This window comes from Bacillus sp. F2HM (assembly GCF_019266135.1).
GTDB classification, from domain to species: domain Bacteria; phylum Bacillota; class Bacilli; order Bacillales; family Bacillaceae; genus Bacillus; species Bacillus safensis.
The window spans coordinates 1-115,343 of record NZ_LRMO01000019.1 but is presented as its reverse complement, the minus strand read 5'-3'; the positions used below and the strand labels follow the sequence as shown (position 1 = coordinate 115,343).

Below are 115,343 nucleotides of genomic sequence, written 5' to 3'. Positions count from 1 at the left end.
TTCCTTATCAACCACCATGCCGTCACCAAAATACTTCTTGTTCAGGTCATAATAAAGGTTCGTCATAAATTCTGGCGTTAAAGCCTCTCCTTCTTGTGCTTTCACATGAATAAGATGCTCAAACTCAGCGAACATCGTTTGTCTGAATACTGTTCCTCTAAATCCTTCTAACAAGTGGTTTAATACATACAAGCGCTGTTTTTTATCGTCTAAATGATTAAGCAGGTATTCGCCTAGTAACGCTTCATTTGTAGTGGAAGCCACTTCAGCTACAAAGATACTATAGTTTCCATACGGATATGGCTGGTGTTTTCTTGTGTAGTAGCTGTGGACAGAGTGCCCAAATTCATGAGCCAGCGTAAACAAATTATCAATGTTATTCTGCCAGTTCATGAGGATATATGGATTTGTACCATAGCTTCCTGATGAATAAGCACCGCTTCGTTTGCCTTTATTCTCATAAACGTCTACCCAGCGATTTTCGAGTCCTTCTTTTAACACAGACACATATTCTTCTCCTAATGGCGCTAACCCTTTCAGCATATAATCCTTTGCTTCATCGTAGGTGAGCTTCATGCCAGCATCTTTCACAAGTGGTGTATACAAGTCGTAATTGTGCACTTCATCAAGCTTTAATACCTTTTTGCGTAATTCAATATAGCGGTGTAATAACGGTAAATATTGATGAACTGTATCAATTAGATTGTCATACACTTCTTCTGGGATGCTGTTTCGTGATAATGCTGCTTCTCTTGCTGATTTGTAATTTCGTACTTTTGCATAAAAGTTATCCTTTTTAATTGAACCGCTTAGTGTAGAAGCAAGTGTGTTCTTATACTGATCATACGTTTTATACACAGCTTTAAATGCATTCTTTCTCACTTCACGATCATCACTATTTAAAAATGTGATAAAGTTGCCGTGGGTAATTTTCTTTTCCTCCCCATTCTCATCCTTTACAGAAGGGAATGAAATATCGGCGTTGTTAAACATACTAAACGTAGTAGATGAAGATGAAAGTGGTTCAGATGCCTCAGCTAATAAAGCTTCTTGCTCCTCACTTAAAATATGTGGACGCTCTTTATTAATTTCTTCGAGAGCATGTGAATACAGTTTTAATTCTTCTTTTTCTAGTATGAATTGCTGCAATTTATCTTCTTGAATCGATAAAATCTCTGGAACAATATAAGCAGATGTACTAGACAGCTGTGTAAATAGATTCGATGCCTTATCATTTAACGCCTGAAATGATGAGTTCGTTGTATCTTCATCATATTTCATGTGCGCATATGTATAAAGCTTGCCAAGCTTTTCAGAAAGTTGATCCTGAAAGGTGAGGGCTTCATACAGAACATCAGCAGAATGGGCCAGCTTGCCTTTAAACTGGGCCAGCTTCGGAATTTCTTTTTTGACCGCTTCGAATTCCTTGTTCCATGCATCAACGCTTTCAAAAATATCTTCAAGACGCCATTTGTTTTCTTCTTTTACTTCGCTTCTGTCTGGTAAATGATTGTTTTTGTTTTGTGAAGTCATATGAATCCCCCTTGCATGAGTTGTGTTGAACCAACCTTTCGGAAAGTGAAAGAAATTGGTGTTGTATTTATCTTCTTTGTTTTGAACTATATTTGTCAAATCATATGCAGAAATAAATACCAAACAGACTAAAAAAATGAGAAAAAAGCGTTTCTTTTGATTCAATAGCAGCACCACCTTTTTCTTATCATGATCAAAGTGGTCATGAAACATGCTAATGAAATAAGAAAGCATCTCGTTTTAACACTTCATCTAGTGTTCGTATAGGCATTTGATTCGACGATACTTCATAATTACCCTCTTTCGTCATATGTAAAAACCCTTGTCTTACAAGCGCATTTACATATGCAGTGACCACCTCTTTTATTTCTTCTCTTGAAACATCGCCATATCGGAGTTTCACTTCTTTCATTTGCACACATCGATTGATTTCCATCATCAGCTGTTGAATCGTCACTCTTCCGCTTCCTTTTTTCCGCATCATCCAATCATAGAGGCACCCCTGCCAAACATACACGGGACTTGTAAAGATATACGCTTCTTGCACCGGGATAAATAATTCAGTTGGCAAAAAAGGGAATGCTGTTTGATGATGCTCATAAAAAATATCTCTCAAACGTTTGCTTTCATTTGATAAAATGCGAGGAGGACGCAACCTAAATTGCTGTATACATTTAATCCATTGTTGGTTTACTTGACGCTTGCTTGAAGGCGGAGATAGAAATGCCGGAATTACGCGGTATGATGAAGGCGGTCTGACAGTCATGGCCGCACATATTTTCGTTGGTTGAAACACGAGGAATTGATCAAGATGGATGAACCTATTCTGGATCGGGCAGAAAAAAATCAACCGCCTTTCCTCTGATTCCCTTAAAATTCCCCAATGAATGGAGGAGAAAGAAAAAAGCTGGGCAGATTTTCGGTTTAAACGATTTGCCCCTATCATCCATATGGGAAAGAGCCCTGCCTCGCGGAGACCTGCTGTTCTTTTGCGAAGCTCTTGCCGGGAAATATTTGCACATTGAAATTCGATTGCATAGGTTTCATTTCCTATAGAGACGGTCACATCAGGACGCTGATGAATATTTGACATATACTTTTCCAGCGCAGGTTTATGTCCAAGCCCCTTCAGCCAATTCATAATAGCATCCTTTCCCGCCTGATGATAAGCCGTTTCGCCTGAGGCTAACGGACATGCTGTCAGCTGTTTATGCGCAAAATGATAGACACGATGCTCCCCTAGCTTTAATTGCACCTCCTCCCTGCACTCAGGACAATAAAATTTGCACGTCGTTCTTACATGCTCCAGACGGCTTTTCGATAGATGATGTGTCATTCGGATAAGCTTACCGTTATCCATAATTGCTGCATTCATTCAGTTCGCCCCTTGCTCTTTGATAACCGTATTATAGCTTGTTCTTCTATAAGGAAGCGAAAAGGCAAAATGAATTTTTACCGTGTCAAAAGATGATTTTAATAATCATTTCTTCAGTAAAATCAAAAATCCCCCTTATAGAAAAGGGGGAAAATATAATCTTTATAAAAGTGGTGATAATAATCTTGCGGTTGATTCAAACAGTCTGACCCTCAAAGGTCTCTTTGCGAACTCTTCTGAAACAATTTCATGTGAATGCTCTAAATCACCTAAGAAATCGTTGACGAGCTTCTCTGTGCTTTTCGTTTTATAGAGGAAGGCATTCACTTCAAAGTTCAAATGAAAGCTTCTCATATCCATGTTTGCCGTTCCAATTGAAGCCAGTTCATTATCCACAATAATAAATTTACTATGCATAAAGCCTTGATCATACTCGTACACCTTCGCCCCTGCGTCAAGAAGCTCTGGGAAGTATGAACGAGACGCATGGAAAACAATCCGTTTATCTGGATTCTTTGGAGCAATAATCCGGACATCTACTCCGCTCAATGCGGCAATTTTCAATGCTGACAAAATATCATCATCCGGGACAAAATACGGTGAAGCGATCCAGATGGACTTTTTAGCGGAGATGATCATAGAGAAAAAGAGATTTTTAATGACCTCCCACTGCTTGTCAGGCCCGCCAGCAATCATTTGTACGCCTTCTGTTGTACTCTCAAGGTGGCTGAAATCTTTGAAATAGTCCACACCTGAGCATCTTTCATTCGTCATATAATACCAATCCTGCATGAAAATCTGCTGGAGGTCACGAACAGCTTCGCCTTTAATCATCAGGTGTGTATCACGCCAGAATCCATATTGTCTGCTTCGGCCCAAGTATTCGTCTCCAATGTTAAGCCCGCCGACAAATCCCACTTCTCCATCAATTACGACAATTTTTCTATGATTTCGGAAGTTGATTTTATTATTTAAAAGGGGGAGCCTTACTGGTAAAAACGGAACGATCTGAACGCCAGCCTTTTCTAGGTCAGCAATATATTGACGAGAAAGCTTTAAGCTTCCTACATCGTCATATAAAAAACGGACAATCACGCCATTTTTCGCTTTTTCAATGAGAATCTCCTTTAATTCTTGACCAAGGTCATCGTGGCGGAGAATGTAATATTCTAAATGAATGTGATGAGTTGCTTTTTTAATCTCTTCAAAAATATGAGAGAATGTTTCTTCACCATTGGTTAAGACTTTAGAGGACGTGCGATATGTAATAGGAGTATGTCCGAGTCTGTGGGCCAGCTTAAATAAGAGCTGCTGATGATCACCCATATGCGTCATTTTTTCAATCGCTTCTCTATGGATACGTTCATCTTCCTGGATTAACTTCTCGTCCAATACCGCCTTCTTTTCAAACAGCCGGCGCTTTTTGATATTGCGTCCAAAGAAAATGTAGAACAAAAAGCCGAATAACGGAAAGCTGCCAAGCAGGACAAGCCATGTAATCGTTTGAGACGGATTCCGGTTCTCCAAGAAAATAACAAATCCGATGAAAATAATCGATAAAGTAAATAGAACACTGACAGAACTTAATACACTTACCGCTAAATCACCGACAATCAATTGGATGATTAAATAAGCACCTATCGTAATGATTAGAAAAAATAGAACTTTGACTAAATTTCTCATTTCATTTTTCTCCTTGCCGATCTCTTTATTTACCTATTCATTCAGATAAAAAAGCCGATTCCTCTATAGAAATCGACTTTTTGTTAGTTACGAGAAGTGCTGTTGAATCGTTTCAAGGGCATTCCCTTCGATAATCAGCTGACCGTATTCTTTCAGTCTGTAGATGCTGACCACTGATTCATGAGCATATTCAAGCAAAATGCTGAGCTTATTCTCCACTTGCTCATCTGACAAATCCTCGTGGAAGTCAACATATAGATAATAACGGTTTTCAAACGAATATAAACTTGTGGTAAAATCCTGCATATTTAATTGAGAAAGTGCAATCAAATCTTCAAAGTCATCCATTTTTAACACAAATTGAAGTTGAAGTTTTTTGTCCTTCTCATTATGTTCTTCTTGATCTTGCTCTTCTTTATGAAAATCATCAAGCAGTGCGTCTAAGCTTTCTTCATCTGTTTGATCTTTTTTATCTTCTGGAATCGGCAATTCGAGCTTTTGTCCATCTTTAGAAAGTTGGGCTTTTGTCACGACAATTTCAAGACCTTTGTCAAGTGCCTGTACTTGAATCCAAAGCGGTCCCTCTACTGCAAATTCTTCTTCTTCGTGCACTTCGTCCATTACTTCCCAAAACAGCTCTTCACTGCGCTCACGATTATACCAAATCTCTTCACGGTCAAATCCGCGATCTTCAATATCACCGTAGGAAATATAAAATTTTACTGTATGTTCATTTATTCTTTCGATTTCCATTTTGCCAACCTTCCCTTCTATATAAGATGTTGAAGGGACATACAAGCTCCCAATTAATAGTACTTTACTACACTTTACCCGTTCCGTCTACATGTTAACCGTTTAAAGAATTGAGGTATTGCTTCGTACTGTCTATTTTATGATAAAACATGAATAAAAGAAATAAAAACGCATTTTTTGCAGAGAAAACTTGCAGAAACATATATTTGAATTGTCCTCATATATTGGTTGTACGAGCTTTATTAGGACAAGAGGTGAAATGGATGGAAACAGAGTGGATCGTATCCTTACTGATGATTATTGGCATAGACCTGATTTTAGGCGGAGATAATGCACTCATCATTGCGATGGCCAGTCGAAGTTTATCACATGACAAACGCAATAAAGCCATTTGGATCGGCACTCTTTTAGCCGTGTTGATGAGAATTACAATGACTGGTGCCGCCGTTTATTTATTGACTATCCCTTATTTGCAGTTTATTGGCGGTCTTTTTCTCCTTTATATAGGATACAATCTGTTAATTGAACAAAAGAAGGAATCCATTCGGATTAAGAGCAGCGGCTCCCTTTGGCGTGCAGTTCAAACCATTGTGATTGCCGACCTCTTTATGTCACTTGATAATGTCATCGCAGTTGCAGGTGCAGCAAAAGGGAACATGCTTCTGACCGCGTTTGGCCTCATGATTTCTGTACCGATTATTATTTGGGGAAGCAAACTGATTCATGCAGCTTTAACTAAAATTCCGTTTCTTTTATACGGAGGAAGTGCACTTTTGGCCTTTACTGGCGGAGAAATGATTGTGCGTGATGTGAAATTGACTGAATTTATGTCACAGCATGCCACGCTTGAATTGATGCTACCGTTTTTAACCGTCATTACTGTCATATTAGCAAGCCTCTTTTACGAACAAACGGCTGAAAACAAATAAAAAAAGCTGCCAAATGATCGGCAGCTTTTCGCGTTTTTATTAGTTAGCAAGTCGCTGAGCTTCTCTTAGTTGGAATGTACGAACCGTTCTTGGTAAGAAACGTCTAATTTCATCTTCATTGTACCCAACTTGTAATCTTTTTTCATCCAAGATAATTGGACGACGCAAAAGACCTGGATGCTCATTGATTAGTTTATACAATTGTTGAAGCGGCATTGTCTCAACATTGACATTTAGTTTTTGGAATACTTTTGAACGTGTTGAGATAATTTCGTCTGTACCGTCTTCTGTCATTCGAAGAATTTCTTTGATTTCATCGATTGAAAGAGGCTCAGAAAAAATGTTTCTCTCTTGATATGGGATATTGTGCTCTTCTAACCACGCTCTTGCTTTTCTACATGATGTACAGCTTGGTGATGTGTATAATGTTACCATAAATCTTCACTCCTCAATTTGTAGAATGAATATTGATCTGTATTCTTAAATTAAAATTGTTCTAAATAAGTAATCTTTATAGTGATTATACTATAAAAAAGTAAGTGTGAACAGATTTTCTTGCAATTTTTGTGACAAAAACTAGACAATTTCATTCATTTTGTCGTGCTGCTGGATGTCAGAACATTCTCATTTACTCGAGATGATCGAAAATATTTTTTTGCTTTCTATTTTCAATGATCTTCAATACATCATCAACATCCTCATACGATTGTCCATACCATTCTTCATCTTTATACGTATGGATTCGTTCATAGGTCTTCCTCATGGCTTCCATGATCTCTTCCTCATGATTTGTAAGAGGCGACCAATAAAGAATTTCCATGCGGTTCACTTCATTAGTTGCAAGTGACCTGCGTTTATAACCGATTGATTCTGCATGCTTGAAGTGCTCTCTTTGGTAAAACTTTAGGCGTTTTGCAGTATCTGCATCATCTTCATCTACAGGCTCGACCTCAAGCAAGATCGGTTTCTTTTTTTCCTTCAGCTTATGAATAAGCTTTGACCCGAGGCCTTCACCTCTTGCATCTTTGGAAACAAATAAATAATCAATAAAGATGAAAGAATCAAATTCGGCGTACATCATCACATGATGAGGTCCTTCCTCCTTATGATAAATATCACTTCTTTCCTTTAATAAAGCTTCCATATGCTCTTTTGACTTCATTTCTTCTATCGGGAAGTATTCACTGAGCTTTTCATACCAATTCATGGATTTGCTCCTTATGCTATAGTTAAGAACCACTTCCTTAGATATTCCCGATTTCCTGCTATTTAAACGCCTGTACTAGTAAGACGCAGCAAAGTCTAAAGTAGTTTCACTTTTTTTCAATTAACGCAAAAAAAGTTTTATAACGAACGATTCATGACGAGTTGAATACAGACAAACAGGATAATTGTCATCGCAATTTGAAGCATGATGAAATAAAGATATTTTACGCGCCGTGCTTCTTTCTTCTGACCGCTTGTCTTTCGGTTAAGCAAATATTCCACCGAAAAAGACACAATCCCAATGAGCACCATAAACGCGAGCATCCACTTTCCTCCGTTTGGTTTCCTGAAAAAAGACGTTGAAAAAAGCATGAATACAAGGAGAACATGAAGCAATGAATAACGATAAGTTTTCCAATTTAACATTTGATTTCCTCCGGTATCTGATTGCACTTAACTAAAAATTACCATCATCTTGTTTTTTTGTAAAATAAAAAAAGAAGCACTGACTTAGCAGTGCTTCTTCCTTCTTATGATTGTTTCGCCTGTAGCTCTTTGAATTCTTCCTCTGTGCAGCTCACAAAGTGGCCTGGCTTCACTTCACGGAACTCGGTGTTTGTTCCTTTGTGAACAGATGGATCATACTTGATTCGTTTGCGGTTACGCTCATAATCAGGATCTGGAAGCGGAATCGCAGACAGCAATGATTTTGTATATGGATGAAGCGGGTTTTCGTATAATTCATTCGCTGGTGCCAGCTCAACCAATTTTCCGAAATACATCACGCCGATACGATCGCTGATGTATTTTACCATGGACAAGTCATGGGCAATGAATAAGTACGTTAAACCTTTTTCCTCTTGAAGCTCTTTCAATAAATTGACGACCTGCGCTTGGATCGACACGTCTAATGCAGAGATTGGTTCATCGGCGATGATGAAATCCGGCTCTACTGCTAATGCACGTGCAATTCCGATACGCTGCCTTTGACCGCCTGAGAATTCATGCGGGTATCTGTTCGCATGCTCTTTGTTCAAGCCAACAGTTTCAAGTAATTGGTACACACGCTCTTTACGCGCCTGTTTTGTTTTTGCAAGGCCATGAATGTCGATGCCCTCTGCAATGATATCAAGCACTGTCATTCTAGGGTTGAGTGAAGCATATGGATCTTGGAAGATCATCTGCATTTGACGGTTGAACTCAAGCATTTTTTGTCTTGATTTCTTCCCGTGTACATTTTCTCCCTTATAAAGAACTTCACCATCTGTCGCATCATAAAGTCTAATGATCGAACGGCCCGTAGTGGATTTACCACAACCAGACTCACCTACAAGACCAAGCGTTTCACCTTTGTAAATATCAAATGAAACCCCATCAACTGCTTTCACAGTTCCTCTTGCTGTATGGAAATGCTGTTTCAAATTTTTGATTTCTAACAGTTTTTCTGCCATGCTATTCACCCTCTTTTACTAATACAGGTTTTTCGTAGCTACCTTCTAGTTCACGCATTCTCGCCTTTACAGAAGCAGGCGGTTCAACTTTAGGTGCATTCGGATGAAGTAGCCATGATTTCACATAATGCGTATCTGATACTTTGAACATTGGCGGTTCTTGTTCAAAGTCAATTTTCATTGCATAATCGCTGCGGAGTGCAAATGCATCTCCTTTCGGCGGGTTTGTCAGATCTGGCGGTGTTCCTGGAATGGCAGTCAGCTTTCCTTCATCTCCGCCATCTGTGTCAAGACTCGGCATGGATGCTAAAAGTCCCCATGTATACGGATGCTTAGGATTGTAGAAAATTTCATCGACAGTCCCTGTCTCCACAATCTGTCCTGCATACATAACAGCTACACGATCAGCGACGTTGGCAACAACACCTAGATCATGCGTAATAAAGATAATCGAAGTGTCAACCTTTTGCTGAATTTCTTTCATTAATTCTAAAATTTGTGCTTGAATTGTTACATCAAGTGCAGTCGTTGGCTCATCGGCAATCAGCAACTTTGGATCTGCTGCAAGCGCCATGGCGATGACAACCCTTTGTCTCATCCCGCCACTAAATTCGTGCGGATATTGTTTAATTCTTTTTTCAGGCATTGGAATTCCAACGAGCTCCAATAGTTCAATGGCTCTTTTTTCAGCCGCTTCTTTTGAAATTTGTTCATGCTTGAATAGCACTTCTGTAATTTGTTTCCCGACTTTCATCGTTGGATTCAAAGACGTCATCGGATCTTGGAAGATCATTGAGATATCTTTTCCTCGAATGGTTTGCATTTGTTTCTCAGTTTTCTTGACAATATCTTGGCCATCAAACAGGATCTGTCCGCGCTTGAAATAACCCGGCGGCATCGGAATTAATCTCATGATCGCTTGTGATGTCACACTTTTACCAGAGCCAGATTCACCTACAATAGCAAGTGTCTCGCCTTTATTTAAGTGGAAGTTCACACCACGAATGGCTTGAACCTCTCCACCATATGTTTTAAATGAGATTGCAAGGTCTTTCACCTCTAGAATACGTTCACGTTCCATCCTAATCACTCCTTATTTACGCAACTTCGGATCTAAAGCGTCTCTTAGTCCGTCTCCAACCACGTTAAAACCAAACATTGTAATACAGATAAATGCGGCTGGGAACCATAATCTCCAAGGGTAGTACGTCATGGCCGGAATTCCGTCAGACGCCATTGTTCCCCAGCTCGCTAACGGAGCCGGTACACCAAGCCCTAGGTAGCTTAGGAATGCCTCTGTGAAGATAGCAGAAGGAATCGTTAATGTCATCGTCACAAGAATTGGTCCCATTGAGTTTGGAATTAAGTGTTTAAATAAAAGTCTAGATGTTTTCGCACCTAATGTTTGTGCTGCAAGAACGTATTCTTGACTCTTTAATTGTAAAACCTGTCCCCGAACAATACGTGCCATGTTAATCCAGCCTACGACTGTCATGGCGAGGATAATCGTTAATAATCCTTTTGGCAGAACAACCATCATTAAGATAACCATTAATAGTGTTGGAATTGCCCATAAAACGTCTGCGATACGCATCATCACTTCATCTGTACGGCCGCCTTTGAACGCAGCAATACTTCCCCAGATAATACCGATGATCACGTCAAGGACCGCTGCAGCAAGACCGATGAAGATCGAAATTCTTGCCCCGACCCATGTACGGACAAACATGTCACGTCCTAAATCATCTGTACCAAACCAGTGCTCTTTTGAAGGCGGCTGGTCAGCATTCAGCAAATCGGTCGTGGAGTAATCATATTTAGAAAACATCGGAACAAAGATGGCCAGCATCACAATAATAAAAATGATTGTAAGTCCAACCATTGCAAGTTTATTGGCACGGAAGCGAAGCATGGCATCCTTCCATAAAGATAGACTAGGTTTAGAAATTTTTTCAGATTCTGCTGCGTCAGCTGTCGCAGGCACAAATAAATCTTTTCTCATCTCTTCCATGTGTTAGACCCCTTTCTTCGCCTTCGTCAGTTTAATTCTAGGATCGATAATACCGTAGAGGACGTCAACGACTAGAATACTGATTAATAGAATAATACTGTAGAAGACTGTAACACCCATGATGACGGTGTAATCACGGTTTGTAATGCTTGTGACAAAGTGAGAGCCTAATCCAGGGATACCAAAAATCTTCTCAACGACAAAACTACCTGTTAAAACTGAAGCAGCCATTGGTCCCATGTATGTGATAACAGGTAACAATGCGTTTCGGATGGCGTGTTTGATCGTCACAGCAGATTTTGTTAAGCCTTTTGCTCTAGCCGTTCTAATGTAGTCACTATTTAGTACTTCAAGCATACTTGACCGTGCAAGTCTAGCGATAAATGCCATTGGCATGAAGGAAAGTGCAATAGAAGGTAGTACGGTGCTTGCCCAAGACTCCCATCCTGCAACTGGGAAGATCGCTATAATACTTGCCTCAGATGCAAATACATATTGTAGTAGCGCCGCTAAAATGAAACTTGGAACTGAAATTCCAAAGATCGTTAAAATGGCAATCGTATAGTCTTGCCACTTGTTATGATAGAGCGCTGCAAGGACCCCAAACAATACACCAAATGCTAATGCGAGGAGAATTGCCTCAATTCCGAGGGTAAAGGAAACGGGGAATCCAGAACTGATTAAGTCATTTACGGTTTGTCCTTTATATTTAAATGAGGGACCAAAATCTAATGTTGCAACTGAACCTAGGTAGCTTACATATTGAACAAATAAGGGCTTGTCCAATCCGTAGTGCTCGTTTAGGTTTGCTTCAATTTCAGCAGGAAGTTTCTTCTCACCAGAGAATGGACCACCAGGTGCTGCCTGCATGAGAAAGAAAGTTGCAGTTACAATAACAAACAGTGTGATTAAAATATATATTAATCGCTTACCGATATATTTAAGCAACGGAATTGCACCTCCATGATTTTACAACAATTTCTCTAATCAGCAAGAAAGGTATATGGAGAGACATCCTCCATATACCTTAAGATCCTTGCCGTAGATCTCTTACACTATTACTCTTACTTTTCGAAATGTGCCCATTTGTATTGAACATCACCTAGTCCAGATACAACTACACCTTTAAGTTTTGGATCTTGTACCCAAAGCTGAGTGTAGAAGTAAATTGGTGCTACAGGCATATCGTTGATGATGATTTCTTCTGCTTTTTTCAGCATTTCTTCACGCTTCGTTTTATCTGTTTCTTTTGCAGAATCATTCAACAATTGTTTGTACTCTTTGCTTTCCCATCCAGTGTCGTTGTTTCCACCGTCTTTATCTTTGTAAAGCTCAAGGAAGTTCACTGGATCGTTGAAGTCACCTAACCAGCCCATACGTCCGATTTGGTAGTCTCCGCTGTGGATTTTGTCGATGTATACGTTCCACTCAGAGTTATCAAGTTCAACTTTCACACCTAAATCTTTTTTCCACATTTCTTGAATTGCTTGTGCAATCTTTTGGTGGCCCTCATCTGTGTTGTAAGAAAGTTTCAATGTTGGAAGATCAGAAACAGACTTATAACCTAATTCTTTCGCACCTTTTTCAAGAAGCTTTTTAGCTGTATCTACATCATGATCTTTGAAGTAGCCAGTTTTGTTATCTGTGAATCCTTCCATTGTTGGTGGAACGATTGCCATTGCTGGAACTTGTTCACCTTGCGTAATTTTGTCAACGATCGCTTGACGGTTGATTGAGTATGCAAGGGCCTTACGGATGTTTGCATTGTTTAAAGGTTTTACTTCTGTGTTGAATTTGTAGTTATAGATACCAGCGATCGTTTGAATTTTCAGACCGCCTTCTTTTTTCAATGTTTTTAAAGACTCAGTTGGAAGGCTTCCAGTTGGAGAACCAGCCCAGTCAAGCTCGCCTTTTTTGAACATGCTAAGTTCAGTGTTTGTATCTTTGATCATAGACATGTTGATTTTTTTCAATTTCACAGTATCTTTATCCCAGTATTCATTGTTCTTTTCAAGCGTGATAGAACCGCCATGTTTCCATTTAGAAAGAACGAATGGTCCGTTAGATACGTAGTTTTCACCAGCATTTGTGTACCAGTTTTTATTCTTTTCAGCCACTTTTTTGTTGACTGGCATATAAGTATAGAATGCAGTTAGTTCAGTAAAGAACGGTGTTGGGTTCTCTAGCTCAACTACAAGCGTTTTGTCGTCTTTAGCTTTAATGCCAACATCAGCAACTTTCGCTTTCCCTTTGTTTGCTGCTTCAGCACCTTTAATATAGTAAAGCTGGTAAGCATATTGAGATTCATTTTTAGGATCTAATGCCCATTTCCAAGCATATTCAAAATCTTCTGCTTTTACAGGGTCACCATTAGACCATTTTGCATCACGAAGTGTGAATGTATAAGTTTTACCATCAGCACTTGTTTTGATATCAGAAGCCATTGCATTTTCTGGCTTTCCTTCAGCGTTAATTCTTGTTAACCCTTCAAAAGTCTGACGGATGACACTACCTGAAGTTGAATCATTTGCCAATCCCGGATGTAAAGAAAAAGGCTCAGTGGAGATATTCACATTTAATGTTGTTTTAGCCTCTCCAGAACTGCTCGTGCTGTCGCCTGATTTGTTTCCGCTGAAACCACAAGCGCTTAATACAAGTGTGAAAATAAGCATTAAAGTAACAACAGACCAACGCTTTTTCAACTGTATTCCCCCTTATAATATGTTTTTAGTTCAAAGGTCTCGATAGAAGATGAGATTCAGATTTAAGAAATAGCGTAAAAAAGTCCCTAAATAGCTTACTTTCTATTTCTTTTGTTTTTTCTGAATTTTCACTATGTAAAGAGCCTAGCACAAACGTGTGAACAAATTCATTATAATGAATAGAATAATTTATTGCAATATCAATTTCATATATTTTTTAAAAACGTAAATGGGGATAAAGAGGGATTTTTATAAACTAAAGTCTCAATCACTTCAACAAATTAAAGCGTAAATTGATTAAAATAATTTAACAAATTCAGCAGGAATAATGTTTTATACATATAATTAATCATCCTTTTTTAAAAAATTCTGACAGTTATTTGGTATTTTATCTAAAATTTTAAGTGTCAATAGGCATGATGAGAAGGTCACATAAAGGCTTCGTGACTTTTTCATGGTCATCCTTTATAATAGATAGACATATTGTTGCGATGAAAAAGAAGAGTACATATATTCACCATTTACAGAGAGTCTGCGGCCGGTGTGAGCAGATAATGGCATGTATGGAATGGGCTTTGGAGCAGCTAACCGAACACTTCTAAAAAAGTGAGTAGGCTTAGACGGAGCAGTCTCCGTTATCAACGTCTTGAGTGATTTCTATGTGAAATAACAAGGGTGGTACCACGGTTCATTCGTCCCTTTTCTGTTGAAAAGTGATGGGTGGGCCTTTTTATATTGAAGAAAAGAGGTTTTAGTATGACAAAGAAGACAATTTTTTCAGGTATTCAGCCGAGCGGTTCTGTCACGTTAGGGAACTATATTGGAGCAATGAAGCAATTTGTCGATTTGCAGCATGACTATAATGGCTATTTTTGTGTCGTGGATCAACATGCGATTACAGTGAGTCAGGACCGATTAGCTCTCCGCCAAAATATTAGAAGCTTAGCAGCTCTTTATTTAGCTGTTGGACTTGATCCAGAGAAAGCGACATTGTTTATCCAATCAGAGGTACCTGCTCACGCCCAGGCAGGATGGATGCTGCAATGTGTTGCTTATATTGGGGAATTAGAAAGAATGACCCAATTTAAGGACAAATCCGCTGGTAAGGAAGCAGTTGTTTCAGGCCTATTAACGTATCCCCCATTAATGGCTGGCGATATTTTATTATATGGTACTGATTTAGTCCCTGTTGGAGAAGACCAAAAGCAGCACCTTGAATTGACTAGAACGCTTGCTGAACGCTTTAACCGAAAGTACAATGATATCTTCACTGTGCCTGAAGTGAAAATCCCAAAAGAAGGCGCTCGGATTATGTCTTTAACAGATCCAACGAAAAAAATGAGCAAATCCGATCCGAACCAAAAATCCTTCATTACCTTATTAGATGAACCAAAGCAACTTGAAAAGAAAATTAAAAGTGCTGTGACGGATTCAGAAGGCATCGTGAGGTATGACAAAGAGAACAAACCTGGAATTGCCAACTTGCTGACGATTTATTCTGTATTAGGCAACATATCGATTGCAGAGCTGGAGCAAAAGTACGAAGGCAAAGGATATGGTGAGTTTAAAGGAGATCTTGCGAACGTTGTCATTGATGCTTTAAAACCAATTCAAGATCGATACCATGAACTCATTGAATCAGACGAGCTTGACCGTATTCTAGACGAAGGTGCTGAAAAAGCAAACCGCGCAGCAAACAAAATGCTGAAAAAAATGGAGAATGCGATGGGTCTTGGCAGAAAACGCAAATAAAAAAAGCTTGCAGCACGACTCGCTGCAAGCTTTTTCTAGTTTACTTTTGATTCGTTTTCCATTTCCCAAAGCTTTTCGAAAAAAGGCTGTCCTTTAATCATTTTTTCACAGAAGGCTAAATGATTCTCTGACCACCCATCAATCGTTTCATTGTAAAGCATGTTCCAAATCTCTTCGAAAGACATTCGTTTGATTTGGTTGTACATCCGCGGGTTCCATTCCGTATACCAATACGCAATCTCCGCCCTGTTTTTGAGCCCTTTTAATTGATCGAGCGCCATAAACATCAGCTGTTTCAGCTGTCTTTCTTTTCTCGTTAATCCGCTGATATGCTGCGGCGGCAGTGATAGAATGTGATACTCTTTTGTCGATTCAAGGCTGTCCTTAGAAAATTCATATTCCTCTGCCTTCACATCTTTCACCATTTCATACACCAATTGCTCCTGCCTTGGGATCAAGCGGCTTTTTCTCACAGGTATGGAATACCCAATCGTATCTACAGCAATAATTCGAATGCCGTCTGTGACCACAAAGCAATACTCTAATTTACGGCGTTCATGATTTTTTCGAATATAGGATTTCTCAAATACAGACTCTAGCAGTGTCTTCGGCAGCTCTGATAGATCATTCTCTATGTAATCAAACAAAGGGCTCTGCACCTTAAGTAAAGGCACTTGATCTAACAGTTCAACGCTGTCCTCCTTACGCCACTCATGAAAATGACACACATTGTAGCCATTTTCTTCCCCTTCAAACCAATTCACCCATACGTCATGAAGAAATAACATAACCAATCCCTCACTTTATAAAAACTGTTGTCCACAGTATGGGCAAGGGATAGAGAAATTATTCCAACTTTATCAAAACTTCAAGCTGAGAATGATGAGCTTCATGTCTTTCTTTCGTTCAGGAAACGCAGAGCCCCTTTAAACTTTATTTCAGCTTTTTAGGATCAAGTGCATCTCTCAGCCCATCTCCTAAAAAATTAAAGCATAAAACAGTCAGCAAAATGAATAAACCTGGGAAAAGCGGGTACCACCAAGCTTGCACCATAATCGAGAAATTTTGTGCATCTTGCAGCATGTTGCCCCAGCTTGCAGTTGGCGGCTGAATACCAAAGCCAAGGTAGCTGAGCGTTGATTCAGCTAAAATGACGGAGCCTACTTTTAATGTAGCTGATACAATAATAGGACCAATACAGTTCGGTAAAATATGCGAAAAGATGATGACATGATTTTTCGTTCCAATGGTTCTCGCCGCGAGGACGAACTCTCTTGTTCGAAGTGATAAGAATTCACTGCGGATAAGCCTTGCGGTTGTTGTCCAGCCTGTCAAAGCAAAGATTAAAATCAATTTATCAATGCCCGGTTTGAAAATGGTGACAAGCGTGATCAAAAGAAAAATGTCTGGAATCGACAACACGACATCGACAAACCTCATTAACAAAGAATCAACAAACCCTTTGAAATACCCCGCGACCGCGCCAACGACAGTGCCAATGGTGATTGCACCGACCACTGAGACGAAACCAACCAATAAAGAGACCCGCGCGCCATATAGCACCCTTGAGAAAATATCGCGGCCAAACTTGTCAGTGCCCATAAAATGCTCAGCACTTGGCGGCTGGAGCCGCTTCAATAAATCTTGCTGTTCTGGTGTATATGGAGCGATCACTGGAGCGAAAATGGCTGAAAAGATAATGACCAATAAGATCACGGAGCCGGCAACCGCCAATTTATTTTTAAAAAATTTCTCACAAAATAAACGCAGCATCGTCTCTGGCTTTGGTTGAAGGCCCTCCTTTAATTTGATATCAACAGGAGGTGTTCCCATATTAGGCTGTGCCAATTGTGCTTCAGCTCCCTTCTAATATTCAATACGCGGATCAACAATCGCATATAAAATATCCGCTATTAAATTTCCAACCACCACAAGCACTGCGGAAATAACGGTCATCGCCATAATGACCGGATAATCTCTCGAAAAGGCAGAATCAATGAACAGCTTTCCAAGTCCTGGCCAGGTGAATATTTGTTCCACCACGACTGCGCCGCCAATAAAGGATGGTATCATTAATCCGAAAATCGTTATGACAGGCATAAGACCGTTTCTTAAACCATGTTTAAAAATGACTTTGTTTTCTCTAAAGCCTTTCGCTCTTGCTGTGCGAATATAATCCTGCCTCATGACATCAAGCATACTTGACCTTGTGTACCTGGTCAGCCCTGCCATGTCAGCCGTTGCTAAAACAAAGGCTGGTAAAATGATGTGATGGAGCCGGTCAAACACATTAAAATCGGCATTCAAGGTAGAGACTCCGCCAGTTGGAAACCAACCTAGGTTCACGGATAAAACCATAATAAGGATGAGACCAAACCAAAAGTTTGGAATAGCCAGTCCGATAAAAGATGTAACCGTAATGCCATAGTCAAGCTTTGTGTATGGACGTTTTGCTGAAAGAACACCAAATGGAATGGCGATCAGCAGGGCAACTAATGTAGAAAAGATCATGAGGATGAGGGTATTTGGCAGCCGGGCAAAAATCAAATCAGCCACGGGTGTTCCCTTTTTGACAATGGATGTGCCAAAGTCACCTTGAAGCATATTGCCAAGCCATTTCATATATTGCACATATTCAGGATCGTTCAAGCCGTACTTATCAATAAAGGCTTCCCGGTCTGCCGCACTAATGGTAGGGTCCATCATGAGTGACATCGGATCGCCTGGTGCTGCTTTCATAATGGCAAAGGACAAAATGGTAATCCCTAATAAAATGGGAATCGAGAGCAATGTCCTTCTAATGATATATGTAACCATATGCACAACTCCTTTTTCATCGGATCGCCATTCTGTGAAAAAAAAGGCCAAAATGATGTTATTTTAGCCCTTTGTCTGCTTTTCAGCGTGATATGAAAACCCTTGAATCCTCATGCTGATGCGGAGCGAACGAAGTGATCTTTTTAGCACCCACGCAGAGAACTGACACCGAATGCAAGGGATTGTTTTCACGGTGAAAGGGGAGAATCCCCCCCTTCTTCACTATCAGCCTACTGTTCAAGCCACCATTTTTCGATTTTGTAATATTCATCTTTCGGGTGGTAAGAGTAGCCTTGGAGATTAGATGGCATAGCACGATGTGAGTTAGCATAGTAAAGGAACGTGTACGGCTGATCCTCTGCGATCAGTTTATAAATTTTTTCATATGCCTTTGAATAATCTTTTCGATCGCTTAAGTTTTTAGCATCAACTAACAGCTTATCGACCTCTTTATTTTTATACCAGATGTTATTTAAGCCTTTTTCTGACTGGCTTGAGTGGAATATGCTGAATTGATCAGGGAATGTCGCAAGGCTCCAGCCGAGCAGCAGTGCATCATAATCCCACTTAGGCGGTGTCGTCTGCTCAATGAGTGCACTGAATTCCACAATTTGCGGCTTCGCTTCCACACCGATTTCTTTGAGCTGCTGCTGGACAACGACAGCGATATCTTCACGAACTTTATTTCCTTGGTTGGTCTTTATGACAAAGGAGAATTTCTTGCCATCTTTATCAAGATAGCCGTCTCCATCTGTATCCTCCCAGCCCTCTTCTTTCAGCATCTTTTTCGCTTTTTCTTGATCAAATTCAAACACTGGCACACTTTCATCCTTTGGATAGTTCCAGGACAGCGGACTTTCTGGAATGTTGGCTACTTTGCCGTCTCCATCTAGCACTTGGTCAACAATCGTTTGACGATCAATAGCATGTGTCAGCGCTTGGCGGACCTTTTTACTTTTAAAGAGTTCATTTTTCTGGTTCCAGCCAATGTATGAATAATTGAGTCCTAGATCAGATTCAATTTTAATGTTGCTCACTTTTTCAGCTGTTTGCAGCTCGGAGCCTGGTACAGCAAAGAAATCAATATCTCCTGCTGACAGCTGGGCAATCGCTGCATTCTGATCAGGAATGGTTTTAATTGTGACAGTATCAAGGTAAGGACGTCCATCCCAATAATCGTCAAAGGCTTCTAGTTTGACGTAGTCTCCTTCTTTCCATTCTGCAAATTTAAATGGACCAGAACCGATTGGTTTTTTTCGGTTAAATTCGTTTTCACCGAGATCTTTTATAGGCACATCACCTAAAATATGCTTAGGTAAAATACCATAGCTTCCTAGTGTGACATTATAAAAATAAGGATCTTTTTTATTGAGCTTGAATTCGATCGAGTAGTCCCCTGTCTTTTTAACAGACTCTAAAACTTCAAAGCCTGATCCGCGCTCCCCGTTGTAATCCTTATTGATTGGAATGCTGTATGTAAACACAACATCATCAGCAGTCAGTTCTTCACCATCATGAAACTTCACACCTTTTTTAATGGTGACATCAAACTGCTTGCCGTCATCAGATTCTTTAATATCCTCTGCCAGCGATAGCTGAGGGTTGAGCTTTCCGTCTGTTTGAAGTAAGAAGCTGTAGATTCTTTCCTCAATATCAGAGCTTGCCACATCTGTAGAATACAGCGAGTTAAATAATGTTGGCTCTGCAATTGAACCGATGACAAGATCGCCGCCTTGTACAGGTTTACCTGTGGATTTCTTTCCACTATCTCCAGACGTTTTATTTCCACCAGAACAAGCAGCAAGGATTAATGTAAAAATCAGCAGTAAACTGATCAAAATGGACTTTCTATTTCTAACTTTCATAGACAATTCCCCCTATTCTTTTTTAAAAATAATGACCGAATCCTGTTTCATCCCCCCTCTCAAAGATGAGATCATACAAGCTTGATCAAGCGTTGTAGAGGTGGCAGGCAACAAAGTGGTTCGTTTTTAATTCCTGAAATGCTGGTACTTTTTCTTTACAGATTTCTTTCGCGTGCGGGCATCTTGTGTGAAATACGCAGCCTTTTGGCGGATTTGCAGGATTCGGCAAATCGCCTTGGAGCATAATGCGTTCTCTTTTCGTCTGCCCTTTTTTACGGGTGACAGGAACGGAAGAAAGCAGAGCCTGTGTATACGGATGGAGCGGGTCATCGTACAGACTATGCTTATCAGCAAGCTCCATCATTTTGCCGAGATACATGACACCGACTCTATCGCTAATATGCCTGACCACACTTAAATCGTGAGAGATAAATAGATAGGTAAGGTCAAATTCCTCCTGAAGCTCCTCCATCAGATTAATAACCTGCGCCTGAATGGATACATCAAGTGCTGATACAGGCTCATCTGCAATGATCATGTCGGGATTCATGGCAAGGGCACGAGCGATGCCGATTCGCTGCCTCTGTCCGCCTGAAAATTCATGGGGATAGCGGTTCGCAAAGCTTGGATGAAGACCTACCTTTGATAAAAGCTGTTCTACTTTTTCATTTCTTTCTTTTAAGGAATATAAGTGATGTGTTTTGTAGGGTTCTTTGATGATGCTTCGAAGTGTTTTTCTAGGGTTGAGTGATGCAAAGGGATCTTGAAAAACCATTTGGATGTTTTTTCGTGTAGATTGTCTTAGCTTTGATTCTGATACGCGCATGATGTCTTGCCCTTTAAAAAAGATTTGACCGTCAGTTGGTTCGTATAGGCGAATCATTGTCCGGCCTAGTGTGGATTTCCCGCATCCTGACTCCCCGACAATACCTAACGTTTCACCTTTATAAATCTTCAAGTCTATGCCGTCAACAGCTTTCACTGCACCGACTTTCTTTTGAAAGACGCCCGCTTTAATCGGAAAATGTTTTCGAATCTGTTTCAGTTCAAGGATCGTTTCTTTCTCTGGTAAGTCTGTTATTTGTGTTTGATTTTGAGCAAGTGTCATGTGTTGTCTGCCTCCTCATATAAGAAACATCTGACGCTTCTGCCATTTTCAAATGTTCTCAGCTTAGGCAGTTCTCCCAGGCAGCGTTCCTTCACTTGCGGACATCTAGGAGCAAAGCGGCAGCCGGCTGGAAGCTGATCTGGCGCAGGAACATTCCCTTTGATGGCTGTTAACGGCTGTATGTCTCCGTCAATGACAGGAATCGATTCAAGAAGCCCTTCTGTGTAAGGATGAAGCGGCTGTTCAAACAACTCTTCGACAGTCCCATTTTCAACAACCTGTCCGCAGTACATGACAATCACTCGATCTGCCACTTCAGACACGACACCTAAATCATGTGTGATAAGAAGAATAGATGTACCAAAGGTAGAGCATAAATCTTTCATTAAAGTGAGTACCTGTGCTTGAATGGTCACATCCAGGGCAGTTGTCGGTTCATCTGCAATGAGAAGCTTCGGATCACAGCTTAGCGCTATGGCAATCATCACTCTTTGCCGCATGCCGCCTGATAAACGATGCGGATAATCTTTCATGATTTGCTCCGGGCGGGAAAAACCAACAAGCTTCAGCAGATCAACCGCTTTTTTGACCGCTTCTTTTTTTGAAAGTTTTTTGTGATAGATGAGGATCTCTGTTATTTGTTCTCCGATGGTTAAGACGGGATTAAGTGAGGTCATGGGTTCCTGAAAGATCATAGATACATCATTACCGCGGATGCTGCATAATTCCTTTTCACTATATGTAACAAGGTCCTTTCCATCAAGTTTGATGGAACCATCCATAATTTTCCCACCCGTTCCATGAATCAGACCCATAATGGATAAGGACGTAATGCTTTTGCCAGACCCAGACTCACCGACTAATGCGACAGTTTCTCCTCTGTTGATGCTGAAGTCAACGCCATCCACAGCAGGTATCGGTTCCTTTTTTCGAAAAAAATATGTTTTTAAGTTTTGCACTTCAAGCAGCGTGCTCATTCATTCGCCCCTTTCTCCATAGATCAATAGAATTGAACCTGAATATTCCGTCTTTTTAAAATAAAAAGAATTATTTGTATATTATTACATCGCTATGACGAAATCAAGAAGTATTTAGTAAATTTGTAATATGTCTCTTTTTATGTGAATTATTCACTTTGTGATTCTATCGCCTTTAAAAAGGTTTCTGCTGGCTCTGCAATCATAGACTCCTCGCTGATTCGGTGCTCATTGAAATATTTTTTCACAATATAAAACCCGGTAGCGTAACCAAGCATTTTAGGGTAGTTCCCTTTTCCATAAAGAAGATTCTGTATCAGCCTTTCGTCGTCCTGGACTCTTTGATCAAGATGACTGGATACCCATTTCTTGTACATACGCTGCAGCTGATCTTCGCTATAGAAGGTGGTCCATTTCGCTGTATAGTTTTCTCCATATCTATGATACACAGCATATTCAGCGAGCCCCTCCATCATGATTGTATCGAGGAATGTAAAGTCTTTTTCTTCTTTTGAGAGAAAATGCAGCCTGCATACATGGTGATATTCATGAGTCAGCAATGTACCGATTCGCTCCTTCGGGGTATTTGGAGACAAAAAAAGAAAGACCTTGTCATCAAATGCCATGCCGGATTGATAATAAAATTGCTCTCTGATTTCTCTGCTACTCTCGTTGACAGGTAAAATAAACACTGGAATGTCAGGACCTTTCCACTGCTTTTGAAGCGTTTGGTATTCTTTCATGACAAGCTTGAAGTACCCTTTTTCCTTGAGCCTGTCGATCATGTTTTTGCACGAGCTCCAAGACCGAACCATCCCGTGATGCTGCAGGTGAGCGAGGATAGACGACCATTCTTTTTCCTCGGCCCCTTTAAAATAAGGAACAAAGCGCGCTGCAAGCTCCTGAAATGATGATGATTGATGAATGAGATATTGTGTATTGATCAGACCCATACCGCTGAACACCTCCATTTTCATCATATGCAAAAAAGCGGCGATCTGTTTATCGACCGCCGCTTTCTCAGAAAGTATTACGCTTCGTATTTTTTGAAAATAATTGTCGCATTATGCCCGCCAAAACCAAGGGAGTTACTTAAAGCCACTTGTACTTCTTTTGAACGTGCTTCATTTGCTACATAATCAAGATCACATTCTTCATCCGGTGTTTCAAGATTAATGGTTGGAGGAAGGACGCTGTCTTTAATCGCAAGAACAGAGAAAATGGCTTCTACTCCGCCTGCTGCACCAAGTAAGTGACCTGTCATTGATTTTGTCGAACTGATCGCAAGCTGGTTCGCATGCTCTCCGAACACTTCTTTAATCGCCATTGTTTCAAATTTATCATTGTAAGGTGTGCTTGTACCGTGGGCATTGATATAATCAATATCTTCCACAGACAACCCTGCATCTCGAATCGCTTCTTTCATTGCACGGACGCCGCCTTCTCCATTTGGAGCTGGTGCTGTAATATGGTAGGCATCTCCAGTTGAACCATAACCAACGATTTCTGCATAAATGGTCGCACCACGTTTTAAGGCATGCTCAAGTTCTTCAAGAACAATAATCCCTGCACCCTCACCCATGACAAATCCGTCACGGTTTTTGTCGAATGGACGGCTTGCTGTCTTTGGATCAGGATTTGTCGAAAGGGCTTTGTTCGCACAGAAACCTGCAAACGACATTTTTGTTAATGGCGCTTCTGTTCCGCCTGTGATCATCGCATCTGCATCGCCGCGCTGAATAACTTTAAATGCATCACCAATTGAGTTTGTTCCTGTTGCACATGCTGTCACTGTACAAGAGTTAACCCCTTTTGCGCCAAGTGCAATAGAAATTTGGCCTGTCGCCATATCAGGAATCATCATTGGGACGAAGAATGGACTGACGCGTCTTGCCCCTTTATTTGAATACACTTCGAACTGCTCTTCAAATGTTTCAAGTCCGCCAATACCAGACCCAACCCATACACCAACACGCGGTGCGATTTCATCTGTGATTTCAAGACGTGAATCTTCCAGCGCTTTTTGAGCAGCAACGACTGCATATTGCGTGAAGCGTGCCATTTTTCGCGCTTCTTTTTTCTCCATGTAATCTTCAATGTTAAAATCTTTTAGTTCTGCCGCTACTTTTGCGGTATATTCACTTGAATCGACACGTGTAATCGGTCCAACCCCTGATACACCCGCTAAAGCATTTTTCCATGTTGACTCTACATCGTTGCCAAGTGGTGTCAAAGCACCTAATCCTGTAACAACTACTCGTTTCTTATCCATTAATTTGTGCACCCCACTCTTTTATCGGCCCCATCGCATAGCGATTGCGCCCCAAGTTAATCCGCCACCAAAACCAACCATTACAATCACATCGCCGTCATGAATTTTTCCGGCTTCGATTTCTTCACATAGTGAAATTGGAATGGATGCTGCTGATGTGTTTCCATATTTATGGACAGTCTTCGACATTTTTTCAACTGGAAGCTCTAAGCGTTCGCGTGCTGCTTCCATAATGCGAATATTTGCTTGATGCGGGATCAAGAAATCAACGTCTTCTTTTGATAGTCCAGCTTTTTCAATGACATTTACACTTGACTCGCCCATTTGTCTTACAGCAAATTTAAATACTTCTCGTCCATTCATGATTGTATGATCTTTTTCATCTAAGTACAAGTGCTTCCCGCCGCTTCCATCTGCTCCAAGTTCAAATGATAGAATTCCTTTACCTTCGCTGACTTCTCCCAGCACAGCAGCTCCAGCTCCATCTCCAAACAAAACAGCTGTATTGCGGTCATCCCAGTCGGTAATGCGAGAAAGCTTTTCAACACCGACGACAAGCACGTGTTTGTAAGTTCCTGATTCGATAAATTGTTTTCCAGTAACAAGCCCATACATAAAGCCAGCACACGCAGCGCTAATATCCATTGCACATGCTTTATGTGCACCGAGCTGCTCTTGAATCATACAAGCAACTGTCGGAAATGCTTGATCTGGCGTGACTGTCGCCACAAGAATCATATCGATATCTTCTGCAGCCACATCTGCGTCAGCTAATGCTTTTTTTGCAGCAGCAAGCGCCATATGAGATGTATTGACATCATCAGATGCAATTCTTCTTTCTTCTATACCTGTTCTAGTACGAATCCACTCGTCAGAAGTTTCAACCATTTTTTCTAAATCATGATTTGTTAATACTTTTTCAGGTATATAGCGGCCAAGGCCAATAATTCCAGCATTCATTGAATAAGACTCCTTTTACTCATACGAGCATGTGATATTGTGATCTTATATTAGTATCTGGTACTAATTTTACCTTATTTTTTTCTTCTTGGCAATACAAACGTCTAACCTTTCCTCTCACTTTTTTCATAGATTAATGATATATACCAATAGTAGAAAGGAACATGTGATATGGCGCAAAAAGATATTTTCTCAGCAATGATGTTTGGACAGCCGCTTGAAAAGGAGAAAAGCAAGACAGAGGCAAAGGAGGAACGTGCGGAGACATCTTCAAGTGAGGACTCAATTGACTACATGCATGTCATGAATCAAATTGGGAACATTATGAACTCCATTGATGAGCTGAAGCCTGTGTTTAAAGATGTTGGTCCTATGATTAGTGCCTTCAAAAAAAAATTATCATAAAAAAAAGCCACTATTCTGTGGCTTTTTCTGATTCTGCATCTGCTTTTCCAAGCTCGTATGCTTCTTGCATGACAGATGTAAATAATGTTAGAAGCGGCTGAAGTGCTTCAGGTTCAAGCTGAATCCCTGCTTTATCTAACTCTTCCTTCGCCTGCGGAAAATACTTCATGGCAATTTGTAAAAATTCCATCGATTTTTCGTGCTGCATGTCGTCGTCTCCTCACTTTTCATTTGGCAGTTTACCTGTTTTTTTGTATGACGCAATATCACTTTCAATGTCTTTCACAAAAGCGTCGTCAATGGTGGAACTAAATTTCCCCATCTCGACCACTCCTTCTTTAAAATCAAAGGAGTACTCATCTTGTTCATTTAGCTTGCCTTCATTAAACTTCTTTGCAATGATACTGTACGCTTTATCAACATGCTGTACAGTGCTCGTTAAAACTGTATGGCTGCCGAGGTTGGATTGATCGGTGACGTATCCGATCGCTGATAAATTATCGGCTTTGATTTGTTCAATGACAGGGATATTATAACCATCGCCTGCTGGATACACAACATCAACGCCCTGCTTTTTTAATTTTTGATAGAGCTCCACCGCTTTGTCAGCATCATCCCAGTTTTCGACAAACTCTGCTAATACTTGTACATGTTCATCTTGATATTTTGCTCCTTTGATAAAGCCGTCTACTTCACTTTGCCAATCATATGTAGCAAGAATCCCAATCTTTTTTGTTTTTGACATATGTGCAGCTGTCATGCCTCCGAAAAAGCCCATCGCTTCACCTTTAAACGTCACGTTTGTGACATTGCCCGCCTGAGGCTTGTTTCCATTGACCGTAATAAATTGTATGTTTGGATAATCTTCACTGATCAAGTTAAAAATTTCACTGTATTCATTGCCATGGCCAATAATCAAATTGACTCCTTTTTTATGGAATTCTTCAATGGCATCAACGATTTTCTCCTTGTCAACCATTCCTTCCTTATAATAAACATCTACACCAAATGTTGATTGGATATTTAATAAGCCTTTATAACCTTTCGTTCCCCAAACTTGATCATTGATCGTATCGGGGACGAGTAAACCCACCTTCTCAATTTTTCCTTTTAAAGGCGCCTGCGAGCAGGCAGATAATAGAAGAAGGAACGAAAAGATCATGACAAGCCGCTGGTACTTCATGCCATGTTCAACTCCCTTTTGCAACATGCAGTGATGAACCTGTATGTTAAATATAGGTTTATTTTATACTGAAAAAAGATAAGATGGAAGATCATTCTTGCTTTTTGTCGAAAAATGTTGAGTTTTGTCTTTTCCATTCTGCAATCATGTCTTCTGCTTGTTTGTCATCTGTTTGCCTTTCTACCTTCAATTCATACGTCATGTCCTGTCTTTGACCTGTGTCCGATGCCCATTGTAACAATTCCTTTGCCACATCTTCTACAAAAAGTGAATTTGCACGCTTTGTTCGATCTTCATTGAGTGACCATGGTCCGAACATGCGAGGAAGAATAACTGCCGGCACATTCTGTTTCGCTGATTCATTTTCAGGTTTTTCATAAAGAATCTGGTACATGCCATGCTCTGCTTTGATGTCTTTCTGCCTGTTATGCGGTTCCTCTGATTGAATAAAAATGAGGTCATACGTGTCTTTGCTATCCTGAAGGTCAATGACACGAACGAGATCATTTCTGCCCAGCCACATCATCCGCTCTTCTAACAGTCCCTTTTGTTCTTCTTTAAGATCATGAGGACGCGTGATATCCACTTGAATGCCCTCTTTCATCATATATTCACAAAGTGTCAGGCCAAAAAACTCATCTGCCCCTATGATCAGTCCTGTTTCCATGTTCATGTCCCCTTTTTTAATATCGAATAAAAAGAAGAGCCCTTTCTATGAAGGGCTGTTATCATCCTATTCATCACAATTCTCTTTCATGCGATTTATAAAACTTGTGAATGGATTGAAAGATTCTTCTCGGATGATCAAACATATGCAGCGTGAGATCGACCTGACAATGTTCTGGATTTTTCATATGCTGATCAATAAAAGGCTTTGCGTGAAGTTCATATGCATAAGGTGCGCCGTTTAGCCTTTGCCATATATGAATCGGCACATGAGCAGAATGAACAGGACAAGAAGGCAGTGGATACGTTTCAGCTTCTTTTTCAGAACAGCCATAGCTCTCTGCTAACTCTTTGAGCAGCTGCTTATAAAAGAATTTGTGTTCCTTTTCTCTTTCTCGTTGGGCATCCAGATTCAGACATGGATTTACCATCGCAATGGACCTTAGTACTTCAGGCATCTCCTCAGCAAGGCTCATGGCAACAAGTGCACCCATTCCCTCTGCGAGCACATGAATTTCCCGGTTTAATATTTCTTGTTTTAGTGTGTGATGCACGAGCTGCTTGGCACTAAAAACAGCATCTTCGCATCCCCAGTGATTCCCATGAAGATGACTATTAAACAATGTATATCCTTCATCCTTTAAGGCAGTTAAAAGCTGGTTTCTTCCATAATGCTGAAGCCAGAATGATGTATTTTCCTGCACAAAGTGATTTCGGTCACCGAGGATTAGAATGCCAAAGCCATTTGGTTTTTGAGGAAGGTGAATGATGTTCCACTGGGAACCAAGCTGGAAAAAACGTTCGCTTACACCCATATGGCCAGCCTCCTTTCAGTGATTCTGCTTTCTATGATATGAACAACAACTCTTGTAGGAATAAGGAAATCCCCTAAAGACAGAAGAATTCTTTTTATTTTTATAGCAGAAGGTCTCAAAATGGTCACATAAAGGCGGAAAACAGTCTTTTCCCTTCACTTGCATCTATGGTATGATAATCAATAGATTGTTACATAAAGGACGGTGGGATTATGCATTATATTATCACCCTCATTTGGACTTTTCTGCTGACACATATGGCTGGTTACATCGTTGCCTCTATGAATGGAGCTGCTTATGATTTTACGCTCACTTCCATTCTTGCAGTTGTGTTTACGGTTATTTTATTCATCTTTGCTGAAGTAAGTCCAATGAAAGAAACGGAAAGTTCAACAAAACATTCTTAATATGACTTGTGAAAAAGAGCTAAATTGATGTTTAGCTCTTTTTTCTTTTTTTCTGCGTGATTGAAAAGCGGCATGCTAAAACCCCCTGCCCAAACATACAGGGGGTTTTTATTGTTTATACCTCGACGGTTTCGGACTTCTGTTTGTCTTGAGTCAAATGGCTTTTCGCAAGCCCTGTAAACAGGAAGATCGCGATACCTGATAAAATTTCAAGGATTCCTCCGCCAGCAATGACAGGTCCCGCTCCAAATCTTTCTGCCAGGACGCCTGATACGACAGCTGCAAGCGGGAGGAAGACATTTGATGAGGCATTGATCACAGCATATACTTGCGGCTGATCCTCTTGGTCAACAGATGTTTGAATAATGACCATTTCCGGCACATTGATCGCACTGACAGCAGCTCCGAAAATAAAGGAAGCAAGCAGAACAACCGGCAGCCATGTACTCATCCCTGTAATAAAGAATGCAGCTCCTTCAATCATGCCAGCGACAATAAAGAACAAACCAAATCTCTTAATTTTCACCTTTGCCAGAGCAAAGCCCATCATAAACGCGCCAACTGCGGCAACGCCTCTTAAAATAGAATACACCATGGAGTCGCTTTGCAGCGCTTCTGCTACGTATACCGCTGACAGTGCCTGCCACGGAGCTGCTGCGACATTCATTAAGATACAATACAGCGTGAGCGCAAATAAAATGTGATGGTTTTTGACAACGAGAAAACCTCTTTTTAAGTTATACAAATATGTATTCTTCGCTTGTTTAATGCCCGCTGCTTTTTCTTCATCGGTTTTCTTTAGTTTGACCCCGATAATAAACAGACCAGAAATCACAAATAAAGCAGTGGTGATCAGCAGAGTATCTGCAGGCCCAATTAATTTAACCAAAAGACCTGCCACCATCACTGCTGCAAGTGCAACAATCTCAAAAGAAGATTGCAGGATTGCATTTGCTTTTTGAATGAGATGCTTTGGAACAATCTGCGGTAAGATCGCCACCGAAGCTGGATTATAAGCTGCACCTGTTGCCGATTGAATAACCATTAATGAAATCAATAACCATAGAGGCAATAGATGCGAAAAGTGCAGAAGTGGAATAATGAGTACAATTGTTGCTCGAACAACATCTGAAGCGAACATCCATTTAGACAAATGGTGCTTTTTCATAAGAGGTCCTAATATTGGGGCTAACAATGATGAAGGGAGAACAGTTACTGCTAGAAGAAGTCCTGTACCGAGCGCTCCATCCCCTCTTAAAATCAATAGCCAAAGGACGGATGTAAAAGCAAAACTTTCCCCTGTGTTTTTAATGAGTCTTGATATGAATAATGAGGTGAAGCGTTTATTCCAAACACTTTCACTGAGATTCATCTTTTCCATCACACAAATCCTTTCAACAATATATTACATATTTTACCTTAAGTTCTCTTTTTTTCATACTATTTATTTGAAAATTTGAACTTAATTGTTTTTTATTATAAAGAAAAAAGAGGCATGACACATGCCTCTAAAGTCTTATTCCTGCTGACTCTTAGTCAATTGCTTACGGCTTTCTTTGGTAGGTCCAAACACGATTATGGTTCGAGTTATCAGGAAAGACATCGCCTGCTTTAAGCTTAATCTTTAAAGGATCTTTCACCATACTTCCAGTTTCGCCGATCTCGATATACACACCATTATTCGGTGCTTTATTCCCTGATTTAAACTGATGCTGCTGACCCATTTTCATCCTCCTTTCTCGATTGATGTTATTATGTCCCGTCCCTTGCCTCTCCAATCCTTTATGCAAAAAGTCCCTGCTCATACGAGTCAGGGACACTTGGATTTATTTGGATGGTTGATACATAAGTTCTTTCATTAACGCTTTTTGCACATGCAGGCGGTTTTCTGCCTGTTGAAATACTTTTGATTGCGGCCCGTCAATAATATCTGCTGTCACTTCTTCCCCGCGATGTGCCGGGAGACAATGAAGGAAAATATAGTCCTTTGCTGCATGACTCATCAGTTCGTCATTGACTTGATATTCTTTAAATTCAGCAAGACGTTTCTCTGTTTCTGCTTCCTGCCCCATGCTTGTAAACACATCTGAATAAATAACATCTGCATCTTTTACAGCTGCAACAGGATCTGTTGTCACGGTCACTTCTGCGCCTGATTGTTTTGCAAACTCACGGGCAGTGTCTGTTACTTCTTGAAGTGGTTCATAGCCTTTTGGTGATGCAACCGCAATGTCACAGCCTAGCTGCGCACAGCCGACCATCAAGGAGTGCGCCACGTTATTTCCGTCACCGATATAGGCCACTTTGATTCCTTTTAAAGTACCTTTTGTTTCTTTAATGGTTAATAAATCAGCAAGCGCCTGACATGGATGTGAGTAGTCGGTTAATCCATTAATGACTGGAATAGACGCGTATTGTGCAAGCTCTTCAACCTTCTCATGTTCGAAGGTTCGAATCATAATACCGTCGACATAACCAGACAGCACCTGCGCTGTATCACTGATGGTTTCTCCTCTGCCAATTTGCAAATCATTTGAGCTGAGAAAGAGCGCATGTCCTCCTAGCTGCGTCATCCCCGCTTCAAACGAGACACGGGTTCTAGTTGAAGATTTTTCAAAGATCATCGCTAACGTTTTTCCTTTGAATAAATCTTGATATGGGTTTTGTTTCATTTCTTCCGCTTTTTCAATTAAATAAGCAATCTCATGGATTGAGAAATCTTTTAATGATAAAAAGTCTTTTCCGTATAATGCCGGTTGCACGTCGACTTGACTCATGCCGTCACTTCCTTTTTATATAATTCATGGAGTGATACTGGTGATACATCTCCATTTTTCCCTTGCAGGAATGCTTGAACTGTTTCATATTCGGTTAGGACTTGAACGCCGTGTGTGAGTGCTTTTACACGCTGCTCTTTTGCCTCTTCATCTTCTCCTAAATGAATATGAAGGGATTTATCTTCATTCTGTAGCCAAGATTCAAAGCTGCCAGTCCAGACGTCAAAGCCTGCATGCTTCGCTTCATCTATCAATTGCTCGCTGCCTTGTATAAAAAGGCTTCCTTTTTGCTTCCAGATCGGCGCAAACACTTTTTTCAAGGCGCTTTCGGCGTTCTTGCCTACACACATTCCTTCTCCTGTCGCTTTCATTTCAGGTGTCAGCTTGAGGTCGATATCTTGAATGGCATGTGATGAGAACACTGGGAATTTGACCGCTGTCCCCCCTTTGTTTTTCGTTGCAGGGTTTAGTTCTTCAAGCGATGCACCAGCTAATAATTGAGTGGCCATTGGGATCATATCAATGCCCATTACCTTACTGACGACTGGTACAGTCCGGCTTGCCCGCGGATTCACTTCTAATACAAGCGCCTGATCACCTTTGATGACAAATTGGATATTCATAATGCCCTTGAACGCTAATTTCTTCGCTATTTGTTCAGACGCGGTATGCACCTGCTGTTTGATGTCTTCACTGATTGAGATACTTGGTAAAATGGCAAAGCTGTCACCTGAGTGCACGCCCGCTTTCTCAATATGTTCTACGATGGTTGGAATGAACGCCTTTTTTCCGTCAGAAATAAGATCGACTTCAATTTCTTTTCCAGTGACGTACTCATCAATTAAGATTGGGTATGGCAAATGATCTGGCTGATCAAGCAGTGACGCTAAATGTGCTTCTGACTGAACAACGATCATTCCCATTCCGCCAATGACATACGATGGGCGAATTAATACAGGGTAACCGATGCTTTTCGCATGTACGAGTGCTTCTTCTTTTGAATGAGCCGTATCTCCTTTTGCGTGAGGAAGATTCAGTTCATCAAGAAGCTGATAGAATAAATCACGGTCTTCAAGTGCATCCAGCGTATCAAAGGACGTACCTAACAACGTGACACCGGCTTTTTCCAACCCTTCTGCGACGTTAATCGCAGTCTGTCCGCCAAATTGGACAATGACAAAATCAATCTGTTCTGCTTCCACAACGTTTAGGATGTGCTCTAATGTAATCGGCTCAAAATATAAACGATCTGCAATCTCATAATCAGTACTGACTGTTTCTGGATTGTTGTTCATCATGATGGTTTCAAATCCAAGCTTTTGCAAGGTCAGAACGCCATGAACAGCGCTATAATCAAACTCGACCCCCTGCCCGATTCGAATCGGACCAGAGCCAATGATGAGTGCACGCTGCTTTGTTTTTTCTTGATGCTCACCATCGCTTTTGCCGAAGTAGGTGGAATAGAAGTAATTCGTTTTTGCATCAAATTCCGCCGCACATGTGTCAACAATTTTAAATGAAGCAGCAATGCCGTATTCTTGACGAAGCTGCCTGATTGACTCTTCCGTGTGACCCGTAAGAAGAGCAATCGTTTCATCAAGGAAACCCTTTTCCTTTACCTTTTTCAAGGTATCTTTTGATAGCGTCCCCTTATGATCTTTCAATTCTTGTTCGAGCGTAATCATATTTTTAAACACATGTAAGAAGAATCGATCAATTTTCGTCGTTTGATGAATCGTTTCAACCGTTTCTTGTCTTGAAAGAAGCTCCATAACAGCGAAAAACCGGCGATCGTCTGGTGTTTTGATGAGTTCAAATAATTGTTCTGTCGATTGCTCTTTCAGTTCTGGCAGGTGGAAGCCCTTCGTTTTAATTTCAAGTGATGCAACTGCTTTTTGAATGGCTGACTCTAAATTCCGATCAATCGCCATGACTTCGCCAGTGGCCTTCATTTTTGTGCCTAATTGACGGTCTGCCTGTTTAAATTTATCAAATGGCCAGCGCGGGAATTTCACGACAACATAATCGAGTGCCGGCTCAAAACTAGCATAGGTTGTACCTGTAAGCGGGTTTTTCAATTCGTCTAGCGTATAACCCACCGCAAGCTTAGCTGCCATTTTCGCAATCGGATAGCCTGTTGCTTTTGATGCAAGAGCAGAAGAACGGCTGACCCGAGGATTCACCTCAATGACAAAGTATTCTTTACTGAGTGGATCAAGGGCAAATTGGATGTTGCAGCCGCCGACTACATCCAGCGCTGAAATGATTTTCAGGCTTGCAGAACGGAGCATTTGGTAATCCTGATCCGTTAATGTTTGGGAAGGTGCAACGACAATCGAGTCTCCTGTATGCACACCAACTGGATCGATATTTTCCATGTTGCATACCGTGATACACGTATTTTGACGGTCTCTCATGACCTCATATTCGACTTCTTTAAAGCCAGCTATGCTTTTTTCAACTAAACACTGGTGAATTGGACTCGCTAAAAGAGCTCCTTCAATGAGCGGCTTAAACGCCTCTTCTGTTAGAGCGATTCCGCCGCCTTTACCGCCAAGTGTGTATGCTGGTCTTAGGATGACTGGGAAGCCGACTTCTTTTGCAAATTGAAGAGCATCTTCCGCATTATCCACAATTTCACTATCTGGCACAGGTTCGTTCAAATGCTTCATGAGAGCACGGAATTTCTCTCGATCTTCACCGTTTTCAATGGTTTCAACTGACGTTCCGAGCAGAGTCACCCCATGCTTTTTCAGCACACCGGCTTTTTCCAGCTCGACAGCAAGGTTTAAAGCCGTCTGTCCGCCAAGGTTGGCTAAAAGACCATCTGGTTTTTCCTTTTCAATGATTCTTGTCACTGAATCAACTGAAAGCGGTTCAAAATAGATTTCATCAGCAAATGACTCGTCTGTCATAATGGTTGCTGGGTTATTATTCACTAAGATGACTTTGTAGCCTTCTTCTTTTAAGGCCATACATCCTTGTGTTCCTGAGTAATCAAATTCTGCTGCCTGACCAATGATGATTGGACCAGACCCGATGACTAGAATGGTTTGTATGCTTTGATCTTTAGGCATGTGCGACTTCTCTCCTTGCTTGTTTCACTTTCTCAATAAAATCATCGAATACCCATTCACTTTCAGCAGGCCCTGGGTGTGCTTCTGGATGAAATTGAACTGACATAATCAGCTTTTCTTTATGAATGAATCCTTCTACAGATCCATCATTGACATGAAGGAATTTCACATCCACTTCTTTGTCATTCATGCTTTTTTCATTCACAACATAGCTATGGTTCTGACTTGTCATAAAGACACGTTTGGATTCTGTATCCTGGACAGGATGATTCGCTCCCCTGTGGCCAAATGGCAGCTTATACGTATCTCCGCCAAGTGCAAGAGCGATTAATTGGTGACCTAGGCAGATCCCAAGTGTCGGAAATGACATCATGATGTCATGAATTGATTTTAAATACGGTGTCATGGTTTTCGGGTCTCCAGGTCCGTTTGACAGCAGGATCGCATCCGGATTGATCTCAAATACCTTTTCCATTTGTTTATATGGAATGACGGTTACTTTACAGCCGCGCGCTGCAAGCGAATCTGCAATTGATTTTTTAAATCCAAAATCAATGAGCGCCACATGCTCCTCACCGCTGCCTTGTGTGTAGATCTCGCTATCTGTCACCTGTGCGACGACATTGTCTTGTTTCATTGCAGGCGGTGTTTCGTTTTCGTCTACACTGAGCACAGCGTTCATCGTTCCATTTGCCCGGATGTTTTGCACAACTGCGCGCGTATCTGTATGTGTCAGAAGCGGGATATTCCACTTTTGTAAATAATCTTTTAAGCTGACCGCTGCAAGATGATGTGAAAAATGTTCTGCTGCCTCGTACACAACTACCGCTTTTACTTGAGGCTTCTTGCTCTCAAAGTCTTCATGGTTAATGCCGTAATTTCCGATCAGCGGATATGTGAAAACAATGATCTGACCTTTATAGGAAGGATCTGTGAGCACCTCTTGATAACCTGTCATACCTGTAAAAAAGACCACTTCACCTGTGATGCCAGCTTCTCCTGTCAGATCTCCTTCAAAAGAGGCTCCATCTTCTAAATTTAAATAACCTTTCATGCTTATGTCACCCCAAAAATTGAATAATTAATGATATAAATGCATTTTTATACGTTCGTTTGTAAAAAAATTTACACCGAAACTGTTTTATTGGCTAATACTTGAACAATTGCTTCGATCGCTTGATCCAGCTCTGCTTTCTTCACATTCAGCGGAGGTAATAAACGAATGACATTCGGACCAGCTGGAAGCACCAGCAGCCCTTGTTCTCTAAGAGCTGTGATATAGCCGGCGACTGGCTGATCACATTCAATACCTGCCATCAATCCTTTTCCCCGCACTTCTTTTACGATATTCAGCTGTTTGACATTTTGCAGCTTTTCTAACAGGTAATCACCCTTTTCTTTCACTTCTGAAAGAAACTCTTCTTTGAAAATGACATCGAGTGTCGCATTCACAGCGGCCATGGCGAGCATATTCCCACCAAATGTTGTACCATGTGAACCTGGAGAGAATGCATCTCCTAGAGCTTTTTTCCCTATGACTGCACCAACTGGAAAGCCGTTCCCTAACCCTTTGGCTGCTGAGATAATATCAGGGTCAAGACACGTCTCTTCGTACGCAAATGCTGTTCCTGTACGACCGATGCCCGTTTGAATTTCATCTACAATGAGCAGTGCTTCATGCTTTTTGCAAAATGCTTGAACGGCTTCAAGAAACTCTGGTGTCGCTGGATTCACTCCACCTTCACCTTGCACAACCTCCAGCATCACCGCTGCCACATCATCGACTGCACAGGCTGACATAGCGTCTGGATCATTAAACGGTACGTAGTGAAAGCCTTCTAGCATAGGGCCAAAGCCAGTTTTGATTTTATCTTGACCTGTGGCAGCCATACCAGCATACGTGCGCCCATGGAAAGAGTGCAAAAATGTGACGATATTTGTTTTCCCTGTCGCTTTACGTGCTAATTTAATGGCACCTTCATTTGCCTCTGCCCCGCTATTGCAGAAAAACACGAGATCCCCTGAACTGTTTGCTGCCAGCTTTTCTGCTGCTTTTTCTTGCAGTCCATTTTCAAATAGATTCGATACATGCCAGACGTGGTCAAGCTGTTCCTTAATGGCTTGATTGACCTTTGGGTGATTGTGGCCTAAATTTGTAACGGCAATGCCTTGTATAAAGTCTAAATATTTTTTTCCATTTGTATCGATTGCCCAAGAACCTGCTGCCTCTTTAATTTCAACATTCCACCGTCCATAGTTTTGAAAAAGATGACTCAAAGGACCGCCTCCTTTTGTTTCACGATTCTTGTTCCTTTAAAGGTTTCCCCTGTAAAGATACTGCCTTTGCCATTTACGATCATCACTTCATCTACATCACCTGATAAAGCACTCAAAGCGGATTGTACTTTTGGAATCATTCCCCCGGAAATAATGCCTTCATCAATGAGTGAAAGGGCTTCTTGTTCTGTGACGACATCTAATAGTTCACCATTTTTTAAAATGCCTTCAACATCTGTGACAAACATGAGCTTATCAGCTTTCATAGCTCCGGCGACAGCTGATGCAGCTAAATCAGCATTCACATTTAAGGTTTGGCATTCTTCCGTCATAGACAGCGGCGCAATCACAGGAATGAATTGTTTCTCCATGAGTGCTTCTGCCATTTCTGGATGAACTTCTTTGATTTCGCCAACGTACCCGTAAACGTCTTGATCAAGGAAATCGGCGACAAGCATCTGCCCATCTTTACCGGATACGCCGACAGATGATATATCATGCTTTGCGAGCTCTGACACAAAGTATTTATTGACTGTTCCTGAGAGAACCATTTCGGCTACCTCTAACACAGGCTTCGTTGTTTTACGCTGACCGTCAACAAATTCTGTTTTCACTTCTAATTTTTGCAGCATGTCGGTGATTTCAGGTCCTCCGCCATGCACGATAGCCAGCTTAAATCCAGCAGCTTGAAGTGAGCGGACATTTTCATAAAAGGTATCTGAAAGTTCTCGAATGACACTGCCTCCACACTTGAACACGATCGTTTTATTCATGTCTATCTCCTTCTTTATGTGCGATAGCTCGCGTTAATTTTCACATAATCATAGGTAAGATCACAGCCCCATGCTGCTGCTTCACCATTCCCCTCACTCATTTGAATGAAAATCGTAATCTCATCCTGCTCTAGATATGCTTTTGCTTCCTCTTCTGAGAATGGCTGCGGTTCATTGTGTTTAAATAAACATTGTCCGCCTAAATAGACTTCTACCTCTTCCGGTGTAACGGAAGCTGCGCTATGACCAATGGCTCCAACGATTCGGCCCCAGTTGGCATCTGTACCATATACAGCAGTTTTAACAAGACTTGAACCAACGATTTTTTTCGCAATGATGCCGGCTTCCAAGTTATTTTTAGCACCAGTGACTTTCGCTTCAATTAATTTGGTTGCGCCTTCTCCATCTCTCGCAATCTCTTTGGCTAAATCCTCACAAGCTAGTTTTAATCCTTCTTTAAACAATGGCCATTCTGGATGCTCTTCATTGAGTGCATTGTTTTCTGCCATGCCATTTGCCATCACGAGCACCATATCGTTTGTCGAAGTTTCTCCATCAACGGTAATTTGATTAAAAGTCACATCCGTAATGTCACGAAGCGCTTGCTGTAAGGCTTCCTGTTCGACATTTGCATCTGTTGTGACAAAGCCAAGCATTGTCGCCATGTTCGGGTGAATCATGCCAGAGCCTTTTGCTGCGCCTGAAATGATGATCTCTTTTCCGTCTATCGTAAGGGTGTATGCTGTATTTTTAATGACAGTATCTGTCGTTAAGATCGCTTCTTCAAAATGGCCTTTTTCGGCTTTTGCTTCTTTTAACTCGGCGATGCCCTTTTTGATTTTATCCATCTCCAGACATTCCCCAATGACACCTGTAGAAGAAACAGCAATATAATCAGGTGCTACACCTAACATATCTGCACAGGCTGCCTGCATGTCGTATGCGTCTTTTAATCCCTGCTCACCAGTACATGCATTGGCGATGGCACTATTGACAATGACACCTTTTAATTGTCCTGTCTTTTTTAAGCTTTGTTGTGTGACTTTGAGAGGCGCAGCTTGAAAGTGACTTTGTGTATAGACCGCTGCACTTGCTGCTGGTACTTCGCTGACGATGAGGCCAAGGTCTTTTTTTGAATAACGCAAGCCAATGTGAATACCCTTTGCTTCAAAGCCTTTTGGTGATGATACGTCACCGTCTATTTTGACAATGCTTTTTTCATTCAATTCGATCATGTTTGTTGTCTCCCCTGTTCTCTTATGGATAAAGAGGTGTCATTGTGAGGCCCGCCTCTTCATGTAAGCCTTTGATGATGTTGAAGTTTTGAACCGCTTGACCGGCCGCACCTTTCATGAGATTGTCTATGACCGACACGATTGTCAGTCTTCCTGTTCGCTCATCTAAATGAAAGCCAATATCACAGAAGTTACTGCCGTATACTTCTTTCGTTTGTGGATAAACGCCGTGATCTCTCACTCTGACAAAATAGGAATCTTCATAAAAGTCTTTCATTCGCTTCATCAATTCTTCTTTTGTGACATCTGTTTTTAATTGTGTATACATCGTCGCCATAATCCCTCTTGTCATCGGGACAAGATGCGTAGAAAATGTGACGTTCGCCGTCTGCGGATTCCATTCTCTTAATATTTGCTCTATTTCCGGCGTATGCTGATGCTCATTCACCTTATAAATTTTAAAGTTATCGTTTAGTTCTGAAAAATGCGTGCCAAGTGAGGCAGATCGTCCGGCACCGGACACCCCTGTTTTTGCATCTATTATAATCATGGATTCATCGATGACATTCTGTTTGATGAGCGGTGCTAAACCGAGAAGAACTGCGGTAGGAAAGCAGCCCGGATTGGCAATCACTTGAGCCTGTTGAATTTTGTCACGATTCAGTTCGGATAAACCGTACACCGCTTGTTGAACAGATGCTGCATTCGCTGCCCTTCGTTTATACCAAGCTTCATAGGTTGCTCCATCTTGAATGCGCAAATCACCTGATAAATCAATGATCGGCACTCCTTGATTCATAAGCTTTGGCGTCAGTTCACTTGATACGCCTGCTGGTGTCGCTAAAAACACAGCATCTGTCTCTTGCACAATGGCAGCCGGGTCAATAGCTTTTAATGTTTGGTCAGTCATAGTTGTTAGATGCGGATAAGATTGACTGTATGATTGCCCATCACCACTTGATGAATACAATATACATTCCTCCACATGCGGGTGATGCTTGAAGATACGAACCAATTCCGCACCACCGTACCCTGTAGCACCTATAATACCTATTTTCAACGTCAATACACCCTCTTGATCTTTGTGAAATTATTTAACATTATAACATGTATAAAAATTAATTCAATTGTATATTTAATATTTGTTTTCATTTTTTTTCAACAAAAAATCCGCATATCTTCATGAGACATGCGGATTTATCTTTCGTTTTTGATATAGAGGACCATGAGTGCACTGCATAAATATAATATGGAGCTTGCATAAAAAATGAAGTAAACGGTAAAGAAATCAGCAAACAGGCCGCCAAGCATAATGGCAATGGATGAAAATAGAGCTGTCCAAAAATGATAGTGACCGACTTCTTTCATTCGTTTGTTCTCTGTTGTGAGGACCACTTAAACCAAACACACCTTAGGCAAGACCAAACTGTGAATAGCTTGATTCAACATTTTTAATAAAAATAATGTAAAAGGAAATATTAAACTGCTGGCGAAAAACATCCATTATATCAAGCTACTCTCTTCCTCCACCTTAATTTTTCATAAAAAAACCTGGCATGAGTTCAACTCATACCAGGCATTTTTCATTTTTGCTTATTGAATACCGAGCGCAATTTTTGCGTATCTTGACATTTTGTCTCGTGTCCAAGGCGGATTCCATACGATGTGAACTTCTGTTTCTTTTACTTCTGGAAGATCACTTAATGCTTTTTTGACTTCATCCACGATAATTGGTGCAAGAGGACAACCCATTGATGTTAAGGTCATGGTGATATCCGCTTTTCCATTCTCATCAAGATCGACATCATAGACAAGTCCAAGGTTGACAATGTCGACATTCAGCTCAGGGTCAATCACCTGTTCTAGGGCGCCTAAAATATTTTCTTTCAATGCTTCATCCATGATATCCACTCCTTTTTCCATTAGTATAACGTACTTTTTCTTATGACTAAACGTTTGTGCTTTTCAGATGTGTCACAAACCAGTCAATCGTTTCAAACATCGCTTGTCTTGAGACTTTATGGCCTGCTTGTCCATCAGTAATAAAGCGAATCAGATGCGGATCCTGCTTATATTGTGTGGCCGCTAACTCATCATATAGGGATTTTGCATGCCGGTAAGGGACGACAGGATCATTTTCAGCATGCCAGAATAAGAGCGGTCTTTTGTTTAATCGATCCGTTTGCAGCGTTAAATCATATGGGCGCAGGGCGTCTAATTGCAGATGAACCTCTTCGTCTGTAATGTCTTTCATTAACCCTTTGTGACGCATGTCCATGATTTGTGCTTTTAGAAACGTCGTATAGTTTGGACTTCCCATCAAGCTGACAGCGGCTTTGATCCAATCATGCTTGGCAAGTGCACCAAAGGTGGTGATGCCGCCCATGGATGTACCCGCAACGCCTATCAGATCGGCTTCAATCAATTGTTTTTCTTGAAAGTATGTTTTAAGTATATCGATTTCACGAATTTCGTTCAGGACAATTTCCCAGAACTTTGATGCCAGTTCCTCTAAGCTGAGGTTTTCTGATCTTACACCATGATAAGCACAGTCAGGCAAAATGACTCTCATGCCTTTTTCCGCCAAATGGAAGGCGAAGTGTAAATTATGCTCGCGTGCACTTGTAAATCCATGAATAAAAAATACAAGCGGCAGCGGTTTGTCTTTATTTTCAGCTTTTACGATATGTAAAAATGGAATATCGCGCGTAATTTGCTCATCAATGGTGATCACAGCCTATGAATCCTCCTTTATCATTCCCGTCTTTGTTTATTTTAACATGTAGACAACAAAGATGTGATAAAGATACACTATAGATAGAGGCGCTAACATGAAATTGCCTCCTATCACTTACAGATCAAAGGAGATTTTATGGAGACTAAACCTTATCTAATCGCACTTGACCTGGATGGCACATTATTAAAAGATGATAAAACCATTTCTGCGCACACACTTGACGTCATTCAAAAAGTGAGAGACAGCGGTCATCACGTCTGTATATCAACAGGCCGGCCATTTCGATCCAGCTCTCCTTATTATCAGCAATTACAGCTTGATTCACCCATTGTGAATTTTAACGGAGCGTTTGTCCATCATCCTCTTGATGAAAAATGGGGCAGATTTCATACGTCACTTGATCTTCAAGTGGTCAAACAGCTTGTAGACATTAGTGAAGAGTATAAAGTGCACAATGTGTTAGCTGAAGTGTTAGACGATTTGTATTTCCATTATCATGATGAAAAACTCATTGATATCTTTAATATGAATGCAAACAAAGTCACTGTTGGAGACCTTAGGGACAACCTTGGAGAGAATGTGACGAGCGTGTTAATTCATGCAAAAGAAGAGGACGTCGGAGCCATTCGAAGCTATTTATCAGATGTTCATGCAGAAGTGATTGATCACAGGCGCTGGGCTGCCCCGTGGCACGTGATTGAAATCATTAAAACAGGCATGAACAAAGCCGTTGGACTGCAAAAGATCAGTGATTATTACGGTGTTCCTAAGGAGCGGATTGTGGCATTCGGAGATGAAGACAATGATTTAGAAATGCTTGAATTTGCTGGATGCGGTGTAGCAATGGGCAACGGCATTGATGCCGTGAAACGTGTCTCAAATGAAGTCACTGATACAAATGAACAAGACGGGATTGCAAAGTTTCTAACGAATTACTTCTCGCTTTAATTTTTCCATTCATACATAGCAGATGGAAGCGGGCATACTACCGTTAGACAGGTTGTCCTGTCAGCTTGTGTAAAGGGGCGGATTCCGAATGGGTAAAAGAAGCAAATCGAAACGCTTTATACAACAAGGTAAAGATTCAGTCAGTCTTCATGACGCACGTTTTCCTTATCGTTCGACACTTGAAGAAGCGTCAGACAGAGGGAATATGAAGACTGATGCTTCTGGAGGTTCATTGTGAGAAACGAACTTTTTGATCAAGCCAAATCGTTTACTGAAGAAGCTCTTACTTCTTCATTTTCATCTGGGTTAGAGCGTCAACAGGCAGTCAAGCGAGCGAAAAATGCCGTATCCTCTGCATTTGCCAATTCGACAGATGCAGAAAGAAACCAGCTGCATACCTTCCAAGACTTGCTCGATGATCTCTAACATAAAAAAGCTGGCCACATTAGGTGGACAGCTTTTTTGATTCCCTTGCTTATTTGACTTGGAATGTTTTCTTCTCCGTGATTTGTTTCAGCCCTTCTGCTTTTCCTTTAAACGTTACGACTGCTTCGTATGTTCCGGGCTTTACACCGTTTGACCATGTATCTTGAAAATCATAGGCCTCGCCTTTTTTCAGCACAAAAGTTTGGATGGCCTGTGTGAACATACGGTCTTTCGAATAGCGGTATTGTTCATTCCCGTTTTCGTCATACACACTAAGCTCGAATTTTTGGCTTGTGTTAAAGGTAAATTCAAAATCTCGATCTGATTCATTTTTCAGTGACATGTTAAATTGAACTGAAGAACCTTTCTGGACGGGGTCTACTGTGAGCTCAACCGTTTTTTCTCCCATTTGACCGGATACCTCCTTGTCTGGTTCATCCTTTTTTTGTTGTCCACAAGCGGCTAAAACCAATAGAATGAGAAGAAGCACCAACCCTTTTTTCATCTGCTACCCACCTTTTAATCTCGTCTGAAAAATCCAAGAATATTGGTTGTCTGCACAATATTTGTAAAGGCTTTTGGATCGACTTCTTTAATAATTTGTTCAAGTTCATATAGCTCATACCTTGTAATGACGATCACCATCATTTCCTTTTGCTCGTTGGTGAATGCGCCTTTTGCAGGTACAGTCGTAATGCCTCTGACCATTTTTCCATAAATGGCTTCTTTGATTTCATCTGCTTTCTTCGTGACAATCATCGCGGTCAGCTTCTCATGTCTTGTATGGATGGCATCAATGACCCTTGTGGTCACATATAATGTGACAAGGGTATATAATGCTTTCTCCCAACCTTGTAATAATCCTGCTGTAAAAATGATGATTCCATTTAAAATGAAGAAATACGTGCCAACTGGTTTATCCTTCCACTTCGCTAAAACCATAGCAACAATGTCAAGTCCGCCTGTCGAAGCCCCGTATTTGAGCGTGATTCCAATCCCTACTGCGGATATGACACCGCCGAACACAGCATTTAATAAAATATCGTGGGAAACACTCGTTTCTGGTAAAATGCCAAGGAAAATGGTCGTCAGTGCAACACTGATGATGCTGTACAAAGTAAAGGAACGGCCAACTTTCATCCAGCCTAAAATGCCGACTGGAATGTTTAAAATAAATAATAGAATCCCTGTTGATACATAAAATGGCGCATATTGATCGATTAAGCTGGATAACAGCTGGGCTACCCCTGTAAAACCGCTCGCATATACGTCAGCTGGGATTAAGAATAAATTCAGTCCAATCGCATTGAGTAATGCACCAATAACGACGACAATGAGTTTTTTTGCTTCTCCAATGAACATGTTGTCATTCCTCCACTTACCATTCTCTCTATGGTTTTCCCTAAAATTTAGAATTTGAACACGAAAAGATGATTTCTATGATATAGTTAGGCTAAAAAGATGTAAAATATGGCTTATTTTTTAGAAAGAAGGGATTTATATGACTGTTCATATCATAGCAGACAGTGCTGCTGATCTGCCTCTTTCTTATTATGATGAACATAACATAACGCTCATTCCGCTCCGCGTATTACTTGGCGAGCAGGAATTTGAGGATTTGATCACCATTGAACCAAAACAAGTATTTGATGCGATGAGACAAGGAGCCAGTCCAAAAACGTCACAGGCTTCACCAAACCGGATCAAGGAAACCTTTGTTTCTGCCGCTCAAACCCATACATCTGCCATCTATGTCGCTTTTTCATCAGAGCTTTCAGGTACATACCAGACAGCTGTGATGATGGCAAACGAAGTGAAGGAAGAATACCCTGATTTTGATTTACGAATCATTGATTCTAAATGCGCTTCACTCGGCTATGGGCTTGCTGTCAAACACGCTCAATCACTTGCCATTGACGGAAATACAATACAAGAAATTGAAACGTCTGTAAAGCATTTTTGTGAATCTTTACAACATATTTTTACTGTAGACGATTTATCGTATTTAGCAAGAGGCGGAAGAATCAGTAAAGCGTCCGCATTTGTTGGCGGTTTGTTAAGCATTAAGCCCATTTTACATGTCGAAGATGGAAAACTCATCCCGCTTGAAAAAATCCGCGGACGTAAAAAGCTGCTGAAACGTATTATTGAACTAATGAAAGAACGCGGAACGGATTGGTCGAACCAAACCGTTGGTATTAGTCATGGTGATGATCCTGCACTGGCGGAAGACATGAAACAGCTGATCGAAGCCGAATTTCATCCAAAGGAAATTGATATTCAGATCATCGGCGCCGCTGTTGGGTCCCATTCAGGACCTAGCACGCTTGCGATCTTTTTTACAGGCAAATGATCATAAAAAGCACCCTTCCCTGACACAACACGGGAAGGGTGCTTTTCTTATGAAAGTTTAAATCGCTGGACGGTTTCATTTAACCTCGCCGTCATACTCATCAATTCTTCGACCTGTTTGTTCATTTGATGGAACGATTGCAGCTGTTCATTGGCTGAGGCAGAAATTTCTTCGCTGCCAGCTGCTGTTTCTTCTACCACTGCACTAATATTTTCAATCGAGTGCAGTACTTGTCCGCCAAGTTCTGTTGATTGCATAATTTGGTCATTTAAGACCGCCATTTCTTGTTTAATATGCTGCGCTTTTGTTTCTATATCTTCAAAGGAGTGTGAGGTTTTGTCCATCGCATCCTGCTGCTGAAGTGAAAGCTTGACCCCTTCTTGGACAGTTTGACTAATGGATTGAATGCCTCTTTCAATATGACTGACCATGTCAAAGATTTGTCTTGTGGCATTAGACGATTCATCGGCAAGCTTGCGAATTTCATCTGCTACAACAGCAAAGCCTTTTCCAGCTTCGCCTGCTCTTGCCGCTTCAATGGCTGCGTTTAAGGAAAGCAGGTTTGTTTGGTCCGCAATGTCAGAAACCGTTTTGGCCATGGCTGAGATTCCGCTGGCGTATTGCGTGAATTCTCCTGCTGATTCTTCGATTTGTCTCGTGGCATGTGTATTTTTTTCAATCGCTGTTTTTGTTTCTGTTAACGTGTGCTTTCCGCTTTCTACGGCTTCGATGGCATCCTCTGTACTGCGGATGACCGTTTGCGAGCGTTCGGAATTTTTACGTCCATGCTGGTCCATTTTCTCAATCAAGCTGACGCCGTGCTGGAGATCTTCTGAAATCGCTTGTGACCCATTGGCCATTTCATCTGTCGAAACAGATACTTGATTCGCAGACTCCATCATCTTTTTGTTTTCATCATTCAGGTGGATCGAGAATGTCTCTACTCGGCTTGAGACATTGCTGATTTCTTTAATCAGACTAATCAGCTGATCTGTCATTTGATTAAAGGATTCATTCAAGCCGCCGATTTCATCCTTGCGCTGAATATCCATCCGCTCCACAGCAAGATTGCCTTCAGCGATCTGCTTTGCTCTGTAGGATAGTGATTTGATGGGTGTCACGATGGATCGCGTTAATCCAATATTTAAAAAGACAGCAATGACAATCAGTGTGAGGGCTGAGACGAGTGCACTTGTGATAATCCATTGGACATTGTCTGCTGCAGCCTCTAGATTTTGTTTATACGCTTCTTCTGCCCTTTTATTCATCGTATGCACATCGTTTAAAACGCCATCAATTCTTGCTGCCACACGTCTTGCATCCGATGCGTTTTTTTCACCAATGGCATTGTTTGCTTCCTTGGTCCACGTGTCATATTTTGAATTTAACCTTGTTAATGCCTCTTTGTTCATATTTCCTGCATGTTTGTTTAACGTTTGCAGCTGTTTTTTTGCTGTAGAAATATCGTTTTGAACGATCTCTAGCTGTTCATCTGAGAGTGTCATCGAATAATTGGTCATGGCTTGCTCGACACTTTCAAAGCTTGCCTTCGTTTTTTGTACATTTAATAAGGTTTGGACATCTGTCTCATTTGATGATTGGATCTTTGTCATGCTGACAATGATAAAGGCGATAACGCCAACTGCTAAAAGAAGTGAGATAAGTGAGTTGAGTAAAATTTTGACGCGTAAGCTCATGATGCGCCCCCCTCTTCTTTTAGAAGCGTCTGCTTCAGACCATTTAATTTTTTGGTCAGTGTCTCAGCATTTTTCAGGATCCGGATTTTTGCCATATCGATTCCATCATTGCTTAAGTCATAGACAACATGCCCGCTTTTCATTTGATTGTTCTTGACGAGCTGTTCGCTGAATTGATAGACCACTTCATCGACTTTTTTCACCATAGACGAAATGACCGCTTTTTCAGCAGTATAGTACTGATCGCTGTCTACACCAATGGCATATTTCCCCTGTGACTGTGCTTCTTTTAATACACCGACACCTGTATAACCGGCTGCCGCATATAAAACGTCTGCTTTCTTTTTGATCATGTCTTTGGCTATTTTACTCCCCTTGCCTGCATCACTAAACGTACCGGCATAGGTAGATAAAATCTTGATTTTCGGATTGACTGATTTGGCGCCTTTTTGAAATCCTTTTTCAAAACGATGGATGACATCTGCGTCAACACCGCCAACAAATCCAATGACATCGCTTTTCGTTGTCATCGCAGCAAGTGCACCTGCTAAATAGCTGCCTTGCTCTTCTTTAAATGTCACAGAGGTCACATTTTTCAGCTCAGATACAGCATCGATCAGAAGGAACTGCTTCTTCGGATATTTCTTCGCAACTTTTTCTAGGTCTTCTTGCATACTGAAACCTACACCAATGACAAGATCATTTCCATCTTTTACGAGCTCTGTCAGCCCTTTTTCATATGTATCAGTTTCTGCAATTTCTCTATAATCAAATTCAATGCCAAGCTCATCACGTGCTTTTTCTAATCCTTTAAATGATGAATCGTTAAATGATTGATCACCAAGACCATCATCTGTGAGCATAACGCCAATATGCTTCGCAGTTGATTTTGGCGCCCCCTCCTGTTGATTACCGCATGCGGCGAGCACCATAAGCATGGCTGCCATCAGAAGTAATGAAATCTTCACTTTCATCCAAAAACACACTCCTTTTATCATCCTTACTCCTTTTTTATCGGATTTGAGAGGCGTTGTTTCAATGATATAGTGAAGGTTTTTCGTGACTTTTTTCATAGAAAAAATCCATTATTTAAGACAAAAATAAAAAAGTGAGCAAATGCTCACTTTTTCTCGTATGTCCAGCCTTCTTTTTGGTAAACTAAATCATTTTTCATGAGATGACCTAGTGCTCGTTTAAAGGCTGCTTTGCTCATTTGAAATCTTTCGCGGACATCCTCTGGATCACTTTTGTCTCCATAAGGCATAGCGCCGTTTCTTGTTCTCATATAGGTTAAAATTTCTTCTGCATCGACAGATAATGCATCCTGTTTTCTAGGAAGCAGAGAAACGTTCACGGTTCCATCCTCTTTCACTGCAATGACGCGTCCTGTAACGGTCGATCCTAATCTTGGCTCTTCCTTTCGTTCCGTGCGGTGAATAAACCCTCGCACGCCTGTATCTGTCAGCATAAAAGAACCTGTCGCAATTAAACGATAAATTGTTCCAGTGATTTCTTTGTTCATTAAGGTTTCTGGTGCCTCTGTGAACAATTCACTGATTACGTCTTCTGTGGCTGGTTTTGCGAACATTCTGCCGTAGCTTGTGACTTTCAGCATACAGTAGAGTTTGTCTCCTTTTTTCGGCCATGCTTCCTCAAAAGGCGGGAGGTGTTCTGTTGCAACAAGTGCATCCTTTGACAGCCCAACATCGACAAATGCGCCCATGTCTTCTACCACGTCCACGACTTCTACCCAGCCGTATGTATGTGCGTTAATTGTAGGTATTTTCATCGTGGCAGCGAGTCTTTCTTCATGATCTACATATAAGTAGACCTCTACTTCATCTCGGTCACCAATATCTTCTGTCATTTCACTGCGATGTAAGAGGACCGAATCTTCACCGTCTGTCAAAAAGTAGCCGTATTCCATTTCGTTCTCTATTTGCAAGGTCAGTTGCTCACCTGGTCTCATGTTCTCTTCCTTCCTATCTGCCCATAAAAGAGCGTTCGTTCATCTTTTGATTCACTCTATTCTACTATACTTCTTCCTGCATGAACATCTCTAGTTCTGTTAGCTAAAGTGGACAAACTGGACACGATTTATACGGCTGGCGCCTTTACTCTTTGATAAAGTTTTCTTCTTCTGCTATTTGCATGATAAAATAGACGCAATATCTAAACTTGGAGGTCATGTGTGATGGCAAAAGAAAGCTCATTTGACATTGTATCGAAGGTTGAACTGCCTGAAGTGCAAAACGCTGTTCAAGCAGCGCTGAAAGAAATTAAAAACCGTTATGATTTTAAAGGAAGTAAAAGTGATATTTCTCTCGAAAAAGAAGAGCTCGTTCTCATCTCTGATGATGACTTCAAACTTGAGCAGCTAAAAGATGTGCTTGTGACAAAGCTGATCAAACGAAATGTTCCAACTAAAAACATCGATTACGGAAAAACCGAGCATGCCCTTGGCGGTACAGTACGCCAGCGTGCGAAGCTGATCAGCGGGATTGATCAAGACAACGCCAAAAAGATCAACGCGCTTATCAAGCAGTCTGGTATCAAAGTGAAATCACAATTTCAGGATGACCAAGTGCGTGTGACAGGGAAAAATAAAGATGATTTACAAGAGGTAATTTCTCTTATGCGCAAGGCTGATTTGCCGATTGATGTCCAATTTATAAATTTTCGATAAATTTCAAATTTTCCATTGATTATTTCTGCATTTTTCGTTACAGTTGATGGAAGTTCAATTCATTGACATGTTCATATTGCTTTCTTATCAAGAGAGGCAGAGGGACTGGCCCTGTGAAGCCTCAGCAACCGGTGTAGTAGAAATCTATTTTCTATGACCAAGGTGCTAAATCCAGCAAGCAACTGCTTGGAAGATAAGGAGAAGAATTACGATACAGCCAAAAAGTCTTCTTCTTATCAGAAGGCTTTTTTTGTTACATAGAAATAAGGAGGAATACAATGGGCCTATTACAAGACTTACAAAACCGCGTACTGATAGCTGATGGAGCGATGGGAACACTTTTATACTCTTACGGCATTGACCGCTGCTTTGAAGAATTAAATTTATCGAAAGAGGATGAAGTGAAACGGGTGCACGAGGCATATGTGCAGGCAGGCGCTGACATCATCCAAACAAACACATACGGCGCGAATTATATTAAACTATCCCGCTACGGCTTAGAGGAAGAAACAAAACGCATCAATACAAAAGCAGTACAAATTGCAAAAGCAGCCGCAGGCTCTGCTTATGTACTCGGAACAATTGGCGGCATTCGGACGTTTAACAAAAATGCCTACTCTATAGAAGAAATCAAACGAAGCTTTAGAGAGCAGCTGTACATTCTATTAAATGAAGAACCTGACGGATTGTTGCTTGAAACGTATTATGACATAGAAGAAGCAAAGGCTGTTCTTCAAATTGCCCGAAAAGAAACGACTCTCCCGATTGTCATGAACGTCTCTATGCATGAACAAGGCGTTTTGCAGGATGGTACCCCGCTGAAGGATGGTTTATCTGAGTTATCATCTCTTGGTGCAGATGTTGTCGGCATCAACTGCCGGCTAGGCCCTTATCACATGATTCAGGCACTCGAAGGCGTTCCACTTTTGGAAAATTCGCATTTATCTGTCTACCCTAACAGCAGTCTCCCCTCTCTTGAAGCAGGCAGACTCGTCTATGATACAGATAACGATTATTTCCGAAAAAGTGCACTTGAATTTAGAAATCAGGGCGCACGTATTATCGGAGGCTGCTGCGGAACAACACCTCAGCATATTAGCGCAATGGCTGAAGCGGTCAAAGATTTAGCACCGATCACTGAAAAAGAAGTAAAGGTGTTAAAAGAGGAAATCATTTCAATACAAGATCAGCGCACTGAGCCAGGTCTTGATGAGCTGGCTGTGAAAAAACGTTCGATTATCGTAGAGCTTGATCCGCCGAAGAAGCTGAACTTCGAAAAATTTCTCGTTGCTGCAAATGAATTAAAGGATGCTGGCATTGATGCATTGACGTTAGCCGATAATTCTCTTGCGACTCCGCGCATTAGCAATGTCGCTTGCGGCGCATTATTAAAGCAGCAGCTCGATATGCGTTCTCTTGTTCATATCACATGCCGCGACCGTAATTTGATTGGCCTTCAATCTCATTTAATGGGGCTCGACACCCTTGGATTAACCGATATTTTAGCGATCACAGGCGATCCATCTAAAATTGGAGACTTCCCAGGTGCAACATCTGTCTATGATTTAACCTCCTTTGATTTGATTCGTCTCATCAAACAATTTAATGAAGGCCTTTCTTTCTCAGGAAAACCCCTTGGCAAAAAGACCAATTTTTCAGTGGCTGGCGCGTTTAACCCAAATGTGCGCCATATTGATAAAGCAGTCAAACGTCTTGAGAAAAAAATCGAATACGGTGCTGATTATTTTATTTCTCAGCCTGTTTATTCTGAGGAACAGCTTGTGAAAATTCATGAGGAAAGCCGCCACTTGGATAAACCGATTTACATCGGCATTATGCCATTAACAAGCAGCCGAAACGCCGAGTTTATTCATCACGAAATTCCAGGCATCAAATTATCTGATTCTATTCGTGACATTATGGCCAAAGCTGGCGAGGATAAAGAAAAGCAGCGAGCAGAAGGCTTAGCGATTGCCCGCTCTTTATTAGATACAGCCTGCGAATTGTTTAATGGCATTTATTTAATTACTCCTTTCCTTCGATCAGATTTAACAGCAGAACTGACCACCTACATCCATCAGAAAGAAAAGGAGTCTAACGTCCATGTCAACTATCACTGAACAGCTCAAAAAACGCATCCTCGTCCTTGATGGGGCAATGGGCACAATGATTCAAAACGCCAACCTGACAGCAGAGGACTTTGGCGGAGAAGAGTATGAGGGCTGTAACGAGTATTTGAATGTGACAGCCCCTCACATCATCTCTAAGATCCATAGGGAGTACCTCGAAGCAAGTGCCGATCTCATTGAAACAAATACGTTCGGTGCGACAAAGCTCGTTCTTGATGAATATGGGCTTGGTCACCTTGCCTATGAACTCAATGTTCGAGCTGCGCAGCTGGCAAAGGCTGAAGCAGACCGTTTCTCCACACCGGATAAGCCGCGTTTTGTTGTAGGCGCAATGGGCCCAACAACGAAAACATTATCTGTAACAGGCGGCACAACCTTCAGTGAGCTCGTCAGAAACTATGAAGAGCAGGCCCTCGCTCTAATTGACGGAAAGTGTGATGCCCTTCTTTTAGAAACAAGCCAAGACATGCTGAATGTAAAAGCTGGATTCAAAGGAATTCGGGAAGCCTTTCAGAAGGCAGGCATTCAATTACCACTCATGGTATCAGGTACGATTGAACCGATGGGCACCACCCTTGCTGGTCAGGATATCGAAGCCTTTTATATCTCTCTTGAGCATATGAAACCCATCAGTGTGGGCCTGAACTGTGCGACTGGTCCAGAATTTATGACAGACCACATCCGCACGCTCTCCTCCATCGCAAAGTCAGCGGTGAGCTGCTATCCGAATGCTGGTCTCCCAGATGAAGAAGGCCAATATCATGAATCCCCTGCTTCTCTTGCTAAAAAAATCGCCGCCTTTGCTAAGGAAGGCTGGTTAAATATTGTCGGCGGCTGCTGTGGAACGACACCTGCACATATTCAAGCATTGTCAGATGAAGTACGCACGCTTCAGCCGCGTCATATCACTCGAGGATCACCGCAGCATACCGTATCAGGAATTGAGCCCCTTATTTATGAGGATTCAATGCGTCCTCTTTTTGTAGGTGAACGGACCAATGTCATTGGTTCTCGCAAATTCAAACGGCTCATTGCGGAACAAAAGTTTGAAGAAGCAGCAGAAATTGCTCGTGCTCAGTTGAAAAATGGCGCTCACGTCGTTGATGTGTGTCTGGCTGATCCAGACCGTGATGAGGCAGCAGACATGGAAGGCTTTTTACAAGAAGCCATGAAAAAGGTGAAAGCCCCTTTTGTCATTGATTCAACGGATAAACACGTGATTGAAAAGGCACTCACCTATTCTCAAGGGAAAGCCATCATCAATTCTATTAATCTTGAGGATGGCGTGGAACGTTTTGAAGAGATTCTTCCCCTTGTGAAGCTATATGGCGGTGCACTTGTTGTTGGCACAATTGATGAAATAGGAATGGCTGTGACAGCAGAACGAAAGCTTGAAATTGCTGTACGTTCGCATGATTTGTTAACGAAGAAATATGGAATTCCTGCAAGTGACATCATTTTTGATCCGCTTGTCTTTCCCGTAGGCACTGGAGACGAGCAATATATTGGCGCCGCTGAAGAAACGATCAAAGGCATTAAAATGATCAAGGAAACCCTGCCTGAGTGCCTCACCATTTTAGGCATCAGCAATGTATCTTTCGGACTTCCGCCTGTTGGCAGAGAAATCTTAAATGCCGTTTATTTGTATCACTGCGTGCAAGCAGGGCTTGACTATGCCATTGTGAATACAGAAAAGCTTGAACGCTTCGCTTCCATTCCAAAGGATGAAATCAAACTAGCTGAAACCTTGCTTTATGAAACAAATGACCAAACACTGGCTGAATTCACCCAATTTTACCGCGGCAAAAAGAAAACGGAGAAAAAACCAAAGGTCTCCTTATCACTTGATGAAAGGCTGGCGCTCTACGTCGTCGAGGGAACGAAAGAAGGTCTCATCGATGATCTAGCCCTTGCTTTGGAGCATTATGAATCGCCGCTTCATATCATCAATGGCCCGTTAATGCAGGGCATGGCTGAAGTTGGTCGTCTTTTTAATCAAAACGAACTGATCGTAGCCGAAGTGCTCCAATCGGCAGAGGTCATGAAAGCATCTGTTTCGTTTCTTGAGCAATATATGGAAAAGCAACATGCAAGCGGGAAAGGAAAGATTCTTCTTGCGACTGTAAAAGGAGATGTCCATGATATCGGGAAAAACCTTGTCGACATCATTTTGAGCAATAATGGCTTTCAAGTGGTCGACCTCGGTATCAAGGTGACACCTCAAACATTGATTGAAGCTGTGCAAAAGGAAAAACCAGATATGATTGGATTATCAGGCTTACTTGTAAAGTCCGCACAGCAAATGGTACTAACCGCTCAGGATTTACAAAAAGCAAACATTTCTGTTCCTATTTTGGTCGGCGGTGCTGCCCTTTCTCGTAAATTTACAAAAATGAAAATTTCGCCTCATTATGATGGGCCTGTTCTTTATGCAAAAGATGCTATGGACGGACTATCATTAGCCAATGAGTTAAAAGCGAATCCTCTTCAATTTCAAACAGAGCCGCAAGAAGAGCCAGCGGCACCTATCAAGGAGAAAGAAGGAAAGCAGCCGAAAGCTGTCATTGAATTACTAGAAAAACGCGCATCTCTCCCGCAAGCACCGGTATTTACACCAGAAAATACCACACGCCATTATGTGAGGGACATCGATTTGCATCATATTATGCCATATGTGAATGAACAAATGCTCATTGGTCATCATCTCGGTTTAAAGGGAAAGGTCAAAACCTTATTAGCTGAACAGCACCCAAAAGCATTGGAATTAAAACAGCTTGTCACAGATCTTCTAAACGAAGGCAGAGAGAAAAACTGGTTTGCGCCAGCATTTGTGTATCAATTCTTCCCTGCCAGTTCAGACGGAAATGATTTGCATATTTATGATCCCGAAGAACCTAACCGCATCATTGAAACGTTCCAATTTCCAAGGCAGGAGAAGCTCCCGTACCGCTCTATTTCTGATTATGTACGGAAAAGTGATGAAAACGAGAAAGATTATATTGCCTTATTTGCCGTCACAGCCGGCGCGCGTATACGTGAAGTCGCGCAGCAATTTAAGCAGGAAGGAGATTATTTAAAAATGCATGCTGTCCAAGCTCTGGCACTTGAGCTTGCAGAAGGATTAGCTGAAAGAACCCACCAAGTGATTCGTGACAAATGGGGATTCCCTGACCCCGTCGATTTTACAATGGAAAAACGATTCCAAGCGAAATATCAAGGGCAGCGCTATTCCTTTGGTTATCCAGCGTGTCCAAATCTTGAGGACCAAGAAAAGCTGTTCAAGCTGCTTCAGCCTGAAAAAATCGGCATCCATCTGACAGAAGGATTCATGATGGAACCTGAAGCATCTGTTTCAGCGATCGTCGTTTCCCACCCTGAAGCTCGATATTTTAATGTTCATTAAGACTAGAACCCGTCATTGGGGGGTCTTTTTTGATACACGCTGAGAGGAAAAGGATCTCCCTTTTCCTTTTTCTTATGCCTTTTATGGTACGATACATATAGATGAAATCAGCTAAGAAGGAGTTGCGTGTATTGGAAAACGTTGTACAACGAACTTTAACACTTGATGACATACCCGATCTTATCGCATTGTCAAAAGAGGTCGACTGGCCTGATTACAATGCGGATGAGCTTACATCTCTTTTAACAAACGGATATTTTACAGGTTTTTCAACAACAGATGGACAAGTGATCTCATGTGCAGGGCTTTTCCAATATGATAAAGCAGCATCAATTGGTGCCGTTATTGTATCTGAGACGCACCGCGGCTTAGGCCTTGCACGGAAAATGATTGACACCCTGCTTCGCAGAAGCAATCAAAGTGTTCCTGTCGTTTTAACTGCTACTGTACAAGGACAGCCCGTTTACGAAAAAATCGGATTTCAAACGGCCGGCTATATTCATACATACAAAGCACAGACCACGAATCCATCGGCTTTTCGTGTGTCAGGCGGGATTCACCTTTCTCCTGCTGATGAAACGGACCTGCCGTCTATTGAAGCACTTGATGAAAAAGGTGCAGGCACCAATCGATCAAGCTTTATAAGAAAGCGAATGGAACGAGCATCGTTCCGGCTGATCGCAAAGAATGAGCATCATGAAACAACTGGCTTTGCATTTGGCATCGAAACCCCTGCTAATCTAATGATTGGACCGCTTACAGCAAACGATGAACAAACCGCTCTCTCGCTCATCCAATCACTCATCACGTCTTATTCAGGTGCAATTCGTATAGATATGCAAGAAGAAACTGCTGAACGCCTGCATGAAACACTTGTTGAAGCAGGATTTACGAAAACAAACGTAGCCCATTTTATGATGATTCGCGGGAAAGAAAAACTAAATGATCCCGCCCTTTTCTATTCCCTTGCCTCTCAAGCATTTTCTTAAAAAACAAACAAGCTGTAGACACTTGATGTCTACAGCTTTTCTATTACTTCTCCCCAACTGACGAAAGAACATGAGCGAGTGCATTTGTGACCTTCCCATGCTCTGATGCATGCGGGCGGTCATCACCATCTCCATAGCCATAATCAATCATTCGATTACGATTTAAGCAAAGCTTTGTCAGCTTCGGCTGGAATAGATCAAATAATTCAAAACGGTCTTTCAACTGCGGGAATTGCTTTTGATACTGCTGAATTTCTTCAGCAAGCAAACGCCAAAGAGTCGTTTCATCTAACAGATTGTGATTGTCTAATACGTTGGATACATAACGCAGATTGCAAATAAATAATCCTGTAAAGATAAATTGCACCAGACCTTCTGGCGGCTCACTGCGCAGCACTTCTTTTAAATCTTCTTCTAATGAAGCTAATTCAGGCAGCGGCTGGTCACTTATATTCACATCATCAACGAAATCTTTGATCGCCAAACGATGAGGCTGATGATTTTTTAACACAAGAATTGTATTTTGCCCATGCGGTGAAAAGACTGTGCCGTATTGATACATAAAGTGCAGCAGCGGCGGCATCACGACATGGAAGAACTTCGCCATCCATTCTTTTGCTGAGAGACCTGATTTTTCAATCAGCTGCTTGATATACGGCTCACCTTCTTGATCCTCATAAGTGAGTGCCGCAAGTGTAACAGGGCTCTCCCCTTCTTCTAAGTACGTATAAATGCTTTCTCTAAAAATGACACCGAGCATCTCAAGATATTGATACGGCGCACCAGGCAGTTTGCTGTAGTATGGATGATCGACATTGATACTTGCATTCTCACCTGGTAAAATGACGCGGCAGACATCAGATAAAAATGAGTCTTGATCGGCAATCCCTTTAATATGCGCTGTAATGCGCGGGGCAATGACCGTACGTTCTGATGGGAGTCCACGGTACACGAGCGTATTTAAAATACTCATTGGCAGTTTAATATGATGCTTGTCTTTATTTGAGATATTTGTAAAGGTTCTGATCGACTGCTGCGGGATATATTGATCCAGTCCCTCTCCCAAATACACAATCCGGCGCAAGGCCAAATCTTCCGGGAAATGCTGAATAATCATATGCGTCCACTGCCACTGATGAACAGGCATCATATAATAGTCAGCTGCATTCAGTCCTTCATCCTTTAACACACGTTGAAATTGACGAATCGTGACTTCATCTAATTCTTTGGCGATTACCTGCTCATAGTTTTCATGATCGACTGCATGGAATGTCGCAAGCTCTCTATGTACAGCAATCCAAGACAGCTGCACACATTCCTGCCGTTCTGGTGCATAAGCTAAGTAATCATCGTAGCTGAATCCTATACGCCCTTTGTTATACACAATCCAAGGATGGCCTGTCATTTCTCCTTCAATCCATGCATAATCAGTATCTGTCAGTTCATCCGCACGAAGTGCTTTTTTCGACAGCAAATGGACATCGGCTAACAAAGTATGGTGAAGCTCTTTGATAAGATGGCCTGTTGTATCAGAAGACATTGGAATGATCGGCTGAATGTCTAGTAAAAACACAATGGCACTGACATCCTTTGACCATTTTCCATCTTGACAGCACTCAATTGATTCAGCGATTGTATCAAAACTATCAAACAACCGAGGTTTTGCCAGATAACGATATTTCTTATGTTCGTGAATGATTAATTCATACTGCGCGATGCCATCCTTACAATCCAGCTCTACAGGATGAAGCATGTCCTCATACATGTATTCAGACAGCATTTTTGCCACCATTCGCTGGTTTGCCTTTTTCCAAGCAGCAGGATTCACCGCTTTTTTCAATTCATCTTGTACACTCATCGCTTCATCCTCCTTATCCTTTGATTTCTTCAAATGTGTGTGCGTTCTTGTGTATTCCAAATGTCTGGAAGACGTGTTTTTGATAAAGTGGATACACAGTTTGGCGAGCAAGTTCATTGATGATCACACTGTTTCGATAAGCCCCCAGCCCCAAATCTGGAGCGCCGACCCCATGTGTATGAAGCTCTGCATTTTGTACAAAAATATCATTTTCACCCATCGTATTTGTTTTCAAACGATATTCACGTTCAACTTGGAATCTCCCTTGATCATCCCATTGAATGTGATGAGAAATAGGATTGATAAATGGCGGCAGAACGGATTGATAGCCAGTCGCCAATACGACAATATCCGTCTCATGTGTAAAGGATTCTTCCTTGACCCATTGCGTGCATGAAAGTGATAATCTGCCTGTAGTTTCCTCAATCAGGTTAACCTCTGTCATGGCTTGAAGCACTGTGTTCAGCTGCTTTCCACAGGCAGAACGTTCATAAAGCAAATGATAAATATCACGAATCATCGCCGAACTGATACCTTTATACAGCAAGTCTTGCTGTTTTAATAACGCATCCTTTTTGCCTTGCGGAAGCTCATAAAAGAAATCAATATAGTCAGGGGAGAAATACTCAAGTCCAAGGTTTGAATATTCCATTGGGAAAAATCCTTTTGACCGTGTGAACCAGTGAATATCCTGCGCCTCATCATCTGATAAAATGTCATAAAACACTTCTGCCGCACTTTGACCAGAGCCGATAACTGTTACAGATTTCCCTTTGAAACAGCCTTCTTTCTTTCGTTTTAAATAGTCAGCTGAGTGAAAAACCTTCTCTCCTAAAGCAGGCTGGAGCGATGCGGGTATCGCCGGCTGCGTGCCAATTCCTAAGACGAGATGTTTGCTTTCAAACACCTCTACAGTTTGGTTCTTTACATGACGGACATGCACTTCATAGCGCTTTTCGCCTGCCTTTTCGATCAGTGAGACAGATTCGACGTTCATGCCAAATCGGCAAGAGTCTAACTGGTCAGCGACCCAGCGGCAATAATGACTGTATTCCTTGCGCGGGATATGGAAGTCCTCTAGAAAGTAAAATGAATACAAACGGTTTTGTTCCTGCAAATAGTTGAGGAAGCTATATTTGCTTTTCACATCTGCCATGCTGACAAGGTCCGCTAAAAATGGGACTTGCAGTGTCGTCCCTTCAATGAGCATCCCAGGGTGCCAGTGAAAGGCTTCACTTCTTTCAAAAAACAAAGCGTCGATTTCATTTACTTCTTCAGATAATGCGGCAAGCCCCAGGTTAAACGGGCCAATGCCGATCCCAATTACATCCACTATATTATTTTGCTTGTTGGACCGCGTCATGGTTATACTTCCTTTCGAATCGTTCTCGATCACAAAACATCAAAAGACCTGTTTTATCGGGTAAAGTGACTGGTTTCACACGTTCGAAGCCGCATTTCTCAAATACATGAATCATTTTTTCATTGCGAATATCCGGCTCAGCAACGATTTTTTCTGTTCGTTTGTTCTGCTCAAATTGAAATGCTGTCATTGCCTGAAGGAGCGGCGCAGCAAATCCTTTTCCCACATAATCCGGCTCCCCTATTAACAGGTGGATGCCTTGATCATGCGGAGAAGGCTCATAGTAGGATTCAATGATATCCCCTTTCACGTTGTAAGCCTCAAAATAACTCATTGGCGTCCCATCAATCGTGCCTAAATAAAGAGTTTGATGCGGATCATGTATAGCCTGATAAAAATGCTTTTCAAAATCAGGAAACGGAATATTCAAATGCCAAAATGGGTGAACGTACTCTTCTTGCATCCACTTATGGACAAGCTGGACGTCTCTTTCATATTCAGCACGAATAAACCTGATGCGATGCCTCATCCAATCAGCGCCTCCTTATGTAAAAAGAGCGGATTCAAGACAGCCGTGTAACGAGACTGTGTTTCCAGAGAGCCTGTCAGCTCATCCATATCTTCAAATCGTGTCAGCAAATTCGCTTTTGAAGGAAGTTCTTTTGAGCGGAGAAGGCTGTTAGTCAGATCAGATGCTCCGTACGTCTCCTCATGAGCGAGCAATGTATCTCTCACGAGTGCCAGCAAATCTTCTTCCTTTGCAAGGCCTTCCGTGCCAAAGCCATTAATGAGCCCAAATAAATGATTAAAGAAGAAATAATAACGGAGTCTCTCAACGGCTACATCATCCGCACAAATGGTTTCACTTCTTACGCTCAAGTTTTGAACTAGATTCGCGAGCTTATCTTTTTTTGATTCACTATAATAGTAGCCTTGGTTGTCACGATAATAGAAGGTCTCTGGATAACCATCCTTCATTTGCACAACAGCATTTTGCTGATGGGCCTCGAGTGCAAGACCATACGTTTCAAACAGCCAGAGCATCGGCTTTAACGAAATGGTCAAATATTGTTTAAACCAATCTTGGCTGACCGCTTCTGTTGACCGTCCTTCTGCGTCTGCAAGTTTATGAATAATTCCTGCTAATCTCGATTTTCCTCCGTACGCATGATCCTGACACAGCCCAGCAATTAAGCTTGCGCCTTTTTCACGATGCAAGAATGGATTTTGACGAATGACCACTTCAAAGCCTGATTCCGCTTCATCTCCTCGAATAGAGAGATATGCGGGATCTTCAATGACCCGGAATCCAGAGAATTTTTCATATAAAGAAACGCCTAATTCTGTTTTTAAGATGCGGGACATCTCTACTCCTCGATCCAGTTCCTTTTGTTTATTGATGCGTAACGAGTTCGTAATTTTCACAGGAACAGAGAATTTGAGCATATAAGCAGAATCCTTTTGATAGACCGTTCTAAAGGATGAGGTCGCTGTGTATTCAGACCCCAGCGGGCCTAAATAAGTCAGTTTCCCCTCCTCTATATAACGCTTCACGAATGCCTTCTCCATGACCACTTTGACTTGCAGCGGATGAATCGGAATGAGCACATATTCTCCGTTTTCTGTTAACCTATTCAGTTTCTCTGTTTCTTCTGGCACCTGACGCGAAAGCTCTTCTAACATGAGGCTTGCCGCAGGTTGTGAAATAGACGAATCCTGAAGCACAATCGAATGGTGCGCTTTAAAGTAATGAAGCTGGAAAGCTCCTTTCAGCTCAGGAGAATAGACGGCTTCCTCCTCTTCTGTCATTCCTTGTCTGCTTTTTGGTGTAGGATGTGTTAAATGTCCAAGGAGAAGTGACTGCTCAGCCTCGATGTACTCAAAATCAGCTTGAGATAAAGCAGCTTGATCACTTTCTCTCTCCCGTAAGAAACGTTCAATATTTCGGCAGCTTAAAATGATGCGAAGCATGAATTCATCCTCTGCATCTGTGCGGCCATATGCAATGAGAAGCTCCTTTGAACATAAAGCAACAAGTGTCGTGTAATCGACGATCGTTCCCTCTTTTTCGCTGCCACTTGGACGAAAGCGAATCGGAAAATTAAAGAGATGGCGGCCTACAGATGAAAAATATCGGATCGGAATCACAAGCTCAAGGTCTTGCTTTGCTAGTTTTGCCACGAATACAAGCGAACCATCTGCTTTCGTCTCTTTTTTTGCAGATCGATCGATTCCTGTTTCACGTAAAAAACAGTTTAAAAAGCTTTGCATAGTTGCATTTTCAGCCATTTGTTTATATTGACTCAACGTAGTACCCTCCCGGATTGAATATGAGCGATCCCGATATCAACGATGTCAGAAAGGATTTCCTCAATATGTGTGATTGTCGTTCTCGGATTTAACAAAGTGAATTTTAAGCATGTTTGACCATCCACCACTGTTTTCGCAATGACAGCAGTTCCTGATTTGAATAGCGTTCGATGGATGATTTTATTGATGTCATTCCCACCCTTAAATCGAAACACTACTGCATTGATTTCTGGCTCAGGATTGATCACTTCAAGGTGATCATTGCTTTCAATAAGCGCAGCCACATCCTTCGCAAAATCAATGGTATGGTCAATGATGTCACCAAACCCTTCCTCTCCAATTAGACGAAGAGAAAGAAGTAATTTCAGTGCGTCAAACCGGCGCGTCGTTTGGACAGATTTATGGACGAGGTGTAGTATTCCATCTAGTTCATCTTCCTTTGGATTGAGATAATCTGCATGATAATGAATCAAACCAAAATGCCTTTTATCCTTCAGCAAAAATGCCCCGCAGGAGATCGGCTGATAAAATTGTTTATGAAAGTCGATCGTGATGGAATCTGCAAGCTCGATACCGTCTAATTTCCGCCCGTAGGTTTCGCTTAATACAAGCGCACCGCCGTAGGCAGCATCTGCGTGAATCCACAAACCGAATGGCTTGACGATGTCATACACATCTCGAACCGGGTCAATACTGCCAAAATCAGTTGTCCCGCAAGTCGCAACTACCGCAAAAGGCAGGAGATCCTGTTCCTTTAATTCAACAAGTTTCTTCTTCAAATCGTTGAGGTCCATGCGGTGATGCTCATCTGTCTCTACTAGAACAACTGCCTGCTCCCCTAAGCCTAGCTGGGATGCAGATTTTTTCACAGTGAAGTGAGCATTCTTAGAGCAAAGAACTCTCATGCGGTGAGCCTCACTCGGCAAGCCTTTCTGCTGAACATTCCATTGCCATGTGTTTTCACAAAATGCATCTCTTGCAAGAAGCAGTCCCATGTAGTTAGATTGGGTGCCACCGCTCGTAAATGTCCCATCTGCTAGATTTCCATAAGAAAACTTCGCACATAGCCACTTTAAAATTTCCTCCTCAACCAAAGATGCAATACCGCTTTGATCGAAGGAATCCATTGATTGGTTAAAGGAGCTTACCATCACCTCTGCGGCAAGAGCAGGTATGAGCGGCGGGCAATGCAAATGTGCCAAGCATTTAGGATGCGATACATCAACGAGATGCGGCAAAAGATGCTGCTTTATATCTTGAAAGACAGATTCCATTGATTCGCCAGACGGTTGAAACTGAAATAAGGATTCGACACTAGCCGCTAATTTCCCAGGCAATATTCCGCTGTATGGTCCTTGGTCTTTTTGCCACTGATCCAGTAAGCTGTCGATAGATGTATGAAGAGCCGCTCGGAAGGACTCTCTTCCAAGCTGGCTTTGATTGATAAATAATGAATCCACAGAAGCTTTAGTTGATTGCATCGTAAACGGCCTCTTTGAAAATGGCGATGACTTGTTCAAGCTGTTCTTCTGTCATGATCAATGGCGGTAAGAATCGAATGACGCTACCGAAACGGCCTCCTGTCTCTACAATTAAGCCTTTGTCGAAGCAATTCTTTTGAATAAGACTTGCTAGCTCAGGATTTGCTGGATAACTTCCATCCACATCCTGCTTTTCATTTGGATTGACAATTTCAGCACCAATCATTAATCCTCTTCCTCGAACATCACCGATAGCAGGTACATTTTTTTGAATGTCTTTTAAATAAGCCTGCATGCGATTCCCTAACTGGTCTACATGATCAAGCAGATTGGTTTCTTTTATAAATTTAAGCGTAGCAGTTCCTGCAGCCATCGCCATTTGATTTCCTCTAAATGTGCCAATGTGTGCACCTGGATTCCATTGATCCAAATCTTGATCATAAATCACAACTGAAAGCGGCAGGCTTCCACCAATGGCTTTAGATAATACAATAACGTCTGGCACAATTCCCGCATGTTCAAAGGCAAACATCTTGCCTGTTCGGCCAATGCCTGATTGAACCTCATCGATAATGAGCGGAATGCCTTTTTCTTTTGTGATTCTTCTCATTTCTTTTATCCATTCAATAGATGCTGGAATTGAACCTCCCTCACCTTGCACTGCTTCAAAGATCATACCTGCTGGCGGAAGAATACCACTTTCAGGATCATTTAATACACGCTCAATATAAGAACTGGAAATACGGTGTGAATCTTTCCCGCCAATGCCAAATGGGCAGCGATATTCATATGGATAAGGCATGAAATGCACATCTGGAATTAACCCTTGCACTCTTTCCTTTGGAGACAAATTTCCGCTTAATGACATTGTGCCATGTGTCGCACCGTGATAAGCACCGTGGAAAGAAAGAATGGAACGATTTCCTGTCGCTGTCTTGACTAATTTAATCGCAGCTTCTATCGCATCACCGCCAGTTGGTCCACAAAATTGAATTTTTGCTCTCTTTGCAAACTCTTCTGGCAGGTGAGAAAAAATTTCATTCACAAACTCTTCTTTAATTTCTGAGGTTATGTCCAACGTATGCAATGGTCTTTTTTCATGAAGCATACGTTCAATAGCTTCTATAACAACCGGATGATTGTGACCAAGTGCAAGTGTTCCTGCGCCTGCCAGACAGTCATAAAACTCTCTGCCATCTGCATCTGTCACGATCATACCCTCGGCTTTTTGCATGGCTAACGGGAACCGTCTCGGGTAAGACCTTGCATTAGATTCTCTTTGACTTTGCTGCTCTAAAAATTGCTGATTTTTAGAAACGGTTTTGATGGACATAATAAAACACTCCTCCAATTGATAAAGATTATCATTTTCATTTATTAGCCTAGAGGATGTGAGATAGGAAAGTCAATTGTATTCAAAAAGATGATTCAAAAAGCATATGAATGCAATATTCTCTTTTTAATGAGTATTTTCGAGTAATTTTTACAAACCTTACTGCCATAAGGAGATGGAACGCATGAGACGGTTTGATATTGAAAATAATTACAAATCATTCTTCCTGGTTCTTTTGTTCTACTCAACTCAAAGCGCTCATTTTATGAAGAAATTTGGATGAAATGAAGGTAGAAAATTGAAGAAGTAACATCATTTTTTCTTGATATAAATGGTTTGAATGGTATAATTCCTCTGAAACATAAAGGAATGGAGGGGAATTTGATGATTTTTACAAAGCACGATCTTCACCATTACTTAACGCAGGATAAGAAAGCATTAGCGATTACGCGCAGAAGACCAAAGTGGTTTGGAGACGATATATGGAAATATCAAAGGTATTTACGAAAATATGAATACTATTCTAATAGCGGCGCTCTACTGCGCAAATGGTTTTATCGCTATTTACATAAAAAGAAAGGCATGCAGCTTGGCTTTGATATTCCGATTGGCGTCTTTGGCCCCGGCCTTAGAATCAATCATAGTGGACTCTTAATTGTGAATAAGCACGCAAAAATTGGGGCATTTTGTGATATTCATCAAGGGGTGAATATTGGCCAAAACCATTCCGAAAAGGATGTCCCAACCATTGGAGATCACGTATGGATTGGCCCCGGTGCTAAGCTGTTTGGAGACATTTATATTGCAAATCATATTTCTATCGGAGCAAATGCCGTGGTGAATCGTTCCTTTCATGAAGAGCAGATCGTCATTGCAGGTGTACCGGCTCAAAAGGTAAAAGAAAAAGGCCCTTCTTCATGAAGGCGCCTGATAAAAAAGAATAACACCGATCAAAACAGAGATGAGCAGCATGAGATAAAACAAGATGGTTAAAATCAAGATCGTCCATCCCAGCCCCTTTCTCTCTGTCTTGATCAAATAAATACCGAGTACGATGGTGCTAAATAGCACGCCTAAAATGGCCCACAGCCATTTGTCTTTGTTATGCTTTGGCGCATCAAACCATAAATAGATGGCAACAGCAAGTGAAACGAATAGACCCGTTAATCTCATATTTACATTCCCCCTTATGTAAAAAAACACATATTCTATTATTCGGTTGAATAACCGATTTTTTTCAATTTATTCAAACATACGATACTTTTGTCCTAAAATATTTTATCATTGTTCCGCGGAAGGCTTCGCCATTCTTCTCTCAACATTCCGTAGCGCATTGAATCAAAATAAACCCCTTGATAATAACGAACCTTTCTCAGTCTCCCCTCAAGGATAAATCCGCATTTCTCTGCGCACCGCATCATCCGTTCATTCCCTGACCAAGTTGTTAAACCAATTCGAGGGATATCAATATGCGTAAATAACACATCAATCCAAAGATTTAATGCCTTTGTCCCAATACCCCCGCTCCAAAAACGTGAGTCATAAATGATAATGCCGCATTCAAGCCACCTCGTACGTTCATTCTCCCAATAATAAGATACGGTGCCTTTGATATCACCATCTATTTCAATGCCATATAGCTTTTGGGGAATGGATTCTTCCTGTAAGTAACGTTTCTTAAATACAGCAAGCGGGATTTCGTGTTCATAAAAATAAGGGGCATTCCATTTTCGATAGGACTGGTCTGATGCTTTAAATTTTAAATGCCACACCGTCTCTAAGTCCGTTTCGGTTAATGGACGTATGTTCACAAGCTCTTCCTTTTCACTTTTCATCTGTTCACGTTCCTTTACTTTGTCGTTCTTTTTGCTAAATGACGGTACTCGATCGGCGTCATGCCTTCATTTTGCCGGAACAGCTTAGAAAAATAAGTAGGGTCGTCAATACCTACATGATCTGCAATAACAGCGATTTTTTCATTCGTTGATGCCAGCATGCTTTTGGCTTTTTCGATTTTGAGACGATGGCTGTACTGGTTTGGTGTCAATCCATATACCGTCTGCATACATCTTGTCATGTAGTCAGGATGATAGTGCAGTTTCTCTGCAAGCTGCTCCATGTGTAATTTCTCCATAAAGTGATGCTCAAGATAGTGAACCACTTCTGATGCGACGGTCTCCTTTGCACTTGGAATATGGAATGCTTCCTTTTGCAGGTGAATGAGCAGTTCCTCAAATAATAGCTGTTTTTTCAGCGGAAGTTCAGATGCATCATGATTTAGTGCTCTCATCGCTGAAAGGTGTTTTTTTAACACACTTCGCCCTTTCACTTTTCCTAAACGGGGCAGACTAAATTCATAGGTTGCCGGCTTTTCGAAGGTAGCTTGATTTTGTTTCATATCAATCCAGTGTTCTCTCGGCCGGTTCGTCAACTCAAATCGATCAATTGAGAAATGCAGCCACTCATAGTGGGTTTCCTCTTCACATGGCAGATGTCCACCATGAGACAGGCCCGGTGAGAGAATCATATATTCACCTTCTTTTACTTGATAAGCTGCCTCGTCCTCTGTCATCCATAGTTTACCTTTTGTGACATAGAGAAGATCAAATACAGTGAAGGTTCTTGAGATATGTCTTTCTCCTTGATGAAATACACCTTTACCTGAAGCAATATAAATAGGAAAAGGCGGTACGGTAAATGTAATAAATCGATCCATATTCATCCCCTTATGAAGTCGGATTTCTCCAATAAGTTTCGGTTTCATCTCTTCTTATTATAGTCGATGCACGGTACACTATAAATCGGATTTATACGAAAGGGGGCTGTGTGATGAAATCTCAAACCCTGTCATATGAAAAGGTTCAAGCCAAAGATGAGAAAACCCATCCTTCATTATTTGCATTAACTTGGCCTATTTTTATCGAAATCTCTTTATATATGCTCATGGGGAGCGCTGATACACTTATGCTCAGCCAATACTCCGATAACAGTGTGGCCGCAGTAGGTGTAAGCAACCAGCTCCTGAATTTATTAATTGTCATGTTCAGCTTCGTTACAACAGGAACGACCATTGTCATTGCGCAGCTTTTAGGAGCTGACCGCAAGCAGGAAGCGACTCAAGTCGCCTATGTTTCACTAGGAACCAACTTCTTGATCAGCTTTGTCATTAGTCTCCTTATGTTTGTGTTAGCTGTGCCAATCCTGCACATGATGGGCTTATCAAGTGAACTCATGCCGGATGCGGCGGTTTTTTTACAAATTGTCGGCCTGCTTTCTTTTATTCAAGCACTCATTATGACGTATAGTGCTATTTTAAAAAGCTACGGATATACAAGAGACACGATGTATGTCACCATCGGAATGAATTTGCTAAACGTTGCCGGCAATTATTTGGTCATTTTTGGTCCGTTTGGCTTTCCTGTATTAGGTGTCATGGGTGTTGCCTTTTCAACCTCGCTTGCTCGATTGATCGGCTTGATGGTGATGATCCTCATTGTCCGCCGCCGAATTGGATTGCGCTTTTCGCTGAAGAGTATGTTTCACATCCAGCGGACGCATTTAAAAAAGCTGCTGAAAATTGGCATTCCTTCTGCTGGAGAGCAGCTTTCTTATAACGGCTCTCAAATGATTATTACACTGTTTATTACATTTATGGGAACGCAGGCTTTAGCAGCAAAGGTCTACACTCAAAATTTGATGATGTTCATTATGTTGTTTGGTGCAGCGATTAGCCAAGGGACACAGATTTTAATCGGGCGCCATATTGGGGCGAAAGAATTTGATGCTGCCTACCGCAGATGTATGAAAAGCTTATACTGGGCCATTGGGATCTCTCTTCTTTCTTCCACTGCTTTATCTTTATCATCGACGCATTTGCTTACCTTTTTCACTAGCAATCGTGAAATCATTCAAATCGCCGCCACACTTCTCCTATTGACGATCATTTTAGAGCCGGGGCGCTCTTTTAATATGGTCATTATTAATTCATTGCGGGCTGCTGGTGACGCGAAGTTTCCAGTGTATATGGCGATGATATCAATGTGGGGAATTGGGCTTCCGATCGCTTACTTGTTAGGCATTCAGTTTGAAATGGGGCTCATCGGGGTTTGGATTTCTTTTATCGTGGATGAATGGGTCAGAGGCATCTTCATGTATAGGCGCTGGCGTTCCAGAGTATGGACGGAGTATCGCTTTTCTTCCACATAAAAAAGGACTGGGTGCAGTCCTTTTTTACGTAATATCTTCTAAAATAAGTGCTTTTTCCTGTTTGGAAATAAATACTCGCTCTGTAAAGACGCGGTATTCGTTTTCTCTTGTTTTATCTAAAATGGCTTTATAAAAGTGAGCTGCTGCTTTCACCGGTATACGTGAATAGAGCGGGAATTCATGAAGATGGTCAAAAAACTCCTCGTAGTATGCCTCTGCCTCAAAGGCAATGTACTCCCAGACGTGCTGGAAGGCTTGATTCACAATCCCTTCCTGCAATTCTTGCTCTGTGTACCCGAATTGATCCATCACCTGCTTTGGCAAATAGATGCGGTCTCTTTCAGCCTGATCTTCCCCAATATCTCGAAGGATGTTGGTTAGCTGCATAGCAATCCCTAACGAAATGGCTGCTTCTTTTAACTGCTCTTTTTTACGCGGTGCAATAATGGGAAGGAGCATCAGTCCAACGGTACTAGCAACATGATAGGAATAGATGAGCAGTTCATCTAACGTTTCGTAGCGCTGCTGCTCTAAATCCATCTCCTGTCCTTGGAGCAGGTCACGAAACGGGGCTTCATCCATCCGAAACTCTTGAAATGTATGCTCTAGCGCCACCCATATTGGATCATTCCGGTCTACCTCTCCTTGTAAAAATCGATCAAACGTCTCCCGAAAGGATGCAAGGTCCTCTTTTGGCGAAGGGGATTCATCTACAATGTCATCTGCTCTACGGCAAAAGGAATATACGGCCCAGACGGCCTGTCTTTTCTTTTTAGGCAGCATGGAAAAGGCCCGGTAAAACGTTTTTGAATGGGTTTGAATGGTTTCCTCACACACTTTTAATGCTGTTTGTACATCAACCACTTAGCTTCACTTCCTTTCTATCATTCAAATCTTTTAGTAGTACAGAAGCCATGAGCTTTGCACTTTGCATCACGATCGGCACCCCGCCGCCCGGATGGATGGAAGCACCTGCCGCATAAAGATTATCTGTCTCACTGACCTTCACTTGCGGGCGGAAGACACCTGATTGAAACAAATTAGGCGCAAGTCCAAAACTGCCGCCTTCAAACAATCCTTCTCGCAAGGAATCATTTGGTGTTCTGACCTTTTTCCAGACAATCGACTCTCTCAATCTTGGAAAGCCTCTTTTCTCAAGGACATTCACCATGTTCTCGACAAAATCTGTCTCCTCTTCCCAGTTGATATGATCTCCTGAAGGAACGGGAATCAGCATATAAAGAACACTGCAGCCATCTGGGGCAAGAGATGGATCAATGATCGATGGATTAAATGTATAAAACGACGGGTCTTGAGGAATCGTTTTCGTTTGAAAAACTTCTTTCATATGCTGATCAAAGTGTTCTCCCATAAAAAATTGATGAACAGGTGCTTCATGATACATATTGTTTAACCCGAGATACACCATCACACAGCCAGAGGACGGCACGTATTTCCGGCGATCTTGTTCGTCTAAACCAAATTGTTTTAACGCAGCTGGATAATCTCCATTGATCACAAATGCATCAGCGGTTTCATATTCATCATTTACTTTTGCTTTGACTGCCCGTTTCCCCTCAAACACCAATTGCGTGACTTCTTCATTTTTTCTTACATGCACACCCATGTTGATGAGCTGACCTTCCAATATATCTACTAAACTCGCATAGCCGCCTTTTAAATAGTAGATTCCATGTGCGTGCTCACTATAGGACACAAGCGAATAAATAGCCGATGCTTCATACGGGTTTCCCCCAACATAGAGGGTTTGAAGTGCGTATGCATCTCGCAGGCGTTCGTCTGAGAAATATTTTTTCAGAGCGCTTTGTACCGTTCGATACGCCTTTAATTTCATTAAAATCTTCATATTCGCTTTTGTAAAAAATGTACGTTTTTCGTGAAATGATTTTTCTAGAAAGGCTTGCTGCCCTTCTTGAAACCGGTCCGTCATTTCTTCCATAAACCTCAGGAACCCTTGATCTTCTTTTGGAAAAACACGTCTGATTTCATCTAACTGACGAAGTGCATCAGAGTATTTCGTATAGGAGGTTCCATCTTGATATTGAATTGTATACAGCGGATCAAGCTCCACAAGGTCAAGAGATGATTCGTCAATTCCTACCTCATGTAAAATGCCTTTTAACATGTCAGGAAGTAGGACAATGGTCGGACCTTCATCTACTTTATATCCTTTCTCACGTACAAAAGCAAGTCTCCCGCCAAGCCGTTCATTTTTTTCAACAAGGGTGACATCATGTCCCGCTTTTTTTAAATAAAGCGCTGAGATCATTCCGCCAATACCGCCACCTGCAATCAATATATGTTTTTTCATGAGGCGCTCCCCTTTTCTTGATGCGGCATTGTTTTGTGTGAATGTTTCTCTTTTTTAAGAATGGCATTTGTCGTAATACGTGCTGATTCTAAAATGGTTGGCAGTCCGCTTCCTGGATGTGTTCCTCCTCCAACGAGCCAGCAGTGCTTTAATTCATCAAATTCATTGTGCGGCCTTAGGACCATCATCTGCGTCAGCTGATGGCCGAGGTTAAATGTAGCTCCTTCATATACGTAAAGGTCTTCCTCCCATTGCTTCGGTGTGATCATCCGCTCGACTTCTATATGCTGTCTCACATTCTGAAAGCCCGTTTTCCGCTCCAATGTATCCAGCACAAGCTCTCTAAATTTACCTTGATGCGCCTCCCAATCAATACCGCTTTGGTTATTAGCAACTGGAGCCAGCACATAAAGAGCTGATTTTCCTTTTGGAGCAAGTGAGTCATCGGTTACACTTGCATTTTGAATATAAATAGACGGGTCATCTGGCAGCTCATATGTTTTCGTAATGCCTTTGACAAATCTAGCATAATCATCGGAAAAAACGATGGTATGATGCGGCTCATCATATATGGTATCCAGTCCTAAATAAAGCATAAAGGTAGAGCAAGAGAATTTTTTCTTTTTTAATTTCTTCTCGCTGTATTTCTTTAAGAGTCCTGGCTCGACAAGCTTTGTCATCACATGTGCAAAGTCTCCATTGACGACAACCTCATCTGCTTGTATTTCTTCCCCAGATTCTAAACGAATTCCTTTTACTTTTCTTCCCTCCGTGAGCAGCTTTTCGACGCCAGCTGACAGATGAATCTCTGCTCCAGCTTCAAGCGCGGCCTTTGCCATCGCTTCTGACAGCTGATTGACACCGCCCTTCGGATGGAATACACCTGTGTCATGTTCCATAAACGAAAGGATCGAGAACGCACCAGGGCATTCCCACGGGGACATTCCTAAGTACTTTGATTGAAATGTAAAAGCGTATTTCACTGATTCATTCGAAAAATAGTCTGACAGCACATCATACAAACTTTTATTTAGTGAAAGCTGTGGAAGTGCTTTGATCACCTTCGGACGAAGGTAATGATGAAAGCGATCCATTTTACTTTGTAAAATTGGTGTCAAACGATCCATTTTGCGCTTTGTATCCTTCATAAATCTTAGATACCCTTCGCCCTCACCAGGTGCAAAGGCTTCTAATCGTTTGTGCATTTCATCGCGATCCCGGATCATATCGAGCTGATTGTCTTGAAATATTAATCTATACATCTCTTTTAATTCAATCACATCAATATAGTCATAAAGATTTTTACCAGCAAAGGTGAACAGCTCCTCTGCAATATGAATCATACTGAGAAAGGTAGGACCTGTATCAAACGTGAAATCACCAAGTTGAAACTTAGCGTTACGCCCGCCAACAAAGGGCTGTTTTTCGTATACATGAACATCATGTCCTTTGCTTTGAAGCATCATAGCTGCTGCAAGGCCCCCTGGTCCCGCTCCAATCACAATGATTTTCATTATCCTTTTTCCTCCAAATTAATTCACTTTAAGTTAATTATACAAATTAGAAAGATTTGATCAACTTTTGATGTGCTCAAAAAGTCTCATGTTATGTATCAAAAAAGCCGGCTTCCTTTCAACAAGTGCAAGAAAGCCGACTCTTTATTACGCTTCTATATCAATTCGATACGTTTCAAACCAATGATGAATCTGTGCTAGATGGGCAATCAACTGCGGGCCCTTCATGAGCTGGCCATACCATGGCACATGAAAGGAAGCCCCTTCCGTTTCAATCAGCTGCTTTAATTGATGTGGATCTAAAAATTCGTGAAGTACAGAGTCTTTTTGCGCGAGACAGTCTGTGAGCATCTCTTTCACAGCCTGAGTATAGGCTGGATGATGTGTTTTCGGGTAAGGGCTCTTCTTTCGATAAAGCACTTCATTCGGTAAAATTCCCTCTAATGCTTTTCGTAAAACCCCTTTTTCACGATTTCCATGCATTTTCATTTCCCAAGGAATATTCCACACATATTCGACAAGGCGATGATCTGCAAATGGCACACGTACCTCAAGACTAGCCCCCATACTCATTCGATCTTTTCGATCAAGCAGTGTTGTCATAAACCAGATCATATTTAAGTAAAAAAGTTCTCTCCTGGCTTTATCGACGCCAGTTTCTCCATCTAAAAGAGGCGTTTCTGCCACTGTTTCTTCATATTTGCTTTGCGCGTATTCCTTAAGTGACAGCTTTTTTTGCCACGAGTCTTGCAGGAGCTGAGTTCTCGCTTCAGTCGATCTCATCCACGGAAAACCATTCGTTTCATTTTCCATATGGAACCAAGGATAGCCTCCAAAGATTTCATCCGCACATTCACCTGACAAGCCAACAACGAAGTCCTTTTTAATTTCTCGGCAAAACCACAGCAAGGAAGAATCAATATCTGCCATACCCGGTAAGTCTCGAACCTCAACGGCTTCCTTCAGATAGGAAGCGAGCTCTTTTTGTCCAATGATACAGCTATGATGATTCGTTTGAAACGCTTTGGTCATTCGATCAATCCAAGGACCGTCAGCATTCGGCTGGAATTGATTTGCCTCAAAGAATTGATCGTTTCCTTCGTAGTCAATGGAATACGTATGAAGCGGTGCTTTCCCTATTTTCTCAAAGTGCTTAGCGGCAATGGCAGTAATGGCACTAGAATCGACGCCCCCAGATAAAAATGTACATACCGGCACATCAGAGACGAGCTGTCTTGTCACGGCATCTGTAAAGAGATGCTTAATGTGCTGTGCGGTGTCATCAAGTGAATCGGTATGTTTCTTGCTTTTGACATTCCAGTATCTCCACACGCGCAGACCGTCTTTTGAAAAGGTCAAGGCATGTGCAGGTCTCAGCTCTTTTATCCCTTTAAACACGCCTTGACCTGGTGTTCTTGACGGTCCTAAGCCAAAGATCTCCGACAGCCCTTCATGATCGACTTTTGCTTTGATATCAGGGTGAGCAAGAAGTGCTTTGATCTCTGAACCAAATAAGAAGGAATGATGATGTTCTGTATAGAAAAATGGCTTGACGCCTAACCGGTCTCTCCCTGCAAATAACAATTCACGCTCACTATCCCAGATCACAAATGCAAAAATGCCATTAAAATGAGAGACACACTCTTCCTTCCATTCTGTATAGGCATGAAGAAGAACTTCTGTATCAGAATGCCCAAGAAAGCGGTGCCCCCTTTTTAACAATTCTTTTCTTATATCCTCCGTGTTATAGAGCTCTCCATTGTATACAATCGTATAAGCATGGTTTTGATGTGTATATGTCATCGGCTGCTTTCCGCCTTCTACATCTACAATCGCTAACCTTTTATGCCCGAAAAGAACGTGCTCACTTTTCCACGTGTTTGTATCATCTGGCCCTCTTTTAGATAATGTATCTGTCATTTGATTGATTACATGATCCTGTTGGATGAGCTGCTTTTTAAAGTCTGCCCAGCCTGTAATTCCACACATCATCATCAGCTCCCATCCGTTTTTCCTCAAGTGTTCTCATTCAGCCTTTCTTAGTTTATGCATCGTCTCCTTGATAGTTGATTTGTCCTTTTTTCCCGGCGTATAGGACAAGCTTGATTTGGTAAGAAAAGAAAGAGGAAAGGAGCTTTTGCATATGGAGAATCGAATGAAGCAGCTTGAACGCTGCAGCAGAAGATGGTGTAAAGGGTATTTGCTCATTGAGAACGGGCATTGTCTAATTGAAGATGAAGAAGGAGAGATCATGCTGCCAGAAAGTCTTCAAAGCACAATGATCTGTTTGAAGGAAAATGACCGATGGACAAAAGGAGAATTGCTTGGTTCTATGATTCTTCATGAAAACGGGCAGCTAATAGAAGTACAGGGAGGAGAAAACATTCAATATACGGCGTCTCTTGCCAAAGGCTGGCTTGATCTTCTCATGTTCGTACCGGACAACGCCTTTGATCACATCCTTGACCAGATTGAGCAGCTTGGTTTTTCCGTCTATGATTGTGTCTTCTCTTCCTTTCATTCAATGCAGCGCGTCTCTTTCTTTCAGTTTTCGGCAGATACACAATCACTTGCACTTCAATGTCACCATGAGCCAGCCGCCAGCCACATTCGTTTTGAATGGACCACTTCAGACGGACAACGGATCGTTTCACAATTTGATGCCACATAAAAAGGACACTGCTTCGTATAAGCAATGTCCTTTTTATATTAAAAGATATGGAAACCGATCGGCAGACGTAAACCGAGAAGAATGGTCACAATCGCAAATACGATAAAACCAATCAACACACCAGTCACCGATTTTCCTTTTTTCTTGCGCACTAGGACCATTTCCATGAAACCGATCACGAGGATACCGAGAATCATTTTCCCAATATACTCGCCTCCGAAACCTGGAATTTTCATTCCTGTGCGAACATACAATTCTACGCCTGTTGCGATGATGATCAAGTAGAATAAACGAACGATCATGTGCACAATTTTAGCGCCTTTGTCGTTTTTACCTGCTAGAGCAAAGGCTACGAAGAATAAAATAATCCCCAGCACCCATGCTGTGATATGTAAATGTGTTCCCATTTGTGATTTCCCCCTTTATCAGAACAAGTACCTTCTCATCGTACCACGAAATAAGTCGAACACAAAGCGACAATCCTGTGTCATCACGCGCTTTATTTGACGTGATTTGTCAGCGTTCCAATCGGTTCAATCGTGATGTCAATTCGATCTCCAGAAGCTAAAAACTTAGGCGGTTCAAAGCCCTTCCCTACCCCAGAAGGTGTACCTGTTGCAATGATGTCACCCGCTTCTAATGTCATCCCTTTTGAAAGAGTGGAGACAATGTCTTCAATTGTGAAGATCATTAATTCCGTACTGGCAGACTGCCGAACCTCTCCGTTTACCTTTGTTTCCACATGGAGCGCACCATGATCCTCGATCATTGACTTATGAACGATATAAGGTCCTATCGGACAGGTAGTATCTAAGCTCTTGCCGATGAAAAATTGTTTATGTTTTTTCTGCAAATCTCTTGCCGTCACATCATTTAAAATGGTGTAACCGAATATATAATCTTGGACCTCTTCAGGAGCAATGTTTTTCCCTGATTTGCCCATCACGATGGCAAGCTCTCCTTCATAATCCAATTCACTTGTCACACCTTCATGAAGAAGAATGTCCGCTTCGTGTCCAATGACAGAAGTAGGTGCCTTTGTAAAAATCATCACGTCTTTAGGAATATCCGCCGCACTTCCCATCTCCATGACATGATCTTGATAATTCTTTCCAACACACATGATGTTTTTAGACGGCTTTGGAATCGGGGCATGGAGTTTCACGTCCGAAAGCGGATATACATAAGAACCGCGGTCTTCTTCTTTTTTCTCAGCCCAATCAAGAAGCTGCCCTACATGTTCAACAAACTTGTCCCCCATTTTGATACACTCAGATAAAGAGTTTGGCAGTGTCTCAAGCTCAAATAATTTGGCTTCTGCCTTTTTGACGTCCATCACCCATTCATCATCAATGACTACCCCAATAAACATGCTGCTATGTATCTCACCTGTAAAAAACTTCATATCTTCCCCTCACAATCTTCATTTCGCTAAGTTATGATGTCTCATTTTATTTCTCTACGAAATAAAAAAACCCTTTTTTATCATACTCTCTTTTAAAAAGGGTTTCAAAAATGATGATTGAATGCTTAGCGGAAACGGCGGTACTCCCACATGTTCCCTTGATCCCATTTACGCTCAACATTTCCTCTATTTCGGGAACGATGCGATTTCTTTCCACATCTTCGGCAAGAGCGGCTGCGTTTATGGTGATGAGAACGTTTAGATCGATGGCTGCGGCGCGACTTGCGGCTCTTCTTATTGTGGGATCTGTGCTTGCTGCGATGTGACTTGCGGCAGCTCTTCTTATGATGAGATCTGCATTTGCTGCGGTGTGACTTGCGGCAGCTTTTCTTATGATGAGATCTGCATTTGCTACGGTGTGACTTGCGGCAGCTTTTCTTATGATGAGATCTGTGTTTGCTGCGGTGTGACTTTTTCGGTTCGCTCTTTTTGCTTCTGTAAGATTTTTTGCTTTTATATGACTTTTTACTCTTCATGCTTTTCTTCGAACGATAGCTTTTCTTCGAACGATAGCTTTTCTTAGAGCGATAACTTTTCTTTGAACGATAGCTTCTGTAGCTTTTTTTACTGCGGCGTGATTTACGGCGTCCACCACCGCCAAAGAACCAATGACCGCGACTTGAATGACGAGAACGAGCTGACTTATGAGAACGTCTCGATTCTGGTTCACGATCTAAGTGATGATCACGTCCCTCACTTCGAAGTGAAGCTACTGCATGTTCAATGTGTGAATGATCAAATGTACTCACGAACAATTCCCCTCCCAGTCTATCTTCGACAAAACAAACAGACAAAGCTGTTTATCTTCTCTGCTTTATGTTACGAGACTCGGTAGACAAGTGTTCGTGACGAATGCCTCTTTCCTTGAAAACTCCATGAATACCTACCAGCCGGTACAGGACATTCCTTCACTTTCATATCGTAAAGAAGAGCATATAGGAGGCTGATGAACATATGAACACAGAATCTTTAAAACAACTTGATATGTGGATTCATCCAAAAGACCTGATTGAATTAAAAAAAGACATTTGGAACGATGAACCTGTTGAAGCTATTCTAAAAACCGGCCAAACCAAATCACATATTTATGCTTCATACCGCGGATCACACATTAGAAAGCTTAAGAAAAAGTCCTATCAAATCGAATATCGAAAGCCAAAACAAAGACAAGGCGAATCCATCTTTCATTTAAATGCAGAGTACAATGATCCTTCGTTTATCCGAAACAGGCTGTCCTTTTATTTCTTTGAGCAGATGGGGGTGCATAGCCCCGCTGCTTCTCATGTGTTTCTCACCATAAATGGAAGAAAAGAAGGGATTTATTTGAAAATAGAATCCGTCGATGAGTTCTTTCTTCAAAAACGGCAGCTTTCAGGAGGCGGCATTTATTATGCGGTTGATGATGACGCGAACTTCTCCCTTTTGAGTTCTTTTGATAAAAAACCAAAAAAGCACCTTCTTCTCGGATACGAGAAAAAAACGGGGACTTCTCAACATGATCAGCAGCTGAGCGAATTTATTTACTTTCTCAACACAGCGAAAGATGACACTTTTGCAGAAAAAATTGAACAATACCTAGATGTGACACAATATTTCCGCTGGCTCATCGGTGTGGTATGCACACAAAACTTTGATGGTTTTGTTCATAACTACGCTCTTTATGTAAATGAACAAGGGAGGTTTCAAGTACTTCCTTGGGATTATGATGCAACATGGGGTCGTGACATTCATGGAGAAGAAATGCCGTTTGATTATATCCCAGTAAACGGCTTTAATACATTAACTGCTAGATTACTAGATATCCCTTCGTTTAAAAAAGCCTATTACACACTTTTCCAGCATGTACTCGATACACATTTTGTAGAAGACCGGCTCTGCCCAATCATCGAGAAATGGCATGAATCGATTGAGAATCGAATTGGAGATGACCCATATACGAAAGATCGAAAAGACATCTTGCAGTCTGAAAGAGACTTAATTCGGCAGTATATCAACAAAAGACGACGTTATTTACAGACTGAGATCAAAAAAGAGATATTTGGTACGTAAGAACACTTTCGAATTTTGTCACTTTATTACTCATATTGACGAAACAGCTTTTTTTATAGAAAAATAGGGTATACTAACCATATCCTTCTATTTGATAAAAAATGTGAGAGTTGGCGTCCGTTATGATCAATTATGAAATTGAACAAAAAAGATTACATTTAATTGAGACTGCGAAAAAATTCGGGATGAATGCCGAAGAAACAATCAGGTGCAGTCAAGAGCTTGACACACTCTTAAATAAAGGCATCAAATCCACCTCTAAAGATTGCTCAAAAAAAGGGTAAGCCATACATCTAATTCCTCTCATCAAAAGCTTTCAAAAAGACAATCACACATTATAAGACCCATCATAAGCTATGGTGAAACGCCCAAAACAAGTGCCCTAATTTTATAAAGGATGTGCACCGCTATGCCGGCTATTGTGGGAGCCTTTAAAGTAAATGCCGTCGGAACGAGCGGAGTCGTTCATGTTGGAGACTGCATCACCATTTCTCCAAATAGTCAGGTTAAAACGTTTGCTGGCGCAGGCAGTTTTAATACAGGTGATCAATTACAAATTAGCAACTACAAAAGTGTGACAAATACGTACGACAGTGATGTCATTGATCAACCGCTTGTTGGTAACTTGTAAGGAGTGAGGATCCGTTGAACTTCTATATTAATCAAGCGATACAAATTAATTATTTACGTGTAGAGTCTGTGAGTAACTCCTCTGTTCTGCAAATTGGGAGTGCTGGATCCATCAAGGCCCTTTCCAACCTGTATAACACGGGAAGCTATGTAGAAGCAGCGCCTGCCGCAGCAGGTACACAAGGAATTGAAGAATCTCAAGGCGCAAGCACAGCACCTTTTGTACCTCTTCAATCACCAACAACTTAAGCCATCTGCAATCCCCGGAGGTGTATGTAAATGTATGATTATCAGAGCAACGCTTCACAAGTATATGGCATCATTCAAAAACACTCGCAACAAATCATGATGCTTGAAAAAAGGCTTAACGAGCTTCAGCAGGAAATACAAATGATCAAAGATAAACCGACAACGAATATTGAACGGATTGATTATCAATTTGATCAACTGAAAATCGAACGGCTGGAAGGAACGCTGAATATCGGCCTCAATCCATCTGATCCAAACAGTGTTCAAAACTTTGAAGTGGGCCAAACAACAACCCCGGGAATTGGAATGATGCAGCAAGAAATGGCTGGTCAATTTTTCAATCAAACACGGCAGCTTGTCGATGCATTTTTAAATGAAGAAGCTCCAGAACTTCTTGAAGAACTAGAACAGCGATATGAAGGGTCCCTCGATGAAAGCAACAAACACCATATCATTGAGGATATTCGCAAGCAAATTGACAGCAGGATCAAATACTATGCGGGACAGCTGCCACACCGGGAAGATATGACACCGCTGCAGCGTTCAGAGCAAATTGCTGAATATGTGAAGCATGATGTAAAGCGGGCGATTGAGCACTTTTTAGCCCATATTCCAAGTGAAACGAAAGGAGAGGAAAACGGATGAATTTCACAGTTGTTAACCGCAACATCGAGACTGGAAGCATTAAAGTAGTCGGGGTATCGTCCTCTTCCCTATTTATCATCGGGGACACAGACCATGTACAATTATCCTCGATTTTCGATACACCGCCAGAATCACTGATTATTGGCCCGTTTGTTCCTCTGGCTCCTCGATAATGATCAAACGCACATCTCAAGTGAAATTCTCAAAGGTGAATTCTGTCGGGATTTCGAGTGTGGTTCAAATTGGTGATACTCAGGAGCTATGCCCGAAAGTTAAGGTATTAGCTGTTCAACGAACCATTAGTTTGTTTTATGGCTATGAAGCAGAAAATTTAGATGCGAAAGAATTTGAAGTGTATTATGAGCCCATTCCATTGATGTTGCCAGAACGATCAGTGAGAACAGCATTTTACCATGAAAAGCCTGTGATTAAAGTGTCTTCAATCCATGTAGAAGGGGTATCATCGTCCTCTGTCTATCAAATCGGCTCTACTTGTAGAATGAATGGCGTTGCGCGAGTGAAGCATATTAGAGAGCTGTTTAGCAATGATGAAAGTCCGCAAAACTCACAAATGGACCTACCTGCGCATATGATGATGATATGACTTCGAATAAAGGATGTCGATTATGCCAGCAATTGTCGGACCCATTTACATTAACTCTATTTCTGGAGGCGTCGTAAACGTCGGTGACTCATTCTACCTGTCGCCTAAAAGTTCGTCAAAATCTGCTTTAGGCTCTGGAGCGGGGAATACCGGAGATTTCTTGATATTAAATAATGGCATTAGCGCCACCAACTATGTGGATCCTGACTTAAATGATCAGAATATGGTAGGCAATGCATAAAGCAGCTCCTCTACATCCATTTCAAATAGAGGAGCGCTTTTTTATGCTTATTTCTTTCTGCGCTGTCTCGATTTTTTTGTTTTGACTAGCTTGCTTGCCGGCTGTTTCCGAATCCATTTGATGTACGAAGCAAGCTTTTCATCCTGCCTCAGCGCATCAATTGTGTTCAAACGTGCGGCAAGCTCCTGGTTTGTAAAGAGGGCATGTACTTGTTTATGACAAGGGATGCATAGGAAGGCAGTCGGTAAAAAAGCCCCGCCTTCTTCTCTTGGGGTTAAGTGATGTTCTGTGAGCAGGACATCTTGTCTTCCGCACATCTCACATAATCCAATTGTTTGCTTTGCCACCGCGTCATCACCTCAATATTTACATTAATTCCATTGAGACTGTTGTCCCTTTCCCGCTTGGATCTGCCGGATGGACAATCAGTTTTTTCGGCAGCCGCATTTTCAATTCTTCCACATGGCTGATGACACCAACAGCTAAGTTTTGAGACTGTAATTTCTCTAATGCAGTAATCACCGTATCGAGCAAGTCTTGATCAAGGGTACCAAAGCCTTCATCAAGGAAAAAGAATTGCAGCGGGAACTCACCTCTCAGCTGAATCTGCGCTGAAAGAGCTAGCGCAAGCGCAAGCGACGTCAGGAAGGTTTCCCCGCCGGACAAGCTGGACACTGGACGTCTGACACCGCCATTCGCATCATCACGCATGACAAAGCCGCCTTCTGAATCAACCTCAATCGCATACCTTTGTCTTGTCAAAATACCAAGACGGGCAGATGCATCACGACTGACACTTTCCAGCTGTTCTTCTGCTAAGAACTCAACAAATGTATTTCCTTTAAACACGGTTTGCAACTTATCGAGCCGATCAATTTCTTGCTGCAGCTCCGCCAAGCGTTCATGAATACTTGCAAATCGCTGGTGATTTTCTTCCATTACACGCAGATGTTCATATGCAGAGCCGCTCATCACTGTTGCTTCTTCCAATGCCTTTTCTGCCGCTTCTTTCCTCAGTTGAATGTCAGTCCATTGCTTTTCATCTAGTGACTCATCTTTCAGCAGTTCAGAAATTCGCTTTAAGTTTGCGGCACATTGCTTTCTTTTATCCTCAAATTCGTCAATTTCTTGTTTAACAGATTGACGTACTGATTGATTCATAAAAGCAGATTCAATCTCTTGAGGCTTATCAAAAGGAGAAGACTCCGATTCTTTAGCCCATGCGACACTTGCTTCTTGTTTTCTCCGGTCAGCCTCTTGAAGCTGACGCTCACAGCTTGAAAAATGACTTTGTGCTTCACTAAAGAGCTCCTGCGCGTGCTGAAATTGCTTGTACGATTGCTGTTCCATTTCATTGAGACGAGCAAGCGTGTGTTCAACTTCAATCAGTTCATCAGAAATAGAGACAGCTTTCAATGGATATCTCCCTAAATCTGTTTCATATTGATGAATGAGCTGATGCTGGCTTTCTAGCTGATGCGCGAGTTTATCAAGTTCCTTCTCTACATCGTATATGGCTGTTTGCAGCTGTTCTTTTGCCAGCTGTTTTTCTTCCAAAAATGAAATACTTTTCTCAATACGCTCTTTATAGCCTTCCGCTTGCTGGTCCTTTTCGTCGATCTGCTTTTGCATCTCTTGTACTTGGTGCAATGTTAAGTGCGGGAAGGCCTGTTCAAATTGAGACGTTTGCTCTGAAAGCTCAGATTGGAGCTCCTTGATCAGCCCGTCTAATTCTTCGATACGCTGCTGATCAAATGTCATTTGATCTTTCGTCTTGCTTATCTCTGCTGCTTGATCATATGTTTCATCCATTAAACGAGCTCTTTTACGTTCAACTTCTTGAATATCTTGTTTCAAGCCTTTCCATTCTTGCATGAGATACTGCAAGGACTCCGGCTTTTGCACTGCTTCTACTGCTGCTGCAACTTCCGCACCTGGAGCTTTCTGAGATAAAAAGGCAAACTGCTTTACTAATTGATTGGCGTGCGTTTCCAATAACTGCTTGGCGGCATACATGTCTCTTGTATATTCCTCTGCTTGCTTGAGCTCTGTGTCCATCCGTTGAATCACTTCATCGATTTGTGCCACTGTTTCTTCATGGTCATTGTTTTCCAATGCCTTTGGGTCATGATGAATCGATCCACAAACAGGACATGGCTCACCATCTACGAGCTCTGCCGCTAATTCTTTTCTTAATTCTGCCGCCCTAACAGCATCACGCTGTTTTAATTTTTCGAGCTTCTGACTTTGTTCTCTTTTACTCCATTCTGTAAAAGCCCGTTCGAATTCACATACATAGAAATAAAGCTGTTCTATCGCTTGAAACGATTGGTCTATTTTTTCATGATGGTCTTTTTGCTGTTTTTGAAGCTTTTCATATGCTGCTGCGGTCTGTGTTGATCGCTTTTTGAGCTCCTCCATCTTTTGTTGTTCCTTGTGTATGCTTTGGTGTATTCTTTGAACATTTTCGCTTAAACGCAAAGCATCCTGTACACTTTTCCGTTCTTTTACAGAGACTTGTAATTGCTCCAGCTCACGCTTCAGCTGTGTTTGTTTTGCGAGTGCACGTTCTAACAAAGATTGGAGATTATCTGCTTCTTCTTTTTTTTGTAATAATTGCTGCGCTGTATCATTTTTCCGCTGTTCGATTGTCGTCTTTTCCTGAAGAGCCGCCTCTTTTTTCCGTTCAATTTCCTTTAGCTGAATCAGCTGCTCTTTCTTTTGGAGAAGTTCTGGCTCAGTTTCTATTTTCTTTTGCCTGGCTTGCTCATAGTTTTGCGTCATTTGATCATAGATCGTTCGTTGATGCAGAAGCTGATATTCTGCTTCCTGCTTCTCTTTTAATGCTTGAGAAAGCTGATTTTCAGCTTTTGTTAATGCATCCGCATAAGGTTTTAATGCCTCTGCCTGCTCAGCAATATGAAGCTTGGCCTTTTTCTCTTCCATTGATGGTGCCAGTTGATTCAGATGGTTTAGTTCCGTCTCATAAGCTTCTCGTTCCTTTTGATACTGCCAAATTGTTTGCGCCTTTGTAAAAGCAGTGAACGCTTCATCCCGCGCTTGTTTTTTCTCATGAAAAATAGCCTTTGCCTGCTCAGCCGCTTCCTTTGCCTTTGCGAGCGCCTCTGGGCCAGCTTCTCCTAAGCCATTCAGCTCAGCAAGCAGTTCATTTTTTTGTCCATACTGATTCTGCGCCTTTGCGCGCAAACGTTTGACGAGCTGATCCCCATACTTTTCCAGGTTAAACAAACGCTGTAGCATTTGTCGTCTATCGGTTCCTTTTAGGGAAAGGAATTCTGCAAACTTCCCTTGAGGCAAGACAACCGCTCGCGTAAAATCATCAATGGTTAACCCGAGTAATTCTTCTATTTTACGATTGACCTCACTCGCTTTATCTGCAAGAACTGTCTGCGTATCACCAATTTCAATCAGACGGCATAGTGTCGTTCTGACTTTCATTTCATCTGCCCGCTTGAAGCCACGTTCGACTTTATAAGAAATGTGGTGTTCCTTTTGTAAAGCGAACGTAAAGGAAACTGACAGCTTCTCTTCCGCTTGGTTCAAAATACCATGTGTATTATTTAACGCACGTTCCACTTTTCCATAAAGTGCCAGGGTCATGGCGTCTAATATGGACGACTTTCCGCTTCCTGTCGGTCCAAAAATGCCAAACACACCTGCATCACATAATGAGCTAAAGTCAATTGTTTGTTCTTCTCTGAAGCTATGAAGTCCTTTAATGGTTAGCGTAATCGGCTTCAAGTCGCTTCCTCCTCTTGCATTTCATTGGCGAGCTCCAAAAACAGCTTGACTGTTTTTTCATCAGGAAGACCGCCGCCTGTCTGGCGCTCATAAAATTTCACGAACCGCTCTTCGATTGAGAGCTTTTCGGCTTGCTTTTGTTCTTCCATTTGCTGAAGTTCTTTAAATTTCGGTCTAATATGGACAAACCCGCTATGCTGCTTTCGGAGCTGATGGATCTCTTCTATGGAGAGCTGATCTGTTAAATGAATCTCTAAATCAATCCATGCCTGAAGATCCCGTTTTTCATCCAGCCACTCGTGTACTTGGCTCAATCCTTCAGTTGCCTTCCATTTCACAAGTGGTTTTCCGCTTGATAACAACACTTCTTTCCAGCTTGCTTTTTCATTAGGTTTTGCCTCTACAATCGTGACTGATTTGGCATATCCTGATTCAGAAAAGCTGTAAGCAAGAGGGGACCCGGAATAGCGGGCAATCGTTTTGGCACGTTTGATGGTTTGCGGGCGGTGCAAATGACCAAGGGCCACATAGCAGGCTGCTTCTGGCAGACTTTCAGCTGCAACGGTATATGCACCGCCTACTTCAATCGGTCTTTCTGAATCTGTTTGACTTCCTCCTGCCACATAAATATGGCTTGTTGCGATATTGACCGTATCGGCTTGAAATTGAGCGCTTAAATGTTGGAACGCTTGCTGTATTTTTAAATTGTAATGATCACGAAGCAATTTCTCTTCAAATGTTTCAGCCAGCACCTCGTTAAGTCGCGCTTCAGACGGATAAGCGAGTGCTGCAATGGATAAACGTTCACTCGAAGAAGGAACATCGACGCGGATGATGTCATTTGTCGGATATCCAATTAAATGAATCCCCTGATCATTTGTTAAAGGAGATGCGGCAGATAGTCGATCCGGATTATCATGGTTGCCTGAGATGACCACGACCTGACGTTTTCCTTTATCAGATAAGGCGGATAGACTTTCATAAAAAAGCTGTTCTGCTCTAGCAGGCGGATTCACTGTATCAAAGGCGTCTCCAGCCATGACAATGACATCAATATGTTCGTCTTTTACGATTTGATACAGCTCATCTAAAAACTGTGCTTGCTCATCAAGCCGGCTCCGGCCTTCAAGGGTTTTTCCTAAATGCCAATCTGCCGTATGCAAAATCCTCATGTGATTCACCTCTCATTCCGATACATTTATAATGAAATTTCTAAATTCCCATCAAAGAAATAAAGAATTTTCTCCTCTAATGTTCTGTTTGTTAAACGTTCCACTGCTTGTGCATATAACGCTATTTGAGTTTCATAGCGCTTTTTCAATATAGGTACAGCTGCTTCAAGACCGCCTGTATATCTGCCTTGCACTCTATCTGTTTTATAATCTAGTAAATATAGTTTTCCATCCGTTTCAAATAAACAGTCAATCATCCCTTGAATAAGGACAGGCTCCCCCTCTGCATCAATATGGCTGTATACCTCTTTAACAGGTAACACCATACTAAATGACACTTCTCGTTTCACCCAGTCCGCTTTCCGCAGCTTTTGACCAATAGAAGTAGAGAAGAAAGCTGCAATTCCTTCTTGATCAATTGACTGGACTTGTTCATTTGTTAGCAAGTCTCGCTGCTGTAAGGAATCGAGCAGCTGATGTATACGGATTTCATCGAAGGGCTCGTCAGAAGGAAGCGCAATATGCTGCATGACTGTATGCATTGCGGTGCCTTGCTCTGCGGCTGTGAGTGTTTTTTTCTTCATGAAAGCCGGCCGGTCATACATCGTGGCACGGGCTTTTTGAAGAGAAGAAGGAACACTGTACTCATCCTGTATTTCTTTCATTCTTTTTATCTCGGAAACAGACTGCTTTGTGCCGACTTGTGAGGCCGCTAGATACGGGTATCTCCATGAAAGTCTCTCTGCTACTTTCTCATCAGCATCACCATATTCTTCAACAGGCAGACCTTCCATCAAAGCTTGTACCACCTCGTCCTGCTGCTTCTTTTCAAGTGACATATCTTCTTTTAGAAGATCGGAAGCTTGAGTAAATGAGATCGTGAATGCTGATGGGTGTGAAAGAACAACATCACCTGTTTCTTCTAAAATAGATGACATTGCTTGGTGACGGATGAGAGCAGGACCAATAAAATCTAAGTATGTTTTCGATTGATAACGTTCAAAATCAGGGAGGAGCCAGTCCTCTCCGGTTGCAGCATTTTGCCATTTGCTTAATGCCTTCACCTGATTTTTGACAGAGCCGACAAGAAATAATTTTTCTTTAGCCCTTGTGAGCGCTACATATAGAACTCTCAGCTCTTCAGATAATAGCTCTTTTCTCATCTTTTTTTTCATTGCCACAAGCGGTAATGTTGCATAGCTAATTCTCAGCTCTGGATGAATATATTTGCTTCCAAATCCTAATTCTTTATCAAGCAAGTAGGACTGGTTTAAGTCCATCATATTAAAGTTCCTGCCGAGTCCTGCGGTAAAGACGATTGGAAATTCCAATCCTTTACTGCTGTGGATCGTCATCATGCGAACAACGTCCTCTGTTTCACTGAACGTTTTTGCCGCACCAAGATCATCTCCACGCTCCTGCATTCTTTCGATAAAACGAAGAAAACGGAACAGCCCTCTAAAGGCAGCTTTTTCATACTGCTTCGCTCGATCATAAAGAGCACGGAGGTTCGCCTGTCTCTGCTTGCCTCCAGGCATCCCTCCAACGTAATCTAGATACTGCGTATCGCGGTATACTTCCCAAATCAATTCCGCTACTGAATGATTCATGGAGAAATCACGCCACTTACGCAGCAACCTGAAAAATCGTTCTAGTTTTTTGCATGTAGGGTGATCTGAATGAGTCACACTCATAAATGCCTTCACAGCATCATAATAAGTGCCTTTTTTATCACTCGTGCGAATCAGTGCCATTTCATTTTCGTCTAAATGAACAATTGGTGATCTTAATACAGCTGCAAGCGGGATATCCTGATATGGATTATCGATGACTTTTAACAGAGAAAGAATCACAGACACCTCTGTTGCTTCAAAATAACCGGAGGAAAGATTCGCATACACAGGGATTCCCTGCTTCTTCAATTCCTCCATCATTTGCGGTGCCCATGGCATGGAGCGAAGCAAAATCACAATGTCCCGATACTGCAAGTTACGGGTCATTTGCTGTTTTGAATCGTACACTTGAAATGGCTGCTCCACCAATTGCCTTATTTTTTTAGCAATGACTCTCGCTTCTAGTTGTACGGTCTCTAGCTCTTCTCTCTCTTCGTCAGTTTCTGCTTCCTGTTGATCTAAATGTACAAGAAGCATTTCTGTCGTTGTATCTTCGCTTTCTGGATAACTCGCTCCAAGCTTTAATTCAGCTTGTTCATCATATTCAATTTCTCCAACTGTTTCCCCCATCAGCTGTTTGAACAAAAAGTTCGTACTGTCTAACACATCTGAACGGCTGCGGAAGTTTTTATTTAAATCAATTCTCTTCCCTGTTTCTTTGCCGTCTGGTGTAAATTGTTTATATTTGTTTAAAAAGAGCATGGGTTCAGCCAGTCTAAAACGATATATGGACTGCTTTACATCACCAACCATAAACAGGTTGCCCTCTGCAGCATGTTCCCCTTTAGAGACAAGCCTTAAAATCGTTTCCTGTACAAGGTTTGTATCCTGGTATTCATCAACGAGCACTTCTTCAAACTGCTGTTGATAGTACTTGGCCGCTTCTGTTTCAATCAAATTTCCTTCCGCGTCCTGCTCTGCTAAAATGCGTAAGCAATAATGCTCTAAATCCGAAAAATCCACGATTGATTTTTCTTGCTTCGCTCTTTCGAAGCGCTGTCCAAATTGGATGACAAGCTCCACAAGTGTTTCGACCACCGGCTTCATTTCAGCTAAGCTTTTCAAATGCTGGGCGGGACTGCGCATAAAGTATTCATCTTTGAGCTTTTCTAATTGTTTTTTTGCTTGATTGCGTGCATCTGTGGCTTTTTCTAACAGCACAGGGTCATATTCGTCCCCTTTACATGTTTTGAGCCTTTTAAAATTGATGTTTGGCAAAAGCTCGTAAAGCCTCTCAAAATCATCTTGATGCCTGATTAATTCATTGACTTGCTCTAAATCATCTATAAAATTTTCTGCTCTCGGCGCCGGCCCACCCGGTTCTTTTGATAGGGCGAGAGCTCGTTCGAGCAGTTCCAGACAGCTTCGAAAAACGAGAGAAAGGTCCTCTTTGATATATGGGTAAAACGGTAATTGTTCTACTTTTGTTTGAGCTTCTACATCATAAAGAGAAAGGAATGCCCTCATCCATTGCTCAGGTGAAGGGTGAGATCTGGAAAACTCATAAATTCTCTTCACAAGCCATTGCAAGTCTAAATCATGACGGTCAGAAGTGTAACGATCAACCAGTTCAAAGAACGCTGGCTTTCCAGCCTTATATTCATCCTCAAACAGTTCATCTAACACTTCATCTCCTAATAATTCTCCTTCTGTTTGATCAGCCAAACGAAAGCCTGGATCAAGGTCAATCTCATAGTAAAAGGTGCGCAGAACCTGCAAGCAAAAGGAGTGCAGGGTAGAAATATTGGCACGATTCATGAGTGACAGCTGTCTTCTCATATGAAGAGACCCGGGGTTCTTGGCTAATTCCTTTTCAAGTGCTTCTGTGATCCGATGCTTCATCTCTGCCGCAGATGCATTTGTGAAAGTCACAACGAGCAGACGATCCACATCGACTGGATCTTCAGGACGGGTCATTTTTCGAATCAGCCGTTCAACCAAAACAGCTGTTTTACCTGACCCTGCCGCCGCCGCAACAAGGATATCTTGTCCTTCTGAAACGATGGCTTCCCACTGGTCATCCGTCCAAGTACTGTTATTCGGTTTTGGTATTTGCATACTGATCCCCTTCTTTTTTGATCCGGTCTATCACAACATCATCCTTTTCAGATGAAAGCACTCTAAATTCATTATCCTCTATCGATTCATCAAATTGGCAAATAGACTTAAATGAACAAAAGCGGCATGGTGTTTGATCCTTCAATTTATATGGATTAATGGCTACCTCGCCATTTGTAATTCTTTCGCCTGCCTCTTCAAACGTGCGCCGAACATGCTGTGTGAGTATATGGAAATGATCTTCACTTAAAACAGCAGAGTCAGAACGGAAAGACCCATCCTTTTTCAATCCAGCTTGAATGACTTGTGATCTTCCTGATTCAAGCGTTTGATCCATTAGCTTTACCGCTTCTACATCTTCAAGCAATAGACCTTTCATTTTAAATTTCTTGAATATTTCCTGCTCAATTTCATCCTCTGCAAGCGGAATCGGTGCTTGAATGAGCGGATCATGAATATGGAAATATAAAATGCCAGCTGGCGTTGCTTCTACACCGAGCCACTCCTTCGAATACGTAATGGTCAGGTCTAAGTATGTGAGCATTTGCAAGGCCAGCCCATAGTATACTTCTGCTAGATCAAGACCTTTCTCACTCGATTTGTAGTCGACGATTCTCAACAGCAGCCCTTTTGAACCTTCTGCTTTATCCACCCGGTCAATTCTTCCGACAAGCTCCATCGTGCAGCCATTTTTCAATTGAAAAGTAAACGGCGGAAGTGGCCCTTGGCCGCCAAAGCCTAACTCAAGCCCAACGGGAGAAAATCCACTCACTCTTGCATGCTCACTTAAGATAGAAGAGACTCGAATCAAGATTTTCTGGAGCTTTTCTTTAATATAAGCATGCCGGTTAGAGCTTAATAGGATTTCCTTTTGAAGACGCGGTGCAAGCTGTTCGATTGCATGTCTTGAATAGTTGACACAGTCATCCTTCGTTAGATTTTTCCAATCCTTTTTTTGTTCAACAAGCGTATCTGAAATATGCTTTAAAGCTGAGTGAAACAGCTGGCCGATATCGGGTGCTTCCAATTTATAAAATTGCCGGTCCTTTAGTTTTAACCCGTGGGAAGCAAAGTGAGAAAATGCACACGCATTGAATTTCTCCATTCTTGAAACACTGCCTTGAATGTGATCACCATAAAGTTCTTTTGTGACGTTTGGTTTTAAGCGCTTCGCTCGATTTGTAAAAAACAAACTCGATAAGATGTTTTTTGATACATCCCGATGAGATGACGTCATCAAATAATTATAGACACTCCACCATACACCACTGATGGGGTATTGGTTGAGCCATTGCTGCAGCTGCGAGACAGTATACGATAACGAGACATGCTCATTCGCTACAAATTTTAATTGCTCCTTGTCATCCAGCTGTTCCGGGTCTAACACATACAAAGCATGCTCATGATTTGGCATAAGCTCCTGACAATACTTGATAAGAGTCGAAGGCAATAGAGAGCGCCCCTCTTCATCTGACACTGAATAAGACAGATACAAATGATGAGATGGACTCGACAGCGCCTGGTAAATTAAAAATTGCTCATCTAGCAGCCGTTCCTTTCCTGTCTCTGCGAGTTCTGCTCCTGCTCGTTTTAACCATTCCCGGTCATCCTCAGACAAAACACTTTCGTCAGAAGGGCGTGCGGGAATAACGCCATCATTTACCCCAATGATAAACATACACTTCACTTGATACATTCTCGATAAGTCCATACTTCCGATAAATACTTGGTCGAGTGAAGGCGGAATTAAAGCGAATTTTAAAGAGGCCAATCCTGTATCCATCATCTGTTGGAATAAAGGAAATGAGAGCTCCTCCTCACCGAGCATTTCAACAAATTCATCCATTAATTGAATAACAGCATCCCATACTTGTCCATGCTGCATGGCTTCAGCTAATCTACCTGCTTCTTCAGCTTCCAGCCTAGCCTTTTCAAGTTTATCCGGCACTTGTATTTCCTCTAAAAAGACATAGACTGCCTCTACCATGTCTTTTACTTTTTGCGCTTTTTTCAGCCTTTTTTGCAATTGGAAAAGCGGCGGTGCGATCCATTCCTTTACATCATTCAGCATCTGTTCCATTTCAATTTCTTGATCTGTTTGTCCAAAATCCTCATCTAAGGATTGGAATCGTCTGTAATGGAAACGGGAACCGTTTGTCCAGCGTTCTCCTTTTACACCATAAGCAATACAGTAGTTTTCAAGCTGATCTGCCTGTTCTCTCGCTTTGTTTTTGGCAAGTTCGAGCGGAAATAAGAACTCTGTCTTCACGCAGCGAAAAACGGCCTCATAACGCCAGTTTCCTTTTATGACATCCAAGCTCGAACGAATTAATTCAATGAGCGGATGATACTGCATCGATTCATTTCCATCAATAAAAAAAGGAATATCGTAATCTCGAAAAACCTCTTTTAACGTATCTTTATAGTCGTCTACATGCCGCGCTACAATCGAAATATCTCGCAGTCTGAGTCCTTCTTCTCTCACTAAATGAAGAATTTCTCTCGCTACTCCCTCAATTTCAGCTCGTTTACTTGCACTTTTAGATATTGTGAGATGAGGGGTTATTTCCTGATATGGCTTCACCGGTCTCTGCTCATATTGCCGTTCTAAATAAGCAAGATCTGGCGTATGAAGATGACGGTTATTTCTCTCCAAAATGTGCTCAGAAATGGACGCGCCGCACTCTTTGGCAAGCTGATAGAGCTGGAAATACGTTTTACCTGTCATACGAAATAAATCAAGTTCATTTGGCTGTTTATCATGATAGGAACGATCCACTGTGAAAGCAGCCGTTATTTTCTCAGCATGCAGCAGAAGCTGTTCAATGACGAGAAGCTGCTGCGGTGTAAATTGATAAAAACCATCTATATAAATGTGTGCTCCTTTTATTTCTTCAGATAAAGGAATTTGCTGCGTGAGAAGCGTCAAATAGTCTTCTGAGTGCACATATTCATCTTGTAAATGCTGCTCCATCTGCTGATAAAGAACATGCAGATCATGCAATTTCTCGGCTGCCCGTCTTTCTTCTGTATACTCTGAATGCATGCTCGATAATGAAATTTTTTCAATATCCTCCGGCAGCATGCAGTATCTCTTGAACTCAGCCATCGTCTTTTCGATTTGCTCGACAAACCCCGGCTTATCACTCGCTTTTTTGAATACCTTAAACTTTTCTTTCTCCTCTTCAATCACTTTTCTTAAAAGCATTTGAATTCCTGTGCTTGTCACAAATTGCCTGTTCGCTCCGCCAGTCTGCTGTAAAATAGACCAAGCAAGACGCGTGAAACTAAATACTTTGGCCCTGATCATCCCGCCAGCTTCAGACGTTTTTGCAAGCTCGTATTCCATTAAGAATGTCATTTGATCCGGGACTAAAAAAATGATTGGCGGACCCAACGGATCAAGCCGAAGCTGTTCTTTGATTTCCTCTAAGATTGCAGTCGTTTTTCCACTCCCCGATCTGCCTGCTAAAAACTGAATCTCCACGCTCCACAACACCTTTCTTATGTACTCATATTCTAGCGAAAATAAAAGTAAATAGCTATTTTCCCCTTCTCCTTCCTAAAAAGATATAGGCACCTTTCCTTACTCTTCTCATATCATAAACCATCATGAACTCAAAGGAGGCTGGCAATATCATGTATTACGGTTATTATGACTACTCGCCATATGACATGCGCCAAAACACAAGAATCATTTCAGATCTTGAAAAAGCAATCAATGGTGAATATTCTGCGATCCAATGCTACGAAAAACTTGCCCAAAGAGCAAAAACTCCTGAGGCAAAAAAAATCATTCAAGAAATACGCCAGGATGAAGTCAGACACTATCAACTATTTTCAAAGCTGTATTATTCTTTAACAGGTAAAAGCCACAAACCAAGCGTAACAGAACCTTGTCCAGATCAATTTAGAGAAGGACTTCTTTTCGCATTTAAAGATGAACAAAGAACGGTCGATTTTTACTTAACGATATCAGATTATGTCCGGGATCAAGGAACAAAAGAGCTGATGAAACGTATCGCTCAAGATGAACAGCAGCATGCTGTATGGTTTTTATATCTTATAACGCACCATGTGTCTTAGATAGTCCTATTTTAATAGGAGATCGTATGTTCCGTCAAAAAATGAAATCGGCTTTTTGTTCATTCAATCTATCAAATAAAATACTATTCTCAACAAATCCCTCATCTCTTTCACTTTTTCAAACGTGAAAACGACAATTTGATAAATAAAAAAACTCCTCTACCACAAATAGCAGAAGGAGTTTTTTTCATGATCGTTTAATGAAATTTTGCTTCATTGCTTTGCTGCTGATGTTTTAGCAACCCATCAATGGACAGCATCTTACTGCCGCTGAGTGTTAAATAAAGCGCCATGACAAGCAGCGATAGTTCAAATTCATAACCGCCAACAAATCCTTTAGAAAAACCAACCGTAATAATCGCCACAGCCATAATTGGTACAAATAATGCTGCGAAAATACGTGTTCCTAGACCTAAAATCAAGGCGATACCACCGACCAGCTCAATTGTCTTTACAATATAGGCCATAAATTCCGGTACACCGATTTGTCCAAAGAATGCCGCTGTTCCCCCCAGACCTCCTTGATATGCCTGAAGTCCGTGTAGAAAGAAGATAATACCTAAAATAACACGTACAAAAAGTGTTCCTATTTCTTGATTCGTTTTCATATAGTGATTTCCTCCTGTTTTTACACTACATAATGTAATGTTAATAAGTAAAAAAAATTAGTAATTTAGGTTAAGCATAATCATTAAGGCCACCATGAGAATGGTTGATGTGACAATGGGAATGATGGGTACATTGAAAGGAATATTGTATGTTGGATTTAAGATCTTCTGTATTCTTAAATTCAATGCCCGATCTCCAAAGGATACCGCAAACTTCGTTTGTTTTTGAAACTGCGTTCTCTTTTTAATCAGTTTCAAAAGGGCTTGCCCTACTCCAAGCTCAGTGCCTGTCTGCCGAATCGCATAGTCATCTGCGATCACTTCACGAAAAACGGAATAGCTTTGTCTCATATGCTTTAACACTGGAATGTACCAAATGACTTTTGTGAGCATTGAGAATGTGAAGGCCTTTAAAGGATCATAGCTGTATTTGTGGTGTAATTCATGATAAACAACAGCGTCAATCTCCTCTTCATCCAGCATGTCCATGAGAGACGTTGATAAGTAGACCTTTGGGTGAAGCATCCCCATGGCGAAAGCAAGCGGTTCATGACAATGAAACACAATGATGTCGTTTGCATATTTTTCAGATAAAGATTCGGTCGAGTGGTAATCGACTGCAAGCATCAGATTTTGCTTGAATTGAATGTACGTTTTGATTTGCTTCGTCATATAGAAAATCGCAAATCCCAGTGTATAGAGGACTAAAGCATCTAGAAAATATTTCAAAGGAGTGAATCCATAGAATTCGAGAACAGACTGGCATACATGAATGAGATTATATGCTTGATTCCAGCCAAAAAAGCTTGAAAGCACGTAATAACCCATCTGATAAAAAATCGTTAAACCAATCAATATACCGCCTAAAAACAGCAGGCTCGATTTCATTTTATTCATTTTGCTGCTCCTCTTTTTTGGATGCCAGCCTTGCTTCAAGCACTTTGAGTAATTCAGGGTCAGCACTTTCAATTGCATCCACCATATGATTCACTGCCAGTGGACCAAAATCGTCCATCAGCCCTTGGGTAATCCATTTTGTCTGCTCATTTAGAAATTCTTCTTTTGTTAAAATGGGATTATAAATAGATGAACGCCCTTTTGTTTTCTTCTCGACAATTCCCTTTTCGGTTAAGCGGTTCAGCACAGTCATCACCGTGTTGAAATTAATCGGCTTCTCATCTGACAGCTTCTGCTGCACTTCTTTAATCGGCATATCCTCACCTTGATAAAGGATCTCCATAATCCTTCCCTCTAAAGGACCGAAAAAGCGATTCAATCCCTTTTCATTATATTTAAAAGAAGGAATTTTCATGTCATCACCTCACACTAAGCATTGTAGTGTAATTGAAAATGATAGTCAACAGATAACCAAAATAGGGGAAAATCGTTGCATATTACCTTGCTTTTTGGTAAAAATTACGAACCTATTTATATCAATAGGCTATCCGATTCACGATAAGATAATCTTATGAAAATGGTAAAAAAATTCGTATTTTATTTATAGAGACTTTTGTATTATAGTGAAGATAACAACATTTCACTTACTGAACAAATTTATAGGAAGAAGGTTTACATGTGATGAAACAAGGAAACAGCCTTCGAACCGATCTCATTTTGATCGCGATAAGCGGTTTAGGTGGATTTCTTTTGTCTTTAACAGGAATGTCTATTGGCTGGATGGTCGGTACATTAATCACAGCTGCATTTATTGCCATGCGACGTCCCACCCTGTTTCAGCGTAAAGGAAACAACACCTTGCGTATTCACAGCAGATGGCTACTCCTTGGTCAATTCATTCTCGGAATCGAACTCGGACAGAAAATGAACATGAAAGTTCTTCATATTTTCGCTGAACATTGGCTCCCTGTGAGTTTCATGCTCGTTTTTTCTATTCTACTGGCGATGCTCTCTGGCTTTGCCTTATGGAAGCTGAGTAAAACAGATATGCTGACCAGCTTTGTCGGAACAGCACCAGGCGGTTTATCTGCTATGCCAGGGATTGCCCAAGAGGTTGGAGCAAATACAGCCGTTGTCAGTCTCGTACAAACAACACGTGTATTAATGGTGGTACTCACCATCCCATTTACGGTGTTCTATTTAAATACAAAAAATCCAGCGGATGCAGCTGCAACCGTGCAAGGGAGCGCCTTTTCATCCGGCGTTTTCACCCTGTCAAATATCTCGTGGAGTATCGCACTTATTTTAGGTGCCTGGCTTATGTCACGCCTCGCGGTTCGGCTTCATTTCCCTGCCCCTTGGCTGATTGGCAGCATGTTAGGAGTTGCAGCTCTTCAAGTAGGTGCAGGTGCGCTCATAGGTCATGATTTGATTCCTTACTGGCCAGCACAAGCGAATATCGCATCACAGGTATTTCTAGGTGCAACCATCGGGTCAAAAATGAATAAACAGATGTTTGTCGGGCTAAAAAACACGTTAATTGTGGCCGTCGTCAGCTCAGCTGGGCTGATTGCTGCAACGGTTCTCAGTTCAATTGCCATTGCAGAGGTCACAGGCATTTCTGTCATTACAGCCATTCTTGCCTTTTCGCCTGGCGGTATTGCAGAAATGGCAACAACAGCAGTCACACTCCATGAGGACTCAACCTTTGTAGTAGCTGTACAAGTCGTTAGAATCATTCTTGTCATTGCGATGCTGCCACCGTTTTTTCGATTCTTACATCATGTCTGGGCAAAAAGACATCCTGAATATAAAGCCGCAAAATAAAAAAAGAGACGCTTTGCATGTGCAGAGCGCCTCTTTTTTTATTCATCCTGATTTCTTTTGACACCAACTACTTGATCCTTTGATATCGTTCCAAAATGCCGGCTGTCGAAGCTATGTATTCGGTTATCTCCGATCACGAAGTAATGGTTTTTTTTGATTTTATTTTGCCCTGTGATGGCTTTCAGCTGAAAATCTCCTGTCAGGACATTCCCCATTTTATGTTTTTTCTGCTCTTTTAAATAGGGTTCTTTCCATTTTGCCCCATCGACAAATAACTGATCATCTACATACTTGATCGATTCTCCTGGGAGCCCAATGACTCGTTTGATCAAAATTTGATTTTTGGGTCCGTGAAATAACACATAATCAAACCGATTAATTTTCGTGAGTTTTGGCGAGAACTTGTTGATTAATAATTCTGTTCCATCTGTAAATGTAGGGTCCATACTAACCCCTTCTACTTTATACTTCACAAACATGAAATTCTTTACCTGGAACAATAAGACGATGCATGTAATAATCATCAACCATAGCAATGGCTTCTTTTTCATTAAGAGCCTCCTTTGTCCTCACGCTTGCTCATTCGAATATTCAACCTATTTTCTACTCTCTTTCCAACATACCATAATAAAACGATAACTAGAACCGCAAAAACACTTCTTAACGGATTCTTTACTAAAGCAGAAAGATCATAACCGATAAAACTAATGATAAAGAGCATGACACACTTACCAGCTAAAGCAGCTAATGAAAATTGCCACATGCTAATTCTTGATAAGCCTGCGACAACATTGACAGCTGCAGAAGGTGTAAAAGGAAAACAGAGTAAAATAAATAACGGACCAAATCCCCGCTTCTCTACCCAAAGCATCAATTTCTTAATGGAAGGGTGTCTGCTGATAAAGTTCAGCATTCTCATCTGTCCAAATTTTCTGATCAGTAAAAAGACAAGAATAGACCCTGCACTTGCACCGATCCAGGTTAATAAAAAGCCTTCCCAAAGGCCGAATGCATTTGCATTGGCCACCGCAAACGCCACAAGTGGTAAAAACGGAAGAAATGCTTCAATCAGAGGAAGCAATATAGCGACAATTGGTCCAAAGGCCTTGTAGCTTTCAAAAAATGATGTGATATTTTCATGAGTAAATAGAGAAAGAAATGATGTCAACTTGTTTGACTCCTTCAAGGTTTGTCTACATTTCATTTTACATGGAAAACATAAAAATATACAAATGAATCCCACTCGCCCCCCTTGAGATTGTTTGACTCATTCGATATAATAAATAAGAACATTTGTTCTATCCATAAAGAAAGCAGGCTTGGACATGACAAGACTAACAAGAATACAGCTTCAGATGATGGAACAGGCCATCTTTCTTCCAATGGTCATCTCCATCCTCAATCGTGACCTGACACACTTAAAACAACATCAAACATTTAAACTAAATGAACCATACATTCAGCTTGTGACCTCTGTGTTAAAGGAAGCACAGAAAGCACTTTACGAACTGAAGCAGCATTTACGTAAAGAAAATATGAAAGTACAGCAAATTGAACACGATGAAGGATTTACAACGTATCTATTTATCATAAATGGCTATGAAGAAAAGCATAAATACTTTAATCCGCGTATACGTCATCGAGTAGAGGAACTGCTGACTGCATATTTTCTGCATCAAGCAAATTAACTTCTTGCTGAAATGCGGCGTGGTACCCATGCAAAAAAAGCCTGCCGCTGCGGCAGGCTCCTTCTTATTTATGATAATTCAAGCTGTTTTCTCAGCTCTGTTCTAACTTCTTCTAATCCTGGTCCATCTAACTCAAAGTAATATACATTCCCAGGCTGATAATCATGGCCCTTTAGCTGAATCGTATCAACTGATTTCAATGAGCTCAGTAATGGAAAAAGACCGATGAACTGTTTCATGGAAAGGTTGGTTGAGACATTATCACCAAGCGTATCAATGATGTTGTCGTATGACGGGATCGAAGAAATCGATTTAGATTTTTCAAAGATGGCTTGAAGTGCTTCCATTTGGCGCTTTCCGCGCATGAGATCACTATCAGCCTTTCTCGTTCTCACAAAGGCCAAAGCTTCTTCGCCATTCAGTCTATGAGTGCCTGTTTGCACTTGAACTTTTCCCTTTGAATCCTTTTCCATCTGTTTTGCGATACCTTCATCTTTAATCGTTACGTCAATTCCATTTAGCTCATCCACAATGTCTTGAAACGCCTTAAAGTTCCCTGAAATCACATAGTCTACAGGAATGTTCAACAAATTTTCGACCGTTTTGACTGACAAATCTGCACTCCCAAACGCATGGGCGTGAGCAATTTTATCATATCCTCTTCCCGGTATATCTACATAAGAATCACGAGGAATACTGAGAAGCTTAATGGTTTTGTCTGTTCGGTTCACCGCCGCCAGTAAGACCGCATCACTTCTTGCTTCATCTACCGTTTCACCTGGACGGCTGTCAATTCCAAGCAGCAGCACCGAAAAGCTGTCCTTTCCTGGATCAAAAGCTTTCACACGCTTTTGCGAAGTGTCTCCTCTTTCTAATGATACTTGCGCCTTATTCGACGCTTTTGAAATTTTATAGTATGCGTATCCAGTCACGGACACTGCCATCACCATGACAAATGCCATGATAAACAGCACGGCTTTTACCCAAGGCCTTAGTCTTCTTTTTGATCTTTTTTCCTTCATCCTTTCCGAACCCTCACTCTATCTTAGTCTATCAATGTAGGTTCCACTATAACATATTTAGATGAAAGTTTCCTGCACGCAACATATTTTTATGAATCCACAATAAAAAAGCCGCTCAAGATGAGCAGCTTTCGTTCATTATTTTTGGCTAATACCTTGTTTTACTTCACCAATCATGGCAGATAATGATTCAAGCCCGCCGCCGGATAGATACCACATGTCAGAGTTCAAATACACCACATGGTTGTTTTTGACCGCTTTGACTGATTTCACATAATCATTCTCAACAAGCTGTTTCGCAGACGTTTCTTCTCCGATCGCTGCGCCTCGATCAACGACAAATAGATAGTCTGGGTTCGTTTTGACCATGTATTCATACGAAATGCTTTGACCGTGTTTATCAGATGGCTCAAGCTTTTGATCTGCCGGTGTGATACCAAACACATCGTGGATGAGACCGTATCTTGACTTAGGTCCGAACGCTGTCATTTTGCTGTCGTTCGCCATGATCACCAGCCCATTTTTCTTTAACTCTTTTGCTTCTTTCTTTAAAGCATCCACTTTTTGATCAATGGCTGCAAGTTCTTCTTTAACTTTGTCTTCTTTATCAAAAATCTTGCCTAAAGTTTTGGCATTCTTTTTAAATGATTCCATATAATTGGCATTGTCTACATCCATATAAATCGTAGGGGCAATATTAGAAAATTCATCGAATGCATCTGCTTGACGGTGCTGGATAATGATTAAATCCGGCTTAATTTCTGCAATTTTTTCAAAGTTCGGCTCTTTTAATCCGCCGACATTTTCATATTTGTCTCCTTCATATTTAGATAAATATTTAGGCACCGCTTGTTTCGGTAAAGCTGTTACATTCACACCTAGTTTGTCTAACGTATCAAGGCTTCCCATATCAAACACGACCACTTTTTTCGGGTTTTTCTTGATCTTTACACCATCTTTATTCAGCATGTCTTTTACCGTGACGGTTTCCCCTTTTGTGCCTTCAGTTTTCCCTTGGTTCCCGCAGGCAGCGAGTACCACGATTGCTATTAATATAGTCATCATCCAAGTCCATTTTTTCATACGTAATCACCTCTTCATTTTTTAAGAAAAATATAAGCAAATACGCTCACCGCGAATAACTTCAATCGGTATGCGCATGTCATAAATTTGTTCAAGTGCTTCTGTTTGAATCACGTCGTCCACTCCACCTTCTTTAATGACCTGTCCATCTTTTAAGGCGACGATATGATCGGAATACACAGAGGCAAAGTTAATATCATGAAGAACCACAACAATTGTTTTCCCAAGATCTTTCACGAGCTGCTGAAAGAGCTTCATCATCTCGACAGAATGATTCATATCCAAATTGTTTAAAGGCTCATCTAAGAAAATATAATCTGTATCCTGCGCCAGCACCATTGCAATAAAAGCTCTTTGTCTTTGTCCACCGCTCAGTTCATCTACATATTGATGCTGGATATCGGCAAGCTTCATGTATTGGAGGGACACATCAATCATCTTCTCATCCTCTTTTGTCAGATGACCCTGCGAGTAAGGGAAACGGCCAAAGCTGACAAGCTCCCGAACGGTCAGCCGCACATTCATATGATTGGCCTGCTTTAAAATACTCATCTTCTTTGCAAGTTCCTGCGGAGGGTATGCACTATATGGCTTGTCTTCTAAATAAGCTGCACCTGAGTCTGGCTGAATCAGCCGGCTCATGATGGATAAAAGCGTGCTTTTCCCCGCACCATTCGGACCAATGAGAGACGTCAGCTGTCCCTTTTTCACACTGATCGTTGTGTCGTGAAGCACTGTTTTTCCGTTATACGCCTTACTGACGCCCTTCATCAAGACCATGAACGACTCTCCTTTAACAGTAAATAAATAAAATACAGTCCGCCGACTAAATCAATCAACACACTAAGCGGCGTTTGAAAAGTAAATACCTTTTCTACAAGAAATTCCCCGCCTACAAGGGCAATCACACTAATAAAAAAAGAGCCTAATAGCAAGTATGTATGCCGGTATGTCCGAAAAAGCTCTCGTGCGACGTTTACGGCGAGTAAGCCGAGGAACGTAATTGGTCCGACAAGTGCTGTTGCGATAGACACAAGGACAGCTATCACGATCAGCATCTTTTTTGTGATGCTGTCATAGTCAATGCCTAGATTTACCGCATGCTCCTTACCAAGAGACATGACATCTAATTTGGAGCGGAATGTCCAAATGTAAACACACAGCGCCGCAAATAAAACAGAAGCAATCAGTAAGATGTCCGTGTTCATGTGATTAAAGCTTGCAAAGGATTTATCCTGTACGACCTGATATTCATTCGGATCGATCAGCATTTCCATAAACGAAGAAAGACTTTTGAACAATGTCCCAAACACAATTCCAACAAGCAGAAGCAAGAAAATGTGTTTATTTTTGCGTTTGAACATGACTGTATACAGCAGTACAGAAAATAGGATCATCAGCCCAACGCAAAGGAAAAAATTAAAATTCTTATTGACGATCATTAAATGAGTCGACCCAAACACATAAATAATCGCTGTTTGCAAAAACAAGTACAGTGCGTCTAAACCCAATATGCTCGGCGTTAAGATTCGATTGTTGGTCAAAGTTTGAAAGACAACAGATGAAAAGGCAATCGCGCCTCCCGTTAATGTCATCGCAAGCACTTTCTTTAAACGGCTTGGGACTGTGTACGGCCAGTACCCCATTTGAAAGGTAATAAAAATTACGATCAACACGGCTGCAATGGCTGCAATCAGATATAATATACGTTTCTTATGCATAGCGTTTCCTCCTTAATAACATGTACAGGAAGATCGCACTCCCGATGATGCCTACCATGAGCCCAACTGATATTTCATATGGATAAATGATCACCCTTCCGAGCACATCACAAATCAGAACAAAAATAGCTCCTAGTAAAGCTGTATGCGGGAGGCTTTTTTTCAAGTGATCGCCGCGGTAGATCGAAACAATATTCGGAATGATTAATCCAAGGAATGGCAGCATCCCGACAGTTAAAATGGTGACAGACGTAATCATTGAAACGATCACCAAACCAACTGCCATCACACGTTTATACGTTAAACCTAAGTTGACAGCAAAGCTCTCGCCCATGCCTGCCACTGTAAAGCGGTCAGCATATAAATACGCAATGATCAACAGTGGAACGCTCACATAAAGCAGTTCATAACGCCCTTGGACAATAAGAGAAAAATCCCCTTGAAGCCATGCGGATACGTTTTGGATCAAATCATATTTATAGGCTATAAACGTAGATATTGAACTGACAATCCCCCCAAACATTAAGCCGACTAATGGTACATAAATCGTATCGTTCACCTTGATATGCCGCAGGATTTTTAAGAAAAGAAGATTCCCAGCTAAAGTAAATAGAAACGCAATCCCCATTTTCATAAGCGGATTCGCATGTGTAAAAACAAGCATTGCTACTAAAATACCAAGCTTCGCCCAATCCATCGTTCCTGCAGTGGTTGGTGAAACAAATTTATTCCTCGTCATGCTTTGCATAATAAAGCCGCATAAACTCAGGCTCATACCAGCAAGCACAATACTCACGAGACGCGGGAGGCGGCTTGAAACTAACGTGTGCACTTGTTCATCTGTTAAATGAAACAGCTGTAAAATGGACAGATCCTGTACACCCACAAACAGAGATATACATGCCAAACATACAAATAACAAACTTAATTGATACAACTTCATACAGGTTTCTCACTTTCTATCAAGCTCTATCCGCCATAAATGATTATCATTATCAATTAAGCGACAGTTCATATATTATCACATCTAGTGAAATATTCAATAGCGGTATAAAAAAGGCGAAAACTCAAAAAAAAACAGCCTGCGGCAGCGGCTGCTTTTTACATCATGATTGAATATTCAATTGAAATTGTCCTTTCAATTCCTCTTCTGCTTCTTGAAATAACTGACGCAAGTTCTCAGCATAATCACCAAGAGCGTCTTTGCTCGTTTGAAAATTCACCCATGTCAGTTCTACTGGAAGAGTCACCTCTCCTGTCAAACAGTCCCAAAGGGCATCAAGGTTTTTCCCGTAATAGTCAGGAAGGTGTAAAACTGTTTTTAGCTGGTCATGAAGCTCTTCTTGCGACCTGCACGCTGCGCCATCAAGCTGCACTTTTTTCATGTTCATCTTCCCCTCTCTTGCCTATATTTTAAACGAATTGGAGGAGAAAGAGAAAGATGGACATCTTACTTTTGTTTCTGCCTGACACCTGAGATCAAGAGAATGAGGCAGGCAGCCAAAACGATCAAGAGAAAGAGGGTTAACACGATCTGAGTACCGTATATATCAGCAAAGAGTCCAACAAAAACACTCGGAATACCAAGTCCTAAATAGGCAAACAAGTAATACCCTGCAACGGCTCTAGCCGCCTCCTTTTTCCCTCGCTCAACAATGAGCTGAAGGCCACCTAAATAAGTAAATCCATAGCAGGCAGTACCCGCCAGCATCGTTCCGGCAAGCACAAGGAAAATAGATCCGCTGCTTGCACCGTATAGTAAGAGGCCATATCCGCATGGAAGACAGATAAACCCCAAAAGGAGCGCTGTGCTGCTATTCATCTTGCGCACAAAGGGCTGCATCAGGACACCTGCCATATTAATTAAAAAGAGCGCTGGCCCTACCCACAATTCATAACCATTTAGTTTAAGCTGTGCTGGCAAAATCGAAATGACAAGGCCGCACACCGACCATGCGATAGCAATGGCTGCATTCGCCGGCATTGTTCCTTTTGGAAATCTTGGCATGTTCATCATCGGTTTACCTGAATCTCCTTGGACAGGTGGCACGAAAAAGAAGACACCCACAATGGTTAAGATCAAAAAAGCCAGCACAATCCAATAGCTAAGCGGCGTGAGGGACACACGCTGAAAAGAAAGAAGTGCCGTAAAAAGAGCACCGCCCCCAAATCCAACCGAACTGCATAGTGCAATAAAAGTTGGAATCCAGCCTGACTTCTCTGGATATAAAGCAATCAAATATGCGGTGCATGTTCCAACACTAAGACCAAGTCCGACACCTTGCAAAAGCCGGGCAGCAAAGAGCATCTGTATGGAAGGGTGGACAATCATCAACAAGGTGGCACATAACGAAAAGCTAAGCGCAACCAATAAAATCGGTTTGCGTCCAACCCGGTCAGAAATGCCGCCAAGAAAAAGCAAAACTGGAATAAGTCCGAAGACATACGCGGCAAATACAAGTGCTGTTGCCGCCTTTCCGTACCCTGCGTGTTCTGCATACGCCGTATAAAGGGGCACTTGCAGATTCACAGCAATCGTAATCATAAAAAGACCAAGTAAAACGAAAATAAACGGGATGATGGATAGGTGTGCCGTTTCCTCTTTTGATGCTGGGATCATTTGACTCTCTCCTCTATGTCATTGCATATGAGAACAGTGTACACACCATTTGGCTTACTTCCTACATCCAAAAAAGACACTATTGACCAGTCCATAATTCCGTGTCATCATCATGTTATGACGTGACAATGAGAGAAGGTGCACGATGTATATTCATTTAGACCGTTCAAGCGCTACTCCGCTCTGGCAGCAAATCGTGACTGAGATCATTCAAAAAATTCATACACAAAAACTGCATCCTGACGATCAGTTAACACCGACAAGAGTGTTAGCACAGGAGCTTAATGTATCAAGATCAACCGTACAGCTTGCCTATGATGAGCTGCTGGCAAGAGGTTACGTGAGCACATCTAGAAGAGGCGGTACCAAGGTCATTTCAAGCGATCAATATACAGCTTCCCCTCCCTATCAAAGTGAACCGCCTTTTTCACCTCCGATAAGACCTCACTTTGAAGAGGCCGAAAAACAAATGGATCATTGGCTGTCAGCCAATCAATTTCATGAGAAGCTTGATATTGATTTTCGTCATCAGGAGCCAGCCATCGACGACCACTTTCAAAACATATGGAAACGCTCGCTCATGAAAGCATTACAGCGATTAGATATGAAGGATTGGGGCTATTCCTCTCCGCATGGATTATGGGAAGTACGTTCAGAAATACGCCAATATTTATCTGTAGAACGCGGGATTGATGTAGAAGAAGATCAAATGGTGTTAACAGGTGGCACGCAGCAAGCCATTGATTTGATTTCACAGGTATTGCTTAAAAAAGGTGATACAGTGGCTGTTGAAGATCCAGGTTTCCCTGGGGCAAGGCTGTCGTTTATGCATCGCGAAATGAACATTCACCCCGCACCAGTTGATGAAGAAGGAATGGTGGTGAACACATTGCCCCGGCGAACAAAACTGATTGCTGTGACGCCCTCCCATCAGCGTCCAACTGGAGTATGTATGAGTGTAAACAGAAGGCAGCAGCTGCTGAAGTTTGCTGTCAGCCATCAGTCTTATATATTAGAGGACGATTTTGATGGAGATTATCGTTACCATGGCGGGCCGCTCCCCTCCCTATTTTCAGAAGCACCCGAGCATGTGATTTACATCTTAAGCTTCTCAAAAGTGCTGGCACCTGGCATCCGCCTGGCTGCCATTGTCGGCTCCAAAGCAGTCATGAAAGAAATTGCCGCACTGCAATCACTCATTCAAAGGCAGCTGCCCATCATGGAACAAATCACACTCGCTTCTTTTTTCAAAGAAGGAGAATTCACGCGGTATGTCAGGCGAATGAGACAGCTGTATAAAAAAAGACAGGCAGCCATGATGGAAGCCCTTTTGACACATCACTTTGACAAACACTTCCGTATCTACGGAACCGATACGGGCCTTCATGTCTTTTTAGAAGGAGCGCAAGACTTTGATGAAAAAGGAAGCATTGAGGCAGCAAAAGCAGCTGGCGTTGGCATTTATCCATTAAGTCCTTATTGTTTTGAAAGCAGTCGAAAGGGATTACTGCTAGGATTCGCCTGTACGGACGAAAGCATGATTCAAGAGGGCGTTCGCCGTTTAAAGAAAATCCTTCACATCTAAAAAAGCCTGGAAGGTTTACTTCCAGGCTTTTTTAGGATGATTGCTGAATCTGACCTATTTCTTCAATAAATGCGGCTGTCTGCTGCAAGCCATCCTGAAAATGATGGGTAGCGGAAATAAACAGCTTTTCTTGATCGGGATGCTTCAAGAGCTTTTCCACCTTACTAATCCCTTTTTCAAATGAAGCAAGGCCTGTCTTTAATTGTTGATCGGCCTTTTGATAAGCGGCTGGAACTTCTTGATGATCCAGCCCTTTTTGAATCACACGATCAAATGCTTTCGTCGCTTCTGTCAATTTTTTATTTGTTTGGATCTTTCCATGTCCATCTGAGATAAACTGATCTGTCATATTTTCATATGCTTTATTTAACTCATCCATATAAGACTGCACCCATTGTTCATAAGCAGCTTCTTTTGTGTCTTGCTTTGAAGGCGGCTGACCTGCTTGCTGACAGGCTGCTAGTAATGTCAAAGTTAGGATAAATAGCAGCACCAAATGTGATTGTTTTTTCATACAGAGCCTCCATTTCTTCATCCCATTCGTTCATATCGGTCAAATATATGCATCCTTTACCACATAAGATTTCTTTTATTGTAACAGACAAGCTCGTGTCACTTCTGTGATTTATGAGTAAATGGATGAAAATATGTCTAAGGATTCACATTTCCCTGTCATTTCCCAATACAACCAATAGACGACGAGACATACGTATTTGGTTTCAATGAATTCATCTTTATGATGTAGCGGCGCCTTTTTGCATTGCATTCATGCTTGATAAGAAATCCAGCGGCTGTTCTGCCGCTGGATTTTGACTAATATCTGTTGCGAAGCTCCCTTAATATAAAATCGTATACGAGATTGAGCTGCTGTTCCTTTGGAAACAGCATAAATTCTTGTTTCTTCGGAAGACCTCCATCAAGACGATCTTGAAATTTCGTTCGGAGATATGCTGTCCGGTGCACCTGACTCTCAAATGATTTATATGAGACATCAAGTTTGACGGTTTGCTCATTTGTAAAGGTGACCACCGTGTCTCCGAGGGATGATTCTTGGAAGGTATGAATGTATTTGTGGGAGATCCAGCCGCACTGAGGACGGTTGGATGAATAGGTTGGGAAAAAGTATAGATGATTGGATGAGTCAATCACAATTGGGGGTTTGTGAGAAATTCCTGTTACTTCGTATGTTCCCGCCTTTCTGCCTGCATAGCTTGAGCCGAAGAATCTGCAGCTGCGTTCAATAATTTGCAGGGGCTTTAATTCAACGTAAAAGCTTGTCTCTCTTTCTATGACTTTTGAATATACTCTTTTTCCTTCTTCAACTGGAAGGACCGCCATTGTTGTTTGATTAATGACGTATGAATCTAAAGGTGTTTCACTAATTCCTGACACTTCATTTCCTCCTGTGTTAATATTTGGTTATTTAAGATACTATTAATCTATCACCAACATATAAGAAACGACAGGATTTTTTCAAAATTTATTAAAAATCATCTTTTTATCATATTTTTTAGTCCATTCGATCTATCGAAAAGCCATTTTTAAAGATATATCCCATCCTGTCGATTGGACAAGAGGTGTCGATTCTGCTCAAAAATAAATTGTCTAAAAATTATAAATTCTTGTTGATTTTTTCTCCGCCAATCCATATACTATAAAAAAGGCATCGGGGGGATTCTTTATGAAAGAGAAAAAAACGTACGCTGAGCTCATGAAGTCCCGCAACACCCAAAAAACCGAAGAAAACGGCGTCACCATTTTAGACATCTATATTCAAATGGTTTTAGATGAGGCGCTTTATAAACAGCGCTTAACCTTCTTAAGAGAAGAGATTGATAAGGCACTGGATCAGCGTGATGAAAAGCGATTCAATGACCTGTCAGCTCAATATGCAGAACACTGCTTACATCAATCATGATGATTTTACTTGCGGCAGAGAGACATCAACTCGTCTCTTTACCGCAAGTTTTTTGTTTATCCATTTAAAATGGTCCCGCCATTCACATGCAGCATTTGTCCATTCATATAAGATGAGTCTTCGCTCGCTAAAAATAAATAACTTGGCGCAAGCTCTACTGGCTCACCAGGACGTTCCATTGGGACATCTCCGCCAAATTCAGAGACTTCTTTTTCCGTAAAGGTTGAGGGAATCAGTGGTGTCCAAATAGGGCCAGGAGCTACTCCATTCACTCTAATCCCTTGTTTAATTAGCGATAAAGATAATGATCTCGTAAAGGTTACGACCGCCCCTTTTGTGGATGAATAATCGATCAATGTTTCATGCCCTTTATAGGCGGTGACAGATGCTGTATTAATGATACTGCTTCCTTTTTTTAAATGAGGAAGAACAGCCTTTGTTAAATAAAACATGGCAAAAATATTCGTTTGAAACGTCCGAAGAAGCTGATGCGAGGTAATTTGCTCAATGCTTTTTTGCGGATGCTGTTCCCCGGCGTTATTCACCAAAATATCAATGGAACCGAAGGCATCTTTTGTTTTTTTGACGACCTCATTCGAAAAAGCCTCATCCCCTAAATCACCTGCAATTAAAATGACACGGCCTCCCGCTTTCTCAATATAGTCCTTCGTCTCCTCGGCGTCACGATGTTCACTTAAGTAAACAATGGCGACATTGGCACCTTCTTTCGCAAATAAGACAGAAACTGCTCTTCCAATCCCGCTGTCTCCACCTGTCACAATGGCTGTTTTTCCTGCTAACTTTTTGTCCTGCACCTCACGATCAAAGACAGGTCTAGGGTTCATTTTATATTCAAGACCCGGACGTTCATTTTGGTGCTGAGGCGGTAATGTTTTCTTCGGCTGCTTTGTTGACACGTTAGTCCACTCCTTCCTTTTATCTTGTTTATTTTTATGTGCTGGCGGCTTTTTTATGTATGGCACCCCTGTTTCCTTTCTGATGTATGATTTTCAGCATTGTGGAAAAATTATACACAACAAGTCAATGGAGGCGACAACATGGAACAAGAACATAAAGGAATGGAACAGGCAAAATCATTATGGCTGGCGGACAGTCAGAAACATTCTTTTCCTTCTGTCAGTGAAGATCTCACAGCAGATGTGATCATTGTCGGCGGCGGTATTACCGGTATCGCTGCGGCGTTTGAAATGACAGAGCGAGGATTAGATGTAATTATCATTGATGCCGAACAATTGCTGCAAGGCACGACCGGACACACAACGGCTAAAATCACCTCACAGCATGATGTGTACTATTATGAGCTGATTCAACAAATTGGGATGCCAAAAGCACGTTTGTATGTAGAAGCAAATGAGAAAGCAAAAGACCTCATTCAAGCTCGTATCAAAGAGCACGACATCGATTGTCAGCTAGAGATAAAAGATGCTTACCTTTATACAAAGGAAGAAAGCGGTGTAAAAAAGTTAAAGAAGGAATTAGATGCCTACAAACAGCTTGGTATTGACCGAGAATGGAAAACAAAGCTTCCTTTTGACGCTGACATCAAAGCAGCCCTTGCGATGACCAAGCAGGCACAGTTTCATCCCCTTCATTATCTCAATGCGCTAATCGACAAGCTCCTAGAGCGAGGTGTACGTATCTTTGAACAAACAACCGCTGTTAATATAAAAGAAGGGAACCGCCCTGCTGTCGTCACAAAAAGCGGACATCATCTGACAGGGCGCTATGTCATTTCATGTTCACACTTTCCTTTTTATGATGGAAAAGGACTTTATTTCACCCGAATTCATCCAGAGCAATCCTATGTCGTAGCAGCTAGAACAACCAAACCACTCCCAGACGGAATGTACCTAGGAATTGACCAGCCTGCTCACTCTTTAAGAACAGCAGAATGGCACGGTGAAGAAGTAGTCCTCATCGGAGGAGAAGGCCATAAAACTGGACAAGGCGGAGATGAATCCGCTCACTATGAAGGACTAGAAACGTTTGGAGACGCCACCCTTGGAATAGAAGAGGTGCTGTATCGCTGGTCGACACACGATATGGTCACAATGGATCAAATCCCTTACATTGGCCGCCTGACCAAACACCACCAGAATATCTTTGTAGCAACCGGCTTTAGAAAATGGGGTATGACCACAAGCCACGTCGCAGCCACTCTTATCGGTGATTTAATTGAAGGAAAATCGAATCCATATGAATCAATCTTTACGCCATCAAGACCTGTTACTGACTCTTTCGTCAAAGATTTCGTTAAAGAAAATGCCAATGTCGCTACCAAGCTGATCAGTGGTAAATTCAAACGAACTGATCAAACAATCGATGATTTAAAACCAGGCGAGGGCGGCATTATCTCGTATGAACATAAAAGGTGCGGCGCCTATAAATCAGAGGATGGGAATGTCTTTCTAGTCGATACAACGTGTACTCACCTAGGCTGTGAAGTGGCTTGGAATAATAGTGACCGCACTTGGGATTGCCCGTGCCACGGTTCACGTTTTTCCATTACTGGAGAAGTAGTAGAAGGCCCTGCTAAAAAACCACTAAAAAGGTCATATAAAGAACAGTGAAATTTCACTCGTCCCCCCTTTAAAAAATCCAATATTATCCGATAAAAAACATAAAGTCTGATATTTTTGATGATTATGGGGGGACAAACACATTGTTATTTAAAAAAGAACCGAAAAGAAAAAACACTGCTTTTTTCACACAGCAGGATGATGGGATAAAACGAATCAACTTCTCGAACAATACGGACATCGCCAAACAAATCAAAATGATTGACCTGACGCAGCATGACCTATTGATATTAAAGCAGCTCAATCCAATTGTTCAGGATGATATTGCACATATTGTTGATAAGTTTTATAAAAATTTAGAAGTCGAGTCTTCCTTGATGCATATCATTCAAGACAATAGTTCTGTCGATCGTTTGAAAAAAACACTCCGCATTCATATTAGCGAAATGTTTGCAGGTGTGATTGACGAAGCCTATGTGGCAAAACGCATTAAAATTGCGCAAGTTCATTTACGGATTGGACTCCAGCCTAAATGGTACATGGCAGCATTCCAAGACCTTCTGCTATCCATTATGGATTTATTCGCTAACCATATCCAAGATTTCAAAGAATATCAGACAGCGGTCAAAGCGACGACGAAAATTTTAAATTTAGAACAGCAGTTAGTCCTAGATACATTCCAAAATGAATATTCTAAAATTCGTGATGAAGCAGAAGAGCAGCAGCAGGAGCTTCATACAAAAATCACAGAGACTTCAAATTCGCTTGCTTCGCTCTTCTCAAACACAACAAGTGCAGTCGACAAGCTTGTCTCAAAATCGGATGAGATGGCGGACATGTCACAAGCTGGAACACAAATTTCAGCACAAGTCGAAGAAAAATCAATCGGCGGTAAAAAAGAATTAGAAATTCAGCAAACACAAATGAACCAAATTGATGGCAGCATGACAAAAATTGAAACAGAAATTAAGCGCCTTGAAGAAATCGCCAAACAAATTGAACAAATCTTTGGGATTGTCACAGGCATTGCAGAGCAGACGAACTTGTTATCTTTAAATGCCTCAATCGAATCTGCACGAGCAGGTGAACATGGAAAAGGTTTTGCTGTGGTTGCAAACGAGGTACGCAAATTATCAGAGGACACCAAGAAAACGGTTTCAACTGTATCTGAACTTGTCAACAATACCAATTCACAAATCGCCATTGTTTCTCAGCACATTGCGGACGTGAATCTACTTGTGACAGACAGTAAAGAAAAAATGACACAAATCAATTCACTCTTTGATGATATCGTCAGCAGCATGAACTTAAGCAAAAACCAAAACGGAAAAATTGAAATTGACCTTCAGACCTTCCTTAACGAATTGAAGGAAGTCAAACAAACGGTGTCTCAAGTCGCAAGCTCCGTCGAATCCTTAACAAGCCTGACAAATCGCTAATACAGTCTTTTTTCTTCTACTTTAGTATAATAGAAGAAAAGATAGAAAAGGCGGGATTTGATTGACAACAATTTGCCTAGTCAGACACGGGGAAACAGATTGGAATGCAGCGAAACGAATTCAAGGACGAACAGATATCCCTTTAAACGATACAGGTAAATGGCAGGCTGAACAAACTGGACTTTACTTAAAGGATGTCCATTGGGATGTTGTCATTTCCAGTCCACTAACAAGGGCAAAAGAAACAGCACACTTGATTTTAAATCATGTCCATGCCCCACTTGTCATCATGGATGATTTTATAGAACGAGATTATGGTGACGCTGAAGGCATGTCGTTTGAGGAGCGTCAGAAGCTGTTTCCAGATAAACAGTATCCAAATATGGAACCAATTGAGACGATTCAAAACCGAATGCTAGAAGGTATTGAGAAAGTCAGAGCCGCCTATCCAGATCAACATGTCCTGATCGTGGCTCACGGAGCTGCTATCCATGCTTTACTCACCACTTTGGCTGATGAACATATGGGTCTACAGAACACGAGACTTGTTAATGCTTGCTTAAATTATGTGGAATGGTCAGATGGTAAATGGAAGGTCCGTGAATACAACGTGGTCAGCCATTTAACTCAATCCGCCCCTTCTTAAAGAGCCTGTTATCTGAGCAGGTTCTTTTTTATGACAAAAACAATGATAAAATAATATTTTTTTATATCGAAATTCGAAATAGATGCTAGACGATTCTACCTATTTTATGGCTTTTCGGGTATCGAATATTTAACCGGAAATGGATCATGAGAAAAAAAGCACACTCCCTTTTTAATAGATTATCGCTGAAACGATAGAATAAACATATTTTACCACCGGTTCCAAGTGACTTAATTCCCCAATTTTCGCTAGGACTTTCACAAAAATTCGGGTCTACTCTTATTTGCCTACTTCCCTTAAACTGAATATACAGAATAATCAAACGGTTCATTCTTATAGACTACGGATGATTATTCTGAAATAAGAAAAAAGGGATGTGGAATGTGCGTGAAAAAGAAAAATGTGATGACAAGTGTTTTATTGGCTGTCCCTCTTCTGTTTTCAGCAGGGTTTGGAGGATCCATGGCAAATGCCGAGACGGTCTCCAAAACAGATAGTGAAAAAAGCTATATTGTTGGTTTTAAAGCCTCTGCCACCACAAACAGCTCTAAGAAACAAGCTGTCGTTCAAAATGGTGGAAAACTAGAAAAACAATACCGCCTCATTAATGCTGCACAAGTGAAAATGTCCGAACAAGCCGCCCAAAAACTTGAACATGACCCTAGCATTGCTTACGTAGAAGAAGACCATAAAGCAGAAGCATATGCACAAACCGTCCCTTATGGAATCCCTCAAATCAAAGCTCCAGCTGTACACGCTCAAGGTTATAAAGGTGCTAATGTCAAAGTAGCTGTCCTTGATACTGGAATCCACGCTGCACACCCTGACTTAAATGTTGCAGGCGGTGCGAGCTTCGTCCCTTCAGAGCCAAATGCCACCCAAGACTTTCAATCACATGGAACTCACGTAGCTGGAACCATTGCTGCCCTTGATAACACAATTGGTGTTCTTGGGGTCGCTCCAAGCGCTTCCCTATATGCTGTGAAAGTATTAGACCGTAATGGCGACGGACAATACAGCTGGATTATTAGCGGTATTGAATGGGCTGTAGCCAATAACATGGATGTCATCAATATGAGTTTAGGCGGAGCAAGCGGTTCAACAGCACTTAAAAATGCCGTTGATACAGCAAACAGCCGCGGAGTCGTTGTTGTTGCCGCCGCAGGTAATTCAGGCTCTAGTGGCTCTAGAAGTACAGTTGGCTATCCAGCCAAATACGAGTCTACAATTGCTGTTGCCAATGTAAACAGTAACAATGTCAGAAACTCATCTTCTAGCGCAGGTCCTGAATTAGATGTTTCTGCACCTGGTACTTCTATTTTAAGTACAGTGCCAAGCAGTGGATACACTTCTTATACTGGAACATCTATGGCGTCTCCTCATGTAGCAGGAGCAGCAGCGCTTATTCTTTCTAAAAACCCGAACCTAACAAATTCACAGGTTCGCCAGCGCTTAGAAAATACAGCGACACCGCTTGGTGACTCATTCTATTATGGAAAAGGGTTAATCAACGTTCAAGCTGCTTCTAACTAACCAAGTGTGATAAAAAAATCCGGCTGATCCAGCCGGATTCAGCGCGTAGACAAACCCTCGCATTCGGTGTCAGTCCTGCGAGCCGGTGCTCACGAATGCTCAATTCGCTCCGCTCCGGTACTCGTCCTTCCTAGACT

Annotated in this window: 109 protein-coding genes, 3 pseudogenes, 1 riboswitch and 1 other annotated feature (1 of these 114 running past the window's edge); of the genes and pseudogenes, 34 read left to right on the top strand and 78 right to left on the bottom strand. The window is 41.6% G+C overall.

Features of this window, described 5'->3' with window-relative positions; genetic code table 11:
* The 4 genes from pepF to mecA all read right to left on the bottom strand — a co-directional run.
* Window positions 1-1,533, bottom strand: the 5' portion of a protein-coding gene (pepF, locus tag AWT60_RS12845) for an oligoendopeptidase F (protein ID WP_281733681.1). Its footprint begins 294 nt before the window's first position; the window shows 1,533 of its 1,827 coding nt (coding positions 1-1,533); the start codon lies at window positions 1,531-1,533; its stop codon lies beyond the left edge, outside the window.
* Window positions 1,534-1,747: 214 nt separating this feature from the next.
* Window positions 1,748-2,908 (bottom strand): competence protein CoiA, encoded by a 1,161-nt coding sequence (locus AWT60_RS12840; RefSeq protein WP_076840869.1) that lies wholly within the window; start codon window positions 2,906-2,908, stop codon window positions 1,748-1,750.
* Window positions 2,909-3,070: 162 nt separating this feature from the next.
* Complete coding sequence (gene cls, locus AWT60_RS12835; protein WP_076840868.1) at window positions 3,071-4,591, bottom strand: cardiolipin synthase; 1,521 nt, start codon at window positions 4,589-4,591, stop codon at window positions 3,071-3,073.
* Window positions 4,592-4,678: 87 nt separating this feature from the next.
* On the bottom strand, window positions 4,679-5,344 hold the full coding sequence (gene mecA / locus AWT60_RS12830) for an adaptor protein MecA (RefSeq protein WP_041110140.1): 666 nt from the start codon (window positions 5,342-5,344) through the stop codon (window positions 4,679-4,681).
* Between the two features lie 263 nt (window positions 5,345-5,607).
* On the opposite strand from mecA, the gene AWT60_RS12825 reads away from it, so the two are divergent.
* Window positions 5,608-6,273, top strand: a complete 666-nt coding sequence (locus AWT60_RS12825; RefSeq protein WP_076840867.1) for a TerC family protein — start codon at window positions 5,608-5,610, stop codon at window positions 6,271-6,273.
* Between the two features lie 39 nt (window positions 6,274-6,312).
* Here the strand turns inward: AWT60_RS12825 and spxA are convergent, their stop codons facing one another.
* From spxA to AWT60_RS12785, 8 genes are all read right to left on the bottom strand, one after another.
* The gene (gene spxA / locus AWT60_RS12820) at window positions 6,313-6,708 is read right to left on the bottom strand and encodes a transcriptional regulator SpxA (protein ID WP_003211421.1); all 396 of its coding nucleotides are present in this window, start codon (window positions 6,706-6,708) and stop codon (window positions 6,313-6,315) included.
* 193 nt (window positions 6,709-6,901) lie between these two features.
* Window positions 6,902-7,480 carry a GNAT family N-acetyltransferase gene (locus AWT60_RS12815; RefSeq protein ID WP_034282062.1) on the bottom strand — a complete coding sequence of 193 codons (579 nt, stop codon included), beginning with the start codon at window positions 7,478-7,480 and terminating at the stop codon, window positions 6,902-6,904.
* Window positions 7,481-7,617: 137 nt separating this feature from the next.
* The gene (locus tag AWT60_RS12810; protein WP_076840866.1) at window positions 7,618-7,905 is read right to left on the bottom strand and encodes a hypothetical protein; all 288 of its coding nucleotides are present in this window, start codon (window positions 7,903-7,905) and stop codon (window positions 7,618-7,620) included.
* A 104-nt stretch (window positions 7,906-8,009) separates the two neighbouring features.
* Window positions 8,010-8,930: an ABC transporter ATP-binding protein gene (locus AWT60_RS12805; RefSeq protein WP_024425041.1), complete on the bottom strand. Its 921-nt coding sequence runs from the start codon at window positions 8,928-8,930 to the stop codon at window positions 8,010-8,012.
* A 1-nt stretch (window position 8,931) separates the two neighbouring features.
* Entirely contained in the window at window positions 8,932-10,011 is a 1,080-nt protein-coding gene (locus AWT60_RS12800) for an ABC transporter ATP-binding protein (RefSeq protein WP_024425042.1), read from the bottom strand.
* Between the two features lie 12 nt (window positions 10,012-10,023).
* Window positions 10,024-10,941 (bottom strand): ABC transporter permease, encoded by a 918-nt coding sequence (locus AWT60_RS12795; protein WP_024425043.1) that lies wholly within the window; start codon window positions 10,939-10,941, stop codon window positions 10,024-10,026.
* Window positions 10,942-10,944: 3 nt separating this feature from the next.
* Window positions 10,945-11,889: an ABC transporter permease gene (locus tag AWT60_RS12790; protein ID WP_024426481.1), complete on the bottom strand. Its 945-nt coding sequence runs from the start codon at window positions 11,887-11,889 to the stop codon at window positions 10,945-10,947.
* A gap of 116 nt (window positions 11,890-12,005) precedes the next feature.
* A complete protein-coding gene (locus AWT60_RS12785) occupies window positions 12,006-13,643 on the bottom strand; it encodes a peptide ABC transporter substrate-binding protein (protein ID WP_024425045.1) in 1,638 nt (545 codons plus the stop codon).
* A gap of 482 nt (window positions 13,644-14,125) precedes the next feature.
* Window positions 14,126-14,346: a binding site (T-box leader), on the top strand.
* A gap of 53 nt (window positions 14,347-14,399) precedes the next feature.
* On the opposite strand from AWT60_RS12785, the gene trpS reads away from it, so the two are divergent.
* Window positions 14,400-15,395 carry a tryptophan--tRNA ligase gene (trpS, locus tag AWT60_RS12780; RefSeq protein ID WP_218677330.1) on the top strand — a complete coding sequence of 332 codons (996 nt, stop codon included), beginning with the start codon at window positions 14,400-14,402 and terminating at the stop codon, window positions 15,393-15,395.
* A 35-nt stretch (window positions 15,396-15,430) separates the two neighbouring features.
* On the opposite strand, the gene AWT60_RS12775 is transcribed toward trpS, so the two are convergent.
* From AWT60_RS12775 to AWT60_RS12735, 9 genes are all read right to left on the bottom strand, one after another.
* A complete protein-coding gene (locus AWT60_RS12775) occupies window positions 15,431-16,183 on the bottom strand; it encodes a YjbA family protein (RefSeq protein ID WP_024426484.1) in 753 nt (250 codons plus the stop codon).
* Window positions 16,184-16,328: 145 nt separating this feature from the next.
* Complete coding sequence (gene opp4C / locus AWT60_RS12770; protein ID WP_080769567.1) at window positions 16,329-17,228, bottom strand: oligopeptide ABC transporter permease; 900 nt, start codon at window positions 17,226-17,228, stop codon at window positions 16,329-16,331.
* Window positions 17,229-17,261: 33 nt separating this feature from the next.
* The gene (locus AWT60_RS12765) at window positions 17,262-18,212 is read right to left on the bottom strand and encodes an ABC transporter permease (RefSeq protein WP_034621771.1); all 951 of its coding nucleotides are present in this window, start codon (window positions 18,210-18,212) and stop codon (window positions 17,262-17,264) included.
* Window positions 18,213-18,442: 230 nt separating this feature from the next.
* Window positions 18,443-20,077, bottom strand: coding sequence for a peptide-binding protein (locus tag AWT60_RS12760; RefSeq protein ID WP_076840860.1), 1,635 nt, complete (start codon window positions 20,075-20,077; stop codon window positions 18,443-18,445).
* 85 nt (window positions 20,078-20,162) lie between these two features.
* The gene (locus AWT60_RS12755; RefSeq protein WP_218677329.1) at window positions 20,163-21,185 is read right to left on the bottom strand and encodes an ABC transporter ATP-binding protein; all 1,023 of its coding nucleotides are present in this window, start codon (window positions 21,183-21,185) and stop codon (window positions 20,163-20,165) included.
* Entirely contained in the window at window positions 21,182-22,162 is a 981-nt protein-coding gene (locus tag AWT60_RS12750) for an ABC transporter ATP-binding protein (RefSeq protein ID WP_076840858.1), read from the bottom strand. The genes AWT60_RS12755 and AWT60_RS12750 overlap by 4 nt, the downstream gene beginning before the upstream one ends.
* A gap of 149 nt (window positions 22,163-22,311) precedes the next feature.
* A complete protein-coding gene (locus AWT60_RS12745) occupies window positions 22,312-23,115 on the bottom strand; it encodes a DUF2268 domain-containing putative Zn-dependent protease (protein WP_218677328.1) in 804 nt (267 codons plus the stop codon).
* A gap of 77 nt (window positions 23,116-23,192) precedes the next feature.
* Complete coding sequence (fabF, locus tag AWT60_RS12740) at window positions 23,193-24,434, bottom strand: beta-ketoacyl-ACP synthase II (protein WP_034282078.1); 1,242 nt, start codon at window positions 24,432-24,434, stop codon at window positions 23,193-23,195.
* A gap of 21 nt (window positions 24,435-24,455) precedes the next feature.
* Window positions 24,456-25,394, bottom strand: a complete 939-nt coding sequence (locus AWT60_RS12735; protein WP_024425052.1) for a beta-ketoacyl-ACP synthase III — start codon at window positions 25,392-25,394, stop codon at window positions 24,456-24,458.
* Window positions 25,395-25,565: 171 nt separating this feature from the next.
* Here AWT60_RS12735 and AWT60_RS12730 point away from each other — a divergent pair, with 171 nt between their 5' ends.
* The gene (locus AWT60_RS12730) at window positions 25,566-25,799 is read left to right on the top strand and encodes a hypothetical protein (RefSeq protein ID WP_024426489.1); all 234 of its coding nucleotides are present in this window, start codon (window positions 25,566-25,568) and stop codon (window positions 25,797-25,799) included.
* Window positions 25,800-25,809: 10 nt separating this feature from the next.
* On the opposite strand, the gene AWT60_RS12725 is transcribed toward AWT60_RS12730, so the two are convergent.
* The 4 genes from AWT60_RS12725 to AWT60_RS12710 form a co-directional block, all read right to left on the bottom strand.
* On the bottom strand, window positions 25,810-26,007 hold the full coding sequence (locus AWT60_RS12725; protein ID WP_024425054.1) for a ComZ family protein: 198 nt from the start codon (window positions 26,005-26,007) through the stop codon (window positions 25,810-25,812).
* 12 nt (window positions 26,008-26,019) lie between these two features.
* Window positions 26,020-26,982, bottom strand: coding sequence for a BMP family ABC transporter substrate-binding protein (locus AWT60_RS12720; protein ID WP_041110116.1), 963 nt, complete (start codon window positions 26,980-26,982; stop codon window positions 26,020-26,022).
* A 91-nt stretch (window positions 26,983-27,073) separates the two neighbouring features.
* Window positions 27,074-27,649, bottom strand: a complete 576-nt coding sequence (locus AWT60_RS12715; RefSeq protein WP_218677327.1) for a nad binding enzyme — start codon at window positions 27,647-27,649, stop codon at window positions 27,074-27,076.
* A 73-nt stretch (window positions 27,650-27,722) separates the two neighbouring features.
* The gene (locus AWT60_RS12710; protein ID WP_024425057.1) at window positions 27,723-28,463 is read right to left on the bottom strand and encodes a hypothetical protein; all 741 of its coding nucleotides are present in this window, start codon (window positions 28,461-28,463) and stop codon (window positions 27,723-27,725) included.
* A gap of 212 nt (window positions 28,464-28,675) precedes the next feature.
* Between AWT60_RS12710 and AWT60_RS12705 the strand changes: the two genes are divergently transcribed.
* A complete protein-coding gene (locus tag AWT60_RS12705) occupies window positions 28,676-28,870 on the top strand; it encodes a YjzD family protein (protein ID WP_003211779.1) in 195 nt (64 codons plus the stop codon).
* A 115-nt stretch (window positions 28,871-28,985) separates the two neighbouring features.
* On the opposite strand, the gene AWT60_RS12700 is transcribed toward AWT60_RS12705, so the two are convergent.
* From AWT60_RS12700 to AWT60_RS12645, 12 genes and pseudogenes are all read right to left on the bottom strand, one after another.
* Window positions 28,986-30,251 (bottom strand): MFS transporter, encoded by a 1,266-nt coding sequence (locus tag AWT60_RS12700; RefSeq protein ID WP_034621775.1) that lies wholly within the window; start codon window positions 30,249-30,251, stop codon window positions 28,986-28,988.
* Between the two features lie 163 nt (window positions 30,252-30,414).
* On the bottom strand, window positions 30,415-30,594 hold the full coding sequence (locus AWT60_RS12695) for a YjzC family protein (protein ID WP_008348517.1): 180 nt from the start codon (window positions 30,592-30,594) through the stop codon (window positions 30,415-30,417).
* Window positions 30,595-30,696: 102 nt separating this feature from the next.
* On the bottom strand, window positions 30,697-31,647 hold the full coding sequence (gene argF, locus AWT60_RS12690; RefSeq protein WP_041110110.1) for an ornithine carbamoyltransferase: 951 nt from the start codon (window positions 31,645-31,647) through the stop codon (window positions 30,697-30,699).
* Window positions 31,644-34,724, bottom strand: coding sequence for a carbamoyl-phosphate synthase (glutamine-hydrolyzing) large subunit (locus AWT60_RS12685; protein ID WP_218677326.1), 3,081 nt, complete (start codon window positions 34,722-34,724; stop codon window positions 31,644-31,646). Before AWT60_RS12685 ends, argF begins: the two co-directional genes overlap by 4 nt.
* Window positions 34,717-35,778, bottom strand: coding sequence for a carbamoyl phosphate synthase small subunit (locus AWT60_RS12680; RefSeq protein WP_041110106.1), 1,062 nt, complete (start codon window positions 35,776-35,778; stop codon window positions 34,717-34,719). The genes AWT60_RS12685 and AWT60_RS12680 overlap by 8 nt, the downstream gene beginning before the upstream one ends.
* A gap of 71 nt (window positions 35,779-35,849) precedes the next feature.
* Window positions 35,850-37,001 carry an acetylornithine transaminase gene (locus AWT60_RS12675; protein ID WP_041110104.1) on the bottom strand — a complete coding sequence of 384 codons (1,152 nt, stop codon included), beginning with the start codon at window positions 36,999-37,001 and terminating at the stop codon, window positions 35,850-35,852.
* A complete protein-coding gene (gene argB / locus AWT60_RS12670; RefSeq protein WP_025093396.1) occupies window positions 36,998-37,774 on the bottom strand; it encodes an acetylglutamate kinase in 777 nt (258 codons plus the stop codon). Before argB ends, AWT60_RS12675 begins: the two co-directional genes overlap by 4 nt.
* Before the next feature lie 14 nt (window positions 37,775-37,788).
* The gene (argJ, locus tag AWT60_RS12665; RefSeq protein WP_076840848.1) at window positions 37,789-39,009 is read right to left on the bottom strand and encodes a bifunctional ornithine acetyltransferase/N-acetylglutamate synthase; all 1,221 of its coding nucleotides are present in this window, start codon (window positions 39,007-39,009) and stop codon (window positions 37,789-37,791) included.
* A 22-nt stretch (window positions 39,010-39,031) separates the two neighbouring features.
* Window positions 39,032-40,069 carry an N-acetyl-gamma-glutamyl-phosphate reductase gene (gene argC, locus AWT60_RS12660; protein ID WP_256928487.1) on the bottom strand — a complete coding sequence of 346 codons (1,038 nt, stop codon included), beginning with the start codon at window positions 40,067-40,069 and terminating at the stop codon, window positions 39,032-39,034.
* A 137-nt stretch (window positions 40,070-40,206) separates the two neighbouring features.
* Window positions 40,207-40,509, bottom strand: a pseudogene (locus tag AWT60_RS12655) (hypothetical protein).
* A 93-nt stretch (window positions 40,510-40,602) separates the two neighbouring features.
* A complete protein-coding gene (locus AWT60_RS12650; RefSeq protein ID WP_024425066.1) occupies window positions 40,603-40,911 on the bottom strand; it encodes a metal-sulfur cluster assembly factor in 309 nt (102 codons plus the stop codon).
* 46 nt (window positions 40,912-40,957) lie between these two features.
* On the bottom strand, window positions 40,958-41,743 hold the full coding sequence (locus AWT60_RS12645; protein WP_024425067.1) for an alpha/beta fold hydrolase: 786 nt from the start codon (window positions 41,741-41,743) through the stop codon (window positions 40,958-40,960).
* 138 nt (window positions 41,744-41,881) lie between these two features.
* Between AWT60_RS12645 and AWT60_RS12640 the strand changes: the two genes are divergently transcribed.
* The 3 genes from AWT60_RS12640 to AWT60_RS12630 all read left to right on the top strand — a co-directional run bounded on the left by AWT60_RS12640 (window position 41,882) and on the right by AWT60_RS12630 (window position 43,120).
* Window positions 41,882-42,694, top strand: a complete 813-nt coding sequence (locus AWT60_RS12640) for a Cof-type HAD-IIB family hydrolase (RefSeq protein WP_024425068.1) — start codon at window positions 41,882-41,884, stop codon at window positions 42,692-42,694.
* 88 nt (window positions 42,695-42,782) lie between these two features.
* Entirely contained in the window at window positions 42,783-42,932 is a 150-nt protein-coding gene (locus AWT60_RS12635; RefSeq protein WP_024425069.1) for a hypothetical protein, read from the top strand.
* Complete coding sequence (locus AWT60_RS12630) at window positions 42,929-43,120, top strand: DUF3813 domain-containing protein (protein WP_024425070.1); 192 nt, start codon at window positions 42,929-42,931, stop codon at window positions 43,118-43,120. Before AWT60_RS12635 ends, AWT60_RS12630 begins: the two co-directional genes overlap by 4 nt.
* A gap of 49 nt (window positions 43,121-43,169) precedes the next feature.
* Here the strand turns inward: AWT60_RS12630 and AWT60_RS12625 are convergent, their stop codons facing one another.
* Entirely contained in the window at window positions 43,170-43,625 is a 456-nt protein-coding gene (locus tag AWT60_RS12625) for a BsuPI-related putative proteinase inhibitor (RefSeq protein WP_034621785.1), read from the bottom strand.
* A gap of 14 nt (window positions 43,626-43,639) precedes the next feature.
* Window positions 43,640-44,482, bottom strand: a complete 843-nt coding sequence (locus AWT60_RS12620) for a YitT family protein (protein ID WP_024425072.1) — start codon at window positions 44,480-44,482, stop codon at window positions 43,640-43,642.
* A gap of 139 nt (window positions 44,483-44,621) precedes the next feature.
* On the opposite strand from AWT60_RS12620, the gene AWT60_RS12615 reads away from it, so the two are divergent.
* Window positions 44,622-45,473, top strand: coding sequence for a DegV family protein (locus tag AWT60_RS12615; protein WP_024425073.1), 852 nt, complete (start codon window positions 44,622-44,624; stop codon window positions 45,471-45,473).
* 47 nt (window positions 45,474-45,520) lie between these two features.
* On the opposite strand, the gene AWT60_RS12610 is transcribed toward AWT60_RS12615, so the two are convergent.
* From AWT60_RS12610 to AWT60_RS12600, 3 genes are all read right to left on the bottom strand, one after another.
* Window positions 45,521-47,170, bottom strand: a complete 1,650-nt coding sequence (locus tag AWT60_RS12610) for a methyl-accepting chemotaxis protein (RefSeq protein ID WP_163115295.1) — start codon at window positions 47,168-47,170, stop codon at window positions 45,521-45,523.
* Complete coding sequence (locus AWT60_RS12605; protein WP_041110190.1) at window positions 47,167-48,144, bottom strand: BMP family lipoprotein; 978 nt, start codon at window positions 48,142-48,144, stop codon at window positions 47,167-47,169. The genes AWT60_RS12610 and AWT60_RS12605 overlap by 4 nt, the downstream gene beginning before the upstream one ends.
* A gap of 146 nt (window positions 48,145-48,290) precedes the next feature.
* Complete coding sequence (locus tag AWT60_RS12600; protein ID WP_218677324.1) at window positions 48,291-49,139, bottom strand: CvfB family protein; 849 nt, start codon at window positions 49,137-49,139, stop codon at window positions 48,291-48,293.
* Between the two features lie 225 nt (window positions 49,140-49,364).
* On the opposite strand from AWT60_RS12600, the gene AWT60_RS12595 reads away from it, so the two are divergent.
* The 4 genes from AWT60_RS12595 (at window position 49,365) to AWT60_RS12580 (ending at window position 56,377) form a co-directional block, all read left to right on the top strand.
* Window positions 49,365-49,856, top strand: a complete 492-nt coding sequence (locus AWT60_RS12595; RefSeq protein WP_012009527.1) for a YajQ family cyclic di-GMP-binding protein — start codon at window positions 49,365-49,367, stop codon at window positions 49,854-49,856.
* Between the two features lie 81 nt (window positions 49,857-49,937).
* A riboswitch (SAM riboswitch) is annotated at window positions 49,938-50,056 on the top strand.
* A gap of 78 nt (window positions 50,057-50,134) precedes the next feature.
* Window positions 50,135-51,976: a bifunctional homocysteine S-methyltransferase/methylenetetrahydrofolate reductase gene (locus AWT60_RS12590; RefSeq protein ID WP_034621789.1), complete on the top strand. Its 1,842-nt coding sequence runs from the start codon at window positions 50,135-50,137 to the stop codon at window positions 51,974-51,976.
* On the top strand, window positions 51,960-55,388 hold the full coding sequence (gene metH, locus AWT60_RS12585; protein WP_218677323.1) for a methionine synthase: 3,429 nt from the start codon (window positions 51,960-51,962) through the stop codon (window positions 55,386-55,388). Before AWT60_RS12590 ends, metH begins: the two co-directional genes overlap by 17 nt.
* 131 nt (window positions 55,389-55,519) lie before the next feature.
* The gene (locus AWT60_RS12580) at window positions 55,520-56,377 is read left to right on the top strand and encodes a GNAT family N-acetyltransferase (protein WP_218677322.1); all 858 of its coding nucleotides are present in this window, start codon (window positions 55,520-55,522) and stop codon (window positions 56,375-56,377) included.
* 43 nt (window positions 56,378-56,420) lie between these two features.
* Here AWT60_RS12580 and AWT60_RS12575 read toward each other — a convergent pair whose 3' ends face one another.
* Genes AWT60_RS12575 through AWT60_RS12550 form a run of 6 tightly spaced genes read right to left on the bottom strand, consistent with a single transcriptional unit; the run spans window position 56,421 to window position 64,722 of the window.
* Window positions 56,421-58,235: an IucA/IucC family protein gene (locus AWT60_RS12575; RefSeq protein ID WP_218677321.1), complete on the bottom strand. Its 1,815-nt coding sequence runs from the start codon at window positions 58,233-58,235 to the stop codon at window positions 56,421-56,423.
* Between the two features lie 13 nt (window positions 58,236-58,248).
* Complete coding sequence (locus tag AWT60_RS12570; protein WP_218677320.1) at window positions 58,249-59,598, bottom strand: lysine N(6)-hydroxylase/L-ornithine N(5)-oxygenase family protein; 1,350 nt, start codon at window positions 59,596-59,598, stop codon at window positions 58,249-58,251.
* The gene (locus AWT60_RS12565) at window positions 59,573-60,127 is read right to left on the bottom strand and encodes a GNAT family N-acetyltransferase (protein ID WP_046310508.1); all 555 of its coding nucleotides are present in this window, start codon (window positions 60,125-60,127) and stop codon (window positions 59,573-59,575) included. Before AWT60_RS12565 ends, AWT60_RS12570 begins: the two co-directional genes overlap by 26 nt.
* On the bottom strand, window positions 60,124-61,905 hold the full coding sequence (locus AWT60_RS12560) for an IucA/IucC family protein (RefSeq protein ID WP_218677319.1): 1,782 nt from the start codon (window positions 61,903-61,905) through the stop codon (window positions 60,124-60,126). Before AWT60_RS12560 ends, AWT60_RS12565 begins: the two co-directional genes overlap by 4 nt.
* A complete protein-coding gene (locus AWT60_RS12555; protein WP_218677318.1) occupies window positions 61,902-63,389 on the bottom strand; it encodes a pyridoxal phosphate-dependent decarboxylase family protein in 1,488 nt (495 codons plus the stop codon). Before AWT60_RS12555 ends, AWT60_RS12560 begins: the two co-directional genes overlap by 4 nt.
* Window positions 63,376-64,722, bottom strand: coding sequence for an aspartate aminotransferase family protein (locus AWT60_RS12550; RefSeq protein WP_024425084.1), 1,347 nt, complete (start codon window positions 64,720-64,722; stop codon window positions 63,376-63,378). The genes AWT60_RS12555 and AWT60_RS12550 overlap by 14 nt, the downstream gene beginning before the upstream one ends.
* Window positions 64,723-65,106: 384 nt before the next feature.
* On the opposite strand from AWT60_RS12550, the gene AWT60_RS12545 reads away from it, so the two are divergent.
* Window positions 65,107-65,643, top strand: a complete 537-nt coding sequence (locus AWT60_RS12545) for a serine O-acetyltransferase (protein ID WP_056766114.1) — start codon at window positions 65,107-65,109, stop codon at window positions 65,641-65,643.
* On the opposite strand, the gene AWT60_RS12540 is transcribed toward AWT60_RS12545, so the two are convergent.
* From AWT60_RS12540 to AWT60_RS12530, 3 genes are all read right to left on the bottom strand, one after another.
* On the bottom strand, window positions 65,638-65,895 hold the full coding sequence (locus AWT60_RS12540; RefSeq protein ID WP_024425086.1) for a hypothetical protein: 258 nt from the start codon (window positions 65,893-65,895) through the stop codon (window positions 65,638-65,640). The genes AWT60_RS12545 and AWT60_RS12540 overlap by 6 nt on opposite strands.
* 95 nt (window positions 65,896-65,990) lie before the next feature.
* On the bottom strand, window positions 65,991-66,557 hold the full coding sequence (locus AWT60_RS12535) for a GNAT family N-acetyltransferase (RefSeq protein WP_163115303.1): 567 nt from the start codon (window positions 66,555-66,557) through the stop codon (window positions 65,991-65,993).
* A 14-nt stretch (window positions 66,558-66,571) separates the two neighbouring features.
* Window positions 66,572-67,438, bottom strand: a complete 867-nt coding sequence (locus AWT60_RS12530; RefSeq protein ID WP_218677317.1) for an AraC family transcriptional regulator — start codon at window positions 67,436-67,438, stop codon at window positions 66,572-66,574.
* A 113-nt stretch (window positions 67,439-67,551) separates the two neighbouring features.
* Here AWT60_RS12530 and AWT60_RS12525 point away from each other — a divergent pair, with 113 nt between their 5' ends.
* Window positions 67,552-68,928, top strand: a complete 1,377-nt coding sequence (locus AWT60_RS12525; RefSeq protein ID WP_218677316.1) for an MATE family efflux transporter — start codon at window positions 67,552-67,554, stop codon at window positions 68,926-68,928.
* A 24-nt stretch (window positions 68,929-68,952) separates the two neighbouring features.
* On the opposite strand, the gene AWT60_RS12520 is transcribed toward AWT60_RS12525, so the two are convergent.
* The 4 genes from AWT60_RS12520 to asnB all read right to left on the bottom strand — a co-directional run bounded on the left by AWT60_RS12520 (window position 68,953) and on the right by asnB (window position 74,763).
* Window positions 68,953-69,792: a phytoene/squalene synthase family protein gene (locus AWT60_RS12520; protein WP_041110061.1), complete on the bottom strand. Its 840-nt coding sequence runs from the start codon at window positions 69,790-69,792 to the stop codon at window positions 68,953-68,955.
* Complete coding sequence (locus tag AWT60_RS12515) at window positions 69,785-71,260, bottom strand: phytoene desaturase family protein (protein WP_218677315.1); 1,476 nt, start codon at window positions 71,258-71,260, stop codon at window positions 69,785-69,787. Before AWT60_RS12515 ends, AWT60_RS12520 begins: the two co-directional genes overlap by 8 nt.
* Window positions 71,257-72,774 (bottom strand): phytoene desaturase family protein, encoded by a 1,518-nt coding sequence (locus tag AWT60_RS12510; protein ID WP_041110056.1) that lies wholly within the window; start codon window positions 72,772-72,774, stop codon window positions 71,257-71,259. The genes AWT60_RS12515 and AWT60_RS12510 overlap by 4 nt, the downstream gene beginning before the upstream one ends.
* 147 nt (window positions 72,775-72,921) lie before the next feature.
* Window positions 72,922-74,763, bottom strand: coding sequence for an asparagine synthase (glutamine-hydrolyzing) (asnB, locus tag AWT60_RS12505; RefSeq protein ID WP_041110054.1), 1,842 nt, complete (start codon window positions 74,761-74,763; stop codon window positions 72,922-72,924).
* A 154-nt stretch (window positions 74,764-74,917) separates the two neighbouring features.
* Here asnB and AWT60_RS12500 point away from each other — a divergent pair, with 154 nt between their 5' ends.
* The gene (locus AWT60_RS12500; RefSeq protein WP_041110052.1) at window positions 74,918-75,445 is read left to right on the top strand and encodes a DUF2777 family protein; all 528 of its coding nucleotides are present in this window, start codon (window positions 74,918-74,920) and stop codon (window positions 75,443-75,445) included.
* A gap of 38 nt (window positions 75,446-75,483) precedes the next feature.
* On the opposite strand, the gene AWT60_RS12495 is transcribed toward AWT60_RS12500, so the two are convergent.
* Window positions 75,484-75,852: a YisL family protein gene (locus AWT60_RS12495; RefSeq protein ID WP_034282135.1), complete on the bottom strand. Its 369-nt coding sequence runs from the start codon at window positions 75,850-75,852 to the stop codon at window positions 75,484-75,486.
* A gap of 92 nt (window positions 75,853-75,944) precedes the next feature.
* On the bottom strand, window positions 75,945-76,850 hold the full coding sequence (locus AWT60_RS12490) for a fumarylacetoacetate hydrolase family protein (RefSeq protein WP_034282137.1): 906 nt from the start codon (window positions 76,848-76,850) through the stop codon (window positions 75,945-75,947).
* A 110-nt stretch (window positions 76,851-76,960) separates the two neighbouring features.
* Between AWT60_RS12490 and AWT60_RS12485 the strand changes: the two genes are divergently transcribed.
* Window positions 76,961-77,176 (top strand): hypothetical protein, encoded by a 216-nt coding sequence (locus tag AWT60_RS12485; protein ID WP_041110048.1) that lies wholly within the window; start codon window positions 76,961-76,963, stop codon window positions 77,174-77,176.
* A 432-nt stretch (window positions 77,177-77,608) separates the two neighbouring features.
* Here the strand turns inward: AWT60_RS12485 and AWT60_RS18825 are convergent.
* Window positions 77,609-77,659, bottom strand: a pseudogene (locus AWT60_RS18825) (hypothetical protein); the annotation flags it as partial.
* A gap of 205 nt (window positions 77,660-77,864) precedes the next feature.
* Here AWT60_RS18825 and AWT60_RS12480 point away from each other — a divergent pair.
* The 8 genes from AWT60_RS12480 (at window position 77,865) to AWT60_RS12445 (ending at window position 81,328) form a co-directional block, all read left to right on the top strand.
* Window positions 77,865-78,959, top strand: a complete 1,095-nt coding sequence (locus AWT60_RS12480) for a CotH kinase family protein (protein ID WP_218677314.1) — start codon at window positions 77,865-77,867, stop codon at window positions 78,957-78,959.
* 122 nt (window positions 78,960-79,081) lie between these two features.
* Window positions 79,082-79,243, top strand: a complete 162-nt coding sequence (locus AWT60_RS12475) for an aspartyl-phosphate phosphatase Spo0E family protein (RefSeq protein WP_029707539.1) — start codon at window positions 79,082-79,084, stop codon at window positions 79,241-79,243.
* Window positions 79,244-79,368: 125 nt separating this feature from the next.
* Window positions 79,369-79,590: a spore germination protein gene (locus AWT60_RS12470; RefSeq protein ID WP_024425506.1), complete on the top strand. Its 222-nt coding sequence runs from the start codon at window positions 79,369-79,371 to the stop codon at window positions 79,588-79,590.
* 14 nt (window positions 79,591-79,604) lie between these two features.
* Complete coding sequence (locus AWT60_RS12465) at window positions 79,605-79,838, top strand: spore germination protein GerPB (RefSeq protein ID WP_003210877.1); 234 nt, start codon at window positions 79,605-79,607, stop codon at window positions 79,836-79,838.
* 30 nt (window positions 79,839-79,868) lie between these two features.
* Entirely contained in the window at window positions 79,869-80,483 is a 615-nt protein-coding gene (locus AWT60_RS12460; RefSeq protein ID WP_024425505.1) for a spore germination protein GerPC, read from the top strand.
* Window positions 80,480-80,656: a germination protein GerPD gene (locus AWT60_RS12455; protein WP_003210893.1), complete on the top strand. Its 177-nt coding sequence runs from the start codon at window positions 80,480-80,482 to the stop codon at window positions 80,654-80,656. Before AWT60_RS12460 ends, AWT60_RS12455 begins: the two co-directional genes overlap by 4 nt.
* On the top strand, window positions 80,656-81,087 hold the full coding sequence (locus tag AWT60_RS12450; RefSeq protein WP_076840823.1) for a spore germination protein GerPE: 432 nt from the start codon (window positions 80,656-80,658) through the stop codon (window positions 81,085-81,087). Before AWT60_RS12455 ends, AWT60_RS12450 begins: the two co-directional genes overlap by 1 nt.
* Before the next feature lie 22 nt (window positions 81,088-81,109).
* Complete coding sequence (locus AWT60_RS12445) at window positions 81,110-81,328, top strand: spore germination protein (protein WP_003211468.1); 219 nt, start codon at window positions 81,110-81,112, stop codon at window positions 81,326-81,328.
* 47 nt (window positions 81,329-81,375) lie between these two features.
* Here the strand turns inward: AWT60_RS12445 and AWT60_RS12440 are convergent, their stop codons facing one another.
* Genes AWT60_RS12440 through addB form a run of 5 tightly spaced genes read right to left on the bottom strand, consistent with a single transcriptional unit; the run spans window position 81,376 to window position 93,480 of the window.
* Window positions 81,376-81,675, bottom strand: a complete 300-nt coding sequence (locus AWT60_RS12440) for an HNH endonuclease family protein (protein ID WP_034282144.1) — start codon at window positions 81,673-81,675, stop codon at window positions 81,376-81,378.
* A 19-nt stretch (window positions 81,676-81,694) separates the two neighbouring features.
* A complete protein-coding gene (locus AWT60_RS12435) occupies window positions 81,695-85,090 on the bottom strand; it encodes an AAA family ATPase (protein WP_218677313.1) in 3,396 nt (1,131 codons plus the stop codon).
* A complete protein-coding gene (gene sbcD / locus AWT60_RS12430) occupies window positions 85,087-86,262 on the bottom strand; it encodes an exonuclease subunit SbcD (RefSeq protein WP_024425501.1) in 1,176 nt (391 codons plus the stop codon). Before sbcD ends, AWT60_RS12435 begins: the two co-directional genes overlap by 4 nt.
* A gap of 26 nt (window positions 86,263-86,288) precedes the next feature.
* On the bottom strand, window positions 86,289-89,993 hold the full coding sequence (addA, locus tag AWT60_RS12425) for a helicase-exonuclease AddAB subunit AddA (RefSeq protein ID WP_218677312.1): 3,705 nt from the start codon (window positions 89,991-89,993) through the stop codon (window positions 86,289-86,291).
* Window positions 89,971-93,480: a helicase-exonuclease AddAB subunit AddB gene (gene addB, locus AWT60_RS12420; RefSeq protein WP_041110036.1), complete on the bottom strand. Its 3,510-nt coding sequence runs from the start codon at window positions 93,478-93,480 to the stop codon at window positions 89,971-89,973. Before addB ends, addA begins: the two co-directional genes overlap by 23 nt.
* Before the next feature lie 152 nt (window positions 93,481-93,632).
* Between addB and AWT60_RS12415 the strand changes: the two genes are divergently transcribed.
* The gene (locus AWT60_RS12415) at window positions 93,633-94,079 is read left to right on the top strand and encodes a ferritin-like domain-containing protein (protein WP_041110034.1); all 447 of its coding nucleotides are present in this window, start codon (window positions 93,633-93,635) and stop codon (window positions 94,077-94,079) included.
* Between the two features lie 197 nt (window positions 94,080-94,276).
* Here the strand turns inward: AWT60_RS12415 and AWT60_RS12410 are convergent, their stop codons facing one another.
* The 3 genes from AWT60_RS12410 to AWT60_RS12400 are packed head-to-tail and all read right to left on the bottom strand — an operon-like array spanning window position 94,277 to window position 95,999.
* On the bottom strand, window positions 94,277-94,687 hold the full coding sequence (locus tag AWT60_RS12410) for a DoxX family protein (protein ID WP_034282155.1): 411 nt from the start codon (window positions 94,685-94,687) through the stop codon (window positions 94,277-94,279).
* A 57-nt stretch (window positions 94,688-94,744) separates the two neighbouring features.
* Complete coding sequence (locus AWT60_RS12405; RefSeq protein ID WP_034282157.1) at window positions 94,745-95,584, bottom strand: M56 family metallopeptidase; 840 nt, start codon at window positions 95,582-95,584, stop codon at window positions 94,745-94,747.
* Window positions 95,577-95,999, bottom strand: coding sequence for a BlaI/MecI/CopY family transcriptional regulator (locus AWT60_RS12400; RefSeq protein ID WP_024425495.1), 423 nt, complete (start codon window positions 95,997-95,999; stop codon window positions 95,577-95,579). Before AWT60_RS12400 ends, AWT60_RS12405 begins: the two co-directional genes overlap by 8 nt.
* A gap of 266 nt (window positions 96,000-96,265) precedes the next feature.
* On the opposite strand from AWT60_RS12400, the gene AWT60_RS12395 reads away from it, so the two are divergent.
* Window positions 96,266-97,411 (top strand): AbrB family transcriptional regulator, encoded by a 1,146-nt coding sequence (locus AWT60_RS12395; RefSeq protein ID WP_041110032.1) that lies wholly within the window; start codon window positions 96,266-96,268, stop codon window positions 97,409-97,411.
* 38 nt (window positions 97,412-97,449) lie between these two features.
* Here the strand turns inward: AWT60_RS12395 and lepB are convergent, their stop codons facing one another.
* Together lepB and AWT60_RS12385 are read right to left on the bottom strand one after the other, a co-directional pair.
* Window positions 97,450-97,962 (bottom strand): signal peptidase I, encoded by a 513-nt coding sequence (lepB, locus tag AWT60_RS12390; RefSeq protein WP_041110030.1) that lies wholly within the window; start codon window positions 97,960-97,962, stop codon window positions 97,450-97,452.
* Entirely contained in the window at window positions 97,962-98,579 is a 618-nt protein-coding gene (locus tag AWT60_RS12385) for a TVP38/TMEM64 family protein (RefSeq protein WP_024425492.1), read from the bottom strand. The genes lepB and AWT60_RS12385 overlap by 1 nt, the downstream gene beginning before the upstream one ends.
* A gap of 157 nt (window positions 98,580-98,736) precedes the next feature.
* Between AWT60_RS12385 and AWT60_RS12380 the strand changes: the two genes are divergently transcribed.
* A complete protein-coding gene (locus AWT60_RS12380) occupies window positions 98,737-99,099 on the top strand; it encodes a YhjD family protein (RefSeq protein ID WP_041110028.1) in 363 nt (120 codons plus the stop codon).
* A gap of 68 nt (window positions 99,100-99,167) precedes the next feature.
* On the opposite strand, the gene AWT60_RS12375 is transcribed toward AWT60_RS12380, so the two are convergent.
* The 7 genes from AWT60_RS12375 to AWT60_RS12345 form a co-directional block, all read right to left on the bottom strand.
* Window positions 99,168-100,121 (bottom strand): LCP family protein, encoded by a 954-nt coding sequence (locus AWT60_RS12375; protein ID WP_041110026.1) that lies wholly within the window; start codon window positions 100,119-100,121, stop codon window positions 99,168-99,170.
* Between the two features lie 138 nt (window positions 100,122-100,259).
* A complete protein-coding gene (locus AWT60_RS12370; protein ID WP_041110024.1) occupies window positions 100,260-101,204 on the bottom strand; it encodes a siderophore ABC transporter substrate-binding protein in 945 nt (314 codons plus the stop codon).
* Between the two features lie 21 nt (window positions 101,205-101,225).
* Entirely contained in the window at window positions 101,226-101,984 is a 759-nt protein-coding gene (locus tag AWT60_RS12365; RefSeq protein WP_041110022.1) for an iron ABC transporter ATP-binding protein, read from the bottom strand.
* Window positions 101,975-102,925, bottom strand: coding sequence for an iron chelate uptake ABC transporter family permease subunit (locus AWT60_RS12360; RefSeq protein WP_041110020.1), 951 nt, complete (start codon window positions 102,923-102,925; stop codon window positions 101,975-101,977). The genes AWT60_RS12365 and AWT60_RS12360 overlap by 10 nt, the downstream gene beginning before the upstream one ends.
* Complete coding sequence (locus AWT60_RS12355; RefSeq protein WP_041110018.1) at window positions 102,918-103,868, bottom strand: ABC transporter permease; 951 nt, start codon at window positions 103,866-103,868, stop codon at window positions 102,918-102,920. The genes AWT60_RS12360 and AWT60_RS12355 overlap by 8 nt, the downstream gene beginning before the upstream one ends.
* A 163-nt stretch (window positions 103,869-104,031) precedes the next feature.
* Entirely contained in the window at window positions 104,032-104,310 is a 279-nt protein-coding gene (locus AWT60_RS12350) for a barstar family protein (protein ID WP_041110016.1), read from the bottom strand.
* A 65-nt stretch (window positions 104,311-104,375) separates the two neighbouring features.
* A complete protein-coding gene (locus AWT60_RS12345) occupies window positions 104,376-105,545 on the bottom strand; it encodes an MFS transporter (protein ID WP_163115314.1) in 1,170 nt (389 codons plus the stop codon).
* Window positions 105,546-105,690: 145 nt separating this feature from the next.
* Here AWT60_RS12345 and pdxR point away from each other — a divergent pair, with 145 nt between their 5' ends.
* Window positions 105,691-107,130, top strand: coding sequence for a MocR-like pyridoxine biosynthesis transcription factor PdxR (gene pdxR, locus AWT60_RS12340; RefSeq protein WP_218677311.1), 1,440 nt, complete (start codon window positions 105,691-105,693; stop codon window positions 107,128-107,130).
* Window positions 107,131-107,161: 31 nt separating this feature from the next.
* Here pdxR and AWT60_RS12335 read toward each other — a convergent pair whose 3' ends face one another.
* Both AWT60_RS12335 and AWT60_RS12330 read right to left on the bottom strand, forming a co-directional pair.
* Complete coding sequence (locus AWT60_RS12335) at window positions 107,162-107,644, bottom strand: hypothetical protein (protein ID WP_087975630.1); 483 nt, start codon at window positions 107,642-107,644, stop codon at window positions 107,162-107,164.
* A 299-nt stretch (window positions 107,645-107,943) separates the two neighbouring features.
* Window positions 107,944-108,522: a competence protein ComK gene (locus AWT60_RS12330; protein ID WP_218677310.1), complete on the bottom strand. Its 579-nt coding sequence runs from the start codon at window positions 108,520-108,522 to the stop codon at window positions 107,944-107,946.
* Window positions 108,523-108,811: 289 nt separating this feature from the next.
* Between AWT60_RS12330 and AWT60_RS12325 the strand changes: the two genes are divergently transcribed.
* Entirely contained in the window at window positions 108,812-109,048 is a 237-nt protein-coding gene (locus tag AWT60_RS12325; RefSeq protein ID WP_008348804.1) for an IDEAL domain-containing protein, read from the top strand.
* A gap of 56 nt (window positions 109,049-109,104) precedes the next feature.
* Here the strand turns inward: AWT60_RS12325 and AWT60_RS12320 are convergent, their stop codons facing one another.
* Entirely contained in the window at window positions 109,105-109,965 is an 861-nt protein-coding gene (locus AWT60_RS12320) for an SDR family oxidoreductase (RefSeq protein WP_024425480.1), read from the bottom strand.
* Between the two features lie 141 nt (window positions 109,966-110,106).
* On the opposite strand from AWT60_RS12320, the gene AWT60_RS12315 reads away from it, so the two are divergent.
* From AWT60_RS12315 to AWT60_RS12300, 5 genes and pseudogenes are all read left to right on the top strand, one after another.
* Window positions 110,107-111,639, top strand: a complete 1,533-nt coding sequence (locus tag AWT60_RS12315) for an FAD-dependent oxidoreductase (protein ID WP_163115317.1) — start codon at window positions 110,107-110,109, stop codon at window positions 111,637-111,639.
* A 92-nt stretch (window positions 111,640-111,731) separates the two neighbouring features.
* A pseudogene (locus AWT60_RS18820) lies at window positions 111,732-112,271 on the top strand (protoglobin family protein); the annotation flags it as partial.
* Between the two features lie 144 nt (window positions 112,272-112,415).
* Window positions 112,416-113,027 (top strand): methyl-accepting chemotaxis protein, encoded by a 612-nt coding sequence (locus tag AWT60_RS18815; protein WP_404841197.1) that lies wholly within the window; start codon window positions 112,416-112,418, stop codon window positions 113,025-113,027.
* Window positions 113,028-113,088: 61 nt separating this feature from the next.
* Window positions 113,089-113,673, top strand: coding sequence for a histidine phosphatase family protein (locus AWT60_RS12305; protein WP_087975635.1), 585 nt, complete (start codon window positions 113,089-113,091; stop codon window positions 113,671-113,673).
* Between the two features lie 387 nt (window positions 113,674-114,060).
* On the top strand, window positions 114,061-115,206 hold the full coding sequence (locus AWT60_RS12300) for a serine alkaline protease SapB (RefSeq protein ID WP_218677309.1): 1,146 nt from the start codon (window positions 114,061-114,063) through the stop codon (window positions 115,204-115,206).
* Window positions 115,207-115,343: the final 137 nt, after the last annotated feature.

Bases quoted from the DNA above. Each gene is read 5' to 3' on its own strand.
- AWT60_RS12840 (WP_076840869.1), bottom strand. From the start codon at position 2,908: ATGAATGCAGCAATTATGGATAACGGTAAGCTTATCCGAATGACACAT.
- cls (WP_076840868.1), bottom strand. From the start codon at position 4,591: ATGAGAAATTTAGTCAAAGTTCTATTTTTTCTAATCATTACGATAGGT.
- mecA (WP_041110140.1), bottom strand. From the start codon at position 5,344: ATGGAAATCGAAAGAATAAATGAACATACAGTAAAATTTTATATTTCC.
- AWT60_RS12825 (WP_076840867.1), top strand. From the start codon at position 5,608: ATGGAAACAGAGTGGATCGTATCCTTACTGATGATTATTGGCATAGAC.
- spxA (WP_003211421.1), bottom strand. From the start codon at position 6,708: ATGGTAACATTATACACATCACCAAGCTGTACATCATGTAGAAAAGCA.
- AWT60_RS12815 (WP_034282062.1), bottom strand. From the start codon at position 7,480: ATGAATTGGTATGAAAAGCTCAGTGAATACTTCCCGATAGAAGAAATG.
- AWT60_RS12810 (WP_076840866.1), bottom strand. From the start codon at position 7,905: ATGTTAAATTGGAAAACTTATCGTTATTCATTGCTTCATGTTCTCCTT.
- AWT60_RS12805 (WP_024425041.1), bottom strand. From the start codon at position 8,930: ATGGCAGAAAAACTGTTAGAAATCAAAAATTTGAAACAGCATTTCCAT.
- AWT60_RS12800 (WP_024425042.1), bottom strand. From the start codon at position 10,011: ATGGAACGTGAACGTATTCTAGAGGTGAAAGACCTTGCAATCTCATTT.
- AWT60_RS12795 (WP_024425043.1), bottom strand. From the start codon at position 10,941: ATGGAAGAGATGAGAAAAGATTTATTTGTGCCTGCGACAGCTGACGCA.
- trpS (WP_218677330.1), top strand. From the start codon at position 14,400: ATGACAAAGAAGACAATTTTTTCAGGTATTCAGCCGAGCGGTTCTGTC.
- AWT60_RS12775 (WP_024426484.1), bottom strand. From the start codon at position 16,183: ATGTTATTTCTTCATGACGTATGGGTGAATTGGTTTGAAGGGGAAGAA.
- opp4C (WP_080769567.1), bottom strand. From the start codon at position 17,228: ATGGGAACACCTCCTGTTGATATCAAATTAAAGGAGGGCCTTCAACCA.
- AWT60_RS12765 (WP_034621771.1), bottom strand. From the start codon at position 18,212: ATGGTTACATATATCATTAGAAGGACATTGCTCTCGATTCCCATTTTA.
- AWT60_RS12760 (WP_076840860.1), bottom strand. From the start codon at position 20,077: ATGAAAGTTAGAAATAGAAAGTCCATTTTGATCAGTTTACTGCTGATT.
- AWT60_RS12755 (WP_218677329.1), bottom strand. From the start codon at position 21,185: ATGACACTTGCTCAAAATCAAACACAAATAACAGACTTACCAGAGAAA.
- AWT60_RS12750 (WP_076840858.1), bottom strand. From the start codon at position 22,162: ATGAGCACGCTGCTTGAAGTGCAAAACTTAAAAACATATTTTTTTCGA.
- AWT60_RS12745 (WP_218677328.1), bottom strand. From the start codon at position 23,115: ATGGGTCTGATCAATACACAATATCTCATTCATCAATCATCATCATTT.
- fabF (WP_034282078.1), bottom strand. From the start codon at position 24,434: ATGGATAAGAAACGAGTAGTTGTTACAGGATTAGGTGCTTTGACACCA.
- AWT60_RS12735 (WP_024425052.1), bottom strand. From the start codon at position 25,394: ATGAATGCTGGAATTATTGGCCTTGGCCGCTATATACCTGAAAAAGTA.
- AWT60_RS12730 (WP_024426489.1), top strand. From the start codon at position 25,566: ATGGCGCAAAAAGATATTTTCTCAGCAATGATGTTTGGACAGCCGCTT.
- AWT60_RS12725 (WP_024425054.1), bottom strand. From the start codon at position 26,007: ATGCAGCACGAAAAATCGATGGAATTTTTACAAATTGCCATGAAGTAT.
- AWT60_RS12720 (WP_041110116.1), bottom strand. From the start codon at position 26,982: ATGAAGTACCAGCGGCTTGTCATGATCTTTTCGTTCCTTCTTCTATTA.
- AWT60_RS12715 (WP_218677327.1), bottom strand. From the start codon at position 27,649: ATGGAAACAGGACTGATCATAGGGGCAGATGAGTTTTTTGGCCTGACA.
- AWT60_RS12710 (WP_024425057.1), bottom strand. From the start codon at position 28,463: ATGGGTGTAAGCGAACGTTTTTTCCAGCTTGGTTCCCAGTGGAACATC.
- AWT60_RS12705 (WP_003211779.1), top strand. From the start codon at position 28,676: ATGCATTATATTATCACCCTCATTTGGACTTTTCTGCTGACACATATG.
- AWT60_RS12700 (WP_034621775.1), bottom strand. From the start codon at position 30,251: ATGGAAAAGATGAATCTCAGTGAAAGTGTTTGGAATAAACGCTTCACC.
- AWT60_RS12695 (WP_008348517.1), bottom strand. From the start codon at position 30,594: ATGGGTCAGCAGCATCAGTTTAAATCAGGGAATAAAGCACCGAATAAT.
- argF (WP_041110110.1), bottom strand. From the start codon at position 31,647: ATGAGTCAAGTCGACGTGCAACCGGCATTATACGGAAAAGACTTTTTA.
- AWT60_RS12685 (WP_218677326.1), bottom strand. From the start codon at position 34,724: ATGCCTAAAGATCAAAGCATACAAACCATTCTAGTCATCGGGTCTGGT.
- AWT60_RS12680 (WP_041110106.1), bottom strand. From the start codon at position 35,778: ATGAAAGGTTATTTAAATTTAGAAGATGGAGCCTCTTTTGAAGGAGAT.
- argB (WP_025093396.1), bottom strand. From the start codon at position 37,774: ATGAATAAAACGATCGTGTTCAAGTGTGGAGGCAGTGTCATTCGAGAA.
- argJ (WP_076840848.1), bottom strand. From the start codon at position 39,009: ATGATCGAATTGAATGAAAAAAGCATTGTCAAAATAGACGGTGACGTA.
- AWT60_RS12650 (WP_024425066.1), bottom strand. From the start codon at position 40,911: ATGGATGAAGCATTGAAAGAAAATATTTTAGGCGCCCTAGAACAGGTG.
- AWT60_RS12640 (WP_024425068.1), top strand. From the start codon at position 41,882: ATGGAGACTAAACCTTATCTAATCGCACTTGACCTGGATGGCACATTA.
- AWT60_RS12635 (WP_024425069.1), top strand. From the start codon at position 42,783: ATGGGTAAAAGAAGCAAATCGAAACGCTTTATACAACAAGGTAAAGAT.
- AWT60_RS12625 (WP_034621785.1), bottom strand. From the start codon at position 43,625: ATGAAAAAAGGGTTGGTGCTTCTTCTCATTCTATTGGTTTTAGCCGCT.
- AWT60_RS12620 (WP_024425072.1), bottom strand. From the start codon at position 44,482: ATGTTCATTGGAGAAGCAAAAAAACTCATTGTCGTCGTTATTGGTGCA.
- AWT60_RS12615 (WP_024425073.1), top strand. From the start codon at position 44,622: ATGACTGTTCATATCATAGCAGACAGTGCTGCTGATCTGCCTCTTTCT.
- AWT60_RS12610 (WP_163115295.1), bottom strand. From the start codon at position 47,170: ATGAGCTTACGCGTCAAAATTTTACTCAACTCACTTATCTCACTTCTT.
- AWT60_RS12605 (WP_041110190.1), bottom strand. From the start codon at position 48,144: ATGAAAGTGAAGATTTCATTACTTCTGATGGCAGCCATGCTTATGGTG.
- AWT60_RS12600 (WP_218677324.1), bottom strand. From the start codon at position 49,139: ATGAGACCAGGTGAGCAACTGACCTTGCAAATAGAGAACGAAATGGAA.
- AWT60_RS12595 (WP_012009527.1), top strand. From the start codon at position 49,365: ATGGCAAAAGAAAGCTCATTTGACATTGTATCGAAGGTTGAACTGCCT.
- AWT60_RS12590 (WP_034621789.1), top strand. From the start codon at position 50,135: ATGGGCCTATTACAAGACTTACAAAACCGCGTACTGATAGCTGATGGA.
- metH (WP_218677323.1), top strand. From the start codon at position 51,960: ATGTCAACTATCACTGAACAGCTCAAAAAACGCATCCTCGTCCTTGAT.
- AWT60_RS12575 (WP_218677321.1), bottom strand. From the start codon at position 58,235: ATGAGTGTACAAGATGAATTGAAAAAAGCGGTGAATCCTGCTGCTTGG.
- AWT60_RS12570 (WP_218677320.1), bottom strand. From the start codon at position 59,598: ATGACGCGGTCCAACAAGCAAAATAATATAGTGGATGTAATTGGGATC.
- AWT60_RS12565 (WP_046310508.1), bottom strand. From the start codon at position 60,127: ATGAGGCATCGCATCAGGTTTATTCGTGCTGAATATGAAAGAGACGTC.
- AWT60_RS12555 (WP_218677318.1), bottom strand. From the start codon at position 63,389: ATGCAATCAACTAAAGCTTCTGTGGATTCATTATTTATCAATCAAAGC.
- AWT60_RS12550 (WP_024425084.1), bottom strand. From the start codon at position 64,722: ATGTCCATCAAAACCGTTTCTAAAAATCAGCAATTTTTAGAGCAGCAA.
- AWT60_RS12545 (WP_056766114.1), top strand. From the start codon at position 65,107: ATGATTTTTACAAAGCACGATCTTCACCATTACTTAACGCAGGATAAG.
- AWT60_RS12540 (WP_024425086.1), bottom strand. From the start codon at position 65,895: ATGAGATTAACGGGTCTATTCGTTTCACTTGCTGTTGCCATCTATTTA.
- AWT60_RS12535 (WP_163115303.1), bottom strand. From the start codon at position 66,557: ATGAAAAGTGAAAAGGAAGAGCTTGTGAACATACGTCCATTAACCGAA.
- AWT60_RS12530 (WP_218677317.1), bottom strand. From the start codon at position 67,438: ATGGATCGATTTATTACATTTACCGTACCGCCTTTTCCTATTTATATT.
- AWT60_RS12525 (WP_218677316.1), top strand. From the start codon at position 67,552: ATGAAATCTCAAACCCTGTCATATGAAAAGGTTCAAGCCAAAGATGAG.
- AWT60_RS12515 (WP_218677315.1), bottom strand. From the start codon at position 71,260: ATGAAAAAACATATATTGATTGCAGGTGGCGGTATTGGCGGAATGATC.
- AWT60_RS12510 (WP_041110056.1), bottom strand. From the start codon at position 72,774: ATGAAAATCATTGTGATTGGAGCGGGACCAGGGGGCCTTGCAGCAGCT.
- asnB (WP_041110054.1), bottom strand. From the start codon at position 74,763: ATGTGTGGAATTACAGGCTGGGCAGACTTTAAAAAGCAGCTCATCCAA.
- AWT60_RS12500 (WP_041110052.1), top strand. From the start codon at position 74,918: ATGGAGAATCGAATGAAGCAGCTTGAACGCTGCAGCAGAAGATGGTGT.
- AWT60_RS12495 (WP_034282135.1), bottom strand. From the start codon at position 75,852: ATGGGAACACATTTACATATCACAGCATGGGTGCTGGGGATTATTTTA.
- AWT60_RS12490 (WP_034282137.1), bottom strand. From the start codon at position 76,850: ATGAAGTTTTTTACAGGTGAGATACATAGCAGCATGTTTATTGGGGTA.
- AWT60_RS12485 (WP_041110048.1), top strand. From the start codon at position 76,961: ATGATGATTGAATGCTTAGCGGAAACGGCGGTACTCCCACATGTTCCC.
- AWT60_RS12480 (WP_218677314.1), top strand. From the start codon at position 77,865: ATGAACACAGAATCTTTAAAACAACTTGATATGTGGATTCATCCAAAA.
- AWT60_RS12475 (WP_029707539.1), top strand. From the start codon at position 79,082: ATGATCAATTATGAAATTGAACAAAAAAGATTACATTTAATTGAGACT.
- AWT60_RS12470 (WP_024425506.1), top strand. From the start codon at position 79,369: ATGCCGGCTATTGTGGGAGCCTTTAAAGTAAATGCCGTCGGAACGAGC.
- AWT60_RS12460 (WP_024425505.1), top strand. From the start codon at position 79,869: ATGTATGATTATCAGAGCAACGCTTCACAAGTATATGGCATCATTCAA.
- AWT60_RS12455 (WP_003210893.1), top strand. From the start codon at position 80,480: ATGAATTTCACAGTTGTTAACCGCAACATCGAGACTGGAAGCATTAAA.
- AWT60_RS12450 (WP_076840823.1), top strand. From the start codon at position 80,656: ATGATCAAACGCACATCTCAAGTGAAATTCTCAAAGGTGAATTCTGTC.
- AWT60_RS12445 (WP_003211468.1), top strand. From the start codon at position 81,110: ATGCCAGCAATTGTCGGACCCATTTACATTAACTCTATTTCTGGAGGC.
- sbcD (WP_024425501.1), bottom strand. From the start codon at position 86,262: ATGAGGATTTTGCATACGGCAGATTGGCATTTAGGAAAAACCCTTGAA.
- addA (WP_218677312.1), bottom strand. From the start codon at position 89,993: ATGCAAATACCAAAACCGAATAACAGTACTTGGACGGATGACCAGTGG.
- AWT60_RS12415 (WP_041110034.1), top strand. From the start codon at position 93,633: ATGTATTACGGTTATTATGACTACTCGCCATATGACATGCGCCAAAAC.
- AWT60_RS12410 (WP_034282155.1), bottom strand. From the start codon at position 94,687: ATGAAAACGAATCAAGAAATAGGAACACTTTTTGTACGTGTTATTTTA.
- AWT60_RS12405 (WP_034282157.1), bottom strand. From the start codon at position 95,584: ATGAATAAAATGAAATCGAGCCTGCTGTTTTTAGGCGGTATATTGATT.
- AWT60_RS12400 (WP_024425495.1), bottom strand. From the start codon at position 95,999: ATGAAAATTCCTTCTTTTAAATATAATGAAAAGGGATTGAATCGCTTT.
- AWT60_RS12395 (WP_041110032.1), top strand. From the start codon at position 96,266: ATGAAACAAGGAAACAGCCTTCGAACCGATCTCATTTTGATCGCGATA.
- lepB (WP_041110030.1), bottom strand. From the start codon at position 97,962: ATGAAAAAGAAGCCATTGCTATGGTTGATGATTATTACATGCATCGTC.
- AWT60_RS12380 (WP_041110028.1), top strand. From the start codon at position 98,737: ATGACAAGACTAACAAGAATACAGCTTCAGATGATGGAACAGGCCATC.
- AWT60_RS12375 (WP_041110026.1), bottom strand. From the start codon at position 100,121: ATGAAGGAAAAAAGATCAAAAAGAAGACTAAGGCCTTGGGTAAAAGCC.
- AWT60_RS12370 (WP_041110024.1), bottom strand. From the start codon at position 101,204: ATGAAAAAATGGACTTGGATGATGACTATATTAATAGCAATCGTGGTA.
- AWT60_RS12365 (WP_041110022.1), bottom strand. From the start codon at position 101,984: ATGGTCTTGATGAAGGGCGTCAGTAAGGCGTATAACGGAAAAACAGTG.
- AWT60_RS12360 (WP_041110020.1), bottom strand. From the start codon at position 102,925: ATGCATAAGAAACGTATATTATATCTGATTGCAGCCATTGCAGCCGTG.
- AWT60_RS12355 (WP_041110018.1), bottom strand. From the start codon at position 103,868: ATGAAGTTGTATCAATTAAGTTTGTTATTTGTATGTTTGGCATGTATA.
- AWT60_RS12350 (WP_041110016.1), bottom strand. From the start codon at position 104,310: ATGAAAAAAGTGCAGCTTGATGGCGCAGCGTGCAGGTCGCAAGAAGAG.
- AWT60_RS12345 (WP_163115314.1), bottom strand. From the start codon at position 105,545: ATGATCCCAGCATCAAAAGAGGAAACGGCACACCTATCCATCATCCCG.
- pdxR (WP_218677311.1), top strand. From the start codon at position 105,691: ATGTATATTCATTTAGACCGTTCAAGCGCTACTCCGCTCTGGCAGCAA.
- AWT60_RS12335 (WP_087975630.1), bottom strand. From the start codon at position 107,644: ATGAAAAAACAATCACATTTGGTGCTGCTATTTATCCTAACTTTGACA.
- AWT60_RS12325 (WP_008348804.1), top strand. From the start codon at position 108,812: ATGAAAGAGAAAAAAACGTACGCTGAGCTCATGAAGTCCCGCAACACC.
- AWT60_RS12315 (WP_163115317.1), top strand. From the start codon at position 110,107: ATGGAACAAGAACATAAAGGAATGGAACAGGCAAAATCATTATGGCTG.
- AWT60_RS18815 (WP_404841197.1), top strand. From the start codon at position 112,416: ATGGCGGACATGTCACAAGCTGGAACACAAATTTCAGCACAAGTCGAA.